84 protein-coding genes and 1 riboswitch (1 of these 85 cut by a window edge) are annotated in these 115,343 nt (G+C 40.6%); of the genes, 25 read left to right on the forward strand and 59 right to left on the reverse strand.

Going from position 1 to position 115,343, the window contains the following annotated elements:
• The first annotated feature begins 152 nt into the window (after positions 1-152).
• Positions 153-1,436 (forward strand): hemolysin family protein, encoded by a 1,284-nt coding sequence (locus tag NBH14_RS05380; RefSeq protein ID WP_186958614.1) that lies wholly within the window; start codon positions 153-155, stop codon positions 1,434-1,436.
• Positions 1,437-1,444: 8 nt separating this feature from the next.
• On the forward strand, positions 1,445-2,077 hold the full coding sequence (locus NBH14_RS05385) for a DedA family protein (RefSeq protein WP_186958615.1): 633 nt from the start codon (positions 1,445-1,447) through the stop codon (positions 2,075-2,077).
• A 112-nt stretch (positions 2,078-2,189) separates the two neighbouring features.
• On the opposite strand, the gene NBH14_RS05390 is transcribed toward NBH14_RS05385, so the two are convergent.
• Entirely contained in the window at positions 2,190-2,813 is a 624-nt protein-coding gene (locus tag NBH14_RS05390; RefSeq protein WP_186958616.1) for an LOG family protein, read from the reverse strand.
• Between the two features lie 88 nt (positions 2,814-2,901).
• Complete coding sequence (locus NBH14_RS05395) at positions 2,902-3,417, reverse strand: 5' nucleotidase, NT5C type (protein ID WP_186958617.1); 516 nt, start codon at positions 3,415-3,417, stop codon at positions 2,902-2,904.
• Between the two features lie 230 nt (positions 3,418-3,647).
• Here NBH14_RS05395 and NBH14_RS05400 point away from each other — a divergent pair, with 230 nt between their 5' ends.
• Positions 3,648-4,397, forward strand: a complete 750-nt coding sequence (locus NBH14_RS05400; protein WP_186958618.1) for a DeoR/GlpR family DNA-binding transcription regulator — start codon at positions 3,648-3,650, stop codon at positions 4,395-4,397.
• A 95-nt stretch (positions 4,398-4,492) separates the two neighbouring features.
• Here the strand turns inward: NBH14_RS05400 and NBH14_RS05405 are convergent, their stop codons facing one another.
• On the reverse strand, positions 4,493-6,013 hold the full coding sequence (locus NBH14_RS05405; protein WP_250817235.1) for a BACON domain-containing protein: 1,521 nt from the start codon (positions 6,011-6,013) through the stop codon (positions 4,493-4,495).
• A 138-nt stretch (positions 6,014-6,151) separates the two neighbouring features.
• On the opposite strand from NBH14_RS05405, the gene NBH14_RS05410 reads away from it, so the two are divergent.
• From NBH14_RS05410 to NBH14_RS05455, 10 genes are all read left to right on the forward strand, one after another.
• Positions 6,152-7,066 (forward strand): FecR family protein, encoded by a 915-nt coding sequence (locus NBH14_RS05410; protein WP_186958620.1) that lies wholly within the window; start codon positions 6,152-6,154, stop codon positions 7,064-7,066.
• A 43-nt stretch (positions 7,067-7,109) separates the two neighbouring features.
• Positions 7,110-10,457, forward strand: a complete 3,348-nt coding sequence (locus NBH14_RS05415; RefSeq protein WP_186958621.1) for a TonB-dependent receptor — start codon at positions 7,110-7,112, stop codon at positions 10,455-10,457.
• A 55-nt stretch (positions 10,458-10,512) separates the two neighbouring features.
• The gene (locus tag NBH14_RS05420) at positions 10,513-12,204 is read left to right on the forward strand and encodes a RagB/SusD family nutrient uptake outer membrane protein (RefSeq protein ID WP_250817237.1); all 1,692 of its coding nucleotides are present in this window, start codon (positions 10,513-10,515) and stop codon (positions 12,202-12,204) included.
• Positions 12,205-12,235: 31 nt separating this feature from the next.
• Entirely contained in the window at positions 12,236-15,019 is a 2,784-nt protein-coding gene (locus NBH14_RS05425) for a SusC/RagA family TonB-linked outer membrane protein (protein ID WP_186958623.1), read from the forward strand.
• 23 nt (positions 15,020-15,042) lie between these two features.
• Positions 15,043-16,752, forward strand: coding sequence for a RagB/SusD family nutrient uptake outer membrane protein (locus NBH14_RS05430; protein WP_186958624.1), 1,710 nt, complete (start codon positions 15,043-15,045; stop codon positions 16,750-16,752).
• A gap of 35 nt (positions 16,753-16,787) precedes the next feature.
• Entirely contained in the window at positions 16,788-17,594 is an 807-nt protein-coding gene (locus tag NBH14_RS05435; protein WP_186958625.1) for a PKD domain-containing protein, read from the forward strand.
• Positions 17,595-17,651: 57 nt separating this feature from the next.
• Positions 17,652-19,451, forward strand: a complete 1,800-nt coding sequence (locus NBH14_RS05440) for a DUF6259 domain-containing protein (RefSeq protein WP_186958626.1) — start codon at positions 17,652-17,654, stop codon at positions 19,449-19,451.
• A gap of 246 nt (positions 19,452-19,697) precedes the next feature.
• Complete coding sequence (locus NBH14_RS05445; protein ID WP_186958627.1) at positions 19,698-21,323, forward strand: hypothetical protein; 1,626 nt, start codon at positions 19,698-19,700, stop codon at positions 21,321-21,323.
• Between the two features lie 19 nt (positions 21,324-21,342).
• Positions 21,343-24,660 carry a DUF5107 domain-containing protein gene (locus NBH14_RS05450; RefSeq protein ID WP_186958628.1) on the forward strand — a complete coding sequence of 1,106 codons (3,318 nt, stop codon included), beginning with the start codon at positions 21,343-21,345 and terminating at the stop codon, positions 24,658-24,660.
• A 206-nt stretch (positions 24,661-24,866) separates the two neighbouring features.
• Positions 24,867-25,409 carry an RNA polymerase sigma-70 factor gene (locus tag NBH14_RS05455; RefSeq protein WP_186958629.1) on the forward strand — a complete coding sequence of 181 codons (543 nt, stop codon included), beginning with the start codon at positions 24,867-24,869 and terminating at the stop codon, positions 25,407-25,409.
• Here the strand turns inward: NBH14_RS05455 and NBH14_RS05460 are convergent.
• From NBH14_RS05460 to NBH14_RS05510, 11 genes are all read right to left on the reverse strand, one after another.
• A complete protein-coding gene (locus NBH14_RS05460; protein WP_186958630.1) occupies positions 25,406-25,930 on the reverse strand; it encodes a GNAT family N-acetyltransferase in 525 nt (174 codons plus the stop codon). The two genes, NBH14_RS05455 and NBH14_RS05460, sit on opposite strands and share 4 nt — an antisense overlap.
• 40 nt (positions 25,931-25,970) lie before the next feature.
• Positions 25,971-26,570: a hypothetical protein gene (locus NBH14_RS05465; RefSeq protein WP_186958631.1), complete on the reverse strand. Its 600-nt coding sequence runs from the start codon at positions 26,568-26,570 to the stop codon at positions 25,971-25,973.
• Positions 26,571-26,583: 13 nt separating this feature from the next.
• Positions 26,584-27,069, reverse strand: a complete 486-nt coding sequence (locus tag NBH14_RS05470) for an RNA polymerase sigma factor (protein WP_186958632.1) — start codon at positions 27,067-27,069, stop codon at positions 26,584-26,586.
• A gap of 99 nt (positions 27,070-27,168) precedes the next feature.
• Entirely contained in the window at positions 27,169-27,975 is an 807-nt protein-coding gene (locus NBH14_RS05475; RefSeq protein WP_186958633.1) for an MBL fold metallo-hydrolase, read from the reverse strand.
• Between the two features lie 79 nt (positions 27,976-28,054).
• Positions 28,055-28,828, reverse strand: a complete 774-nt coding sequence (locus NBH14_RS05480) for a LytR/AlgR family response regulator transcription factor (RefSeq protein ID WP_186958634.1) — start codon at positions 28,826-28,828, stop codon at positions 28,055-28,057.
• On the reverse strand, positions 28,821-29,843 hold the full coding sequence (locus NBH14_RS05485; protein ID WP_186958635.1) for a sensor histidine kinase: 1,023 nt from the start codon (positions 29,841-29,843) through the stop codon (positions 28,821-28,823). The genes NBH14_RS05480 and NBH14_RS05485 overlap by 8 nt, the downstream gene beginning before the upstream one ends.
• A gap of 29 nt (positions 29,844-29,872) precedes the next feature.
• On the reverse strand, positions 29,873-31,159 hold the full coding sequence (locus NBH14_RS05490) for a TolC family protein (protein ID WP_186958636.1): 1,287 nt from the start codon (positions 31,157-31,159) through the stop codon (positions 29,873-29,875).
• Complete coding sequence (locus tag NBH14_RS05495; protein WP_186958637.1) at positions 31,152-34,193, reverse strand: efflux RND transporter permease subunit; 3,042 nt, start codon at positions 34,191-34,193, stop codon at positions 31,152-31,154. Before NBH14_RS05495 ends, NBH14_RS05490 begins: the two co-directional genes overlap by 8 nt.
• Positions 34,190-35,242, reverse strand: a complete 1,053-nt coding sequence (locus tag NBH14_RS05500) for an efflux RND transporter periplasmic adaptor subunit (RefSeq protein ID WP_186958638.1) — start codon at positions 35,240-35,242, stop codon at positions 34,190-34,192. Before NBH14_RS05500 ends, NBH14_RS05495 begins: the two co-directional genes overlap by 4 nt.
• A gap of 117 nt (positions 35,243-35,359) precedes the next feature.
• On the reverse strand, positions 35,360-36,430 hold the full coding sequence (locus NBH14_RS05505) for a winged helix DNA-binding domain-containing protein (protein ID WP_186958639.1): 1,071 nt from the start codon (positions 36,428-36,430) through the stop codon (positions 35,360-35,362).
• Positions 36,423-36,608, reverse strand: coding sequence for a hypothetical protein (locus NBH14_RS05510; protein WP_010800915.1), 186 nt, complete (start codon positions 36,606-36,608; stop codon positions 36,423-36,425). Before NBH14_RS05510 ends, NBH14_RS05505 begins: the two co-directional genes overlap by 8 nt.
• Before the next feature lie 107 nt (positions 36,609-36,715).
• Positions 36,716-36,842: riboswitch (FMN riboswitch) on the forward strand.
• A 127-nt stretch (positions 36,843-36,969) separates the two neighbouring features.
• Here NBH14_RS05510 and ribB point away from each other — a divergent pair.
• A complete protein-coding gene (gene ribB / locus NBH14_RS05515; protein ID WP_128135031.1) occupies positions 36,970-37,605 on the forward strand; it encodes a 3,4-dihydroxy-2-butanone-4-phosphate synthase in 636 nt (211 codons plus the stop codon).
• Positions 37,606-37,619: 14 nt separating this feature from the next.
• On the opposite strand, the gene NBH14_RS05520 is transcribed toward ribB, so the two are convergent.
• The 8 genes from NBH14_RS05520 to NBH14_RS05555 form a co-directional block, all read right to left on the reverse strand.
• Positions 37,620-39,587: a hypothetical protein gene (locus NBH14_RS05520; RefSeq protein ID WP_186958640.1), complete on the reverse strand. Its 1,968-nt coding sequence runs from the start codon at positions 39,585-39,587 to the stop codon at positions 37,620-37,622.
• Between the two features lie 16 nt (positions 39,588-39,603).
• The gene (locus tag NBH14_RS05525; protein WP_186958641.1) at positions 39,604-40,041 is read right to left on the reverse strand and encodes a hypothetical protein; all 438 of its coding nucleotides are present in this window, start codon (positions 40,039-40,041) and stop codon (positions 39,604-39,606) included.
• Complete coding sequence (locus tag NBH14_RS05530; protein WP_186958642.1) at positions 40,034-41,242, reverse strand: DUF4221 family protein; 1,209 nt, start codon at positions 41,240-41,242, stop codon at positions 40,034-40,036. Before NBH14_RS05530 ends, NBH14_RS05525 begins: the two co-directional genes overlap by 8 nt.
• 74 nt (positions 41,243-41,316) lie before the next feature.
• On the reverse strand, positions 41,317-41,592 hold the full coding sequence (locus NBH14_RS05535; protein WP_186958643.1) for a hypothetical protein: 276 nt from the start codon (positions 41,590-41,592) through the stop codon (positions 41,317-41,319).
• A 104-nt stretch (positions 41,593-41,696) separates the two neighbouring features.
• Entirely contained in the window at positions 41,697-43,751 is a 2,055-nt protein-coding gene (locus NBH14_RS05540; RefSeq protein WP_186958644.1) for an alpha-L-fucosidase, read from the reverse strand.
• A gap of 59 nt (positions 43,752-43,810) precedes the next feature.
• On the reverse strand, positions 43,811-45,505 hold the full coding sequence (locus tag NBH14_RS05545) for a RagB/SusD family nutrient uptake outer membrane protein (RefSeq protein WP_186958645.1): 1,695 nt from the start codon (positions 45,503-45,505) through the stop codon (positions 43,811-43,813).
• A gap of 12 nt (positions 45,506-45,517) precedes the next feature.
• Positions 45,518-48,688, reverse strand: coding sequence for a SusC/RagA family TonB-linked outer membrane protein (locus NBH14_RS05550; RefSeq protein WP_186958646.1), 3,171 nt, complete (start codon positions 48,686-48,688; stop codon positions 45,518-45,520).
• 536 nt (positions 48,689-49,224) lie between these two features.
• Entirely contained in the window at positions 49,225-49,557 is a 333-nt protein-coding gene (locus NBH14_RS05555) for a DMT family transporter (protein WP_186958647.1), read from the reverse strand.
• A gap of 849 nt (positions 49,558-50,406) precedes the next feature.
• Between NBH14_RS05555 and NBH14_RS05560 the strand changes: the two genes are divergently transcribed.
• The 3 genes from NBH14_RS05560 (at position 50,407) to NBH14_RS05570 (ending at position 53,305) form a co-directional block, all read left to right on the forward strand.
• Complete coding sequence (locus tag NBH14_RS05560; protein WP_186958648.1) at positions 50,407-51,003, forward strand: Crp/Fnr family transcriptional regulator; 597 nt, start codon at positions 50,407-50,409, stop codon at positions 51,001-51,003.
• Positions 51,004-51,065: 62 nt separating this feature from the next.
• Positions 51,066-52,112 (forward strand): acyltransferase family protein, encoded by a 1,047-nt coding sequence (locus NBH14_RS05565; protein ID WP_186958649.1) that lies wholly within the window; start codon positions 51,066-51,068, stop codon positions 52,110-52,112.
• A 5-nt stretch (positions 52,113-52,117) separates the two neighbouring features.
• Entirely contained in the window at positions 52,118-53,305 is a 1,188-nt protein-coding gene (locus NBH14_RS05570; protein WP_186958650.1) for a DUF418 domain-containing protein, read from the forward strand.
• Positions 53,306-53,478: 173 nt separating this feature from the next.
• On the opposite strand, the gene NBH14_RS05575 is transcribed toward NBH14_RS05570, so the two are convergent.
• Positions 53,479-53,928 carry a helix-turn-helix domain-containing protein gene (locus NBH14_RS05575; RefSeq protein ID WP_128135035.1) on the reverse strand — a complete coding sequence of 150 codons (450 nt, stop codon included), beginning with the start codon at positions 53,926-53,928 and terminating at the stop codon, positions 53,479-53,481.
• Between the two features lie 201 nt (positions 53,929-54,129).
• Between NBH14_RS05575 and NBH14_RS05580 the strand changes: the two genes are divergently transcribed.
• The 6 genes from NBH14_RS05580 (at position 54,130) to NBH14_RS05605 (ending at position 58,612) form a co-directional block, all read left to right on the forward strand.
• A complete protein-coding gene (locus tag NBH14_RS05580) occupies positions 54,130-54,570 on the forward strand; it encodes a hypothetical protein (protein WP_128135036.1) in 441 nt (146 codons plus the stop codon).
• A 121-nt stretch (positions 54,571-54,691) separates the two neighbouring features.
• Positions 54,692-55,735, forward strand: coding sequence for a sugar kinase (locus NBH14_RS05585; protein WP_010800923.1), 1,044 nt, complete (start codon positions 54,692-54,694; stop codon positions 55,733-55,735).
• A gap of 107 nt (positions 55,736-55,842) precedes the next feature.
• Positions 55,843-56,511 (forward strand): bifunctional 4-hydroxy-2-oxoglutarate aldolase/2-dehydro-3-deoxy-phosphogluconate aldolase, encoded by a 669-nt coding sequence (locus NBH14_RS05590; RefSeq protein WP_009860081.1) that lies wholly within the window; start codon positions 55,843-55,845, stop codon positions 56,509-56,511.
• 3 nt (positions 56,512-56,514) lie between these two features.
• Positions 56,515-57,918: a glucuronate isomerase gene (uxaC, locus tag NBH14_RS05595; RefSeq protein ID WP_186958651.1), complete on the forward strand. Its 1,404-nt coding sequence runs from the start codon at positions 56,515-56,517 to the stop codon at positions 57,916-57,918.
• A gap of 134 nt (positions 57,919-58,052) precedes the next feature.
• Positions 58,053-58,313, forward strand: a complete 261-nt coding sequence (locus tag NBH14_RS05600) for a hypothetical protein (RefSeq protein ID WP_010800926.1) — start codon at positions 58,053-58,055, stop codon at positions 58,311-58,313.
• On the forward strand, positions 58,310-58,612 hold the full coding sequence (locus NBH14_RS05605; RefSeq protein ID WP_186958652.1) for a type II toxin-antitoxin system RelE family toxin: 303 nt from the start codon (positions 58,310-58,312) through the stop codon (positions 58,610-58,612). The genes NBH14_RS05600 and NBH14_RS05605 overlap by 4 nt, the downstream gene beginning before the upstream one ends.
• An 86-nt stretch (positions 58,613-58,698) precedes the next feature.
• Here the strand turns inward: NBH14_RS05605 and NBH14_RS05610 are convergent, their stop codons facing one another.
• The 36 genes from NBH14_RS05610 to NBH14_RS05785 all read right to left on the reverse strand — a co-directional run bounded on the left by NBH14_RS05610 (position 58,699) and on the right by NBH14_RS05785 (position 113,790).
• Entirely contained in the window at positions 58,699-59,829 is a 1,131-nt protein-coding gene (locus tag NBH14_RS05610; RefSeq protein WP_186958653.1) for a DUF4998 domain-containing protein, read from the reverse strand.
• A 24-nt stretch (positions 59,830-59,853) separates the two neighbouring features.
• The gene (locus tag NBH14_RS05615) at positions 59,854-61,032 is read right to left on the reverse strand and encodes a DUF5000 domain-containing lipoprotein (protein WP_186958654.1); all 1,179 of its coding nucleotides are present in this window, start codon (positions 61,030-61,032) and stop codon (positions 59,854-59,856) included.
• A gap of 21 nt (positions 61,033-61,053) precedes the next feature.
• Positions 61,054-62,970 carry a RagB/SusD family nutrient uptake outer membrane protein gene (locus tag NBH14_RS05620; RefSeq protein ID WP_186958655.1) on the reverse strand — a complete coding sequence of 639 codons (1,917 nt, stop codon included), beginning with the start codon at positions 62,968-62,970 and terminating at the stop codon, positions 61,054-61,056.
• Positions 62,971-62,995: 25 nt separating this feature from the next.
• Positions 62,996-66,241, reverse strand: coding sequence for a SusC/RagA family TonB-linked outer membrane protein (locus NBH14_RS05625; RefSeq protein ID WP_186958656.1), 3,246 nt, complete (start codon positions 66,239-66,241; stop codon positions 62,996-62,998).
• Between the two features lie 452 nt (positions 66,242-66,693).
• Positions 66,694-68,655, reverse strand: a complete 1,962-nt coding sequence (locus tag NBH14_RS05630; protein ID WP_186958657.1) for an alpha/beta hydrolase family protein — start codon at positions 68,653-68,655, stop codon at positions 66,694-66,696.
• 19 nt (positions 68,656-68,674) lie between these two features.
• Positions 68,675-70,165 carry a RagB/SusD family nutrient uptake outer membrane protein gene (locus NBH14_RS05635; protein WP_186958658.1) on the reverse strand — a complete coding sequence of 497 codons (1,491 nt, stop codon included), beginning with the start codon at positions 70,163-70,165 and terminating at the stop codon, positions 68,675-68,677.
• Positions 70,166-70,195: 30 nt separating this feature from the next.
• Positions 70,196-73,657, reverse strand: a complete 3,462-nt coding sequence (locus NBH14_RS05640) for a TonB-dependent receptor (RefSeq protein WP_250817241.1) — start codon at positions 73,655-73,657, stop codon at positions 70,196-70,198.
• A gap of 248 nt (positions 73,658-73,905) precedes the next feature.
• Positions 73,906-74,874 carry a FecR family protein gene (locus tag NBH14_RS05645; RefSeq protein WP_186958659.1) on the reverse strand — a complete coding sequence of 323 codons (969 nt, stop codon included), beginning with the start codon at positions 74,872-74,874 and terminating at the stop codon, positions 73,906-73,908.
• A gap of 52 nt (positions 74,875-74,926) precedes the next feature.
• A complete protein-coding gene (locus NBH14_RS05650) occupies positions 74,927-75,541 on the reverse strand; it encodes an RNA polymerase sigma factor (protein ID WP_186958660.1) in 615 nt (204 codons plus the stop codon).
• Between the two features lie 82 nt (positions 75,542-75,623).
• Positions 75,624-79,238: a type IX secretion system periplasmic lipoprotein PorW/SprE gene (gene porW, locus NBH14_RS05655; RefSeq protein ID WP_186958661.1), complete on the reverse strand. Its 3,615-nt coding sequence runs from the start codon at positions 79,236-79,238 to the stop codon at positions 75,624-75,626.
• Positions 79,239-79,285: 47 nt separating this feature from the next.
• Entirely contained in the window at positions 79,286-80,092 is an 807-nt protein-coding gene (locus NBH14_RS05660) for a metal ABC transporter permease (protein WP_186958662.1), read from the reverse strand.
• Positions 80,093-80,102: 10 nt separating this feature from the next.
• Complete coding sequence (locus tag NBH14_RS05665) at positions 80,103-80,522, reverse strand: phospholipase (RefSeq protein WP_186958663.1); 420 nt, start codon at positions 80,520-80,522, stop codon at positions 80,103-80,105.
• 88 nt (positions 80,523-80,610) lie between these two features.
• Positions 80,611-81,843 carry a 3-phosphoshikimate 1-carboxyvinyltransferase gene (locus NBH14_RS05670; protein WP_186958664.1) on the reverse strand — a complete coding sequence of 411 codons (1,233 nt, stop codon included), beginning with the start codon at positions 81,841-81,843 and terminating at the stop codon, positions 80,611-80,613.
• A 55-nt stretch (positions 81,844-81,898) separates the two neighbouring features.
• Positions 81,899-82,228, reverse strand: coding sequence for a type II toxin-antitoxin system RelE/ParE family toxin (locus NBH14_RS05675; RefSeq protein WP_186958665.1), 330 nt, complete (start codon positions 82,226-82,228; stop codon positions 81,899-81,901).
• A complete protein-coding gene (locus NBH14_RS05680) occupies positions 82,225-82,506 on the reverse strand; it encodes a hypothetical protein (protein WP_122326950.1) in 282 nt (93 codons plus the stop codon). The genes NBH14_RS05675 and NBH14_RS05680 overlap by 4 nt, the downstream gene beginning before the upstream one ends.
• 202 nt (positions 82,507-82,708) lie before the next feature.
• The gene (locus NBH14_RS05685; protein ID WP_186958666.1) at positions 82,709-83,164 is read right to left on the reverse strand and encodes an HU family DNA-binding protein; all 456 of its coding nucleotides are present in this window, start codon (positions 83,162-83,164) and stop codon (positions 82,709-82,711) included.
• Positions 83,165-83,485: 321 nt separating this feature from the next.
• Entirely contained in the window at positions 83,486-84,649 is a 1,164-nt protein-coding gene (locus NBH14_RS05690) for a DUF4998 domain-containing protein (RefSeq protein ID WP_186958667.1), read from the reverse strand.
• Between the two features lie 20 nt (positions 84,650-84,669).
• Positions 84,670-85,866, reverse strand: a complete 1,197-nt coding sequence (locus NBH14_RS05695; RefSeq protein ID WP_186958668.1) for a DUF5000 domain-containing lipoprotein — start codon at positions 85,864-85,866, stop codon at positions 84,670-84,672.
• A 28-nt stretch (positions 85,867-85,894) separates the two neighbouring features.
• Positions 85,895-87,811 (reverse strand): RagB/SusD family nutrient uptake outer membrane protein, encoded by a 1,917-nt coding sequence (locus NBH14_RS05700; protein WP_186958669.1) that lies wholly within the window; start codon positions 87,809-87,811, stop codon positions 85,895-85,897.
• A gap of 12 nt (positions 87,812-87,823) precedes the next feature.
• On the reverse strand, positions 87,824-91,291 hold the full coding sequence (locus NBH14_RS05705; protein ID WP_186958670.1) for a TonB-dependent receptor: 3,468 nt from the start codon (positions 91,289-91,291) through the stop codon (positions 87,824-87,826).
• 135 nt (positions 91,292-91,426) lie between these two features.
• On the reverse strand, positions 91,427-92,626 hold the full coding sequence (locus NBH14_RS05710) for a FecR family protein (protein WP_186958671.1): 1,200 nt from the start codon (positions 92,624-92,626) through the stop codon (positions 91,427-91,429).
• 59 nt (positions 92,627-92,685) lie between these two features.
• Positions 92,686-93,279 carry an RNA polymerase sigma factor gene (locus NBH14_RS05715; protein WP_186958672.1) on the reverse strand — a complete coding sequence of 198 codons (594 nt, stop codon included), beginning with the start codon at positions 93,277-93,279 and terminating at the stop codon, positions 92,686-92,688.
• 526 nt (positions 93,280-93,805) lie between these two features.
• A complete protein-coding gene (locus NBH14_RS05720; RefSeq protein ID WP_186958673.1) occupies positions 93,806-95,590 on the reverse strand; it encodes an alpha-L-fucosidase in 1,785 nt (594 codons plus the stop codon).
• A gap of 42 nt (positions 95,591-95,632) precedes the next feature.
• Positions 95,633-97,120: an alpha-L-fucosidase gene (locus tag NBH14_RS05725; RefSeq protein WP_128132807.1), complete on the reverse strand. Its 1,488-nt coding sequence runs from the start codon at positions 97,118-97,120 to the stop codon at positions 95,633-95,635.
• Between the two features lie 43 nt (positions 97,121-97,163).
• Positions 97,164-98,411, reverse strand: coding sequence for a uroporphyrinogen decarboxylase family protein (locus NBH14_RS05730; protein WP_186958674.1), 1,248 nt, complete (start codon positions 98,409-98,411; stop codon positions 97,164-97,166).
• A 36-nt stretch (positions 98,412-98,447) separates the two neighbouring features.
• Positions 98,448-99,476, reverse strand: coding sequence for an L-rhamnose/proton symporter RhaT (locus NBH14_RS05735; protein ID WP_186958675.1), 1,029 nt, complete (start codon positions 99,474-99,476; stop codon positions 98,448-98,450).
• Between the two features lie 6 nt (positions 99,477-99,482).
• Positions 99,483-100,184 carry a vitamin B12 dependent-methionine synthase activation domain-containing protein gene (locus tag NBH14_RS05740; RefSeq protein ID WP_233566619.1) on the reverse strand — a complete coding sequence of 234 codons (702 nt, stop codon included), beginning with the start codon at positions 100,182-100,184 and terminating at the stop codon, positions 99,483-99,485.
• On the reverse strand, positions 100,181-101,179 hold the full coding sequence (locus NBH14_RS05745) for a uroporphyrinogen decarboxylase family protein (protein ID WP_186958676.1): 999 nt from the start codon (positions 101,177-101,179) through the stop codon (positions 100,181-100,183). Before NBH14_RS05745 ends, NBH14_RS05740 begins: the two co-directional genes overlap by 4 nt.
• Before the next feature lie 6 nt (positions 101,180-101,185).
• A complete protein-coding gene (locus NBH14_RS05750; protein ID WP_186958677.1) occupies positions 101,186-101,854 on the reverse strand; it encodes a cobalamin B12-binding domain-containing protein in 669 nt (222 codons plus the stop codon).
• Positions 101,855-101,897: 43 nt separating this feature from the next.
• Complete coding sequence (locus tag NBH14_RS05755; protein ID WP_128132812.1) at positions 101,898-102,221, reverse strand: L-rhamnose mutarotase; 324 nt, start codon at positions 102,219-102,221, stop codon at positions 101,898-101,900.
• 207 nt (positions 102,222-102,428) lie between these two features.
• Positions 102,429-104,687 carry a GH92 family glycosyl hydrolase gene (locus tag NBH14_RS05760; RefSeq protein WP_186958678.1) on the reverse strand — a complete coding sequence of 753 codons (2,259 nt, stop codon included), beginning with the start codon at positions 104,685-104,687 and terminating at the stop codon, positions 102,429-102,431.
• An 8-nt stretch (positions 104,688-104,695) separates the two neighbouring features.
• A complete protein-coding gene (locus NBH14_RS05765) occupies positions 104,696-106,687 on the reverse strand; it encodes a beta-galactosidase (protein ID WP_186958679.1) in 1,992 nt (663 codons plus the stop codon).
• Positions 106,688-106,772: 85 nt separating this feature from the next.
• Complete coding sequence (locus NBH14_RS05770) at positions 106,773-108,530, reverse strand: RagB/SusD family nutrient uptake outer membrane protein (protein WP_186958680.1); 1,758 nt, start codon at positions 108,528-108,530, stop codon at positions 106,773-106,775.
• Positions 108,531-108,541: 11 nt separating this feature from the next.
• Positions 108,542-111,868: a TonB-dependent receptor gene (locus NBH14_RS05775; RefSeq protein WP_186958681.1), complete on the reverse strand. Its 3,327-nt coding sequence runs from the start codon at positions 111,866-111,868 to the stop codon at positions 108,542-108,544.
• A gap of 251 nt (positions 111,869-112,119) precedes the next feature.
• The gene (locus tag NBH14_RS05780; RefSeq protein WP_186958682.1) at positions 112,120-113,121 is read right to left on the reverse strand and encodes a FecR family protein; all 1,002 of its coding nucleotides are present in this window, start codon (positions 113,119-113,121) and stop codon (positions 112,120-112,122) included.
• A gap of 72 nt (positions 113,122-113,193) precedes the next feature.
• The gene (locus tag NBH14_RS05785; RefSeq protein ID WP_186958683.1) at positions 113,194-113,790 is read right to left on the reverse strand and encodes an RNA polymerase sigma factor; all 597 of its coding nucleotides are present in this window, start codon (positions 113,788-113,790) and stop codon (positions 113,194-113,196) included.
• Positions 113,791-113,877: 87 nt separating this feature from the next.
• Here NBH14_RS05785 and NBH14_RS05790 point away from each other — a divergent pair, with 87 nt between their 5' ends.
• The gene (locus tag NBH14_RS05790; RefSeq protein ID WP_186958684.1) at positions 113,878-114,855 is read left to right on the forward strand and encodes a FecR family protein; all 978 of its coding nucleotides are present in this window, start codon (positions 113,878-113,880) and stop codon (positions 114,853-114,855) included.
• A 155-nt stretch (positions 114,856-115,010) separates the two neighbouring features.
• A protein-coding gene (locus NBH14_RS05795; protein WP_186958685.1) for a TonB-dependent receptor crosses the window boundary here: on the forward strand, positions 115,011-115,343 show its start. The gene runs 3,141 nt beyond the window's last position; 333 of the gene's 3,474 nt are visible here — the first part of the coding sequence; the start codon lies at positions 115,011-115,013; the stop codon falls past the right edge of the window.

The following is a 115,343-nucleotide window of genomic DNA, read 5'->3' on the forward strand; positions in this document are numbered from 1 at the left end:
TATTATAAAACTGCTGTATCATATATTGTGATACTCCGTTCGCATATATTATAATACTCTTGTATCATATATTATGATACTACCACCGTATGCAAACCCTCCGGCCCCGCCCATAAGACATTTAAATAATAAACTAAAACAGTATCATTTTCATGAACGAAATAATAATAATCATTTCACTTATCCTATTGAACGGCATATTTGCCATGTCTGAAATCGCATTAATCTCCGCCCGCAAATCGAGTCTGAACACTGACGCAAAGAAAGGCAGTAAAGCGGCAAAACTGGCCCTAAAACTGGCAAATGAGCCGGATCGTTTCCTCTCGACCATTCAAATCGGCATCACACTGATCGGTATCCTGACCGGTATCTATTCCGGTGCAGCTTTGACGGACGACTTCTCGGTTATCCTGAAAAATTGGGGAGTATCCCCTCTTTACGCATCCCTCATTGCCCAGGGGTTGATTGTTGTAGCCGTCACTTACCTGACCTTGATATTCGGTGAGCTTGTCCCTAAAAGAATCGGTTTGAGTATTGCAGAAAAAGCCTCGAAAGTTGTTGCCCGCCCGATGTATATCTTATCGCTGGTAGCCGCCCCATTTGTATGGCTGCTGTCGAAAAGTACTTCCTGCATGTTCAACCTGCTGGGCATAAAGGACTCGGATAATAAGGTGACGGAAGAAGAAATCAAATCGATCGTACAGGAAGGAAAAGAAGGCGGAGAAGTACAGGAAGTAGAGCAGGACATCGTCGAACGTGTTTTCATCCTGGGCGACCTGAAGGTCAGTTCCATTATGACACAGCGGAATGAAATCATCTGGCTGGACTTGGATATGGATAAAAAGCAAGTGAAAAAGACCATCGAACAGGAATTATATGAAATGTATCCGGTGACCGGCAAGAAAAAGGGAGACGTGGAAGGAGTCATCTTCCTGAAAGACCTGGTTCTCCATCTGGATACACCTGATTTCAATCTGGAATGCATCGTCCGCCCGGCTTTCTATTTCCATGAGAACATGAGTGTCTATAAAGTGCTTGAAGAAATGAAAGAACAGGGAATAAGCCGTGCCCTGATATGCGACGAATTCGGTATGTGCCAGGGAATTATAACACTCAGGGATATTCTGGAAGCCTTGTTAGGCACCATCAACGATACGCAGAAGGAACCGGAGATTATCCAACGGAGCAACAACGACGGCTGGCTGGTCGACGGACAGTGTTCTTTTTATGATTTCCTGTCTTATTTCGATAAAGAAGATTTATATGAAAGATGTAACTATCATACGGTAGGAGGATTATTGCTGGAACAGCTGGGACATATCCCTCAATCCGGAGAACTAGTCGAATGGAACAACTTCCACTTCGAAATTGTTGATATGGATGGAGCCAGAATAGATAAAATACTGGTTCAGGTACCCAACGATAATAATGCATAAAATACCCTATGGACTTTTCTGATTTAATCCAATGGTGCCTGGAGCACCTCAGCTATTGGGTGATTTTAATCCTCATGATACTTGAAAACTCGCTGGTTCCGCTACCATCCGAGTTGATCGTCACACCTGCCGCCTACAAGGCGGCAAACGGTGAGATGAATATTTTCCTCGTGATACTTTTCACAACCTTGGGAGCGCTCATCGGGGCGTTAATCAATTACCATCTCGCCCTCTTCGTCGGCAGGCCCATCGTCTATAAATTTGCCGACAGCCGTTTCGGCCATCTGCTCGGCATAAACCGGCAAAAGATAGAGTATGTGGAAGCATTTTTCCTGAAACACGGCAAGATATCGACCTTCTTCGGAAGGTTAATACCGGCCGTGCGACAGTTCATTTCCATCCCTGCCGGACTGGCACGAATGCGGCTTCCCGCCTTCATCCTGTTCACAACACTCGGTTCAGCCATCTGGAACAGTATCCTGGTGCTGCTCGGATATTACCTGGCACAGATACTTCCTGAAGACCGGTTACTGGAAGAGCTGGAAAGATACAGCAGGGAAATAAGCTATGTTTTTGTGGCATTGGTAACACTCGCCCTCATTACCTGGTATCTGAAAAGGAAACTAAAAGCACATCGATAAAACCCTCGCTACACGTAAAGAAAAATATACAGCCGAAGCACGAGAAAACTTCTCCGGGAATATTTTCGTCCCGGAGGATATGGAGATAATCAAATTATAGAACCGGCAACGATCATTTATTCAAAAGTCCCGCCCTGTTCAGCCACTTACCGACTGATGGAGCTTCGTATTTTCTCATTTTATCCAGCAGGTCTTCTATATTGTCGCTGACCAGAAGCATCTCCCTGTTTTCTTTTCGAAGGAATCCTCTGTCGACCATTGTATCGACCAATGCCAGAAGGGCATCATAGAATCCGTCTACGTTCAAGAGAGCCACAGGTTTCCGGTGAAGACCTAACTGGGCCCAGGTCAACATCTCAAAGAATTCTTCAAGTGTACCGAAACCTCCCGGAAGAGCTATCACACCATCAGAGAGTTCATTCATTTTCGCTTTCCTCTGATGCATGGTATCGACCATCACAAGTTCCGTCAGATTTAAATTGGCAATCTCCACTTTCTTCAAAAAAACAGGTAAGACCCCGATGGCTTTGCCTCCATTTTCCATGACTCCATTGGCAACAGTACCCATCAGTCCCACATTGGCTCCGCCATAAACCAATTCAATGTTTTGAACGGCCAACGTCTTTCCCAATTCGTAAGCCTGTTCTTCAAATATCCGCTCTGTCCCACGGCTTGAACCGCAAAAAACGGCGATTCTCCTGATTACATTCTTCTCAGCATCACTATTTTGTAACATACATATATTTCGTTTGTATCCGTTTATCCGGTCATCGGACAACTTACAAAGATAAACTTTTTCCGGCAGCCTTTTCTATGAAACCAATTCAATAGATTTCCATTATCTCTTTCCAGCCAGCTACTCTCCGGTAGGCAGGATTCGTTATACGAATATTATGAGGTTGAGTAAACAAAACCTTTTCCCCGCTGAAGAAGGAGAGGTTTTTAGGATGGTCGTCAATCATAATATCTCCTTTTATACTATCCTTACGGCCACAAAATATCATCTGCTGCCAAGTGATAAAAGGAAAATGTTCATTCAGCCATTCCTGTTTCTCAATCAGGCTTCCGGGAAATTCGGTGGCAGAAGAAACAATCAGGACATTGTACTTGTCATTCAGATATTTCAAACCTTCGATGCTGTCAGCCATAAGAGGTGCCGTCCTGAAAAAACCGGAACTTCGCACATGCCTGTCGAAAGAAGGAAAAGCCTCCTCCTCCGTTTTCCCGTACATCTCTTCCCGGTTCAACCGGATGCCGGAATCCCTGTATTCAAAATTTATAAACTGGGAGTACACATCTGCCAGTACTCCATCCATATCAACCAACATCTGAGCCTTCATATTCTTTTTAGTTTTTTTATGATTATACATTCATCTTTCTTACCTGATACAGTTCCTTACCGGAGCAATCCGGAATGCGGTCTTTTCCTGATATCTGCGTCTTTCCAACAGCCTTTGAATAAATATCGCAAAACACCGCATTCAATAAAGAAATGTATCATTATTCTTTGTTTATAGACTGAAATATACATATATTTGCGGTAATAAGCAACACATAAAACTGCATAAACATGCTAAAAGAGGAAAGACACCAGTACATATTAAACCGCATAGATCAGAATTACCGCATCTATATAACATCTCTAAGTGCAGAACTGGGAGTCTCGGACGACACCCTTCGGCGTGACCTGACGGAGCTGGACGAACGGGGATTATTAACTAAAGTGCATGGAGGTGCCATTGCGAAATCAGGCATTCCGATCGAGTTCACAGACCGGCTGAATACGGGAATACCGGCTAAACAACAAATGGCAGCCAAAGTGATCCCAATGTTCCGGACAGGTGATATTTTATTGATAGACGGCGGAACATCCAACCTGGAAGTAGCCCGGAAAATCCCTTCGAATATGGAACTGACAGTTTACACCAACAGTTTCCCGATAGTTAACACCCTTATGCATCATCCCAAACTGGAACTAATCTTTCTGGGAGGAAAAGTATTCCCTTCTTCGCAGGTAACTGTCGGCGTTTCTGTCTTTCAGGCATTGCAAACCGTACGCCCCGACTGGTTGGTTTTAGGGATCAGCAACGTGCATCCTCAACAAGGATTGACAGCTCCCGACAGAGAAGAGGCAATGATGAAACGGCTAATGATAGAACGCGCCCAAAAAAGAATCATCCTGGCAGACAGCTACAAACTGAATACGGCAGAAGCCTATACGGTTGCCTCTTTGGGAGACATTGACTATCTTGTTACCGAAAACAACAAAGTTGATTATATCAAACAGCACTGGCCAAAAAGCTCTTACACGGTCATGTAACAGAGTTGAGGAAATGTTCTCCTCAACCGGTAATTCTCATTAGTACGCATAGTAATCCCCGATACATAGGCAGGAAATCAGAAAATGATAAAGAACTATTCTTCCGCCCTAAAAGTAAACGAGATATTACCTGGCGAATTATCCAGATAGTTTGCCAATGTGAATTCGAGCGGATAAATATGATCGGCTCCTGCATTAATTCCATCTTTGTAGGCATTCACTACATCCAGATTCCCTTTTTGGACCTGCACATTCTTATCTTCATCAAAATAAACATAGCAGAGATCCACTGTCGAAAGCAGACTGGTTTCTTCCGGAGACAACGGTTCATCAGCCAACACCTTATCTATCGCTAATTTAACATCGCGCGAATCTGTGTCCGATTCAACGATCAGCAATCCGACCCTGCCATAACCGACAGAAGAAACATACGAAGCGCCTTTTGCTTTATCTGCATCTTTCAGTTCTTCCTTTATAAGCTTTTTCGGAATATCTATATCTAACGTAAAGAAGGTCCGCTTGAATGAATAAATTACTCCGTACTTCCGAGTCATTTCTTTTTCCTTGAAAGAAACATCCGACATGATTTCGTCCAGCTTCACTCCCAGGTTAACCATCCCGACAGTATGTAACTGCTTATGAGTATAAAATTCAAACCAACCTTTATCTTCAACCAAAGTACCACTTTGGGTGGATATATTCCCAACGATTTGCCGGGCAAATGTTTCTTGCTCTATCGGTGAAGGAATATAGGTTTTCATAACTTCAGCAACAGGAGCAGATGTTGAAACGGTAATCGGATTGAAGGTATAACCAGTAAATTCAGGTATATTGATATTGGATTGGGTAGTATGACAGACAAGGTTTCCTACATAAATCTCATCCCGGATAGCCGGATTTATAAATAAATTGTCTGTCAACGTAGAATACATTCCCTGAGTGGATGACATTTGTTTAAAACGGAAAATAGGCAACCACGGTAACCGGATAACATCACTAAGACCAAACTGATTGATAAGCAAATCAATCTGCATATTTTCCCCTATAATTGACATGTATGAATGCCTCATACCCGGATTACGATTTTCTTTCACCTCGATAGTTATTTCAGCAGAACCTTCACCAGAGGAAGGACTGACAGAAATCCACCTATAGAAATTCTCAGACATTTTCCATGGTCTGTTGGTGGTCAGCTTTATACGTTTTATCCCCGCACCAGTCGACATTTGTACAGGATTTTGACTCAGTTCTATAAAAGGATCTGCTTCTGCCAGGCTCAATTGTTCCACTTCCAACGTCTCCGTTGCTTTCCCATGGGAAAATTGCAGAGAAGCCTTTCTTCGTTCAGCCCCTTTATTTTCTGCCACCTTGATAGTTACCATGCCATAACCATCGCCCGATGTAGGACTGGCCGAGATCCAATCCGGAATATTCTGAATCTCCCACAGACCATTCGCCATAAGATCTATGCACTCTTCCCCGCCTTCCTGATTTATTAAGAGAGAAGTTGTATACAATTCGAGCGTATCCTTTTCTCTTTCCAGCTTACTACAGGAAATGGATATTGTCAATAGAAAAAGATTGATTATTAAGAATAGAAACAGTCTGTTATTCATTGTTCCAAGAATTTATACATCACATAGATAAACCGACGGCAAGTTATAAAAATATTTTGAGAAAAATAAAAATATTTTATATCTCCATGTAGTGTTCCATGTCGATGACGTGTATTTATATATAGAATGCAAAGAATTATGAATAAAAAAGAAGAAAAAACATATTCGAAAAATAAAGTCAACTGGGCACCTTTCATCTACATATTGAGAAAGGAGTGGGAAAAACCCGGAGTAGATTCTGAAGAAGATGAAATAATACGTGAACGGATTTGGGAAAGTATCCATAAAAACATACATAAGAAACATTTTTGGAAATCTCGTTACCTCTTCTTCTTGCAAGCTACTAGCATAGCTGCCGTTATTCTAATATGCTTTTTTACCTTCAAATCATTTTTATTTGAAAAAACAGAAGAAGCGAGACAACCTAACATACTATTAATTACAGCCGTAAACAGCAAAGTATGCATCTTACCGGACGGAACAAAAGTTTGGATGGAGGCAGGCAGCGAACTTCTTTTCTCTGAGAATTTTACAGAAAACAGAGAACTTTGGTTAAGAGGTAACTCAACATTCGAAGTCGTGAAGCAAAATGGAAATGACTTCAAAGTACATCTTACCAATTCGTATGTAGAAGTGAAAGGAACAAGTTTTTTTATAAATCAGGATATCCCCGAAGCTAATATCATTGCTTTATATAGCGGTAAGATAAATCTTGTTCAGGGAAAAAATGAAGATGTCATCAAGCTATATCCTTCCCAGCGAATTATATACAATTCGCTGGAAGTATCAGCACAGGTAATACCCATATACGAAAACATACATTGGGTAAACGGGAACTACAGACTTTCGCAAATAAACCTAACCGACCTCGTCGATTTTTTAGACTGGAAATATAATACTAAAATAGAGTTAGAAAAACTACCTCGAAAAAGCCTTAAAGTTACGGGTAATATACGTTATGATGAATCCCTTGAATCTGTATTAAATAAAATAAGTTACAGTTTGAATTTAAAATACAAGCAAATAGACAATAAGTATATCATACACAGATAAATAGAGAGACGTTAACCTTAGTTACTAATTAAAAAGAAAAGAAATGAAAAAGAAAAAATGGCTAAACAGGACTATGTATAAAGGGCTGGTGCTAGTTCTGTTTTTTTGTTCAAGCCTTGCCTTGTATGCTTCCCCTCAAATATATATAAAGGGGCAATCAATGAGTCTGTTACAGATTATACAAGACATAGAAAAGAAAAGCGACTATTCTTTTTTCTACAATCCTGATGATTTATCGGGATTGATCCTCGACGAAATCGACTGCAATGGTTCTATTGAAGGCGTGTTAGCTATCGTTCTAAAAGGCCATGACATCGATTATCAAATCAAAGGGAAAGAAGTTGTATTAAGAAAAAATGCAAAAGTACCTGTTGTTACCCAACAAAAGAAAGAACGTATTGTTAAGGGTACGATTTTAGATGCAGAAGACGGTTCTCCCATTATCGGAGCCAGCGTTGTCATAAAAGGGACACAGAAAGGGGTGATCACGGATTATGACGGCATCTTCTCTATATCCTTTCCCGGGGAAAGCTGTACATTGGAAATAAGTTACCTCGGCTATCAGAAACAAACAATAAATATCACCAATCAAACCGAAGTAAACATACGTCTTCGACTCGATAATCAGATATTGGAAGAAGTCGTTGTTGTAGGCTACGGGACTCAGAAAAAAGAGACGGTCACCGGTGCTATTGCCGCTATCAATTCTGAAAAACTCGTACAATCACCGCAAGCAAATATCTCAAATTCCCTGGCAGGCAGACTTCCCGGTGTACTGGCCATCCAAAGAAATGGAGAGCCGGGAGGCGACGCAACCGAATTACGAATAAGGGGAACCGGTACATTCTCCGGTTCATCCGGCCCGCTGGTCATGATTGACGGTATCGAAAGTTTAAACTTCAACAATCTGGATCCTAATGAAATAGAAAGTGTCAGCATTTTAAAAGATGCATCTGCCACAGCAGTCTATGGAGTAAGAGGTGCAAACGGAGTTTTACTTATTACCACTAAAAGAGGGACCAAGCAAGCCCCTGTAATAAGTTTTTCAACCAATGTTGCTGTAACCCAATTCACCGACTTAAGAAAGAATCTGGGAAGTTACGAATGGGCAAAAACATTCAATGAGGCTCTAAAGTATAATTCTTATATAACAGGGAACTACATCCCTAAATTTACCGAAGAGGATTTGGAACATTACAAAAAAGGCGATGACCCTATCTTTTATCCGGATACGGACTGGATATCTATGATGTTACGCAATCACTCTTTACAGACTCAATCTAATTTTAATATAAGTGGCGGAACCGAGAATATCAAATATTTTATTACCGCAGGAATCTTTGACCAACAAGGCTTGTTTAATAACACAAGCTTGACGGGAGACAACTATCAAATGAGATTCAGACGTTACAATTTTCGTTCAAATTTTGATATAAATATCACTAAAAGATTAACATCCAGTGTCAATCTATCGGCACAAATCGAGGACAGGAAAGGCCCAATCGCCGGGGTGAATTACATTATGGACAGACTATATAATGCACCTCCTAATATTTCGCCGGGTATTGTGGACGGAAAAATTATAAACGTATATGATGTATTTGGAGGAAACCCTTTGGAACAGCTACTTGGTACAGGGGTACACAACGAATATGTAAGTTACCTCACAAGTCTGGTAAAACTAAAGTATGATTTCGATCATCTCGTTAAAGGATTAAGTGCACATGGTACAATCTCTTACTGGCATTACATGCAAAACGACAAGAAATATCATAAATCTGCTCAAACCTATAATCCGATCAGAAACAGTGACGGAACCATTCTATACGCTCCTCAAAAAGAAGAAAAACCTTTTGGTTTTGAAGAAGTGAATGCAAAAACAAGAAGAATATATCTGGAGTTTGCATTAAATTACAGCAGACAAATAAAAGATCATAGTTTCACGGCAATGCTTCTATATAACCAAAGTAAATTGCATGATCCCACCCTTGCATACGCCATACCTAACGGTGTTCAAGGGCTTGTAGGAAGGGTTACTTATGACTATAAAAAACGTTATCTGGCTGAATTTAATGCCGGTTATAACGGTACTGAAAATTTTGCAAAAGGAAAACGCTTCGGTTTTTTCCCGGCCTATTCTTTAGGATGGGTCGCTTCAGAAGAAGCGTTTTTCCCCAAAAACAAGACTGTTTCATTCCTGAGAATCAGAGGATCTTATGGAGAAGTAGGTAATGATAAAGTAGGCGGAACAAGGTTCCTTTATAATCCATCGTCTTATGTTTATCAGAACAACACATATTATTTCGGAAAGCCAGGCTCCACATTCCAACCCTACCAGGGTTCTTCAGAAGGAGTTATAGGTAATCCGTCATTAACCTGGGAGCGGGCAAGGAAAGCAAATATAGGTGCGGATATTCATTTCTGGGACAACAAGATAAGATTTACAGGAGATTATTTTTATGAAACCAGAAATAACATATTGGCAACTCCGCAAACCACACCCGAAATAACAGGAGTTACATTTCCGGCCCAGAATTTAGGTAAAATGAAAAACTATGGGTTCGAATTAGATCTCGCCTACGAAAATAATATCCGGGAATTTAACTATTGGGCACAAGGCAACTTCACCTATGCCACCAACCGGATACTTTTCCAGGATGAAGTCAACAGAGTATATCCTTATAGCTACCGGACAGGACAAAGATACGGACAATATTTCGGATACATCGCAGAGGGCTTCTACAACACATGGGAAGAAGTGAACGATGCCAACCGACCTGTGTCAATTGAAAACAGTAATAAAATAATGCCAGGTGATATTAAATTCAAAGATATCAACGGCGATGGAATTATTAATGCCGACGATATGGTTCCTATCGGTTATTCAGACTTTCCCGAAATAATATATGGTGTATCGTTTGGTGGAGAATTTAAAGGATTCGATTTTTCCGTATTATTTCAAGGAGCCACCAACGTGAGCCGATATACTTATATCACCAGCGTGCGTCCTTTCGAAAACGATCAAATGGCACAGGCATACATTCCTAAGATGTCGTGGACGTACGAAAAATATCTGAATGGAGATGAAATCAAATTACCTCATCTTTCCGCTCAACAAGTCCAAAAGCACAATTATCAATCGTCTACTTTCATTGTACAGGACGCAAGTTACCTGAGACTGAAAAATGTGGAAATAGGATATACATTCGAACATTCTATTTTGAAAAAAATCAGAGCTTCTTCTCTAAGACTTTACATAAATGGAAATAACTTAATTACATGGCACGGACTGTATCCGGGAGAAGATCCGGAACAAGTATCACGAGGTGGAGACTGGGCTCCTTACCCTAATACGAGAGTTATTAATTTCGGGTTTAACATTAAATTTTAATACCATGAAAAACAGAAAGTTTATCATAATATGCAATAGCATAATCCTTCTTTGGATGTTAATCTCTTCATCATGCGAAGACATGATGGGACATTATTTAGACAAAGCACCAGGTGTCGATGTAACGCTCGATACCATTTTCTCAACACAACGAAATGCAGAAACATTTATAGTAAACATGTATAAAGTCGGTATACATACCGATCTGCCCAAATGGGATGACCTGGATGGCAGAAGGGATGCTATCTATGCCTGCACAACGGATGAAGCAGAAAACGGAGCTTCCTGGTATTGGTGCCAAAATTTTAATAATGCAGCACAAAATCCTAATTGGAGTGGTGATGACGGAAGAAGATGGGTCAGATGGAGGGCCATCAGAAATACCAATATCCTTTTAGAAAAAATAAATGATGTCCCCAGCACCGAACCTAATTTTAAAGAACAAGCTGCCGGACAAGCCCGATTTATCAGAGCATTAAATTATTTCGAAATGCTCAAACGGTATGGCGGCATGCCTATCGTTAGAAAAAGTCTGGACATGACCGACGATCTGAAAATCCCAAGAAGTACTTTTGCTGAAATGGTCGATTTCATAATAGGCGATTGTGATACGGCAGCGATGCTACTTCCCGACAAATGGTCCGAGACATTTACCGGGAAAGCTACAAAAGGAGCTGCTTTAATGTTGAAATCAAGAACACTGCTCTATGCAGCAAGTCCTTTATTCAATTCCAACACTCCTTATATCGATTTACCGGGTAACAACGATATCCCGACTTATGGGAGTTATGATAAGAACAGATGGAAAAAAGCGGCAGATGCAGCTAAAGCGGTCATAGACTGGGCACCATCCGGTTCAATCGCACTCGTTACTAATCAAGGAGTCGATAAAAATTACAGGTATGTCTGGGAAGTACCCGACAACCAGGAAATCATATTATCTACAAAATTTGCAGGACTGGAAGGATACTGGTATATGGCTTTCAAATCAATCAATAATTTCTACATCAGTGAGGCAGGAACCTCCGTCACATTCAATTTTGTAAAAAAATACGAAAAAATTGATGGAACTCCTCAGAACTGGGCACCAAATGGCGGAGATGATCTGAATCAAAAATATGCAGAATTAGATCCCCGCTTCGCCCAGTCGGTAGCATATAACGGTTCCTATTGGAATCCCGACTTTCCATCACTCAAAATGTTTCAGGGAACAGATGAAGTAGCCGCCAATCAACCTCCACGCATAGGATGTAAAGGAGGACACTGGCTACGCAAATGGATTCCGGGAACACTGACATCATCAACCAATGCATACGTAAACTGGTATCTGTTCAGACTCGCAGAAGCATATTTGAATTATGCAGAAGCAATCAATGAATCTGAAGGTCCGGTAGCAGAAGCTTATGATGCAGTCAATATTATAAGGAAACGTTCCGGAATGCCGGATTTCCCTCCGGGACTTTCTCAGGAAGAGTTTCGCAAAAAAATAAGGAATGAACGTAGTATCGAACTCGCATTCGAGGACCATAGACTGTGGGATATCTATCGCTGGATGATCGCAGAAGAAGATGGAGTTATGAGAGGCAACATGTGGGGGCTAAATATATATAGAATCGGTACCAGCAATGAATACAGATATGAACCGTATGTATTCGAAACGCGTACATTCAACAAAAGTATGTACCTACATCCTATGATGCAAAATGAGATAAATAAGGGTTATTTAATTCAAAATCCAGGTTGGTAATAAATTGTTTGACATATAAAAGTTAACCGAGATGAAATATAAAATACTGCACAATAGATACATATTAATTACAATACTAATTAATATATTTTTCATTACATCTGCACAAGATGACTTAACTACCGACTCGTTAGTTAATAAGAATGTTAGGATAGGTTTCGACAGTCAGAGCGACTGGAAAAGAACAAGTGCTATGTCTACCATTTCAGGGGAAAAGCTCTCGCGGGGATTTTCTTCAACTTTAGGCAATTCTCTAAATGGAAAACTGCCGGGTCTCACCACAATCTATGGGGAAGGAGAACCCGGAGTAGCCATACCGTGGCAATTGATACGAGGACATAATACCTATAACAGTGGAAGATCACCATTAATTATCGTAGACGATTTCGAATGTTTTTATGAACAACTTATCCCAGAAGAGATTGAGTCGGTATCAATATTAAAAGATGCAGCTGCAACCGCTATCTACGGGGCAAAAGGGGCAAACGGCGTTATCCTCATAACAACGAAAAGAGGAACGGAAGGCCCTATGAAAGTTAGTTTTGGAGCACAATACGGTCTGTCCAAAGCTAAAAGATTACCAGAGTTCGTCGATTCGTATACGTATGCAAACTTGTATAATGAAGCACTGACGAATTATGGCGAATCTCCATTGTATACCAACGAACAGCTTGCTAAATATCAAAACGGAAGCGATCCTTATTTCTATCCAAATGTGAATTGGTATGATCAGGTATTGAGAACGACTGCTCCTTTATCCGAGTTTAATCTCACAGTCAGCGGAGGCCAGAACAATGTAAATTACTACGTATTACTAAATGCGCTCACTGAAGCCGGTCTATTAAAAAAGACCAAAAATCTGACTGATTTCTCTAATAACTCCGGCTATACCCGTTATAATATCAGAACGAATGTCGATGTCAATGTCACAAAAGACTTCACTGTAGACTTTAAATTAGGTCTTACGATTGCAGACAAAACTAATCCTAAAAGTTTGAATACGGACGGATTATTCGATCTGCTTTCTTCCATTCCTTCAAACTCCTTTCCTGTATATAATCCGAACAATAGTTATGGAGGAAACGCATTATATTCCAATCCGTGGGGCGACATGTTGGAAACAGGCTCATACACATCCAACAAAAGGACATTCCAGTCCGTACTCCGGTTAACCCATAAATTAGACATGATTCTACCCGGACTGAGCGCGACTGCCGGTATTGCGTTTAACAATAGATTTGAAGGGTATTCGCATAAAACAAGAACTTATCAAAGATTTGCAATCGCACAAACGGAGTCAGGAGATGTTTATACATCTTTCGGAGATAATACGTCATTATCGGCAGACGAAAGTACAGGTGACAAATGGAGAAATTTTTCCTTCCAAGGGGGTCTCTACTACAATCAGGCTTTCGGTAAACATACGGTCGACGGTATGCTAAATTATCTGCTCAATACATACACCGAAGGAGGTAATAATATTGCCTACAAACATCTGGGGTGGAACGGACGACTTACTTATACCTATAACAAAAGATATATCGGAGAATTTTCTATTTCATACAACGGATCAAATAATTTTGCCCGTGACCATAGATTCGGATTTTTCTCTGCTTTATCTGCCGGATGGGTTATAAGCGAAGAGAACTTCATGAAAGAACTATCAGCAATCGATTATCTTAAATTAAGAGGCTCTTACGGAAAAACGGGGAATGATAACATCGGAGCTCCCCGCAGATTTATGTATGAGCCTTATTATGAAGGGATATCCAGTTACTTTTTCGGTTCGTCCAACACATGGATGCAGACGTATGCGGAAGGTATTCTGGCAAATCCGGACCTGACATGGGAAAAAGAAAAACAATGGAATATCGGAGTAGATGCAACAGTATTAAAGTTCCTGAATTTTAATCTGGACATCTTCAACAAAAACCGGTACGATATACTTTCTCAACCCAACAGAACTGTACCGCAATTCCTCGGAATAACACTTCCTTATCAAAACGTGGGAAAAGTAGAAAATAAAGGGGTAGAATTTGAAGCTGGATTCGACAACAGCAACACAAAAAAGGATTGGGGTTTATATGCAAACTTCAATTTAGGTTACGCAACAAATAAAATCAAGTACAATGCAGAAACATTGTATTCATACGATTATCAAAACAGAACCGGAAAAATGATAGATCAGCCATTTGTTTTGGAAGCTATAGGCTTCTTCCGCGATGAAGCAGATATCGAGAATTCACCTTTACAAACATTCCAGTCCGTTAAGCCTGGTGATGTAAAATATAAAGATCAGAACAACGACGGTATTATTGATCAAAACGACTTCTACCCCATTGGTTATAATGCTGTTCCGGAAATATCATATGGTTTTACATTCGGTGCTAAATACAAAGGATTCGATCTGGATATATTTTTTCAGGGTTTAGCAAACAGAACAGTTTATTTATCCGGGAAAAATTATGAAGCATTACAGAATAATGGAAATATTCCATCAATAGCAGAAGACAGATGGACTCCACAGCATACAAATGCCACCTATCCGAGCTTGTCGACTAAAAACAACAACAATAATTTTCAGTCTTCAACACTCTGGCAAAGAAACGGCAACTTTTTAAAACTGAGAAGTATAGAGTTAGGATATAGTTTGAACGATAACATTATCAAGAAACTAAAATTAAAACAAATACGCTTCTTTATCAATGGTTCTAATCTGCTAACGTTCGACAAAGTAGATATAGCCGATCCTGAAAAATTATCAGGATATCCGGCAACTATGTCTGTAAGCCTAGGTGCAAACCTTAAATTTTAATTATTTACCCAATAACTAAAAAGATGAATAAGATTAAATATACCATATTGGCAGGTTTTTTACTTAGTATTCTTTACTCCTGCGATTCCTATTTAGATCGTGAATTATCCACCGATCTTACCTATAATGAAGTAACCAGATATTACTCATATAGCAGATCGCGTGTGGCGGCAGTCTATGCTAGAATAGCACCCGGCTTTCTTAACATAAATGATGCTATGATGGCCTCTGCTACGGATGAAGCAGAACATACAATTGAATCTTCAAGTATACAAATGTTTAACCTCGGTTCATGGAATGCCTATTCCAATCCAGATAATGCATGGCCAACATATTATAAAGCGATAAGAGATGCAAATCTGGTTTTAGTTTCATTAGACAGTATCGATTTCGATATTTATAAATATGATCCCCGGCAACAACAAGTATATCAGGCCCGGTTGGAAGAAGTAAACAGATGGAAATATGAAATCAGATTTTTAAGAGCTTATTTCTATTTCGAATTAGTCAAAAGATACGGCGGAGTACCTATTCTTACAGAAGCCATAGCAAACGTTAATGACAATTTCAATAATATAAAGAGGAATACCCTGGAACAGTGTATCAAATTCATTACCGACGAATGTGACAGTACAGCCAAAGTCCTGCCAGTCAGATATGGTTCCGACGATCTGGGGAGAGCTACGAGTATAGCAGCATTGGCCCTGAAAAGCCGAATACTTCTGTATCAAGCCAGTGATTTATGGAACACTCCGGCATGGGCAGAAAGTTATGCAGATAACGCATTGATTTCAATATCAGGAAACAGAGTCGAAATGTGGAAGAAAGCAGCTGATGCAGCAAAGGCTGTCATCGAATTAGCAGAAGGTAATGGTTATTATATACATCCGGATTATAACTCTCTTTTTGGTTCAACTAATTTTACAAACGATGAAATACTTTTTGCCAGAAGGGATGGAGATTCATATTGGTTTGAAAGATTGAATTACTCTATTGGTTTCAATTTAGGTCAGAGCGGAACCACTCCTTCTCAAAACCTGGTCGACGCTTACGAAACGCTTAATGGGAAAAATATAAATAGCGAAGGTTCCGGATATGATAAAAATGACCCGTACTCAAACAGAGATCCACGTTTAAAATATTCAATTCTGACTAATGATATCTGGTTCAAAGGGCGAAATATGGAGATGTGGAATGGAGGAAAAGACGCGCCTCCCATTGCCAATGCAACAAAAACCGGATATTATCTCAGAAAATACGTCAATGAGAATTTGAATCTACTGACTAACCAAACAAGTGTTCATAGTTGGGTTATATTCCGCCTGGCAGAATTTTATCTGAATTATGCGGAAGCTTTGAACGAATACTCTCCCGGACATAAAGAGATCAAGGAATCAGTCGATAAAATCCGACAACGTGAAAATGTAGGACTTCCCCCACTGCCAGACGGACTGTCACAGGATGAAATGAGAAACAGCATACGTAACGAACGTAGGGTGGAGTTTGCTTTTGAAGACCATAGGGCATGGGATTTAAGGAGGTGGATGTCAGCAGTAGATATTTTGAACGCACCGCTGCAAGGGATGAAGGTTACAAAAAAACAGGATAATACATTCATTTACGAGCCGGTCAAAGTGGAAGACCGCGTCTTCTCTCCTAAAATGTATTTTTACCCGATACCCCAAAACGAAGTAATGATCGTTGAAGGTATAGTACAAAATCCTTTGTGGTAATAAAAAACTTATTTTATAATTAAAAATAATTCGATATGAAAACAATAAGAGTATATTTACTGTCATTATTTATGACCATTATCTTTTTACCTTCCTGTGATTACGAGACAGGAATAAGAGATACTGATTATCCCGACCAGTTATTGTATATGCCGGCAGCTTACCAGAACGGTCGCTTTGTTATCGATGATATCACAAAAGTTACCGGGGAATTACCCTTCGAAGGAAGCATATACAGGTACAAAATAGACACAGAGAACAGGCTATTCATCGTACCTCTCTCTGTATACAGAGCAGGAATTGATAACAAAAAAGAAGTAAATGTTGATATTAGCATCGATACCGATACTGTAACCAGTCTGAATAATAGTAGTTCATTAGGCTACAGCTTATTGCTATTACCTGAAGAAAAAATAACAATCACAGATAAAGTCACAATAAAAGACAAAGAAGAGATTGCTATTTTTGATCTGAAGATTGATCTGGACTTCCTGTTGAGCAAATTTGCCGATCAAAATTATGGCATCGGCATAAATATTTCCAGCAAAGACAGAGAAGTGAATCCGAAACTGGCTACCACTGTGGTAATAATAAATACAAGAATTATGAAACCCACATCCGGCTTTACTTACACGATCAATAACAAAGAGGTGAAATTCAACAATACTGCTATCTATGCAGAAGAATATGTTTGGGATTTCGGCGATTCTTCATCTTCCACGGAAAAGTCACCTACACATACATACGTTTCACCCGGAAAATACAAGGTGTCGTTAACTTCGACCGGAATAACAGGTAAAACGGAAAGCTCGATTTACACAGAAGAAATTATTATAGAATAGCAAAGAAAAACGGTCTCAGTGTTTAAGAAAGTTTTTTTAATACATAAATCGTCTATCATGAAAAGAAGAAATTTTATTAAAACCACAAGTTGTGTTACTGTCGGAGCATTGCTACCTAACAGTAACATCATTTATGGTACGGAAAAAAAATATGTTGGCAGCACATTCCATACCACGGAAAATTCTCATATAAAGATTGATGGCAATACCATGTTTATTGAAACAAAAACATTAAATGCCATTTTGGAAAAAGGAATAATCATATCATTAAGATGTAAACAGACCGGCCAGGAATATATAAGAAAATCTGAAAGCAATAAAAACAGGGCTCTTCAATTAATTTATAATAATGATACCGTTAATATAAACGATGAAGTGTCCGGCAATATTACTGCCCGCAAAATTTCAAGAAACAAAGCAGAATATATTTTCCACACATGGAATGGAGACGGAATACTTTTTATTTCAGCGGATGACGAAACCGGTGATATCATTGTTGAACCGTCTGCTTATTCTTCCAGACCCGGCCTGTTAGCTTGTAGATGGAATATTGTCAATATAAAAGACACGCTCGATTTAATCGCTCCGTTTTATCAAGGGGTAAAATTAAAGCTCAACGACCCGTTGCTAAAAAACACAAGATGGAAATGGCCTTTTTCCTGGGAGGCCGGACTAGCTATACTACAAGATGATAATGGTGGTTTTTGGGTACACACCCAAGATGACAAATATAGATTCAAAGCACTGCAAACATCATCCGAAGATCCTTTCACACTGGGGTTCGACAGCGAAGCTTTCGGACCAATAGAAAATAATCTGAGTGCAGGCGGAGTTGCATGGAGAATCAATACCTATTCAGGAAATTGGCATGTCCCGGCAGAAAGATATAGGGAATGGTATTGGAAGACATATAATTTACTATCGGAAGAAAAAAAACGTCCTAAATGGTTGAATAATATCAAATTTGCTTTGTCTTGGTGCCCAGGCGATGCCCGTATTTTAGATGCTATTGCCAAAAGAATACAACCGGATAATGTATTGTTACATTTCCCGAATTGGAGAACTGACCCTTATGATGAAAATTATCCGACTTTTATTCCGAGCAATGAGGCTAAAATATTCATAAAGAAAGCTCAACAAATGGGATTCCATGTCATGCCGCATTTCAACTCCATTGATATGGACCCCTCTCATCCGGTTTTTGAACAAGTGCGCGATTTTTCATACAGAGATATCGAAAGTAAAGTTTTACAGGGATGGAGCTGGTATGATGGTAAAGGTATAGGTGTACCGGAATCTAACCTCAACCGATTAACCAATAGAGACAAAAAAGTGATGGTAAAGATTCATCCTGGTTTGGGAATGTGGAGATCTATCCTTGTAGAGAATATGCAAAAAGCTATAGCCGACCTTTCTTTAGACTCGGTATTTATAGATGTTACTCTCTGTACATGGAATATCCACAACAGTATTGTCGACTCCACTACGACTCCCGAAGGAATGAACAAACTGATAAAATATGTAGCTGGCATTAACGATGGAATAGCCGTGGGCGGTGAAGGCTTGAACGAGATAACAGCCCAAGCACAATCATTTGCACAAGTACATTTGTTCAAACACGGAGCCGATGGTTATGAAAGAGGAAGTGATTGCGACCTGAATCATTTCTTGTTCAGCAAAATATGCAAACCATTCGGATATAGCGGACTAAGCGGCAAAAATGAACAAGAATCCCTCAGGATGAAAGTTCATCTGGATCATGGAGCCATACCGACTATCACGATTAATAGTCCCGACGAGATAATCAATCCCAATCCAGCCGTATCAGAGATGTTTAAAATGGCAATTGGTAAATAACAATTCAAATTAATACAATAAGACATGAAAAACATATATATATTATCTCTCTTTTTACTCTTTTCCGTTGTAAATCTTCATTCTCAACAAATGATCTCGATTACAGACTTTAATTATACACCGGGAAGCCAGGATAATGTTATTCCCGCATTAAAGAAAGCGATTGAAAAATGCAAGATGTACGACTCGGTCATCTTAGTTTTCCCAAAAGGACGGTATGATTTTAGTTCGGTAAGCAACGATCCTATGAAAATAACAATTGGAATTGATCTACAGAATATGAGAAATATCACCCTGGAAGGAAATGGTTCTGAATTTATCTTTCACGGCAGAAAAATGCAAATTGCCAACATAGATTCATGTACGAATGTAATCCTGCGTGACTTCTCTATCGATTGGGATAGACCCTACATTTCTCAAGCAACCATTGTAAACGCCTCCAACTCTTTTCTGGATGTAGAAATTGACAAAGAAGAATATCCTTTTGTCATTGAAAACGGTAAAATACAATTCATCGGAGAAGATTGGAAAATGCCTGTTATGGACACCTATAATAATCTATACGATAAAAATAACAAAGAAATCGTTTACAACACCTGGGATAGTCCTTTAGGAAACATCTTCAGTCAAAAAGCGGAAAAATTACCCAATGGTCATATTCGCTTTCATGGAAAAACACCTTACAAACCCGAACCGGGTACTTATGTCAGTCTTTTTCATCAGCGCTATGCCGTAAACGGATTTCATATTAGGAACAGTAAAAATATAACCTTGAAAAATCTACAAATTTACCATGCTTTAAGCCACGGAGTATTAGGAGAACGTACGGAAAATATCACAATGGATAATGCCTCAATGATGGTAAATGAAAAGAAGGGCAGAGTGTTCAGCATCATTGCCGATGCCTCACATTTCATTAATTGCAAGGGCACGATAACAATCACCAACTGCGCTCATACCGGTCAGGGAGATGATTTTATAAACGTACACGGAATAAATTCTAAAATAACAAAAGTAATCAATAACCATACTATCGAAGTTAACGAAAGAGGACGGTTAAATGAACCTGGCGATGAAGTATGGTTTATCAATAAAGAAACCGTACAACGGGGAGAAGTTGCTGTCATCGAATCCAAAGAATCTATTTTTGAAAATGGGAAATTTTCAGGCTTCCGTTATACTTTCACCAAACCAGTTCTTTCTAAAATCAAAGAAAATGATTTTGTAGAAAATAAAACATGGAATGCGGAGCTAATCCTAAAAAAGTGCAGTATATTGAAAAAAAACAGGGCAAGGGGCATACTTGTAACCACCCCTGAAAAAGTGCTTATCGAAGATAATTATTTCAGAACTGCCGGTACCGCCATTCTTATTGAAGGCGATCTCGATTATTGGTTCGAGTCCGGAGCTAACTCGAATGTAAACATTTGCAATAATACTTTTGAAGATTGCCTTACTTCCGGTAACAGGGATGAAAGCCGCGGACAATGGGGAGATGCAGTTATAACGATTACCCCATCTCACAAACCCCAAAATAACCAAGAAGAGCCTTATCACAAAAACATAAACATTAAAAATAATCTATTCAAAATCTTTGATGCTCCCCTAGTACGGGCAAGATCTGTCAGGAACTTTGTATTTAGCAAAAATCAGATCGAAAAAACAAATACTTATCAACCATATACATGGCAAAAATCCGCATTTATGCTTGACGGTTGCAGAGACGTTGTCATCAAAGGCAACACCATAGACAAGAATTATACAAGCAAAGAGATCTTGATCGAACACATGAAAAAGAATGATATAAAAACAGATGACTTCAAGATTGATTTGCTCGATAATAGAAAAGTGAATACGCATCTCGAATGGTAAAATTTAAAAGAAAGTAATCATGAAGAATAAAGTATTGTTAGCTGTATTTATCTATATGGGCTTCACTTTAAATATGAATGCCCAAAATAAAGTATTACTTGAGGAAAGAGCGGTAATAATGCCTACCTATCCAGTTGCTCCGGCCGAAAAAAATCCTATATTTTTTAAGAACGAAGCATTTCAAGGAGCTTCAAGACATTATTACCCGTTAAAACTAAACGATCAGTTCAATTCTGAAAAAACAGAACAACCATGGAATTTTGTACTCCTCAGCAACGACTATATTGAAATTGGGGTTTTACCTGAGATTGGAGGTAAATTGTATTATGCAACAGATAAGACAAACAATTACAATTTCATCTACAAAAATAATGTTATCAAACCATCCAATATAGGTATGACAGGAGCATGGGTATCGGGAGGTATTGAGTGGTGCGTAGTACATCATCACCGCGCATCGACTTTTCTTCCAATGAACTACACAACTGTTGAAAATGAGGATGGCAGTAAAACCGTATGGGTTGGAGAACATGAACCACGCCATGGAATGAGATGGACAATCGGCATTACTGTTTTTCCGGATAAAGCCTATTTTAAAGTTCAGGGAAGATTATTCAATTCAACTCCATTCACCCATTCTTTTTTGTATTGGGCGAATGTGGCTGCACATACGAATGAGAACTATCAGGCTATATTCCCACCAAGTGCCCAAATCGTAACCTATCACTCTAAAACGGATTTTGCTCATTGGCCGGTTTCCAATGAAAAATACACCAACAAACAATTTAATAACACCGACATAAGTTGGTGGAAAAATGTAAAAGAATCCGAATCTTTTTTCGTTTATGATTTGCAAGAAGACTTTATGGGAGGATACGACCATGGAAAAGATGCCGGTACGGTTCATATAGGTGACCACAACATTGTTAAAGGCGCCAAATTATGGGAATGGGGCTCCGGGACAAAAGGACAAGCCACCGAAGCTATTCTAACTGAAACAGACGGACCGTACGTGGAAATAATGGTTGGAGCATATTCCGACAACCAACCGGATTATAGCTGGATCCGCCCTTATGAAGTGAAAGAGTGGGAACAATACTGGTATCCGATTAAAGGAATGAAAGGCTTCAAGAACGCGAACCTGGAAGGAGCGGTAAATCTGGAAAAAGGTAAAAAAAACGACCTGTTTTTAGCCTATTGCCCAAGCCGGAAAATAAACAATGCAAAAATTATATTGAAGCATAAAGATCATATCGTATACGAAAATGAAACACCCATATCGCCCGACAAGCCTTTTTCAAAAAATATTTCACTTGAAATACCATTTGAAATGGAGGACATTTATACCGAATTGAGAGATATGGAAAACGACAAACTTTTGATCAGTTACCAACCGGTAAAATTAAAAGAGATAAAAGACCTACCTACTCCCTGGAAAGGGTATACTTCTCCTAAAGATACAGAAACTGTTGAGGAGTTATTTTTAACAGGTCAGCGGGTAGAACAATTTTACGTTCCGAATGAAAATCCGGTAAACTGGTATACAGAAGCATTAAAACGTGATCCCGGAAATATCAGAGTGAACACAGCCATGGGAAATATTTGTCTGAAAAATGGAGATTACAACAGTGCGAGAAAATATTTAAGTAAAGCTATCGGCAGGCTAACAAAAGACTATACCCGTCCTGTAACCTGCGAAGCTCTTTATCTGCAAGGAATAACTCTCAGAGCACTGGGATTATATGAAGAAGCAATAGATACTTTATACAGAGCTACATGGGATTATGCATTTCATGCGCCAGCTTATTTCCAACTAGCTCAGTTGTCATCAAATAAAGGAGACTACAACAAGGCATTGGAAGAAGTAAATAAATCACTAAGAACCAACAATATAGACAACAGAGCCATAGCCTTAAAAGCGGCATTGTTACGCCAACTCGGAAAAAATGATGAGGCTCTTTTAACCTTACAATCAATATTGAAAGATGATCCGCTCGACTTCAGAATCAGAAACGAATATTATCTGATACTTCAAAAACAAAATGAACTCTCAAAAGCTCAGGAAGTATTATCTTCCATTGAAAAAGATATGAGAGAGTTTGATGATAACTACCTGGAACTGGCTGTTAGTTATATAAACGATGGGTTATTTAAAGATGCAGAAGAAATTCTCTTACGATATAATGGAAATAATCCGTTTTTCGATTATTATCTCGGATATATAGAAGATAAAAGAGAAAATAGGGAAAAAGCTACCGGATATTTCAAAAAAGCAGCCGGACATACCGTTGATTATATTTTTCCATACAGGCTCGAATCGGTGAATATCCTAAAAAAAGCGCTTGAATACAATCCGGGCGATGGAAAAGCTTACTACTATTTAGGTAACATCATATATGAAAAACAACCTGAAGTTGCTATGAGATATTGGGAAAAAGCAACAGAGGTAACTCCCGCTCTTCCAATCGTGTACCGTAACTTAGGATGGGGATATTCTCATTTTTATAATGATATTGATCAAGCTATTTCATATTACGAAAAAGCCGTTCAGCTAAATAAAAATGAAGCTATTTATTATTCCGAACTGGATGCCTTATACACACAGGCTAACAAGCCAGTAGAAACCAGGTTGAAATTGTTTGAGGGCAGCGAAAACATTGTAAAGAACAGAGACGATGCTTTCATAAGGCTTATTGATGTATTGACACTGGCAGGAGAATCAGAAAAGGCTGCCTTATTACTCAATGATGCACATTTCTCATACAGGGAAGGCAGCTCAAATGTAAGAGATTTGATTATCAACGCACAAATTGTAAGCGGAATAAAATATTACAACAACAAAGACTATCAAAAAGCACTTGAGTACTTTTTAAAGTCACAAATCCAGGAAGAAGAAGCAGGTAGCGCAATCTTTGGAAACAGAGACATGCAAGTGAATTTTTATATTGCAGAAGCTTATAAAGCTCTAGGCAAACAAGCTTTAGCAAAAGAATTTTATAAAAAAGCGACGGCACTACCTTCTGGGAGAATAAATATTATGGACTATTACAAGGGCTTAAGTTACATAGAACTGGGAGATCAAACCAATGCTAAAAAAATCTTTGAAACAATGATCTCAGATGCTGATAAGAAAATACAAGGTTCCGGCAGTTCCTCTATAGGGATCAAATTCGGGAAAAGTGAAGCTGAGAATATACGACATTCCAACACTCTAACGATTAGAGGACTAGGCTATAAAGGTTTACAACAAATTCAAAATGCAAAAAACGATTTAAAACAGGCCATCGAATATTCAAATAGCAACTTATGGGCTAAAATAGAGTTGAAAAATTTATAATCCCCTACTCTGCCTGAAATACATAAAAATAACTGCTCGCCATAGAATGAAAATCTATGGCGGCATTTATTTTTCATAGATATTTACCTATGATTTGCTACTTTTGTTTTGATCTTCATAATTAGTTGCAATGAAGTAAGGGGGGTGATAACTATCGCTGTCTTTTTTGATTGTTATACAAATTATCATTACTAAACAATTAGGGCATGAAAGAGAATATACAAAAAATGAAGGAAGGAAACGAAGATGCATTCAAGACTATTTATAATGCATACTGGAAAAAGGTATTCCATTTTACCCAGCTATATCTGACAGACCCTTATCAACTAGAGGAAGTGGTACAGGAAGTTTTCATCAAATTATGGGAAATCAAAGAACATTTAGATGAAGAGAAAAGCCTCGAGGGACTTTTATTCATCATTACAAAGAATAAAATATTCAACCAAACACGCAAATCATTAAATGAAAAAGCTTTCATCCAAACTATCAAACATGCCGAAGAATTATCTCAAGACATTGAAAAACAAATCATAGCAGAAGATTTAAGTCAATATATTAATAAACTAATCAGTCTGTTGCCTCCTCGTCAACGGGAAACTTTTCTAATGAGTCGCGAACAAGGAATGAGTAATAAACAGATAGCCGAAAAACTCTCAATCTCAGAAAAAGGAGTAGAGAGAAATATCTATTTGGCTTTGAAATTCTTAAAAAAACAACTAACATTTTTCATTATCTTTATGAACATCTAAAACTGGTTTTCTTTTTCCATCAAAATCATAGAAAGACCTCCCATCTTTTCTTTCGAAACGATATGGTAACCTACTTTTTCGTACAGATGTAAGGTATTGGGCGTTTCTTCTCCGGTGAACAACACAAATTTACGGCAAGCCGGAAAATACTTTTCAATTTCATACATCAGGGCCTTACCGATTCCCTGATTCTGATATCCGGGATGCACAATCAATTTGCCGACATGGCAAACATCATTGCTATCTACATACCCCCGGACAGAACCGACCAACGTCCCATCAGTTGAAATATATTTCAATATAACATTGTTTTCATATTCCTTACACAAATCCTCCAATGTCTGTTGTAACGGCGGTAAATCAAAATTATCCATCAGTAAAGCAACTTCTGAAAAGGCCAGTTTTTGCAAATGAAGTATTTCCGGCAAATCCTCAGAAGTCGCTTTTATAACGGCTTCCACAAATTGCAGTTTCTGTTCCACCGAACGTCCTTTAGCTATTTGGATATTAATGATTGACATAATCTACATACAAATATATGGAGAAAAGGGGGCGGATATACTATTCTTTCTCTTCTAATTCTTTTATTTCATTGAAACTCCTCAAAATAGAGGTTATGTTCTTATCGTAAATCCTTTTATACGTCCAATAGGTAGTCAATGAAGCCAGTGCAACCATGCAAATCAGGAAGACCCAAAGATCGAACCTTGCTTTCATCTCAATAAACATACATATTGCCAAAAAGACAAACACAGGACCAAAAACAAAATTTGCAAAAAGTTTTTCACGCCTGACACATATATTATATCTGTTTATATGATAGATATTCTCATTTATTTGTTTCGATAAATCAACTTTCATCATCGTCTGAATTTTAAACGCATACCAAGCAATCCCGGATAAACATATTATGATTCCATAAATTATATAAATATCCCATGTTACAAATTTTCCTCCAAACCAGAAATAACAATAAACCATTAATGGTATAAGCAGAAGTAATGTAACAACTGAAAAAATATCATAATTTATCAACTTGTTTATTACTCTGTCTGCTTTTCTCTGTATTATTTCCCGAATCAGAGATTCTTTTAGGAGTTTATCCTCATCCAATCTGCGATTCAATAAATTCCATGTATTTTTCATTTCTTCCAGTTCCATAAAGCACGATTTTTTAAATATCCGACATCTGTTTCAATTTCTCTTTAGCACGTTTCAGCTTTGTGGCCACATTACTGATCGTCAATCCGGTGATATCCGCTATTTCCTGATAAGATTTTTCTTCCAGATAAAGCAGAACGATTGCCTTTTCCATTGTTTTAAGTTGATTAATCAAGCGGTACATTTCACGGATATTCTCCTCCATGCTTTCCGGTTCAGTCAAAGACTCTGCCAGTTGTATTACCAGAAGATCATTCTTCGGCCGGCGTTTGTCTTTTCTAACTCCGGTAATACAAGTATTGAGCGTCACCCGATATATCCAGGTAGAAACAGCACTTTCATTCCTGAATTTCGGGAATCCTATCCACAGGTTGGTTACTACCTCCTGATACAAATCTGCCAACGGAAACTCCGGTGATATGTATGCAGAGCAGACCTTATAGATAATCTTCTCATACTGTCGGATAATACCGATAAATGTTTTCTCCAAATCAACCATATCCTACTTCTCTTTTATTTGTTAGACAACAGAAATGGTAAAAAATGACATTTTTCCAGATTTTTTATATTAACCGATTTGAATGCGCTGGTACAATATCTAAGGTATCCCGACCACCAACCCTACTCCTACCTCATGGATGGGAATATGTTTATGGATTTCGGCTTTTGCGGCGAAGGAGACACAGTGGCAAGGGTATAACTCTTTGACCTGGTTTGTTTGAAAGTAGGCGATTGTTTGTTGTAACTGGTCGGACACTTCGAAAAGATGGAAACCGCCTATCACTCCGATTATCCGGTCTTCGTTACAAACCTGTTTGGCATATTCTATAATATTACAGATGCCGCTATGGGAACAACCAGTGATAATGAACAGTCCTTCTCCGCTATTATATACCAAAGCTGTATCGTCTGCAACAAAATCTTCCAAATCGTTCGTTCCGTCTTTCAATGTGCCAAAAGACTTCCGTGGTTCAAAAGTATTGGAGGAAGGAATTTCACCCAGAAAAGTAATATGGTCGCTTATCTTCAAAGGCCTCCTTGACAAAGTCAGTTCAAAGTTCTCTCTTAAACTGGATTCGGACAAAGGGGAACTGATGGAAAGTTCCCCGCATCTCCTTTCTTTGAACGCATCGGGATGGGCAACAATACGTACAGCGGTATTTATTTCCCCGGACCAATATTGCAATCCACGGGTATGGTCATTGTGCCCATGGGACAATGCGATTACAGAGACCTGTGCCAGGTCTATCCCCAACGCCTTTGCATTACGGATGTAAACATCCGAATAACCGGTATCGAGCAACAAACAGGTTTCACCATCTTCTATATAATAACAGACTGCCGGTTCCCCCAGATAATACTGGTCTATATATGTATTATTATCAACCAATACCGTTAACTTCATAACAATTCTGATTAAAGATTGATTCTTCTATTTTTCCTGACTGGGGACAAATATAAGAATAAAAGTCTCCCATCCTGTATCAGAAGTTAAGCCATAACTTAAAAGAGGACAATTTCTCTTCACTGATGGTTACCTTATTCTTATAAGGAGGGCGGAGGGCGACAACCAATTTCCCATTGAAATAAGGTTCAGCATGGTCGATGGCATCGATACAGACGATTATTTGCCGGTTTGCACGAAAGAATCGGTCCGGGTCCAGTTGGTCGGACAGTTTGTTTAGCGAAAGGTCGATGATATACTCCTGTGCATTACGGGTGACGGCAAAAGTGACTTTATTCTCCGAATAGAAATAGGCGATATCATCCACCTGTAAAGACCAGAAACGGTCGACACCCGAAATAAGAAAACGGGTACGAAAACGTTTTTCCTTATGCTGAAGCGTATCGAGCAATGTGCTCAGATAATCATCCGGTAATCCGTTTGCAGTACCCTGCATGGTTTCATATTTTATGATTGCATCCAGTAAACGGGTCTCGTCGACCGGTTTCAGGATATAATCAATACTGTTGACGGTAAATGCGCGAATGGCATACTGGTCATAGGCCGTAGTGAATATAATAACAGATTTCGGATGAACGACCGATAAGAAATCAAAGGCATTCCCATCAGCCAGCTGTATATCCAGAAAGATAATATCCGGATGCGGATGCTCTCCGAACCAGGCTACCGCCTCATCGACACTCCCCGGCAGAACAGTAATCTCCCACTCGGGACGTAACCGGGCTACCATCAAATGCAACAGACGGGCTGCCGGTACTTCATCTTCTATAATAACGACCTGTAATTTATTCATACAAAGGCACTTTTACAACAAATAAATATTCTTGCTTTTCAACTTCAATCTCTTCTCCCAACATCAACTTGCAACGTTTTGAAAGATTCTGCAATCCGACTCCGGAAGAAACATGATTCTTTTTGGGATGTATCGGATTCGTTATAACCAGCCGTTCATTCTCTATTCCGATATGAATTTTCATCGGCTTATTCATCGTAATAGAATTGTGCTTAATCACATTTTCAACCAGCAACTGTAAAGTCAGCGGAGGCAACATGGAATCGTTATATTCATCCGGAATGGCATATTCACAACTGATGCAATTACCCAATCGCACTTCATGTAAGAAAAGATAAGAACGCATGAACTCCAGTTCCTCAGCCAATGTCACCAACGTCTTATCCTGAGATTGCAGAACATACCGATAAACACTGGATAAATGTTTGGTGAAATAAATTGCATCCGCCGGACTGTATTCAATTTCGGCTATCAGCGTATTCAGGCTATTAAACAGAAAATGGGGATTCAACTGGTTCTGCAAAGCGGTATAACGTGCCGTATTATTTTCTTTCTGCAATTCTGCCGCTTCCTGCTGCAACCTCATCGTATGTTGCATCGAACGGTTCGCCAGCAACAATCCCAGGATAACCAATTCAACCAGCCATACTACGATCAGAAGACGCCAGCCTCCGTTGGGAAAGATAAGCGGCTCGGAAGTCCCTGCCAACACTTTACCAACCACCAGTAAACCATAATTCAGCAGCAGGAAAAGCAACATTCCTCCCAAATACATCAGCGTTAACTTCCAACGCCGACGAATATTCAGGGCATATTGCGTATTTATCCACAAACTCAACCGGAGCATGGAATAACCCAATACATTAAAAGCGGCAATAAAATAAATAAAAGCCCCCTGTGAATAAAGGATATCCGCAACCCGGTCAGACAAATCCGTATAATTGACTAACAGAAGATAGGAAAACGCTCCCAATCCCGAAAACAATAGACCATATAGCAAGGTATCCCATTTCATAAAAGCAAAACTACAATATTTTTAAATGATCAGTATCTATTCAACGCTTTTATTAATTCCGAATAATGTCCCTGCGCAGAAACTTTAGCTTGTACATAATTCAGTTGAGAATTCTGACGATAGGTTTGGGCTTCGATCACCTCTACAACCGACACCTTTCCTTCTGCGTATCGTTCCAGGGCTTTCTGTTCATTTTCGCGTGCTTTCTCCAACGAACTACCGGTCAGGCTGACCCGCTCCAATGCTTGCGACAAAGAAACGCGGGCTGTTTGTACTTCCAGATTCACATTGTCTGTGACCTGGTTCAGATTATCTTGCGCCATACCGATACGGTGGGAAGAAGCACGTTTCTCATTTTTACGTTTTCCCCATTCAAAAAGTGGAACAGACAGTTTCGCATACACGGCATAGTTAGGATCAAGATCGGAGCGAAGGTCATAACCGGGTGAAGAATAGCTACCGTCTATCCCTATATATAATTGAGGTTTATATTTAGAATCCGCCAACTTCAACGAACTTTCAGCTATACGTATCTGATCGTAGGCAATTTTCAGTTCCGGCCGATCGGATACATCCGATTGTTTGATTTCGTCCGGGATAACTACCGGAGGAATTACAGAGTCAATTTCTGTCGCAGTATGTAGTTCAATCCCAATCAATGAGTTTAGAGCCATTAATCCAGTTTCCAGATTACTTTTAGCTTGTAACAACTGATAATCTGCTTCGTTCAATTTCACTTCCGCCATCAACTGGTCCTGAGGATCGACCAGTCCGACCTCCACTCGTTCCCGGATTGTCCGGGCCAACGAAGCGATAGAATTACGATACTCGGTCGACACCTCCACTATTTCAGCACGTGCTACCGTATTCCAATACTGCATATCAGTCTGATAACAAACTGCCGAACGAAACAGTTCCTCCTGATGCGTAGCCATTGCTTGTTGATGTTTGGCCATACGGATTGTTTCAAGGATACGGCCGCCGGTATAAACCGGTTGCAACAATGTAAGCGAAGCCCCGTACTTCAAATTTTTACCTTCAAAGGTCATCGGGTTTTCCATCGACGGTAAATCCAACGTCAACTGTAACGGATTTCCCGTATACTGAAAATTAGTATTTCCGGATAATTTCGGTTTCAAATCGGCTTTAGCAGATTTCTCCAATTCAATACTGGCAGAGATATTCTTATCCGCAGCTTTCAAATCATGGTTGTAAGATACTGCCATCTGCCTGTACTTCTCCAGCAGACGACTCTGCTGGGAAGATACAGAAAAGGCAGAAAATAAAAAATATATAATTATGAATGATTTATACATGATTCTCTTTTTTTACCTTATAAAACATTACGTAGAGCGTAGGTGTGACAAATAGAGTCAACAATGTGGCAAAAGTCAGCCCGAAGATAATCGTTGCCGCCATCCCTCCGAAAGCCACATCGAATAACAAGGGGACCATTCCCAAAATAGTCGTAGTTGCTGCCATCAGAACCGGACGCGTACGTGAAACCGTAGCCTCTATGACAGCCGTATAAGGTCCCGTGCCATTACGCCGCTGTACATTTATTTCGTCGATCAGAACGATCACATTCTTTATGATCATACCGAGCAATCCCAGCCATCCGGCAATCGGGAAAAAGCCAAAATCAAACCCGGTCAGCAACATACCGATTGCAACTCCGATTAACGACAACGGAAGCACACACAAGATAATCACCGGTTGCCGGAAATTATTAAACAATGCCACCAGTATAACGAACAGCATCAGAAATGCCAACGGGAAATATTTGGCAATCGCCTGCATGGCTTCTCCCTGATCTTTGAACTGTGAATCCCAAAAGAAAGTATAACCTTCCGGCAAACAGATCTTTTCAATTTCACCACGTATCTCACTATGGACTTCCGCCATCGTATGACCGGATTTCACACCACACATAGCGGCCATAGACAACTGGCGGTTATAGGTCCGTATCTGAGGAAATTCCCAGGTCGTCTCGATCCGTTCTGTCACCTGTGACAGTGGCGCAGAGCGTTCCCCGTTCCAAACCGAGAAATCACCCAGTGAACGGCTGTCGGTAATATCTACGCCTTCTGATTTCAACAAGACAGGGACTTTCTTTTCATTATCCCGGTATATTCCGATAGGCATACCATCATTGATAGACTGAACCGACTCCATCATTGCCGCTTTTGTTATACCTAATGCACCTGCTTTCACAGGGTCATATACCGGACGTAGCATCAATGCCATATTCCCCCATTCATTACGAGCATCAACCACTTTCGGATTACGACGCATAATGGTTATAGCTTCCCCAGCAAGCGAATCGAGTACTGCTGGATCCGGCCCCAGGAACCGGGCTTCAATAACCGCTTCCGTCAATGGACTCAGTTCAAACTTATTTACTTTGATCAATGGCTCAGGATAGACTAACCGGATGGAATCCTGCAATAAAGCATGTAACTTCCGCGACTCCTTCGATGTACGGCATTTCACCAGCAGTTGAGCATAGTTCGGCTGTGGCCCGAACGAAACATTCGACAGATAATAGCGCGGGGGAGTACGTCCGATATAGGTCGACACCATCTCCGTTTCCTCATGCTTGTTGATATAATCGGCCATATTACTTGCAATCCGGTCTGTTTCCTCTATATTCGTTCCTTCAGGCAGCCACATGTCCAATGTAAAATACTGTTTATCCAAAGCCGGTACAAAAACTTTCGGGATATATTTAAAACTCCAGGCTGAAAGAAACAACAATCCCACCAACCCGGCAACCGTTACATATCTGTATCGGATTACCCAATGCAAGGAAGAACGGAAAAGATTATAATATTTACCGGAGAATAACTCACCTTTCAATTCATCCGGCCGTGGACGACGTGCAAACTCCTGGATAAAGAACGGTGTCTGCATCAAAGCAAATATCCAGCTGAACATCAGGGAGACTCCGATCACGACCACCAAAGAAGAAAGTAATTCACCCGTTATATGTGGTGAATAATAAATGGGAAGAAATGTCAGAATCGCAATCACTGTAGCCGCCAGTAACGGCATAGCCGTAGATGAACAGGCACGCATGATAGCCACCCGCTTGCGCATTCCCCGTTGCATATTGACCAGCGCCGAATCAGATACGACGATTGCATTATCGACCAGCATCCCCATTGCAATAATAATAGCTGCCAACGACATACGTTGCAGGGCGATACCATTTGCCATCATTACAATCAGCGTTGCAAAAATAGAGAAAATCAACCCGCTCCCCACCAGGATACCATTCTTGAATCCTATAAAAAATAACAGAATGGCAACAACCGTCACCACAGAGATAATCAGATTCAGGATAAATCCGTCATTAGCCACAGCCGATTCATATCCCTGATCATAAATAGAGGTGAGCTCATAACCTGCGGGCATATTTCCGGAAAACCAGTCTACCCGCTCCTTTACAGCTTCGGCCATATCCACCACATTCCCGGTCGGAATAGTGGAAACAGCAATACCCACTGCCGGACTGCCGTTTATCCGCATCATATTGGAAACCGGTGTCTGATAACTTTCTTCTATCCGGGCTATATCACCCAACCGGAAATGTTCACCAGTCCGGGAGACAATAGTCAGATCACGTATATCGTCCAGTGAATAGAAATTACCGGTCGACTCGACCCGGATACGGTTTACCCCGGCATCTATTCCTCCGGCATCCACCATCTTACTTTGTGCCTGGAAAGTCCGGGCTATATCGGCAGAAGTAATTCCGCTGCGTGCCATGACTGAAGGAGTGACCAGCACATCTATCGTCGGCGTGCGGACTCCGTAAATTTCAACTTTTGCAACATCTTTTACTTTCAAGAGGTCATTCTTGATCAGTTTCGCCTGATCTTCCAATTCCCGGTAAGAATGCCCGTTGCCGGTCAAGCCATAGAACACGCCCAAAACATCCCCGAAATCATCATTTACGATAGACGTCCCCGCCCCTGCCGGGAGCTTACCCTGCACATCACCAACCTTACGGCGCAATTTATCCCAAAGTTGCTGCATCTCGTCGGCGCGGGTTTCTTTCTTCACATATACCGTTATTTTAGAAAGGCCGGCCCGGTTTTCCGTTTTCAGGTAATATAATTCACCTAGCGACTGGATTGATTCTTCCAGTATATCGGTAACCTGCGACTGAACTTCCGAAGGAGAAGCTCCCGGATACGGAGTCAGGACTAAGGCCTGTTTAATAGTAAACGGAGCATCCTCCAATTTTCCCATCTTCCAGTACGAGAACAGGCCACCGGCAAGCACCAGCACCAACAGCAAGACTGTAACAGCCTTTTTCTGCAAAAAGAATTTTACCAGCTTCATTGTCTTCCGGATTCAGAGATTACTACTTTCATTCCGTCAGACAGGAAACGAAGTCCGCTAACCGCGACAGTTTCATTCAATTTCAATCCGGCACATATCTTTACCTTTCCGTCAGGCAATAACTTTTCTACCTGTACCGAACGCCGGCTAACCACCTGGCTCTCCGGATCGACAATCCAGACATAATCACCTACGGAAGGACGGTGGCACAAAGCTGACTGCGGAATGGAAATACCAACTGCATTATCTGTCGGAAGGATATCCAGCAATGCTTTACCGGACATACCAGCCAGCAATCCACCGTCCTCATTAGGTAACAGGGCTGTTAATAAATAAGAGAGATTATTACGGGTCGTTCCCTTTGAAATCTCTATAACACGGGCCTTATAGAGTGTATCCGGATCAGTGTCAAAACGTAGTTCGATTGCATCCAGCGAACGGGCCGCCGCTGCAATCGACTGGGTTACATATATTTCAATCTTCAACTGATCTATATCAATAAAAGACAACACCGGTTGTGTGGCTTTCACATCCTGGTATTTTTCAATATAGACCTCTCCCACATAACCGTTGAAAGGAGCAATCAATCGGGTATCTTCCAATTCGTTCACCGCCATATTAAAAGCGGTCTTAGCAGAGGTATAGTCGGCTTTTGCCTTTTCGTAGGCACTGGCGGAAAGATTATCCTTTTCATACAACACCTGTATTCTTTCAAACTCTGCCTTTGCCTGATTATAAACGGCTTCAGCACGTTCACGGCGGATATGAAAATCGCGCGGATCTATTTCGGCAATAATATCTCCCCGTTTATAGGAATTACCGGCATATACATCAAAACGATCGATTGGGCCACCCACCCGGAAAGAGAGTTCCGAAGTACGACGAGGCTGTGCAATAAATGGAAATTCCTGATTGGTTACTTCAGAAACAGCTTTTGCTTCTGCCGTATTAACCACCATACCATGTTCTTCCCGGGTCTCTTTCCCCTTACAGGCAGAGAGCAGGACAAGTAGACTAATAAATAAAACTGAATGAGCGTTCACCTTCATATTGCGTTTTCAAATTTTCGCAAAAGTATGAAGGGTACAGGACTCCCAGCCAAAAGGATTTACTGAAACCGGGAAACAAATGACTGAAGACCGGAAATAAACAGATAAACTATTTTATTACTTAACAGATTTACCCATAAAAGTCTTATACCTATCCCCTGCCTTTTCCAATAACTCTTTATCCAAATCCGGACATTCGACAAAGAAGGACGTATCAAACGTCATACCGCTTTTCCTTTCCACTTTTTTCCAGTTACCGACAATCTGCCCGTTATATAAAATGACCGGATAGAATATTCCGAAATTATTAAAGGCTTTCGGATGGTGTTCTTTATCCATCACAGCGGTACGATCTTTGTAACTGATGAGATATTCATCAAAAGGAGGCATAAAATGTAATACATCGCTAGTCCTGAACTTTTTGTCCCACTGCTGATGGAGAAACAATTCCTGCGAGGCAAATTTCTCTTTATTCAATTCACCGTCGATTGCAGCAATTGCCTGACGTGCCTCTGCCACAGGTAAGCCTGACCACCAGACAAAATCACTCAGGCTGGCCGGCGAATGACTTCTGAAATATTTTCTAGCAAGCAAAGCCAATGCTTCCTCCTTATGTAATTCTTTAACCTTAGGAGCACGTTCTTCCAATAGAGCATAAGTCGCCTTTTCTTTTCTATCTGCTCCGCTGCATATAATACCTTCCTGTTCTGCCCGTGTGAAAAGATAACCTAATTTAGGAGAATCAGGCATAATACCAGCCTTCACAATCTCATCCTCCAGTTCTTGTTTTGTAAGATGGTTATTACCCTCCAATACCTTTTCAAACAAATCATTCGCTTTGGTGTAGGTTCTTTCAGGAATATCCACTCCGTTACCTTTAGCAAAGGAGTTGCACGCAGCTATGATCCGTTGCGATGACAACTTCAGCATCCAACGGATATCTTCCGCCGCTACCAGATGCCAGGTGGGACGCATCACATGAGTCCGCAGAATATCTCCCCGCTGATACGCATCGTTAATTGTCTGTAATGTAGCTGATTTCAGCCGTATTCCCAGCGCCCACTTAACCATTCTATACTCTTGTGCCTGGACAGCTCCCATCCAGGAAACCAAATCCTTGGGATCTTTAAATTCCGGACGAACTAATTGCTGACTTCGCAAACGGATATCGGTGAGCATCTTACTCATATTTCTTGAAGTTATACTTATTACGCAATAGCTGTTGCTCATCCGCGTCCAACGATGTAAAATAGGCTTTCCAACCCGGACAATAATCAATGTGCCAACGCCAGAAACGACCTAATAATGACCGTGGATTTTTTTCAAATTTCGCCCGTATCGGGCATTTGCTACAATTGTGTCCCATGATATTTTATTGATTAATATTTCTACAAATATAATTATTGTTTTCAGAATTGCACTTTTAATCTGTTTATCCTGTTTGTTTTCCTAATTCTTTCTATTTTTGTGACCAGTATTCTTCGGGGCAGGGTGTAACTCCCTACCGGCGGTGACAGTCCGCGACTCCTCTGCAAAACAGAGGACTGACCTGGTGAAAATCCGGGACCGACAGTTAAAGTCTGGATGAGAGAAGAAGACAATAACGATAGTACGACAATTCTACCGGCATAGTCATTATGCAGGAGAAGTGTTGTATATAGTATTCCCTCCTGCCCTGCTGCAATATGCTAACTATTTAACAACTACTTAAATTACAGGGTTTGAAAATGAAAACGATCAAAAATTTCGGTGTTGACTACAAAGAACGCGTAGAAAAGGCGATCAGCTGTTTACAGGCAGGAAAAGGTATTCTGCTGGTCGATGACGAGAACAGGGAAAACGAAGGAGATATTATCTATTCCGCAGAAAAGATGACAGTAAAAGACATGGCTTTGATGATCCGTGAATGCAGCGGCATCGTATGCCTTTGCCTCACTTCCGAAAAATGCAGATCACTCGGTTTGCATCAGATGGTAGACGACAACACCAGTAAGAACCAGACAGCATTCACCATCTCGATAGAAGCCAAAGAGGGTGTAACCACCGGAGTCTCGGCTGCCGACAGGATACAAACGATAAAAACGGCAATTGCCCAAGGTGCCAAACCGGAGGACTTATCCCATCCGGGACATGTTTTCCCCCTGCAAGCCAGAGATAACGGCGTTTTAGAACGAAGGGGCCATACCGAAGGAAGCGTAGACCTGGTGAAACTCGCCGGCCTGGGAGACACAGCCGTTTTATGCGAACTGACAAATGAAGACGGGACAATGGCACGCATGCCGGAAATCATTGATTTTGCAGAAAAACACGGGATGACAGTCGTCTCGGTCGACGACATATGCAGGTTTAGGACAGAGGCTTAATTAAATCACAACCGCTACTGAGAAGCATCCATATTGTATGGATACTTTTCAGTAGCATCTATTTTAATTTCCGGAATATCTGTTACAAAATAGGGATGTCCGTTTCTACAGAAAAAGACTTGTTCTTCTTTTCCTTTTGTCAAATTCCGTAACCAAAATAAAGCATTTTCCGGTACTTCATAATATAATGTTCTATCTTCAGCTATCTGCTTTCCCAAAGATATCCAACCTTTTATTCCATCATTATAAAATAACTCATATTCATCGCCCGGACACACATAATTATCGTCATTACGAGGACAAATCAATATTTTTTTAACAGAAGCAAGCTTACCTAAGTCAAATAAGATATGGCAAGTGGTATCCGCAGATTCAAAATAAGATAATATATCCTTATCATTCAACTTATCCATAGAATTCTCAGGATAAAGAGGTTTCAATTTATTCACCACTTTAACAGGTATTTCTTTCTGTCCTGTCATATCCTCAAAAAAAGCAATCTCTGCCAATTCTATAAACTGATCTGGTGCCGAATTATAACGGATATACCGAATCCCCGAAGTATCCTGTGTCAAAAATTCATTATAATTGGAAGATAAGGTGTCTTTTAATGTTAACAGTTCCTTCGGGTTGTCGAAAGACAAGTTTTTAGATCCTTCAATTTCGACTCCTACGATACTTCTATACAAGAAAGCCTTGATATTTTTTATCAATGACATTTTGCGGGTAAGAGCGACCTTCTCTTTCTTCTGAGTATCCGGTCTAAAATAACTGACCTCCCCTGAAGCATACAAAAAAGGAAGGCCTGCCTCCAAGTGTGTTTTTCCATCCGAATATAAAGGCTGATAAATAAGATTCGGTTCCACGTTTTTAAACACGACTTTACCTCCACTGTTCCTTCCCATATCGATAGGAATCCATCCCTTGGAGCTAAATACACCTAAATAAATATACCGGTTTTCGACATCAACATTTATTGTAAGCTCATTTTTACCAATATAATTATCAGTTACATCTTTAATAAAACGATTTTTAAACAGCACCGGAAGATTTTCATAATTAGTTATGCCGGAAATCGGTTCCTGCTGCATTCCGAAACACTCACGATATACCTTCCCTTTTTTCCGACCATCGTCTTTCATATTCCCGGCGATCTCATACCAGGTTATCCAAAAAGGATAAAAATAGCCGGTCGAATCCCTAACCACAGTCCATTGGTGACTTCCTTGATACTCCGGTGAACAAACAAACATATCAGTCGCAACCGGAATACCACATGCCCTCATTGCATAGATAGCGACATCACACATCTCACGACAATATCCAACCCTATGATTAAATAAAAACTTAGCACTCAGCCGAGGCATATCGAAATCGGTCAAATAAAAAAACTCTTTCTCGCTTAATTCTTTCGCCAACACATTACAAACAACTAGTGGATTCACACAACCCTTCAAAGAGTCAAGGCAAGATATATATTTTTTGAAATAATTCGTTCGCCAACGGCTTAACGGCTCGTCGCCTATCCGATATGGCAATATCAATTCACAGAAATCATCGAACGATAGATTTCTGTTCCAAAGGCTACCTTTCCAAACCTTAAAAGACAAATCTATATTCTCTATCAGGTAATCTGCCGTAATAACATGAGCATCATATACCTTCGGTAATAAATAAGGAGAAACTTTTGTCCATTTACTAATAGCAGAATCAGTAACAAACTGTTCTTGTTCAGCAACAGCTAAGACTTTTTGGATAGAATCCAGCCTCCATCCTTCATATCCATAATAGCGAGGCATATTCCGAATCAGAAACCGAGCGGATTCCAGTTTCTCTGGATCCGAAGCATAGTGCTCCAATACTTTCTCCAACTCATTTCGATTATCCCCAGCAAAATTTAATGCATACTCCAATTGCTTGTCTTCAAAACTCAAACAAGAATAGAACAAATAACAAAAAAAGAAGAACAAACAACATTTCATATTCACAGCCTATAGATTATTCTTTGGGAGGATATTTCTCTCGCAAAAAGGTATGATCTTTTAGTGCAACAACTTTTTTGTTCTTTATTACCGCCACTATGGGATAGATTGACTCCTGATATTCTTCAAAATAAAAATTATCATCCTTATCTATCAATACATTCTCCCGTCGTACATTTTCTTTACCCAAACGGATACGTAAATCTTTATTAGATATTACATGAGTAAATATGAACAATATTTCATTTTTATCATTATACTCTTTAAAAAAATACTCTGCATCTGAAATACAGCCTGTACAACCAGAATTAGGTATCAACATGATATACTGACAGTTCACTGTAGTTGAATCAAGATAATTATCAAAACTCCTTTTTACAGCTTGCTCAAAACTCCGAGGTTGACAAGCTGCAAGTAGTAAAAATCCTAAAATATAAATTATAGCTTTATTCATTGATTTCAATTTTAAATTGATAAAATGTCATTAAATCTTCATTATCATTAACGACTTGTATATTTAAGCCATCCTTTGTCACAAAACTATTTGTGTAACGCATATCAATATCGTCGGGTAACATACCTTCACCTAAATAATTAAAGTCTTTATCTAAAACAATCACAATAACAGGCTGAGTTCCGGATACAAATTTTCGCAGTTTCTCAGTCTTTGGCAAACATGCAAACCTATAATAAAGATTTCTATATTTATCATACAATATACTTCTATAAGTAGGAATAGAAAAAAACCAATCTCGTACTCGATCTTCATTATTATTTGTTCTCAAATCTTTTTTCTCATCATATGCTTTTATTTCTTTTATCAAATTACTACCAGCGTAATATTTACTCTGCATATTATTTTGCAATGAATATACATACAAATAATGATCCTGAGGAAAACTAATAATCATATTATTTTCCTCTTCATTCACATCAAAATAAGGCATTCTATAAAAGCCTCCTCCCCAATTATATTTTTGATACTGCTCCGGATAGTTATTAGCAAATTTCACAGAATCTTCCTGAAAATCATATATTGTAGTAACCGGACGGTTCGTAGAGGTTTCTGCCGTCGTCTCTGCAGTTCCCATACCTCCAAATACTAATTTATGACTTATATATTTCATGGGGCTATTTGTCTGAAGATAAGGAAAAGATGGAATAAAATCCATACTTTGTAATTCATCTATATTCAAACGCCTTTTCCATATAATCTCCAAGTGTGAATTTAACAAACAAACAAATTCTGTATTGACATTATAGACAAACAGACTATCCTCATTTACATAATCATATCCTTGAATCAAACCTACTCCTTTACTTCCTTCCAAACTAAATTGTTTTTTTCGACTCATTATACCTTGATCATAATCAAAGAAATATACAGAATTATCATGAGCATTATATATTGATAATTCATTTGTATGATCAATATATTGTATATACATTGATGTTGGGGAAAAGTTTTCATCTATTATAATATCTTTCTTACCTAAAATTTGTATTGAACAATTATTGTCAAACTTTCCATAATATTTATTTTTCACACTTTTTTCAGCACAAGAAAAAAGAAGTAAACTAATAAAAAAACAAAAGATTTTTCTCATATAATTTTGTAATATAAATATCATTCCAATAAAAATATTTGAGGGCATACAAAATCTTTTTTTTATAACAAGACTCTTAGTTCACAAACAATGACTTCAAATACCCTCATATTAATTAAATATCAATCTGGAAATTCATAAGCAGCTGTACTAAAACAATTTTCACTATCCCAATAACCAGGTTTAACACAAGAAGAACCACCATCTTCAGGAATATTCTTTTTACAAGTCCCAGTATTTCTACTACCTTCACCTAGACAAATAGTTTCCATCTTAGCCATTGATTCCAAGTTAAAAAGATTTCCAAACAAGATCTTTGTCTCATTCAGCCCTACATTCCACACTGCCATTAAAGCTACCGCCAAAACGGCTACGACTTTTAATACTCTCTTTTTCATTTCTCTTTATTATTAAATTATACAAATGTGTTATTACACTCTCTATTAAAGACAGCAAAGACCTTCACAGGCCCTTGCTGTCACCATCAATTATGTTGAATATCTCAATCTTCTGTAAGCACAGAAAATTCAGCAATTCCAACACGTTTAGCATTATCCACTATTCGTGTTGCCTTAAAAACCAGTTTTTGTCCTTTTACTGGTGCAAAATGTATTTCCTGTTCAATAGGATTGTTTTTGATATTCGAGAATTCACCGGAAGCGACCACTTTACCATCTATCAACAATTGATAATCGGAAATATGACCATTCGTATCACGTCCCTGATTCGGAGTATAAACAAAACCCTTGATCGTATGTGGCTCCGCCAGTTCGATCACCAGTTCTTTTTTATTTTCCGGCAGATAATAAGTCGAATAGCCGTTCCCATCGAAAATCTGGGCCGTACGGTCATCCATTGGGCTTAGGACTTTATAAGCTGTAGCAGGCAGATCAAAATACCGCATGCCGACAGGTCCTGTTTTACCCGATTGGGGATCATAAGTGACAGTTTTTATCATAGCTTTTGTATCCAATATGAACGGAGCTTCATATTTTATTGATTGGGCAGTCGGTTCCGTTCCATCCGTCGTATAATAAATATCGGCACCTTCACTTTCTGTTCCGATGCGTACTTCGTTTTTGGCATTACGCATAATATAGGGCTGTTCCAACAACGGAGGGGCCAGGAAAGCCTCCACATTATTGATACACAACGGACCTTTCGATTCTGTAAAACTTATACGGAGGACATCCGCCGGAGTTGTTTTAAAACGAACGATACGTTTATACCCGATCGTCGAAAGCGTATCGGCAGTTTCAACAGGCATCCATTTCCCGTCTTTCTCTACTTCCAACATAAAAGCACAGACACGTTGCCCCAACGGGATATATTCCTGTATCAGCACACGGTTCAGAGAAGTTCCGGCAGGTAACGGGAATGTCAATGTCCCGGTTGTCACGCCATCAGAGGTAGCCCAATAGGAATCCCAGTTACCATCTGTTACATTGCCTGCATTATACGTTCCACCACGGGTTTCACTGGCTTTCGGTTTGATATCTTTCAGTAAATTATCTTTCAAGTCTGCCGTGATGGTGTGATACCAGTCGACAGCACGTGCCGAATCGACCGGATGAATCTGTCCGCTCAAAGCTACCGGGAAATTCAACAGAAAATTGGCATTATGACCGACACTGCGATAATAAAGATCCACCAGGTTAGGAACGGTACGGACCTGATGGTCTTCGCGATGATGATAAAACCATCCCGGACGGATAGAGACATCGCATTCTCCCGGCAGCCATTTATCACCGTCTTTCATTCCCCACTGGGCCTGACTGTAATGTTCTTCTTTATCGTATGAATAAGGAGCCCAGTTCGTTTCGCCCGCCCAGCCCGACTCATTACCGATCCAGCGGATATCCGGAACGGTTCCACCAAAGATCATGGCACCCGGATGCTTGGATTTAATCATTTCGCGGGCCGTCTCATAGCCGTAATATTCTTTCGGGTTAATAGAACGGCTTTCGTCGGTACCGCCGTACCACCCGTTTCCGCCATTCGCCCCGTCGAACCAGAATTCGAACAGCGGACCGTAATTAGAGGTCAGTTCGTTAATCTGTTCATGATAAGTTTTTTGATAACCTTCCCGTCCATACTCGGCATTATGACGATCCCAGGGAGAGAGATAAAGGCCGAATTTCAGTCCGTATTTCTTACAGGCATCCGACAGTTCACGGACCATATCACCCTTTCCGTCTTTATAGGGAGAATTTGAAATATTATAATCGATCGTTTTTGTAGGCCACAGACAGAAGCCGTCATGATGTTTGGCAGTCAGTATCACCCCTTTCAGTCCGGCCGCCTTAATGACACGCACCCACTGTTCGCAATCCAGGTCAGTCGGATTGAATGTTCCGGCAGGCGTATTCCCATATCCCCATTCCAGATCGTTGAACGTATTCAGTCCGAAATGTACAAAAGCATAGTTTTCCATTTTCTGCCAGGCAACTTGTTCCGGAGTCGGAACAGGCAAGACGGGAGCAGGCGGGGCCACTTCCTTGCAAGACAAGAATGTGCAGACACAAAGGCCAACAATTAATATATTACTTGCATTCATAGTATTTTCATGATTTAAAAGAGACAAAAAGGGGCTGCATGACACAGCCCCTTTTACTATTATTTATCCCATCCCGGATTCTGAGGAAGCAAACCAGGATTTCGTTGAAGTTCTGCCGTAGGAATCGGACGCAAATATAAACGATCATCCCATGTACGGCTCTTTCCGGCTTCATAAGAATAATCCTCATTCGTATAATTAGGATATACAATCGCATATTTACCACCTTTTTCCGGTTGGCGCTTACCCACATACGTTTTTACATTATCGCATATCTTTCCGGCTTTCCAACGCATCAGGTCATCCCAGCGGAATCCTTCACCAGCAAGTTCGACACGTCGTTCACGACGGATTTCCTGCAATAACGGTGAAAGGTCATATCCCCACTTTGTCCAGTTCGGATCGGTAAAACCAACGTTAATTGTCAAATGAGGCATACCAACACGGTCACGCAGCACATTGATCGTTTTATCGAGATCCGCCTGTGAGATTGTACCTAATTCAGCTTTTGCCTCAGCATTTATCAACAAAGTTTCGGCATAGCGATAAGCTATTCCATCATACGTATTATTATTCGCTTCAAATGCTTTATCGGTCGGAATAAAATATTTGATCGACTTATAGCCAGTATAGCAATACTGGTCGATAAACTTAGATTCCTCTTCTATAAACGTACTGTCATTTGTCGACAAAGTAACACGAGTCGGAAAATCCCAGGAAAGAATAGTCTGTTTCAATCGGGGATCCCGATCAGTCGTTTCGTTACGCATATTTTCATCTCCTTTATAATAGGTACTTAAAGAGATAGGCTTTCCATCCTTACACAAATAGCCTTCTACGAAATTTTTGGAAAAACCGGTATTAGCTTCCCATAAAGTACGGCTCATACCATGTTTTCTCTTCCCATCCAAAAAAGTTACCGAAAGAATCGCTTCCTTAAGATTAGTCTTATCTTCCATGACGAACATTTCATAATAATCTTTTTCAGGTTTTCCCGTATTATAAATTTCATACCGGCCACTATTTATTATCGCATCGGTTTCGTCGACCGCCATCTTCAAAAGACGTTCAGCCTTGTCCTGCCACCCCAGTTCGGTGTGGTATCTGTAATAAGTAGCTTCATGCAAACAAGTTCTGGCTTTCAAATGACGGGCCACATCTTTTCCGATACGTCCGGCTGCCGGTTTTTCGGGTAACCACTGAATGGCAAAATCAAAGTCTTCTATGATTTTATCCATTATCTCATAACGTTTAAGTTTCGGATCATATAATTCCGGAGAATCAGTACCCAGTTCTTTGTCAATCCAGGGAAGATCACCAAAAGTTCTCATTAATCCGGCATACTGGAAAGCCCTGAAAAAACGATTTTCACCTACATATTTATTTATATCCGCTTCCGAACCGACCACTGTCTGATAATGTGTCATAAAATAATTGGTCAGGCGAATCGGACTCCATGCCCCTTTACTCCAGTTACACCAGGAAGATGCTTCTGGTGTAGGTGTAGTAAACTGTCCCCAAAAATACTGCGCGATACCGTTAGGCACCTGATCGTCACTTTCCCCGTCGGCAATAGAAGTCACGCCACTAGGTAGCCAACCATAAAAATTGTTCACATAAGCTTCCAGATCACTCGGTGTATTCCAGAATGTTTTATCATTGATACTCTGTGGAGAGCGTTCCAAAAATGAGTCGTTACATGCCGTTAATGAGAGTACGGCAGCCACACCTATATATAATATTTTTTGTTTCATAATCCTTTATTTTTAGAAAGTTAGATTTAAACCGAAAGAGCAAGCGCGTTGCATCGGATACTTATAGGGGTCATCCAATTCCGGATCGAATCCTTCAGGAGTATTTGAAATTGTAAAGAGATTTTCTCCTGTAAAATAAACACGTAATTTTTCAATAGAAAACTTAGATGTAAATTCTTTCGGCAACGTATAGCCCACACTCAATGATTTCAAACGGCAATAAGCAGCGTTCAACAAATAACGAGTCTGGTTCTGTCCCATAGCCGAACCGCCGTTAAAGCGAGGAACAGGGAACAAAGCACCTGTATTGTCTTTTGACCAATAATCCGTATTATAACCGGAAGGAACATTCCATTCGCTGGAATAACCATTACGGAAAGGCAGTCCCGGCATCATAATGTCGCGTTTAGCCACCCCCTGGAAGAATACGGAGAAGTCTACGCCTTTCCAGTCTGCTCCCAGATTAATACCATAATGGAAACGTGGAGTCGAGTTACCGATTATCTTTTTATCACCCGGATTATCAACGGTGTTGTCACCCCAATCGATAACTCCATTACCATCCAGATCAGCAAAACGAATATCACCCGGTATCAACTGAATACCACCGGATACTTTATCCTGAGTGGGTGCACCAGCTACTTCCTCCGGACTCTGGAATAATCCCGCTGTTTCATATCCCCAAATTTCACCTTGTTTCTGACCTACATAAGAATTGCTCAGGCTTCGTTCTATATTGTCAAACTTTGTCACTTCACTCTGATAATCAGATAAGTTAAAACCGATGTTATAATGTAAACCATTAGGCAACTGATCATTCCAACTTATTTCGAATTCCCAACCTTTCGTCAGTGACTCTGCCGCATTTTCCAGAGGCTCGTTAGCACCTAAAACTCCCGGTAAGATTTTACCTGCAGAAAGAATATCAGACGTACGTCTCTGGTAATAGTCGAATGCCCCCTTCAAACGGCTGTTCAGCAAGTTGAAGTCAAGACCGATATTCCATTGAGTAACAGTTTCCCAAGTGATGGACTGGCTCACCAGACCACCCGGTGCAACAGCCTGCGGCTGGTTACTTCCCATAATCCAACCGATCTGACCGGTTCCATAATTGGATAAGTAAGCATACCAACCGTTATCCAATGCCTGGTTACCCAGACTACCGTAAGAACCTCTTAACTTCAATTCATCAAAGAAACTATTTGTCATGCTTTTAAACCAGGCTTCTTCTGACAATTTCCATCCCACAGAAAAAGAGGGATTAAAAGCGGAACGGTCATGTTTCGGAAATTTGGAAGAAAGGTCGTAACGCCCGTTAAATTCGATCAAATAACGATCGGCAAATGCATAGTTCACACGGAAGAAACCGCTACGGGTAGCCCAGGAATCCTCACCATTACTAACATATTTTTCTCCGGTAGCAGCATTCATCGAAGGTATATCATTCGCAATCAAACTTTCACGACTGGCACTAAAGCTGCGTGTATGTTTACTCTCCTGATTAAAACCGAGCATCACTTTAAAATAATGCTGATCCAATGTCTTTTCATAATCCCCAAAGAAATTAAATGCATTATATGTATCATTCTTTTGTGATTCGGCAACAGAGTTCGGGTTTGTCCAGGCGAATGTCTGAAGGAATTGTCCGTCCGCACCGTATTCGTTAAATGATTTCATATGAAATTTATTATGCTCAGCATAATAATTGAATGTATAATCCATATTAACAGTCATACCTTCTATCGGCGTTAACTTCAGTGCAACAGTATTCCAGAAGTCATTCTTGTCTGTCTTACGACCACCATTCGAAAGGATAGCCGGGAAATTGGTAAAATCACCCTGGCCAGACCAATTGCCGTCCGGATGCTTAACCGGCATGATCGGACGAGTATCACCTCCCATAAAGTTGTCGCCATGAACGTTATCCTGATTCAAACCGGACAGGTTCGTACGGTTATAAGTTGTCTTCATCGATAAGTGCAACCAGTTATTAACATCATAATTAATATTATTCATGATATTAAACTTCTTGAATTCCTCATTACCAAACTTCAACAAAGAACCCTGGTTCAAATACCCCAAAGAAGTATAATAAGTGGCTTTCTTAGTACCGCCACTGATATTCACGCCATAATTCTGCACCGGATAACTTTTCTTATACAACTCTTCCATCCAGTTAGTGTTACCACTATACGTATATTTGGTACCGTTCTTACTTAAATTAGGATTTGAAGAGATATAAACAGGAGAATTATTAACAGGATCGTTATAGTACGCTTGGACATGCTCCATAAATTCAGCATCAAACTGCGAATAAAGCTCACGCCCGGAGGTGTTATATTCTGCCGTATTCATCCAGTTCACCCATTCCATAGAATTCATATAAGTAGGACGGGTAGTCGGACCGTTAAAAGAAACGGATGCATCAAAAGAAACCTGCGTCGGCTGATCTTTCCGTCCCCCTTTAGTCGTGATAAGTACAACACCGTAAGCAGCACGTGTACCGTAAATAGCAGCAGAAGCGGCATCCTTCAATACAGATACTGATTTTACGTCCTGAGGATTAATCAAGTTTGGATCCATCTCCACACCATCTACCAATACCAACGGACTACTACCGCTTAAGGCCGTCGTACCACGAATGTTGAAAGAAGAACCTGTACCCGGGCGGCCACTGGTCGTCACATTCAAGTTAGGAATGGCCCCCTGCAAACCTTGTCCCAGATTGACGATAGGACGATCTTCGAGGACCTTACTATCTATTGCAGACACGGCACCGGTCAAATTGGCTTTTTTCACAGTAGCATAACCAACCACCACCACTTCATCCAAGGCTTTGGAATCTTCTTTCAGTACAATCTTCAAGGCTGTTTGTCCCGTGTAGGTGATTTCCTGCGTAACAAATCCAATGTAGGAGATCTGAATGACATCACCCTTTTTCACATTTTCCAATGTAAAGTTACCATCCATATCGGTAACATTTCCATTTGTAGTTCCTTTCACTAGTACAGTAGCTCCGGTAATAGGACCTAAGGCATCTTCTACCACACCACTAACTTTCCCGCTTTGCTGGGAAACGCTAACACTTTGCTTTTCAGGTGCAATCTCAGCAAAAGCACCAACAGGAACTGCTAAGGCTCCCGATAGCAAAATTAGACTTACTAACTTAGTTTTTTTCAGCATAAAGTTATAATTTAAAGAATACATCTTTTATAAAAAGGGCGGCAGTCTTACAGGTAAGTAGAAACATTCACTCTCAGACAATAGAACTGGGCGCACTTTTCATAGTCATTTGCTTGTCATTATTTATATAAGTTCTGAAAGAACTCTGTCACCCCATTCTCATATTTCCATTCAAAAACTGGTTTTTATTTCATTGAGTAAAAAATAGTAAGATGTAGTATGAAATTTCTAACTCTTTTATAGTGATTTTTACGCACACATCAGCTTTGTTTGTTAAAATTGAATTAGAATATGATATTTTTACATAATTATATCACGATTAAATAAATATTTCAATATATTTGCGAAGAAAAAACAGAGTTCTTTCAGAACTTAAATCATCTTACAACCATCACACTAATTCATATAAACAGAGATAATCAAGGTTTCTTCGCATAGGTCAATAGGTTACACCAGATAAGATCACTCTTCCTTCTAAAAATTCACAACATATAAATTTCAAACATAATTAACGGTTACATATTTTCTATTTCACTTTAATGCGATACGGTTTTTGAGAAAATATTAATAACAATAACACCTGCAATGATCAATCCTAATCCCAGGATTGCAGGTAAATCCAGCGACTGCTTAAAAAATATCAGACCAATAACGGATATTAAGACGATACCCACTCCCGACCAGATAGCATAAGCAATGCCGACAGGAAGTGTCTTCAATGTCAATCCCAGAAAATAAAAGGCACAGACATATGCCACAACTGTAATTACCGAAGGAAGCAGCTTCGAAAACTGCTCGGATGCTTTCAGACCACTTGTACCTACCACTTCCAGCATAATTGCCAAAAACAGAAAAATAAATTGTTTCATAACTTGATTTTTAAATTCCCGGGACAAAAGTAGCGGTTTGAAATCACATTAAAATTACCCTATGGTAATTTCAAAAAATAATATAGATTGACTAGTAGACGTCAGTCATCATTCGGGATATATTACGACAAGTATATAATAAATGAATCCCCATACCCACTTTTTCAATTTGATGCATTTAACATCAATAATCTATCAAATTGATTCATTTATAAACATTTTCATATCAGCAATATTACGCAAGACAACCAAAACAGAGGAACCTGCTATACAATATTTAACATTTAATTCATCAGAGCCAAATTCAAATCACCGTTTTAAATAAATTGCAAGTTCGTTTAAAACGAGATTTTTTTCATTTTAAATGAATTGGGGATTTATTTAAAAGAAAATTTTTGTTAAATTAGGTCGAAGAGACCTCTTTTCAGAGTCTTTTTACCCTCAAAACACATGTTTTACAACAGGTTATTTTTCCAGACGGAGACAAATATTGCATCAGATTCAAATAGCACATTCACACAGATAGTTCATATTCAATATCAATATCCAGCAATATCAGCACAATGCGAACAAAAAAACAAGCGTAACGAGCAAAATCCGACATAAAGATATACAAATATCGCTCATAAGAGCAATAAAAAAGAACACACCTGAACAAGGACACATACAGCACACTGGCAACAAGGTTAATTTGACATTTTGACAAACAACATTTACCCTATTATATCAATGATTTGTTGTGGCAATATGATAATAGCATCACTACTGTAAACCAGTTCACGTTTCAAAAAAAGTATCAAATGTCAAACCAACAAGATATATTGCTATTTTTACACAAAATTTAGACCAATGGATCAAGGATATAATAATATAATCAACAGCATCAGAAAGTTTTACCCGGTATCGGACGAATCAATAGCTGAACTGACCGGGCATTTTACTCCGTTGTTTTTACCTAAAAAGCATTTATTGATTAAAGGAGGAGTATTGGATCGCCATGTCTATTTCATAGAAAAAGGATTCTGCCGGTCATATTGCATCCTCAACGGAAAAGAAGTCACCATATGGTTTTCCAGGGAAGGGGATATAACCTTTGCCATGAAAGACCTATACCACAACAAACCCGGATATGAATATGTAGAGATATTGGAAGACTCCCTATTCTATTCCATACCTATCAACGAACTCAATGCCTTGTATCAGAAGAATATCGAAATAGCTAACTGGTCACGTGTAATCCACCAAGAATGTTTATTACAAATAGACCAGATTCATATTGACCGCCTCTACCTTACCGCCAAAGAGCGATATGAGAAGTTGATCGATGAACAACCCGACCTGCTTTCGAGAGCAAACCTCGGACATATCGCTTCTTTCTTGGGTATGACACAACAAAATCTGAGCCGGTTGAGAAATGAGAAGTTACATTCTTCCCTCCGATTTTGATCTATGTGAAAAAAGATTTTACTTTAATTCGTTACCTTTGCAGCAAATAACAGACTTTTACCATGATAAGCCCATTGACATCGCTCCGTTTTTTATTTGCATTAATGGTTTTCGGAGCACATCTTTACACTATCGATCCCTATTTCGACCATTTGTTCTATAAAGAAGGATTTGTGGGTGTAAACTTCTTTTTTATTCTTAGCGGATTCATTATCGCTTATACCTATCGCGACAGGCTTCTTGAACAAAAGTCTACCTTGCGGGAATTTTGGGTGGCTCGTATCGCACGCATCTATCCGCTTCATTTATTGACACTTGGCATATCGGTTTGTGTGGGTGGATATATATCGAGTGATCTTATTGACTGGATCAAACATTTTGTTGCCAATCTGTTTCTTCTCCAACCGTTTATACCTGCTGCCGATTATTTCTTTTCATTCAACAGCCCGTCATGGAGTTTGGGATGCGAACAATTATTTTATTTCCTGTTTCCTTTTATTATCGGATGCCTGGGCAAAAAGAACCGGATTCTTTACCTTGCCGGAGTTCTGGTTATAGCGATCCCAATAGCTATGTATTTCACAATGGATCAAGATATAAAAGCGATATGGTATGTAAATCCGCTTACCCGTTTACCGGATTTTCTGATCGGAATGCTATTGTTCCACCTGTATGATAAATTCAAACAGAAAGAATGGACTTATAAACAGGCCTCGGTCTACGAAACAGCGGTTGTCCTGCTTTTCCTTCTTTTTTATCTGCCGGCGGGAGAATATATTCCCAAAGTATTTCGTTATTCCTGTTATTACTGGTTGCCTATCAGTCTGTTGCTGTATGTTTTTGCACATCAGAAAGGATATATATCACGTCTTTTATCCAATAAATATCTTGTCATTGGAGGTGAAATCAGTTTCAGTTTTTACCTGATACATCTCTTCATAATAGAAGGATATAACTGGATAATCCGTAGCTACGATCTCCATATCCCGTATCAACTGGGGATACCCGTCATATTAATTATCGTGACCGGACTAAGCCTGCTGTCATATTATTATTTTGAAAAGCCGGCAAACAAATTGGTAAAGAATTTATTAAACAAAAAAAAATAATCGACATGCAACAAACTCCAACTTCCAAAATCCCCCGTATCGAGGTGGTAGATGCTTTACGAGGCTTTGCCGTTCTGGCAATTATTCTGGTTCATAACCTGGAACATTTTATCTTTCCGGTATATCCGGATGCGGCTAGCCAACCGGAATGGCTGAACATTCTGAATGAAGGCGTCTTCAGCGTCACCTTCTCGCTGTTCGCCGGAAAAGCATACGCTATTTTTGCTTTATTATTCGGCTTTACATTTTATATCCAATATACCAACCAACAGAAAAAAGGGAAAGACTTCGGTTACCGTTTCCTCTGGCGATTGCTTCTGCTGGTAGGTTTTGCCACATTGAATGCCGCCTTCTTCCCGGCAGGTGATGTGTTACTGTTGTTCTGCGTAGTGGGAATATTCCTTTTTCTGGTACGTAAATGGAGTGATAAAGCGGTCCTTATCACGGCAATCATTCTTTTATTGCAGCCTGTCGAATGGTTCCATTATGTTGCCAGCCTGTTCAATCCTGAATATACGTTACCGAATCTGGGCGTCGGAGAGATGTACGGCGAAGTAGCCGCTTACACTAAAGAAGGTGATTTCTGGAAATTCATTCTCGGCAACGTGACACTCGGACAAAAGGCCAGCCTGTTCTGGGCAATCGGTGCCGGTCGCTTCCTGCAAACAGCCGGCCTGTTCATGCTCGGATTGCTTATCGGCAGAAAGCAATTATTTGTTACTTCCGACACGAATACCCGCTTCTGGGTAAAAGCCCTGATCATTTCTGCGATTGTATTCGGTCCGCTCTACCAGTTGAAGGTCATGTTATACGATAACGGCGATGTAGCAATGACTAAAAATACGGTAGGTGTAATTCTGGATATGTGGCAAAAGTTTGCCTTCACAGTTGTACTGGTTGCCTCTTTCGTTTTATTATATCAGAAAGAATCATTCAAGAAGCTGACTACCTCATTACGTTTCTACGGAAAGATGAGCTTGACAAACTATATCTCCCAATCCATAATGGGAGCAATCATCTATTTCCCGTTCGGTTTATACCTGGCTCCTTATTGCGGATATACCGTCAGCCTGCTGATCGGTTTCATCCTGTTCCTGTTGCAGGTAAGTTTCTGTAAATGGTGGTTGAAAGGACATAAACAAGGTCCGTTGGAAAGTATCTGGCATAAACTGACTTGGATCAATTCAAAATAAGGGGGAATTCTCGTTTAAAACGAGCCAAATTTCGTTTTAAACGGGGTTAAGGTTCGTTTTAAACGAGATTTTACCCGTTTTAAATGAACTTGAAGTCCGTTTTAAACGAGATTTTTCGATAGCATCTTTGCTTCCTTACTTTTCTCTTCCTAATCACTGAAAAACATAGGCTATTATTTCTTTTCGTTCAATAGCTTTTCAAGTAAGGCAACCTTTTCTTTTTCATTTGCCATCATACGTTCATATAGGGATGCATTTTCTTTGGTCAGTTCGATAATTTTTTCAACGGGATGAATTATCCTATTATCATTCACCTCATTCTCATTAACATAACCTATTCCACTATTATTGCTTCCATTCTCAAAATTATTATTCTCAATAACTACAGAAATCGGCGTCTCTTCCATATTTTCAATAACTTCGGGTGCCACTTTCAGGATAGACGCAATTTTTTCCATATAATCTTTTCCTATTACTTTTTGTTGTTCCAACTGGGAGACGAACTGCTGGCTAACACCCAATTCATTAGCTAACGTTATCTGTTTCATACCTTCATATCGGCGTATCTTACCGACATTAGCACCCTGATGAACTCTACTATCCTTTACATTTTCAGTTTCCATGTTATATATCTTAATTTAAGAATGAAACAAATATATAAACAAATCTCCATATTCTGATGAAGATACAAGGATATAACAGAACATCCGATATTTTTTCTCCTTGTATGAAATTGTAAAATACAAGCCAACAGCTGAATCTTTACAAGTAAAACAACTACAGCCTTTCAAAATTATATGCAGTCTTTTGCATAAAGAATTGTTATGAATAAAATATACACATTACTTTTAATGGCATTAGCCCTATCTTTGCTGGTGTTTTGGACCAGCAAAGAAAAAAGAGAGAAAGAGCCGTTTTGTATTATTTACCATGTTGCCGTACATACACTATCTGCACGCAAACTTATAATCACATATACAAACACCAATGGTCTTGTACAGGAAACCTTTACCGGTAAAAAATGGGAAAAGAAAGTTTGCTTATCCCCCGATGAGATCGCTTCGTTACGGATAGACGAAATCACCGATCCCGGAAAAGAATATCAGTCTTGTTTACCAGAACAAGAAGAATTACAGGACCCAATGGCCCGCGACTTTGCCATAAAACCCCTTTCTATATGGATCGAACATGAAAAGAAAACAGTACTCAATGCTGGATACAACCATTTGCAAATATCATTGCTGACTTCTGAAATAGATCGGTGATTGACAATAGAAACAAAATATGTTCGTTTTAATTCCATTTTGTACAAATGTTTTCGCACACACATGTTAGGAAATTAAATATAAACTACTACTTTTGCACTGGAATATAAAAGTTTATGCCATGGATAAAAAAGTAATCACCTTTGGAGAGATAATGCTCAGACTGGCCACACCAGATTATCTCCGTTTCAATCAGACAAATCAATTGAATGCTACCTTCGGAGGTGGCGAAGCTAACGTTGCCGTATCGCTAGCAAATTATGGGATCGACACAGAGTTCGTAACCCGTTTGCCGAAAAATGATATTGCTCGTGCCTGTGTTATGGATTTACGTAAATATGGTGTCGGAACCTCCCACATCGTTTACGGAGGCGACCGCCTGGGTATCTACTTCCTGGAAACAGGAGCCGTAGCCCGTGCCAGCAAAGTTGTTTACGACCGTGCCCATTCTTCTATTGCTGAAATAGAAGCTGGAATGATCAACTGGGAAGAAGTGTTGAAAGATGCCTCCTGGTTCCACTGGACCGGTATCACTCCGGCTATCTCACAAGGTGCTGCCGACGCTTGTCTGGAAGCTATCCAGGCTGCCAATAAACTGGGTGTACCTGTATCCTGCGACCTGAATTATCGTAAAAACCTCTGGAAATACGGTAAAAAGGCTTCTGAAGTAATGCCTGAACTGGTTGCCGGTTGCGATGTGATTCTGGGAAATGAAGAAGATGCAGAGAAAGTATTCGGTATCAAACCGGAGGGCTTCGACGTTGCACAGACTGAAGGCCAGGTAAATGCGGCTGAATTCGAATCGGTTTGCACACAGTTGATGGAAAAATTCCCGCGTGCAAAGAAAGTAATCATCACTTTGCGTGGTTCTATCAACGCCAATCATAATACATGGGGCGGCGTTCTGTATGCCGACGGTAAATTATATCAGTCACGCCGTTACGATATTACCCATATCGTTGACCGCGTTGGTGGCGGCGACTCTTTCATGGGGGGCCTGATCTACGGTTTGCTGACTTATACTACTGATGACCAGAAAGCACTCGACTTCGCTGTCGCTGCTTCCTGCCTGAAGCACACCATCTACGGTGACTTCAACCAGGTAACTGTCGACGAAGTGGAAAAACTGATGGAAGGCGACGGATCGGGAAGAGTGTCGAGATGAGAAAATAATAAGCCAATGAAAAAATGTGCCAATATGCCAATGGAAAAATCCATTAGTAACTTTAATTGGCACATTGGCACATTGATCACATTAAATAATTATTTACAATGGCTAGATTTAGTAAAATGCAGGTATTGGATGCGATGATCAGCACCGGAATGGTACCTGTTTATTATAATAAAGATATAGAAACTGCTAAACAAGTATTAAAGGCTTGTTATGATGGTGGGGTACGTGCATTTGAATTTACCAATCGCGGAGACTTCGCTCATGAAGTATTTGCCGAACTGGTAAAATATGCTGCGGTAGAATGTCCTGAAATGGTTTTAGGCATCGGTTCTATCGTCGACCCGGCTACGGCTGCCCTGTTCCTGCAACTGGGTGCCAACTTCGTAGTCGGCCCGTTGTTCAATCCGGAAATTGCGAAGGTATGCAACCGCCGCCTGGTTCCTTACACACCGGGATGCGGATCTGTTTCGGAAATAGGCTTTGCGCAAGAAGTGGGATGTGATTTGTGTAAAGTATTCCCGGCCGGGAATGTGGGTGGTCCTTCTTTTGTCAAGAATATCAAAGCACCGATGCCATGGTCTATGATTATGGCTACAGGAGCGGTCGAACCGACAGAAGAGAACTTGTCAGCCTGGTTCAAGGCTGGCGTTACTTGTGTAGGAATGGGTTCCAACCTGTTCCCTAAAGAAGCCATTGCAGCCAAAGACTGGAATGCCATCACTGCTCTTTGCAGCAACGCATTAAGCATCATCAAAAAATACCGTTGATATATGAAGCCTTTTCTTAATTCAGATTTCCTGCTACAGACGGAGACAGCTCAAAAACTGTATCACGAACATGCAGCGAAGATGCCGATCATTGACTATCATTGTCACCTGATCCCGCAGCAGATAGCCGACAACTACCAGTTTGCCGACCTGACAGAGATTTGGTTGGGCGGAGACCATTACAAATGGCGTGCCATGCGTGCAAACGGTGTTCCCGAAGAATATATTACCGGCGACAAACCGGCATTCGAGAAATTCCAGAAATGGGCGGATACCTTACAACATGCTATGCGCAACCCGCTTTACCACTGGACTCACCTGGAACTGAGCCGCATATTCGGTGTCGACAAGGTGTTGAATCCTTCAACTGCACGTGAAATATACGACGAATGTACCGCCAAACTGCAAACCCCGGAATTTCGTGCGCAGGCCATCATGGAACGCATGAATGTGGAAGTTGTTTGTACGACTGACGATCCGGTCGATTCACTGGAATACCATAAAGCGATCCGTAACACTTCGTTGAAGACGAAAGTTCTTCCTACCTGGCGTCCGGACAAGGCGATGGCTATCGAAAATGTAGCTGCTTACAATGAATACCTGACCAAGCTGGAAGCTGCTTCCGGCATGTCGATCCTTTCTTTCAAAGACTTGTTAGCGGCTTTACAGAAACGTCATGACTTCTTTGAATCTGTCGGTTGCCGCGTATCGGATCATGGTTTGAGTACATTCTACGCAACACCTTATACCAATGCCGAGATAGAAGCTATCTTCATGAAAGCCCGAATGAATAAGGCATTGACCGGCGAAGAGATCGACAAATTCCGTTCTGCCATGTTGTATGAACTGGCTGTTATGGATGCCCGTAGCAACTGGGCACAACAATTCCATATCGGTCCGACACGTAACAACAATGCCCGCATGTTCAAAAAGCTGGGACCGGATACCGGATACGACGCTATCGGTGACCTGGAAGTGGCAGAACCGATGGTCCGTTTCCTCAGCCGCCTGGAAGAAGAAAGAGCATTAGCTAAAACGATATTCTACAACCTGAACCCGAAAGACAGTGCCGTGATGATGACTACGGCTTACAGCTTCAACGACGGTTCGCTGCCGGGCAAGATGCAGTATGGCGCCGGCTGGTGGTTCCTGGATCAGATCCATGGCATGGAAGACCAGATGAACACGCTGTCCGATCTGGGCCTGCTGAGCCGTTTTGTCGGAATGCTGACCGATTCACGCAGTTTCCTGTCTTATCCGCGTCACGAATATTTCCGCCGTATCCTTTGCAATATGCTTGGTAAGGAAGTGGAAAACGGTGAGCTGCCGGTTTCTGAAATACCTTTCATCGGCAAAATGGTAGAGGATATCAGTTATAAGAATGCGAAAGAATATTTCGGATTTTAAGATCAATAATTTAAGAAATGATGGAAGCGAAGGTTCGTAGAAATGAATCTTCGCTTTTTATGACATATATGATATATACCGTATATATTGTATATGTCATATATATTCCATATCTTTACCAAAAATTCAATGTGATGGATGCAGTAATACCAACAAATAAAAGAAAAGTAATCGATCTGAAAGACGATACCTTTAGATCATTATCCGTAATGGCAGCACAACAGGGTACTAATCTTAAAAGACTTATTGAAAGCCTTCTAGATCGTACCGCAGAAGAATATAATGATACGGCTATGTACCGAATGCTATCGGAACAAAGACCAGAGGGGAAAATCAAACTTAACCCACAGGAAAAGAAAGATTTTGAAAACTGGTTAGGATTGGATATCAAATGAATGTAGACTTCTCGAAAGACTTTGAAAAAAGTGTCCGGAAATTATCCGGAAAAATACTTTTGTCTGTAAAAGAAGTGATCCAGGAAGTCATCGATGCTAAAGATCTGGATGATATAACGGACTGCATAAGACTTACCGGCTATGATTATGTATATCGGATCAGGATCGGAGATTACCGAGCTTTCTTTGTGTTTCACGTTCAAATTATTGGCGATACGGTAACGTTTGAATATCTGGTATCCAGGGGAGAAGCATACAATAAGAAAATACAACAAAAGCTAAGAAGGAAAGATAAATAAAACAACGACTTATACGGGAAAGGATGTACCAACCGTCACTGATTGATACATCCTTAAATAAAATAATTTAGTACTATGAAAAACGATCACTTGCCATAAATATACACTTCTGCAATGTTAGTAAAAGGTTCACGGTTACTATCCGGCAAGAGGATCTTCATGTAACGGCCCTGGTTTGTATCTATTGATGCGGGAACAGGCAATTCCAAACTATCTCCGTTACCAAATGTTCCTGTTGCTACCTGAACCCAATCTGTTGCATCGGCATCCGGACTATTTCCAACATATATCTCCACACTCTTCGTATCGGTAGTGCCGGAACGGCGATATATCTCTATCTTCGACATCTTTTGGGGAGATCCCATATCTATAACAGCCCAATGTGGCAATGGTGTATCTTCATCCGTATAATTGGAATGCCACCAGGTATCCAGTTTGTCATCCATGATCGCATCTTTTCCACCTCCGTCACTGGCGGTTTCGTCGGAAACAGCCAATACGGTCCAATTACTCCGGTCGAATTTATATTCCAAAGGAAAAGCTTCTTCATACGTTTTCCAGGCAGTGGCAAATGTATCGATCGCCTCCTCTTCCGGAATATACAATGAACGATATTCGAATGTACTTCCGGATTGAACATCCGGACACGTAACGCTATACTCTCCGGCAGGCAAACAGGCCAGTGCTTCCGTCCCATCTTTCCGGGTATAACGTACCTCATTGCGGACCAGCCCCTCCATAGATGAATACCAGTCTATAACGCCCCCTGTATCAAGCAGGGAAATAGCCTTTATCCTCCGATCGTTCAGGGTCGACTGATAAGAAGAACCGTATGAACTCCCGAAATTTGTAACTGACAATGATACATGACCGAAGTGATCCGTGGTATGTACATTGAATGTATATGATTTTTCCGGCATATTATCCAGAACAACATTCAGGCTATCGTAACCGGCCCCCAAAGAAACAGGAATAATCAACGAATCCAATCCGTCATTCCAATAAATATCGACCGACTTTACATTCGGTGCATTATAAGTCCGGCAATGGAAAAGTATCCGTTCCTTTCCGGCAACGAAAGAGATCGTATCCGGTTTGGGAGCATAAATAATCTCGCCATCTTCAATATATTCTTTGTGTACATCCATAAAATCGTCACACGATGATAAGACTGACACACAAAGAATAAATGCTAATAAACTATATATCCTTTTCATAATCCATCTGTTTTAAATCAATTATTATTCTGCACTTTCACCATAAAAATCAACATCCGCCGGATGAGTAAAAGTGGTTCCGCCAAAAGTACTGTTTATCACAATACGGATATAGCGTAGTGGGCTTTGGGTCAGTTCAAAGGCAAATTCGTTACCTACTTCCGCTGCGGTTATATCCTCATCCGTCACTGTTCCGGAAGGAGAGCCGGAAGGTTTGAGGATCTCACAATCCATGATCTTCGTCCATTCGCTCCAATCACCACTTTGGGACGGTTTCTTGTCGCAACCATACACGGTAAAAGTCAGAGGATTTCCCCAATTGTAATAAGAGTCACTGTATTTGCGCTGGAACATCACAATACGGCTTAATTTAGCGACCTGTCCCAAATCAACGGTAAAAGGTGCCGGTAAAGAAGAGTTGGCAGAATGTCCGAAAGTACCATGGTCATCGTCTATCAGGTAACTATCCATTCCTTCCCAGTTGGTAAAACTGGCATCATTGGTAAGTTTCATTACAGTCATATTCCGCTTGTTCAGCTTTTCTTCGAACAAAGGAGTGATCATTCTCTCAGATGGGAAAACCGTATCTGATGCATTTCCGAAGTTATCCCGTACTATGGCAGCAAACATACGGGGTTCCGGTGCGTAACCACGCAAACTCTGCCGACTGGAATCGCTTTGTGTTGTAATAATTTTCATTACCTGCATCAACCCTACAGAGTCTTGTGCCAGAAACTCCATAGTCACAGGAGCCTTATCTTCATTTTTCCAGTTAAACTGGGCACCTCCGAAATCGCTGACAATCGTGATCGTTTTCGTTATTTTACTAAGAGAAGATTCCAACGGACGGAATGAGACTCTCACCGGATCGGACTCTTCTTGGGCACGGTTCACCGCATATAGTTGCACTTCATGCTCTTCCATATCATTATATCCCTCAATAACCAACTTATTTTCGTAAAAAGAGGCGGTCGTAGTATGTTCTTTCCCATCGGCCAACGTATAAACACCTTTTACGGCTAAGATATCTTCCGAATTGGGAATCCGGTAAGAAATAATCACACCTCCGGAAATCGCTTCAGTTGTAACCTCCGTTACTATACCCGGTTTACCCAGGCTACCGCTTATCGGTTCCAGTTGTTTTTCGGAACAAGAACATAAAATAAACGATAAAACTATCCATTTCAAATATTTTGTATTCATGGTCATACTTACATTTAATAGTTACCAGCCGGGATTTTGAACCAGCTGCGGATTATTTGTCATATCTTTCTCCGGTATCGGAGCAAAATAGTTTTTATAAGAAAATGTCTGTGTATACAAAGTAGTCGGCATATAATAATCGACTGCTTCTTTCGCATTCACATTCCATCCCTGGATCTGTCGGTTCTGCTCTTTAACGGCTGTTTTCCAACGATGGCTGTCCCAATAATAAACGCCTTCGCAAGCAAACTCAATCTTCCGTTCGCGCTGGATTATCTCACGCATTCCGGCTTTCGTCATGGGTTTGTCCGGTTGGTTCGAATAGGTTCTCCAACTTTCCAATACACCTTTCAACCCCGCCCGTTCGCGGATCATATCCACATACCTGTATACTTCGGCATCCGGAGTGCTTTTCGATTCATTCAGTGCTTCGGCACACAAAAGCAGCAGGTCGGCAAAACGCATATCGGGATAAGGATAATCTTCATAACTTACGCTATTGGCATCCCGGAATGTCGAATTGATACAAACCATTTTCTTCGGCCAATAACCTGTCGCATTGTAATCACCCGGGTTAAATACTGAAGAATATTCTCCAAAACGGTTCTTCGGATATAAACATTCGGCATCATCATCGGGAGAATTTTTATAGGAGTTACCATACCATTTACCCCTGTCAAAACCCAGCGTGGAATAGAAACGTGGTTCACGATCAAAATTCATTGCAGCAGTTTGCTCTCCTTTCTGAATATAATATTTATGTTCCTCATCTCCGGTACGGATATCAAAACGATGGGCATAATCATAGCCTTTATCTTCCTCGATAGGCACACCGTTCTCAGAATAAAACAGATCAACGGTAGAGAACGGAACACTCATTGTTCCCGTAGTCGAAGAACTGGTTCCCTGTTCCAGACGTGGGAAACAAGGCGACTGCAAACCGCTATTGACCGGATAAGAAGAATTACCCCATACCAGTTCACAATTCCATCGTTCACTGACTGAACTCCGCAAGGTATTCACCAACATCGTCTGGTCGGAAAGGACTTTGGGAGAGATATAATCCGATTGCTGATACAGGCGGATACCGGCAGCTTCACAGGCATCGACCGCTTTCTTACATGCTTCCGCAGCAGCTGTCCAACGTGTTTCATCATAAGACTGATTAAAGAAGGGTTCACCGGCATTATTCAGGAAACTGTTATAATCCGTATTTCCGTTGAACAAAGGACTCGCCCAATAAACCAATACTTTTGCTTTCAACATATAGGCAGCAGGTCGGGTAAAACGTCCAAGCTCCGTCGTCCGGTTTTCTATAACAGCCGGTAAAGCGTTACCTTCGATCACTTCATCCAGCAATTCCAGGATATATGCGAAACAATCATCCACTTTTTCCCGGTAAACCCGGACTCCCTGAGTGGATTCATTCACCTCCGTATTTTCGCGTAAAGGACAAATCGGTCCATAATAAGAAAGCAGATAAAAATGCATATACGCCTTGATCATTTTTGCTTCGGCTATCATACGATCCTTCTCGTATTTATTCAGGTCCTGTACACCGGTAACTCCTTCCATAAAGGTGTTGCATTCACGAATACCGGCATAAAGGGAACGGACCATATTTCCGGTATCTCCCCAGTAATTGATCAGAGCACTCGTTGCATTATCTTGTCCCAGTCCCATTTTCATTCCTTTTTCCGTCATCTTCTCCCGGTTAAAAACCATTTCCAATGCACCGAAAATAGCCGGATTTTCATTCCAACCAGCCGATTTAGGCATCCCCCAATAACAAGTAGCCAGATACTTTTCCGTGGAATAGCGGTCAGCGAACGCATTTTCTATTGTCGCCACATTGTCAGGAACCACATCCAGGTAATTGCATGATCCGACAGAAAAGACAGCGCATGCACATATAATATATTTATAGATTGATTTCATAATTATTCTCCTGTTTTTAATGTCATTAAAATCCAAGGTTAAGACCTACATTTATCACCCGTTGTACCGGATATCCCAGTCCGTTGCCCGCCATCTCCGGATCCCATAGTTTAAACCGGCTCCAACAAAGCAGGTTGGTGCCGCTCATGTATAACCGTAGATTATTGACCTTAAACTTTTTCGTGAGAGTCTGGGGAAACGTATAACCTATTTCAACAGATTTCAGACGGATAAATGTGGCATCCTGCATAAACCAGGTGCTTTGCTGATCGTTATTTTCCACCACCTGGTTCGACAAACGCGGCCACAAGGCATACGGATTACGGTTGTTCTCAGACCAGTAACTATCTGCAAATGCATGCAATACAGAATTTTGCCCGGTCAGTTTATCATCATCGTTGTCTCCCGTGTCACAATCCCTGAACGGAGCCACCTTCTTTTGATCCAGCCAGAAAGACTGACGTCCCGATCCTTGGAAAAAGAAAGAAACATCGACTCCTTTATATCCGGCAGACAGACCGAATCCATAGTTAATTTCCGGTGTTTCCGGATGCCCGATGGGTACTTTATCCAGTTCAGATATTTTACCGTCCCCGTTTACATCCCTGTATTTGATATCCCCAGCCATATAATCACCAAACTGAGTCGGTGAATTCTTTACCTCCTCGTCATCAATAAACAATCGCTCTGCAATATACCCCCACTTCTGTCCGAGCGAAAGCCCTACTTTCGATAACCAGGGTGTTGCGCTATAATCCGGTTCTTCCCATTCCACAACTTTGCTGGTAGCATATGTGAAGGTTCCACGACCGGTAAGCCATAAATCCTTATTAAAACTCTTTTCGTAGTTCAATTCCATATCGAAACCTTCTCCGCTGGCCTTACCCATATTCGCTTTCACTTTAGGGATAATTCCCATCGTATTGGGTATTATACGCTCCAGCAAGATATTCTCCCGGCGTTCATGGAAATACTCTATGTTTGCCGACAGACCATACACCGTATTGATCTCAACTCCGGTATTCAGTTTATAGGAGGTTTCCCAGCCAATCTGATCGTTGGCATAACGGCTGACATTCACCGCACCCGGATTATAATTCAATTGAGTACCCCAGTTTACTTTCCTGTCGGAATCATTCATATTCACTTGCGACAGATAGTAAAAGCGGTCCTTATTATCACCAATCGCATCGTTACCCGACATACCATATGTTGCTTTCAATTTAAACTGACTGAAAATATCTTTTGCCGGAGCAAAAAACTTCTCATTCGAAAGCATCCATCCGACGGCTACAGAGGGGAAGAATCCCCAACGATTGTTTTTGGCAAAACGCTCAGAACCGTTATAACCAAAGTCGAACTCTGCAAAATAGCGGCTATCGTAATTATAAGCCAGACGTCCGGCCAAACCGATATTACGGTTGGGCAGAGAAAGTTGCAGATCGTCTGCAATACCTGACTTTTTGTTACGCATGGTATAAACCAGCAAAGCATTAACCGTATGCTTATCTTCAAAAGTCCGGTTATATTCGGCGGCAGCCTCCAGGTAGAAGGAGGTATCAATATATCTGTTGCCGGGATTATAATCAATGTATTCCGTTCCTTCCGACGGATTCAGACGGATTAGTGTATAACTGTTTGTCAACAGATCAGATGTACCTATATTATAAAAGAAAGGTTTGTAGTTACGGTCTACCGAATATTCAGAATAACGATCCATATTTATTTTTACACGTGCAAACAACCCCTCCGTTACCATATCCAGTTTTTGCTTAAACTCGAACTGGGTCAACATCGTATTTTTACTATAATCATTATATCCCTTTAAGGCCAGAGCGTAGGGATTGACATAATTGGCACTTCCATAGTTACCAAATAAAATATGATTAGCATAAGCATACTGTTCATCCGGCTCATAATAAGGTTTAAACAACACCGGATTAGCCTGCATGACTTCTTTGTACATGGTACTACCTCCTCCGATCGGACCGGTATATTCATCGAATGTGGCACTCATACGCAATATCAACTCCGTCGTCTTCGTCAGGTTCACATTTACGTTGGAACGGACGGCATACTTCATCAGGTTGATATTCGAATTAAAGTTATTCCGTTTATCTACTTTCATATTACCGTTATCCTTCGATATATTCGCTGCTACATAATAACGGGCAACTGTTCCACCTCCACTGATACTCAAATTGGCTCTCTGATTGATCGTCGTATTCTTAAACATAGTATCATACCAGTCTGTAGCCGGGTAAATATCCGGATAAAGCCCGCGTTCGGTCATGGTGATTTTCTCTTCCGAATAAAGTGCTAATCCCATCGGGTCTCTTGTTTTGATCGCTTCGTTCTGCATGCGCATAAATGTGACCGGATCTGCGATTTTCACCCGTTTAGTCGGACTGGAAAAAGAGTTTTCAACACGGGCATTTACAGAAACTTTTCCCTCCTTACCTTCTTTTGTCGTTACTGAAATAACACCGTTCGCACCTCTGGCACCATAGAGGGCCGTTGCTGTTGCATCCTTCATAATGGTAAAACTGGCAATATCATCCGTATTCAAACGTGCCAGATCTTCCGTACTCAATTCGATCCCATCAATCAGGATTAACGGATCTTTTTTTGCTTCAGCTCCAAATGTAGTAATACCGCGAATAAAAAAGCTTGCATTATCCTTACCTGGCTCGCCACTCGTCTGATAAGAGATCAAACCGGCGACACGACCGGCAAAAGCAGTGGTCAGGTTGCTACTCGGAACTTTTAGTTCGGCCGGTTTCACTGTCGTAATGGACGATAACACACTTTCTTTTTTCTGTTTGGCGAAAGCGACTACGGTTACTTCTTCCAACTCATCCGTTTTTGCCTCCATTACAATATTCAGGAATTTCTGTCCGGTATACTTTATTTCCTTAGTTTCCATACCGATATACGAAACAACCAGGGTACTGTTAAGAGGACAATCATCAAACTCAAAGTTACCATCCATATCGGCAATAACCCCTTTCGTACTACCTTTTATCTGCACCGTAGCACCAGGTAAAGGATCTCCTCCCGTATCCGAGATTTTGCCTTTGAATTTCGACGATTGTTGAACTTTGGCTACCACGGGAAATACTTCAGCCCGAAGGTTTCTGCAAGGTAGTCCCACAACTGTTAATAAAAATGCCGGCAATATCCATCCATACGAATATTTTCCAGGCTTCGTGCTTTGAATCTTCTGAGGCTGACAGCATTGACCGCTACACCTCTTTCGCAATCTAATCATTACACTTGCTAATTTAAGGTTAATAAACAAAAACAGGTCTAAGAATTATTTAATATGAATAGTCGTTTATCATCATAGTTCTTGGAGAACTATGGCTACAATATAACCTGCTAAATATTAACCACATAAGTATATTGGTTGAAATATAAGACCGATGGAGAGATGATAGATGATATCTGAGAAGTCTCTAATTGGTTAAATATAGTTATATTATCGCGTATGGTTTTGTTTTAATTTCTATTTTTATATAATTTTGTTTTCACAATGTGATATAGTCTTTAAATGAAATAGTTCTCCAAGAACTCCAACCGGAAATATCCCCATTCTAAAAATCAGCATTTACAGAAGAGTTATTGACAAATAAAAAGAGACTGTCTCTTTTTTAAATTGAAACAGTCTCCTCATTATCGGATATAAAAAGTATATGTATATCCTGAAATTATAGGCTTTTATTACTTATCTTCTATTTCATCCAGAAAACGGAAACATTCATAATAGAATTTACAGTTATTGTCCACGCCCTTTATTCCATGTCCCAATCCTTCGAATTCCACATAGCGATGAGGGAGATTCAGGTGGGTCAATTTACGGTCCAGCAAACGTGAACCTTCGATGTCCACACGGTTATCATGATTCCCATGCAATAACAATAAAGGACCGGTCAGTTTTTCCGCATGATACAAAGGAGAACGGTCAATCAAACGAGCTGCATCCTTTACCGGATCGCCAGCTTCAAGAGCCGTCCAGTCAGGGATATTGGAATGCATATGTTGGTAAATAATATCGCAGAAACCGGCTGTCTCAATTCCAAAACCAAATTTAAAAGAGGCCTTGTTGCCATTTACTTCTCCGGGGAATGTTACCAAACGCATAGTGGCATACCCTCCATGACTCATACCAAAGACTCCGATACGTTCAGCCGGAATATCCAGTTTCTTTGAGATATAATCTGCACAATATATAATATCGATGATCTCGTTTCCACCCAGATCCTTGTCATTCATAGCCGCAAAATCCCGACCGAAACCGGCACTACCACGTGGAGAAGGGCTAAGAACCGTAATACCCGCAGCATTGAATATCTCATATTCCGTATTATATCTGTTCTCACCTCCGTAGAAAGATTCGATCATGACCAGTTCCTTGCCTTTAGGAAGCGGATTCTTCGGTTTATAAAGATAAGCATGTAACATTCTTGTTTTTCCGGTTGCCGGGTCTACATCGAAAGTCGGAATAGAAAGACGTTCCACATCCGAATGAACCAATTTATCTTTCAAAGTCTCAGGCAAATCGAACACAACGGAGAGCTTCATACTTTTTTTACCGACTTCCGCTTTTACGATCCGGAATACGACAGAAGTAGAATTTGCCAGCAAGCTCACCTGATCTCCCTGGACTGCACCAATAGACAACGACAGATCGGAAGATTGTTTATACAGCATCTTTCCAGTCTTGATATCCATTAGCATCAATGACGTTTCGATCGGGTTGCTCTGCAATACGAACAAATATTTCTCATTCTTAATCGTAACGAAACGGGCATCTTCTATATCTGATGTAAAATGAGTCACCTGATTCGCCTTCATCGTCCGACGGTCAAAACGATACAGGTTCTTGTATCCATCCTGATCTGAGAAGAAGAAACATTCATCACCGGATATCCATTTATCCATTACAGAGGTACCAGCATAACTACCTGGTTTAGAAGGGTCGGTCAAGACAGTTGTCTGTTTGGTTTCCGTATCGATATAAATAATATTTGCATACGTACGATCGGCATCTTTCAAAGCCAGCAGCATCAGTCCTTTTCCGTCCGGTTGCCAGCTAACATCGCCCCATGTATAACGGAAATCAGGTTTATCCTGACAAACCAATTCATCAGTACCGGTCTTCAGGTCGAGAATACGTAATTCGTCCAGCCTCTTTTCATTCTGGGCAAGCCTGGCGACATAAGCGATCTTTGTTTTATCCGGATTAAAATCCCAGGCATAAATATAAGGAACACTCGTCAGTTTTTCCGGTTTAGGGGAAAGGAGATTACTCCTGTAGATATTGATGATCTCTTCATTGTTCTCATCCCCGATCCAGTAGACATTCCCGTCTTTCTCATTATAGACAGGTTGCCAGCAATTACGTTTGGAAAAGTCGAGATCGACCACGTCCGTTGCTTTCGACAAATCGTTTTCCTTTGTTATATCCAGCCATTGTAACTTATTCTGGTTGGAGGTTTTAAAGAAAAACAACTTATGTCCGTCATCACTCAATGAAAACTGGGAATAAGGGAAGTCTTCAAAAAAAGGAGCAATGTCCACATTCCTCCCCTGGAATTTCAGCACCAGGTCGGAGGCCTTCTGTTGAGCTGACGAGGCCATACAGGCCATCGTCAGCATCAAAGCTACTATTAGTTTATTCATAATAAAAAAAGTGTGTTTACTAGTTTCTCCAATATTCATTCTGATCTTCAGCTGCCAACTGTTTGTTATAAAACATTTCCGTATTCGGTATCGGCAACATAAAACGCGGACTGTTTGCCGGCAGTTCCTTCACGCCGGCCCATTGGTCCGGTCCGGTACGCTTCAGCGGTTTGTGTAAACGTTTCATATCATTCAGAGCGAATCCTTCGCCATATAATTCCTTTCTTCTTTCTTTCCAGATATCGTCCAAAGTCGCATCGGTCGGAGTGGCTCCGCGCATTTCCTGCAAAGTATTAAGAACTTTTTTAGCTTCTGCCGTATTACCGGTCTGCAACTCGGCTTCCGCTTTAATCAGATATGCTTCTCCGATACGGCAGAAAGGATATTCAGCATCACCGATATTCGTCCGATGTCCGAACTTGCTGATAAAATAACCATCCTCTTCATAAACGTAACCCGGGAATAACTTACGGCAGTCAGTATTTTCAAACATATCGCGAAAAGAGGCACTGGCACGCACCGTACTATATCCTTTCAACATATTTGTCGCTTTACTTTCCACATCTTTCGAATCTATTTTCGCTCCATATTCATATCCCTGGAAATCGGTACAATACCAATAGAAAGAAGGAATGGAAGCATACAGGTTACAGGTATTAGGCGTAAAATTGAAAAACCATAACCATTCTTTATTATGATCTTTAAAACCTGCACGGTATTCAGTTTGTGACATCAGGTTTTCACCGGTGTAAGAGCCGGCGGCAATGGTTGCATATTTTTCTGCATTCGTATAGTCACCCATATTCAAGTATGTACGTGCCAATAACAAAGCGACACCTTTCTGATTCACATATTGCGCGTCCGTTCCTGTACAATGTTCGTATGCATATGTCAAATCCGACAGGATTTGCTGATAGGCTTCCTTGACTGTTGTACGCGGTACGTTTTGTGTCTCATCACTGGAACCCGGTTCGAGACGTAACAGGATTCCCTTTGAATCCGGTTGATCCGTATAGGCACGGGCAAACAACTGAGTCAATACCAAAAAGTTATAAGCACGTAATCCGTAAGCCTGAGCGATCATATCCTCTTTCTCCGTACCTTCCGGTTTTAATGTTTCCGCACTGGCGATAATCGTATTCGCCTGATCGATGGATTTATAAGCATACCGCCAGATATAAGCGCAGTAACCGGTCCACCAGGGATCATCTACCGGTGTCTGAGCATATTGATAAGAGAAAACAAGCCAGTTATAGGTAGAAAAACCATAAGCGCCGCTGGTCATTGTCAAGTCCTCTCCCATAAGGTCGGAGGTTACGGTAGCCAACGTATGATACCGGTAATCACCCAATTGGGCATAAGCCCCCATCAATGCAGTCTTTGCTGCCGCTACATCAGTCATGATCGCGTCATCCGATACGGAAGTGGAAGGCTCCTGGTCCAACATATCATTTGAACAGGAATAGAATAACGGGAAAGCTATACCGAGCAATAAATATTTTATTTTCATATTCGATTCTTTTTAATTATTCATTTATAATTAGAAATTCAGATTAAAGCCCATCGTAAATGTTCTGGGAACAGGGATGGCTGTTAATGCATTATATCCGCCGACTCCGAAAATATCTATATCGGAATATCCTTTCCAGTCGTCCTTAAACCAGGTGAAGAGATTATCCGCACTAACGAAAACTCTTGCACCTCTCAATACATTCGATACGGTTCCCAGGTTGGAAGGCAATGTATACGACAAAGTGATATTCTTCAGTTTAATATTTGTCGCATCATACAGATAGCGGGTAGAAACACCGTCAGAAGAGTTTGTATTGTTATTAACATATTTCGGCACGTTCGTAATGGTATTGGTCGGTGTCCAGGCCGACAACTCATCTTTATGCATCTGTGCACCTGCCTGATTTCCATCATGCATAATCTGTGAATACAGAGCATCGTAAACCATACCGCCCCAGCTATAAGCGAACAATAAAGACAGGTCAAAACCTTTATAAGAAAGGTTAGTGCTCAAACCTCCGTAAAAATCAGGAGTGGCACGTCCTTGCTTTTCATAAGTAGCCTGGCTGTATACATTAGTGGTACCGCGATTGCCGTTTGCATCGACTTTCACCCACAACGGATCACCATTCGCCGGATCGACACCGACCCAGGTCGGCATATAAAACTCATACTGGCTATATCCTTTCGACCAGATCTTCTTTGTATCTGAAATAATTTGATCGTCTCCTACCAAGTCCTTAATTTCATCACGTATAGACGACAGATTCAAATCAACGCTCCATTTAACCGGTGTATCTCTCAAAATATAAGCACCCAAGGTAAGTTCCACTCCATAATTGGCAACTTTAGCCATATTCATCATAATCGATTCGAAACCGTTGGAAGCAGCAAGCGGATATTTATAAAGCAGATCCTTTGAACTCTTGTGGAAATACTCGAACGAGCCGTAAAAACGGTTCATGAAACGAAAGTCGGCACCCACATTAAACATCGCCTGCTTTTCCCATCTCAGATGCGGGTTAGCTAACTGGGTATGTCCTGTTCCGGAAGAAGTTCCGTAAATATAATCGGCACCTGTATCCCATAAACCTAAAGACTGGTAACGTTCCAATCCCTGATTATTACCGGAAGTACCATAGCTTAAACGCAGCTTCAACTGATCCAGCCAACTGATATCTTTCAGGAAGTTTTCCTGCTCCATTCTCCAGGAAGCACCGGCACTCCAGAATGTACCCCATTTATTGTCCTGTCCGAAAACGGAAGAACCGTCACTACGCAAACTGACTGAGAAATTATAACGGTCATTATAAGTATATTCGATACGTCCCAAATAAGAGATCAATGTCTCTTTAGTGGTTTTGGATTGAGGGCTCAGAGCTGAAGCACCGGAACTTAATTCATGCATACCATTCAAAGGGAAAGAGGTAACGCCTGCCTCTACTCTCTCATAATCACTTTGCCAATATTCAAAACCGACCATGGCATTCAAATCATGAACGTCTGCAAACCGGGTAGAATAATTCAATGTGTTAGTCGACGTATACATCACATCTGTCGTATTATAACGGTCCGCACGTCCATTATAGGCAGGTCCGTTGCCATGTTCCTTATTCCAGTATTTAGCTTCTGAATAATGGATATAATCAGGAGAAAATACAGTTTTGAAATTTAATCCTTTATATAATTGGAAATCCAGAAATGCCGAAGCCAGGAAACGATAGTTCTTGCTCCTGTTCATATCCATCTGCGGAATAGCTATCGGGTTAAAGTCCAATGAAGTCGGATTGGTAAAATTATACTGTTTATTACCGGAAGCATCCAGGATAGGATTTCCATCGCGGTCAGTCAGATAAACCGGAACTCCGTTGGGGAAAAGCAATGCATTATAAAGAGGACTTGCTCCTGCACCGCCACCTACTTCCATATTCTGTACAGAATGAGAGAAAGTTACGTTCATTCCGGTTTTTAACCAGGGTGTTACCTGTGAAGATATATTTCCTTTACCGGAGTATCTCTTATATGAAGCAGAAGGAGTTACACCATCCTGGTCATAGTAACCGGCAGAAAAGAAATAGTTACTTTTATCATTACCACCTGTTACATTCACATTATAATCCTGGGTCAGCGCAGTCTTGAATATCTCATCCTGCCAGTCCGTATCCACAATGATACGGGCACCACTAACCAGATTCCCGTTTGCATCGATCGGCTGGTCCACATTGTACGGATTGAACGTGATCGCTCCCTGTGCAAATGTATTGGCTGAAGAAGCGGCATCTGCGGCAGTCATTCCGGTGGCCAGTTTCTGATCGTAATGAGACTGCCATTTGGTACGATAAAATTCAGCCGAGCTCATCATATCGTAGGCTTTCGGTACAGAAGAAAGGCCGAATTGGGCATTGAAAGAAACAGACGCTTTACCTGATTTTCCGTTCTTCGTCGTGATCAGGACAACACCGTTAGCTGCACGTGAACCATACAAAGAAGCGGCAGCAGCATCTTTCAATACAGTGATCGATTCAATATCCTGCGAGTTTAACGTGGCAAGTATACTGGATGAGTTGTCATTGTCATCCGCCAGCTTACTATATTTTGTATTGGCAGAAATAGGTACACCATCCACAACATACAGAGGTTCGTTCGACGCATTCAAAGAGCCGGAACCACGGATACGGAAAGAAGATGTCGAACCCGGCTGACCGGATGAAGACATTACCTGTAAACCTGCAACCTGTCCCTGCAAGGATTTATCAAAAGAAGCACTGGGAGTTTGTAGTTTCGTATTATCGATACTGGCAGCCGAACCGGTAAAAGCCGATTTCTTACTGGTACCATAAGCAACAACTACTATTTCATCCAGATTCTGCGTATCCTCATTCAGGATAACGTTCAATGATGTCTTATTTCCAACCGCTACTTCCTGGGGAATATAACCGATATAACTCACCTGTAATACGGCATTTCTGGGGACTTCCAGTTCAAAATCGCCGTCAACTCCCGTGATCATACCGATAGTCGTACCTTTCACGACAACATTCGCACCAATTACCGGTTCTCCTGAAGCATCTTTCACAACACCGTTGATCTTTCTTGCCTGTTGTTTGACATCGGTAACCTGCACCATTTTCTTCCCGGAAGAAGAATACAGAACCACTATATGATCGTCTATCCGGTATGCAATACCTGTCCCTTTGAAAACCATATCCAATATCGTCCCGATTTCTTCTTGTTCAGCTTTTACTGAAACATTATTCACTTTCGTACCCTCCAGAGCGAGATCATAAGCAAAAGCAATATCAGTTTGCTTTTTCAACGATTCAACAACATTCTTAAGTGTCGCATTCGTCAATGAAAGCTCTACACTGAATTTCTGATTCAGATTTGCAGCAGCAAAAGTTGTCTGCGCAGGAGCGATCATCAAACAACACAAAGATACACCAACACACCAATGCATTACAGAAGATCGACTAATAGCTCTCTTTTTCATACTTTACCATTTTAAAAATTAACATAACACACATAATTTTTCCGCAACGATCCTATTCACAGAATGAAACTTTTAGACACCGGAAAATAATTTAGCTAAATACAATCAGACTAATAAATATCAATTCGTTCCTTTTCGTTATATATAAATTACAACTAACGAAATAAAACTACCTAGCCAAAAATGTATTTTTTTGATTTAATTTTTAAATAATGCAGTACAAGGAGGCAAAAGGAGGTTATAAAGAACTAGCGAATAGTATCTACAGGGATTCCTGTCATATAAGAAAGGCGACGAAGTGCATCGGATGCACCCTTATGTTTTCTGAAAGAGAAATTATATCGATTATTTTTTATTGTTGCGATGTCCATTTTAATATGGACACCGTACAGGCTTTCGATACTTTCGATTATAGAGGATATTTTAACACCGGACATTGTTATTAAATCGAAACGCCAGGAGATATATTCATCGACATTGACATGGCGAACTTCTACTTTACCTGTTTCCTTTGAGCAGACTGCTTGCTGGCCAGGTTTCAATGTTACCAGTTTTTTCCCGTCGGCACGCAATAACTGCACTGAACCGGATTGCAGTGTTGTTTTACTTATTTTTCCGTCAGGTGAAGTTGTTATGCAAAAAGAAGTTCCTACAACCTTCACCATCATCGCCTTGGTTTTCACGACAAAGGGATGCAAAGTGTCTTTGACCACTTCAAAAAAGGCCTCTCCCTGTAATTCTACCAAACGTTGACTGCCTGTAAATTCCGAAGGACAGGTTAAACAGGAACTAGCATTTAACCAAACCAATGTACCATCCGGAAGAAAAACCTTTTTCACAGAATCCGGAGACTGATTGACATAAACAATATCTGCAACCGAAGTAACTTCCGGCCCCTTATATAATATCGAAACTGAGATGAAACCTAACAAAACAATAGCAGCAGCAACCATCCAGCGCTTCCACGAATGGTTCACCGTTTTTTTATTTATTGGGACGAAGCGGTCTATACGTTCATTAATAGCGGATAATGATTCTTTCAGTTGGTCTGAAGCTATATTATTCCGGGAAATACTATGTTTTGCATGCCAAATAGCTTTTAGATCGAAAAAAACAGCCTTATTCTCAGGAGAAGCCTTCAACCAATTCAATAATTGCAGCTTTTCTTCTTCTGTGGCAGTTCCCGAAAGATATCTGTATACTATAGTTTCATCCATTATGTTATACCGTTTATATATATTATACAACGATGAAGCTCAAAATACCTATTCAAAATAGATTTTTTCCACCATTCGACAAAAATAAAAACAGAAGACTCAATCCAGCTTTATATCCTCCCAATTTATCCCTCAATTGTTTCAAAGCCGAATAGATATGGTTATCAACAGTACTCAAAGAAATTCCTAACTTACGGCTTATTTCTTTACTGGGCATATCCTGTAGATAACTCAGCACAAAGACCTCCCTGCAACGGACAGGCAGACTTTCGATCGCCGCTTGCAGGTCTGCCCGCAGATCCGCATTATAAAGCCGGCGAATAATATCGCAAGAATCGGGATCATAATAGCCATATCCCATTTCCTCTATCTCTTTTTCGCAGGAAGAATAATAATCATTTGCATGTTTCTTCTTCTTCAACATATTCAAGGCGGAATTATATACGGAACGTAGCAAATAGCCTCGGATGGAAAGTGTGTCGTCCAGCCCCTCCCTATGCAACCAAAGATTCAGAAATACATCCTGCACGACATCTTCCGCATCATCGGCATCAAGCATCAGGTCTGCATAAAAACGCACAGAAAGATAATGCAATTCATATATTTCATTAAATGCAGCACGATCTCCCCTTTTTAACATTTCTACCAGTGATACGACATTCCCCATTGAGTCACCTATGTTTTGACTACAAATATATTCTTTTCTAAAAGATACGCAAAATCAAAAACATAGTGAAGACTTTTTATCATCACCTCTTACGTGCTGCCGCCTCTTTCGCTTTTTGTGCTTCGCGGCGGGCTTTCTCTTTTGCTTTCAGTTTTTCCTGATACTCTTTTTCCTTCTGCTTACGCTCTTTTTCCTTTTGTTTGAGCCTTTCCTTGTATTCGCGCTCTTTTTGTTTGCGAAGTTCTTCACGGGCTTTCAGCTTCGCTTTACGGTCGGCTTCAGCCTGTTTCAACTTATTCTTACGATCCTGCTCAAGCTGCTTTTCACGGTCGGCTTTCGCTTTCAGAAGGGCTTTTTCTTCTTCTTCCTGCTTTTTCAGCAAGTCAGCACGTTCCTTGGCTTTCTGCTCCTGCAATTCTTTCTCGGCTTTCTGTTGTGCTTCGAATGCTTTGCGGTCAGCTTCCTTACGGGCTTCTTCGGCTGCGGCTTCACGTTTGCGGATTGCTTCTATCTCTTTTAATGTAAGCTCTTTCCGTTCCTCCTGTGACTGAACGGCAGGGACAGTATCCTGAGGAGAAACAACCGCAACAGTATCGGAAACAGCCGGCTGTACGGAAACCGTATCGACAGGAGCTTCAATTGCCGGAACATTGACAACAGTATCAGGAACGGATATCTCCGGAATGACAGTATCTTTCGGAGCAACCTGTTCTACCGGTTTTTCAGCTTCTTCTTTCTTTTCTGCCTCAGCTTCTTTTCTGCGTACCGACTTGATTTCTTTTGCCGGGGCTTCATCTTCCGGTTGAACTGCTTCGCCCGGTTGATCTTCGCCCGGAAGTTCTGCTTCTGCTTCGGCTTCTTTCACTTTTTCTTCTTCCACCAGCATACGATTATTCCAACGTGTTGCCAGTTCCGGGGCTTTATCGCCAAAGTTTTCTTCAAAGAAGTTGATATATTCTTCCAGTGTCTTACCTCGCATCAATGTTTCGTAATTGTCCTCAGAGATCGGAAGGATAGCTACATTTTTATCCAGAGCCTGGGCATAACCGTCTTTACCATAAATCATTTTATAGTATTGCAGGATTTCTTCTATACCTGTAAAACCGCTGATGTTCAGCATTGACATCGGGCCGGCTTCTTCAAAGGCCAAATCAAACTCCTTCACCATAAAGTTGGCAAAGTTGTAAGCTGCCACAGCAAACAGCAACTGGTTCTTATCCACACTTCCGGTCGGATACATCAAGATCATACGGTAAGGAGTATTCGGCTCGGCAGTAAATGTACGTGCTGAGTCGGCTGCGGACAAAGAACCGTCTTCACCCAGACCAAAACGCAGGTTCCAAGTCATACCGGTCACGCTGCCCTGCATCAGGGTACGGCCGCGGAGGATACCTTTCAGCATCTCACCTGCCAGCTCCGTCACATCGGCTGTCGGATATTTCTCTACCAACGCTTTCAAGGCCGTTTTGAAACCTTCGGCATCACCGGCTTGTACATAAGTCAACGCATCCAGGAACATAAATTTCGGCATCAGGGTTGCCAACGGATATTTGACACTGACATCGCGGAAATTCCGACGCACGGTAACGGTATCGCTTGCCAGATAACTATTATAGGTCTGTTGATAGATCGAATCCTGTACGGAATCCATCATACGTATATTATATTCATAATTCGGGTCAGAGATCGCGATCGTATAATCCTCATTCGGGAAGGCATTGATCATCTTCGTCTTATACTCGGCAGCCAAAGAGGTATTACCCGTACGGAGGGCCATCAGATAGACCTGGTAATAACTCTCCAGGCGATGCGAATTATCCGGAAAACGACGTTCCAGCTCTTCAAAAGCCTCGATCGACAAAGGCAGATCCTCCAGTTTATCTTTATAGATCATCGCCATATTATACAATCCGTCCTCAATAATTATATTCGAGGCATCCACATCTTCCTGCGTAAAAGGTAACTGCTGCAAATAATATTCACGTGATTTCGGGTCATCGGCAGCAACCTCCGGCAAACCGGCCTCCAGCGAGTCGGTCGGCAAAGGCTGACCGTCCGGTCCGATGGCTCCGGCTGCTGTCTCCGCCATTTCACCCTCTTCCTGAGCATCTTCGTTGAAGGTCGACATTTCTTTTTTACGCCGACGCCAGTTATCCTCAAGTGTACGACGTCCCCACTTACGCTGGAACTGTGCCTTACCCTGCGATACGGTCGAAGGATTATAGAAGTAAAAAGAAGTCCCGCCCGATGCAGTCGGGAGAACGATACCGCCGGTTTCTGTCCCAGGACGGTTAATACCCGTTCCTTTAGCAGCCTGGTCAGCCAGATAAGCCTCTTTCTCAGCCAAAGCCTTGGCCTCTTCTTCTTCTTTCTTTACCTGTTCTATGATTTTGTCGATGACAGCCAAACGTTCCGTCTCCGGCATTTTTGCCAGGGTCTGCAAGCTATCCTGCAAATGGACGGCTTCCACATGTACGACCAGTTCGTCCAGGACTGCCGAAAGTTTCGACACACGCTTAAAGTCTTTGTATTCTTTTTGGATACCGGACAATGCGCCACTGAAACAGGGCTGAGCCTTTACATAATCACGCATGGTAAAATAGATATCGCCCAGTTTGATCTGGCAGATAGCTTTCTCCAGTCCGTTCTGTGTGCTCTTTTCGATACCCAATTCATAATTCTTTATGGCATTTGCCGTATCCTCCCGGTTCAGGTAAACATTTCCGAGGGCATAATAAACCTGATCCAGGTAATCCTTATTCTTATCGCTCTTCGCCATACGCTGAAGCATCTTGACTACCTTTTGATAGTTAGCGCCTGAGAACACTTCCGTCTGACGGATACGGGCCGCAAATTCAAGTTCATAGGGAGGACTGGCTTTGGCTACTTCGTTGAACATTTTATAGGCGAGCCCGTCCTGATCCTGCGCGGCATAGATCTGTCCCAACAGGTATTTCATACGGGTACGCTGAAGTTTGCTTTTCTCCGATTTGATTGCCGTCTTAAAATAAGGGATAGCTTCTTCATACTGTTTGCTCTTGACCAGATAATCGGCATAAACGGCGGCATACTGGTTCAGGTTCTTGCGGGGTATTCCATTGGTATTCAGTTTACCCAAAATATCTTCGGACTCATAGAACCAATCCATTTCCGAATAACAACGGGCCTGCCACAAACGGGCTTCGGCCACTACTTCCTCGTCATGGGAATAATGGCGGGCAATATAAGAAAAAGTGGCAGAAGCCTGCAGGAAATCAGCATTATAAAACTGTCCCTGTCCGATCAGCAGCCAGCATTTCTTCAGGAAAGGGTTATATTCTTCCTGTTCCTGCAAAGCACGTTGTTTGGGATCGTTACGCCAACCCGGTTTCTTTGCCGGCTTGGCTTTGATGGAATGAAGTTTTATGGCTTTATTGCCTTTCTCGATGGCGCGATCGAAGGGACCGCCGGTTTCCTTTTTATCTTTCGGCTGTGCACTGATCGGATACATGTGGATCATTTCGGAATAACTCTCCTTATAGCCGGTCTCCATAGATTTCAGGGCTTCGTCAAAAGATGTTTTTCCGTTATAATAGATATTGTATCTCGATGTAAAGGAATGGTAGAACCGGCTTGCTTTGGTGTTTTTCTTCGTACTGCACGACCAAAGCAAGAGAACCACGAATATCGAAATTATATAGTAAAAACCTTTCTTCACGTATTATGTGCACTCTTTATCATATAATAAACTGAGAAGAACCTGTTTTATTGCCTTTTCATAAAGAATAATACTCCTTTCAGGATCAAAAAGACCAGCACCAGCACCAGGATGATAAAAGCTCCCGACGGTACATTCAGGAAATAAGACAGAACCAGTCCCACCACACAACTCAGGAAACCAAGGGCGATACTCCCCCAGATGATCTTCTTAAAGTCGGAAGTGAACAGATTCACCGTAATTTGCGGCAAAGTCAGCAAGCTCATCAGCAACATAATACCGACCAGCCGGATGGAAAGGACGATAGTCAGGGCAATAAAGAACATCATCATATATTCGATCCACTTTACATGGATATGCTGCGTCTTGGCAAAGTCGCTATCGAAAGCGACATAGACTATCTCCCGCAGATAGAGGGAAAAGACTGCGATCAGTACCACCGCTAAAGCAGCTATCCAGATAATATCGGACAGGGAGATCGTCAGGATATTACCGAATAAATAGGCAGACAGATTGGGAGAATAACCGGGAGTAAGAAATATGAAAATCACTCCGAGCGCCATTCCAAGCGCCCAGACACCGGCAATTGCCGAATCTTCACGCACATCCTGTGTCTTGCTCGCCCATTCCACCCCGAAAGCGGAAAGTACGGAAAAGACCATTGCCATCAAGATCGGGTTTGTACCCAGATAGAAACCAAGCCCCAGTCCCCCGAAAGAGGCATGGGTAATTCCCCCGCTGATAAACACCAGACGGCGGGCAACGACATAGGTTCCGACGATACCGCAGGTGATCGCGGTAAGGAGGCTACCGATCAATGCGTGTTGAAAAAAAGTATATTGTAATAAATCCATGTTCTGTTTATCAATGTATTCTCCGTTCTCCGACAATCAGGAAGGCTTCGTCTTTCAAGGCATCGGGCAAATTTAATCCTCGAAGCTGGAGACTGCGGAGCCATCCGGCGACCTCTTCCGACTGCAAGGTGTAAAGCACTTCACGAAATTCGTTTACGGCTTCTTCCTCATATTCATCTCCTTCCAGTCCGCGGAAACGATCCAGTTCCTCATCATCGTAATATTCGATTTTCTTGCTGACGGCAGCCAGCAGACTATCACGTTCGCAGGTTTCATGCTGCCCGCAACACTCTTCCGGGATCTCACGGGCTTCGGGGATTTCGGCGATCTCCCCGCGCTCCAGCATCTTCTGCAATTTCTTATTCCTGAAATAACCGGCTACGGCGGCAATAACGCCCAGCACGATTACGGCTATGATAATATACCACATATCAGTTGACAATTGACAGCTGACAGTTGACAAACGGGGGCGTGGTTCAAACGCCTGGGATTGTCAATTGCCGGAACTGTTCGTTTTATTATTGAATTTCAGTTATACCAAATCCAGCTTTGCGCAAGTCTTCCCAATAGGCTGGATAACTCTTTGTCACCACTTCCGGATCAGCCACTTTAAGACCTTTCGGCAATACCAGCGAAGCCGGGGCAAATGCCATTGCCATCCGATGGTCTTCGTATGTGGCGATAATCGGATCAGCCTCCGGTTCACAACGTTCCCCATTCCATTCCAAAATACTTTCGTTGCTGTCGGTCAGTAGATAGCCGAGTTTACGAAGTTCCGTTTTCAAGGCTTCGATACGGTCGGTTTCTTTTATCTTCAGCGATTGCAATCCGGTGAAGCGGAAGGGGATATTTAGTAACACACAGGTGACAACAAATGTTTGCGCCAAATCGGGTTCGTTGACAAAATTGTAGATCAACTTTTTTGTCACGTTACCGTTATATTTCAGCATGACGCCCCGGTCTGTAAAGGCCGTACCAACACCCAGTTGAGCAAATAGTTTTGCTCCGGCGGCATCTCCTTGCAGGCTGTTCTTAAAAAGCCCCAGCAATTCTATTTCGGCATTTTTCGACAAAGCCATGATTGCATACCAGTAAGAAGCGGCACTCCAATCCGACTCCACGGTAAAACGAATCGGTTTATATTCCTGGGGAAGAATCTTGATGGTTTGGCCGTTCCAGGTAGCTTTCACCCCAAACTGTTCCATCAATTGTAACGTCAGATTGATATAGGGACGCGAAATGATATTTCCTTCCAGATGTAATGTCAAGCCATTTTCCATCAAAGGCGCCACCATCAACAGAGCCGAAATATATTGCGAACTGACACCTCCGGCCAGAGAAATCTCGCCTCCTTGCAACGCACTTCCAAAGATACGCAAAGGGGGATAGCCTTCCTTCTCGATATATTCGATGCGGGCGCCCAACGAGTTCAGTGCATCGACCAGCAGTTTGATCGGGCGATTTTTCATCCGCTCCGTTCCCGTAATCGTCCATTCACCGATAATCTTGGAAAGGAATGCCGTCAGGAAGCGCATCGCCGTCCCTGCAGCTTTTATATCGAAATCACAGCTGTTAGAATTTAATGCCTTAACCATCACTTCCGTATCATCGCAATCGGAAAGGTTCTGTATATCATACGGACTATAACTTAGTGCATTCAACATCAAAGCACGGTTACTAATGCTCTTGGAAGCAGGAAGTTGTACGGAAGCCCGAAGTCTTTCTTCCGGGGCCTTTATCAGATATTTCATTGCTTTTGTCTGTTCGTTTTAAACTGATGACAAAAGTACGGAAATTTCCGGATAGTTAGGTCTTCTTTCTACGAATACGGCTTATCAATGTAGAGGGATCGCAGCGAACATCCCAAAGAGAAACGATATAAAATACAGATTTCTTCTCATCCACATAATACACCAGTTTAAATAGTTTATGAACTAACAAAGTTCGATATTGGCGACGCGATGTATCCAATTCAGGAACATGAATCCCCATCAATGGATTTCCAGCCAAAAGTAAAATCTGATGGTCTACTGAATCAAGAAATTTCTCTGCAACTCTTTTCCCAAATGTTTTCGCACAATATTTTGTAGCTTTAGTTAGTTCTGCCATGGCAGTTTTCTTCCATTCGCATGTCATAACGAAGCGAGCATTTGTCGTACATCCTTCATCACATCTTGATGCGAAACCGTTTCTAATATATCAGCATCAAGATCTGCCTCAAATGCCGTAATATTCTGCTTTACCTCTTCCAATGAAGAAGGGACACCAGGAATAGATTCCGTGTTCTTAGCTTGAGCCGCTTTAACCGCCCGATTGAAAGATTGTTTCATCTTATCAAGAACTTCAACACTATCCGTTTCCATAATCTTTCGGATAAGTTCCATCCGACGAGCATCCAGTTCCATTGCTGTCATAATACATTCCTTTCATTAAATTATATCCGATGACAAAAGTACGGAAATTTCCGGATAGTTAGGTGGTATTTCTGCGAATAGGATTACTCACTTATTATACATTTAACTCCGATCAAAAAAAGAAAGTGTTGCAAGCACTTCTTCCGTTCCGACAGGCAAGACAGTTACTTTGCAACACTTTCTTCATACATTCAGAGAAAGATCACTCGATCTCCGGACGATCTTCACCACCTCCTTCTTCAGGAGTTGTCTCGGGTGCAGTGTTCAATTCCATCCAAAAGATGTTGTCGCTGATAAGCGAGCGGTTCATCGTCTTACTACCTGTCTTTCTTGTAGCTTCAGGGATGAAACGAACACGAACGCCGGTGATTTGAGATGCGCTCACTTTGTCGGCAGATTCAACTCCGTTGCCACCTGCGGTAAGTGTGTAATAGAAAGTCCCCAAACCATCTATTTTCACACTACGTCCCTGTGCCATGTAATCGGCCAGCACACCAGCCAAATCCATCAGGACAGCGTAGACGTCGGCACGGCTCACGGTTGAAATCTGCGATAAGCGGTCAGCCACTTCTTTTGTCGCCACGGGTTTACCCACAGTTACAGACTGAGGATACCACTTGTTGTTTAGTTTTTTCAGAATTTTCTTAAAAAATGCCATATCGTATCTTTTAAATATATTCCGGACTTTTTGCAAAAGAGAATATCAACCTTTGGACTCGACGTCGTCTCCCTTTGGACTTGACACCGTCTTCCTTTGGACCTGATGCAACCGACCATGGAGCACGTCGTGTACTTCCTCAATCGTAAATTTTCCCTAATATGGAAAGTCCCAAAACAATTCTCATTTCCGGAGTTCACACGCCATCTCCGGCTTAGCGTGTCGTGTTAGAATCTTGTTTAGATAAGGATGACCTTTCCCTTTATAACAAAAGCCAGGAGATGCCCGTTAGGACATCCCCTGACCTTTTATATTTATAGGTTACTCTGTTCCTAACGCATATATTTCCGATATGGAAGCAGACGGAGAACGATGACTTTCTGTTATGACTAATTTCATGTACCGAGCCTTCTTTGTTTCTCCCAATACAATCGTTTTAGCATTCGGATCTGCCGTTTTCTCAAATTCAACTTTCCCGACAATTTCCCAGCTACGGTTATCTGTGCTGACTTCAACATGAGCGGTCTTCAAATCCGTATTAGCCTGTCTCTTAGCAATGGTTACACATTTTATGTTCTTTACAGCATTCATATCAATCGTAATATGGTGCGGTAATTGGGCCGTACTTGCCGACCATTCACTATGCCAGAATGTTGCAGGATCATTATCAATAACCAATGCTGCGTGACCGTTGTCACCTTCACCAGTCGGTTCTTCCGAAGAGAAATCAGCTATTTTCCATGTTGTCCTGTCAAACTTCGGATATCCAGGAAACTTGTCATCCAAAGAACCATCTCCTACATAATAAGTTGGAAACTTATCGACAGGAGAATCCAGCTCAAACTGATCCAACGCATCCTTCTCGGGTAAAAAGATTGTCTTATAAGAATATTCCCCCCCCAGCACGTAATCATCAATTACAGTTACAGTCTCTGATACCGGAATATCGATCGTCTTCTTTTCCCCTGCTCTATTTGTATAAGTGAATAAAACATTCGAAGAATTTCCGCCTTCTTCCCAATATAGATTAACTTTATCAGCCAGTGATTCCACCAACCTGATCTTCCTCGGATTCAAGTTCGATTTATAAATATCACCATAAACTGCACCCTCAACTTCACTACTTATAGACAAGCTATTATCCACCCCGACATGGTATAAATTGAAAATAAATGTACCTTCCGGCATATCTTCCAAAATATGAGAGAGATATCCATCTTTATCAATCTGTCCTCTATCAATCGGGAAACTAACGGAGTCTTGTTTGTCATTCCAAAAGATTTTGCAGGAAGCAATGCGCGGATCTGCATTTATTTTCCATAGAAGCTTGATCCGGTTGATTCCTCCTGCTGTTTTAGCAGAGTCCACTCTTCCGATATAAGCGACTTCTCCTCGATCCAAATATTCTTTTATATTATCATTCATTCCATCGCATGATACAAATAACAATGCGAACAAACTACATATTATTATTACAGCTTTCATAAATATAAGATTTATATAAATTATTCTTCTACAACTTTCCCCCAGAAAGATAATTCTGAGATATGTATATTAGCTGCTCCACCCCATGTTTCATGTACATAGAAACGAAGATAGCGAACAGGAGGTGCATCTAACGGGAACTCAAACTCAAAGCCATTCGCAGCATACTCCTTATCTTCGTTCGTAATAGGAGTATTCTCGCCGGATGGTTTAAAAGAATAGCAACTCAATAACAGATGCCAGTCCTCTTTGAATCCACCTTCAACCCAATACGCTTCATCATGATTTTCATATTTAGGAGAAGTTGTTCCATAGACGTTCCATCTTTTGGGATTAAAATGTTTATAAGCCCAATCACCAAGCCTATGCCATAATTTGTATCTACTTAACTTAGCTGTCACTCCTAAGTCAATTGTAAAATACATGGGAGATTTAGCAGAGCCTGTATGCCAGCCTTGGTCACCGGTTATTCCATCTTTCATTTTATTCCAGGCCCAACCAGAGCCATTATCTGTCATATTATCTCCCAAGAGCTCTTCACGCTTCCATTTCGCTTTATCCATTTCCATTTCAAAAAGAGGGGTGAATGTATTTGAAAGTGTATCTGTAAAATTATCCCAGCGATCACGAATATAGACACCGAAAACGCGTTCTTCATCATTAAAACCACGCAATGAATATTTTCCCTCCGCAGTACTCGTATAGACAACATCGGCCACATTAAAATCTCCTATGGAATCGGCTGCAATCAGATAGATAGCTATATCCGCTTCTGTCTCATTCTTCCACTCCACTTGTACACCTCCAAAAGCTTCTTTTACCTTCAATGATTCATAGACCAATTGTACCGGAGGGGTAGTCGGATGAATTGCGACCTCTACCGGTTCAGAAATATTGTTACTCCGATCTACACAGTACAGTTTAATTTTTTGTTCATCCGTGTTTCCGAAACCTTCTACCTTCAACTCTTTATTATACATCGAAGAAGAGGTATTCATCTCCTTTCCGTTAATTTGATACACGGCATTCACATACAATAAATCATTATCATCAGGAAGATCGTAAGTAATCTTTGCTCCCCCCGGGAAATTTTCCACCTTCGGATTTTCTATTTTACCCGGCGGCACCGAGTCTGTTCCTGGTTGTCCGACATATTCTTGTTTGCAAGCACTCAGCAAAACTGCACATGCAATTAAAATATAAAATAATTGTTTCATATCGTTTCCTTATTATATGGTCACTAATTTAATTTGTACTACCCCAACCATAATTCTGTACCAAATTAGGATTCACATCAATCGATGCCTGTTTAATCGGGAAGAAATAATTCTTTACTCCAAATGAAGGATTAACCAACGTCTGTATCTTATAATAATTTTCTGTATCGCTTGCTGAGATATTCCAACCTTGTATCGGCTGTTTAAACTCTTCCGCAGCTTCTTTCCAACGTAGCAGATCCCAAAAGCTTTCTCCCTCAAAGGCTAACTCTATCAAACGTTCGCGATGAATAATTTCACGCATTCCTTCCCGGGTAGTGACTTTATTCGGCATTGTAGAATATTTTGTCCAGCTCTCCACCACACCTTTGAGAGAGGCTCTTAGCCTGACTTTATCAACCCATTGGTATACTTCCGCATCCGGATTAGACTTTATTTCATTCAATGCTTCCGCATACAGTAAATAAAGATCCGCCAATCTGATTACAGGAAATGAATAACGATAAGAAGTAAAAGATCCCTGATTTCCTACAGTTTCGACAGCTACCAGTTTCTTTGGCAAATATCCGGTGATAGAATAGCACTGCGATGCAATCATTCCACCCGGCTGGCCTTTTTTCATCTGTGCATACGTCAATTTAGAATAATCATTATCCCCCAACACGCCATTTCCATACACAATGGCACCATCAAAAGAAAGTGAGGCATAAAAACGCGGCTCACGAGCGACATTCAGTTTTGCCGTTTTATAACCGGTTTTCATATAATAACGATCCTGTTCTGCTACTTCAACGATATTGTATCGATGTTCATAATCCCATTCTTTATCTTCATTGATGGGAACTCCATTATTGGTATAAAAACGTTCTACGGTTCGAATAGTTGGCGATATAAGAGAAAGCATTACCTCTGTTTTCTGATCCAATTTTGTTCTTACAAAAGATACTTTTTGCAGGAAATTATCATCTTTGGTCGATCCCCAGATTATCTCTTTATTCCATCGCTCAGTTATTGCTTTACGAATATTCAGTTTTTGACGTGTCGAATCGGTTACCGGATCAAAACCTTTATAATAATACAATTCAGCACCCTGACTTTCGGCAAAATCAATAGCTTCTTTCAAAGCTTTAGCAGCAATTTCCCATTTGCCAGCATCATATTCGGTTGAAAACAAATTTCGACCTTGATTATCTTTCACATTAGCATAATAAGGATTTCCATTAAAAAGAGGACTGGCTGCCAAAACTAGAGTCTTCGCTTTCAAAGCCAATGCTATTGATTTCGTAACACGTCCCATCTCTTCTATCTCAGTTTGAATATTATCCGGTAAATCGACAACCGCCTCATCCAGCAGCTGTACAATATAATTAACCACATCTTCCACCGGGTCACGATAAACCCGTACTTCTTCCGGAGAGGCCGATACCGGAAGATTTTCCTTTATAATAGGGACCGGACCATACAACCGTAATAAATAATAATGATAATAAGCTTTCAAGAATTTAGCTTCAGCCACCCATCTTATTTTTTCATACTCTTCCAAATCAACCGGTTTATCTATATTTTCCAAAAATATATTACAATCACGGATTGCAACAAAAAGGTTATGACCATCATTTCCCCCGTCCCAATAGTTTAACAATGGATTATTAGAATTCTGCCCAATCTTCGCGGCATTAAAAGAATTCAAACTACCCCAATAATATGTACCTTCTTCTGTTATCCAAGATTCATATCCACACAAGAATCCAGGGCTTTTATTCGGGCTGGTAGGATCAGGCAGATAAGAATAACAAGTAAATAAATATTTCTCAGCATTAATCCTGTTATTAAACGCATGGTTAATAGTTGGTATATTATCAGGAACGACATTCAGATAATCATTACACGAACCTAACCCCAATATACAGGCCAACAAAACAATTGTATTAATAATCTTTTTCATATAGTATTCGTTTTATAAACTAACATTAATTCCAACATTAAACACTCGCTGTACAGGGTATCCCAAACCATTTCCAGCCATTTCCGGATCCCACATTTTAAACGGACTGATTACAAATAAGTTTGTCCCACTCACATAAAACCGCACCATTCCCAAATGAATCTTTTTTGTCAATTCTTTCGGAACTGTATATCCCAACTCTGCCGATTTCATACGTAGAAAAGCTCCATTTCGCATAAACCACGTACTGGTTTGCGTATTATTATTAATGCTTTTGTCAGCCAAACGTGGCCAAAAAGCATGCGGATCCCGGTGCGCTTCCGACCAATGGCTATCTGCAATCTCTTGTAAAAGAGCATTTCTAGCAATCTTATCTTTATCAGCATCATTATCATTGTCTGTATCGATAAAAGGAGTGATCTTCCTTGAATCAATCCAGAAAGAAGAGCGGGCAGATCCTTGAAAGAATGTAGACAAATCAAAATTCTTATACCCCACAGAGAACCCAAAACCATAAATAATCTCAGGAGTTTTAGGATAGCCAATAGGAACTTTATCCTGATCGTCAATTATCCCATCCATATTAATATCCTTATATTTGATATCACCTGCCATATATTCACCGAACTGTTGTACCGGCGAATTTTTAACGTCTTCTTCATCAATAAAAAGCCGTTCCGCAATCAATCCCCATTCCTGAGAAAGTTTTTGCCCTTTATGCCTGCGCCAAGGTGTGTCTGTATATTCCGGCTCTTCATAAACTTTATATTCTGCTGTTGCATACGTAAAATTACCTCTTGCAGTCAACCAAATATCTTTATTGAATGACTGGGAATAGTCCAATGACATATCAACTCCTGAACCAAAACTTTCCCCGATATTCGATTGGGGAGAAGCTTGTAAACCCATAGTTGATGGAATCGCGGAACGTGACTGCAAGATATTCTTTCTATTTTCTCTGAAATAATCCACTTGCAACTCCGCTTTTCCCCATAACCCTAATTCAATACCATAATTTTGTTTATAGGCTCTTTCCCAAGTAATATACGGATCTTCATAACGGCTGATAGAAACTCCATTTTTTGAATAACCAAAATCTGTTCCAAAAGTGTATTTACGATCCCCATTATCCAAATTTACGTTTGACAAATAGAAGAAACGGTCTTTCGCATTACCGATATTATCATTACCAACAAGACCATACGTTCCTTTCAATTTCAATTTTGTGATGATATGACTAAGAGGTTTAAAAAACTCTTCATTCGAAATCAGATAACCGACACCAGCCGAAGGGAAAAAGCCATAACGTTCTCTAGATGAAAAACGCTCGGAGCCATTATAACCAAAGTTTCCTTCAATAAAATAACGATTGTCGAATGCATACGTCAAACGCCCGGCTAATCCTATATTTCGAAAAGGCAAAGATTGCTGCAAGTCACCAGCATTCCCAATTAGTTCTTCACGGGTTGTAAATACCATCAATGCACTTACATTGTGCTTTTCTGCAAATGTATTATTATATTGTGCAGCAGCTTCAAAATAAGTAGTACTACTTACTTTTTTCTCTCCCTCCTTATAATCAAGATATTCTTTTCCTTGTTGTTCATTCAATCCCATCAAGGTATAAGAGTCCTTGTATTTGTCATACGAACCAATCTTATAATAAAAAGGAGTATAAAATCTGGAAACATCAAAATAAGAAGTACGTGAAGTGTTAAACATACCCCTGACAGATAATCCTTTAACTAAAAAATCAAGATCTTGCTTTAACTCTAATTGTGCCAATATGACTGTTTTACTGTAATCTTTATATCCTTTAACCATATCGGCATAAGGATTTATATAATTCGCTCCGTCATCATTGCCAAACAAAATATGTTGCGCATACTGATTTGCCCTATCAGGTTCATAATAGGCCGGATAAAGTACCGGGCTTGTTCTCATCACCTTGTTATATAATGCGCTACCTCCATCTACCGGACCGCTATAATCATCGAATGTTCCATGTAAACGAACAATCAGTTCTGTTGTTTTGGTTACATTAATATTGACATTACTGCGAAGCAAGTATTTTTTCAAATTGATATTACTATTGAAATTATTCCGCTTATCGATTTTCAAAATACCATTGTCCTGATTGAACGAAGCTGCCACATAATAGCGAGCTACTTTCCCACCACCACTGATATTCATGTTCAGACGTTGGTTCATCGTATAATCTTTGAATAACATATTTTTCCAATCGGTTGCTGGATACACATTAGGATTGCCGATTCCGGTATTGGCTATTTTCTCATTTGAATAAGGTAAAACTCCTAACGGATCACGTGTTCGTACCGCCTCATTATGCAAATTCATATAGGTAATCGGATCTGCCAATTCAACCTCACTAGCCGGAGCTGCTAATGAATTTTCAAAACGGATCGAAAATTTGGCCTTACCTTCTTGCCCTTCTTTTGTTGTTACGAGAATCACACCATTTGCACCACGAGCCCCATAAAGAGCCGTAGCATTAGCATCCTTCATAATAGAGAAACTATTGATGTCATCCGTATTCAGTCTTGCCAAATCTTCAGAGGTAAACTCCACTCCGTCAATCAAGATCAATGGGTCTTTCTTTCCTGTACCGAATGTGGTGACCCCACGTACAAAGAAATCGGCATTATCCTGTCCCGGTTCACCGCTTCGTTGATAAGATATAATACCGGACATACGTCCTGCTAAAGCAGTTGTCAGGTTACTGCTCGGGACCTTTAATTCCGATGGTTTTACTGTCGTAATAGAAGCTAGTACACTCTCTTTTTTCTGCTTAGCAAATGCTACAATGGTAACCTCTTCTAATTCATCCGTTTTTTCCTTCAACGTAACGAACAATTGCTTTTTATTTGTAACCGATACTTCCTGGTCCTGCATACCCAGATAAGAAAACATTAATATATCAGTATCTCTGACATCGATTCCGAAGGAACCATCGATGTCAGTTGTTACCCCCCGGGGGGTGCCCTTCACCTGTATGGCAACTCCGGGTAAAGGTTCTCCCATTTCATCAATAACTTTTCCGGTAATCTTTCTTTGCTGTTGAACGACCGGAAGAGTTACAACAGCCTTTTCATTTCCAATTTGTTTAGTGATGTAAATTTGCTTATCCACAATATTATAAGCATTATCAGTCCCTTCAAAAAGCGTATCCAGTATTTTATCAACCGTCTGATCCTTTACTCTAATTTTAACACGCTTGTTAGCATCTACCACTCCTTCATAATAGAAAATGACGAATTCACTGTTTCGTTCAATCTCTTTGAAGACTTCTTTCAGGGTTTTATTGGTCAGATTTAAGGTAATCTGAGTCTTTTGTGAATAGGCTAGTTTTGCTGAAAAATCAACAGCCCAACAAGATGCCGCCACCAGACATGCGACTATAACACATTTTAATCTTCTGAATTCACGTATTCTAACGTTATTTATTCGTTTGTTTTTCATACATTTGTATTGATTTTTGATTTAACTGGAAAGAATTTTTGCAGAATTCTTTCTTTTAAATTTACTGCCGGATAATACCCACTATTATCCGGTTTTGTTTTTTCAAACTCTTTTTATGTCATATTCATCTTCTTTTTAAGGTTTAACAATTACTGATATATATTCTCTCTCTATTGTAAAATTGACCGGCATGGTCGACTCTAAGCCGTTCAATACTTTTACCATATCATCACTTAGATTCAATGAACCGGAGCAACGTAATGCTCCTACTTCGGCATTATATGCCATTTTTTTACCATAGTAATCGGATAACTTATCCAGAACGATTGAGAAACATTCATTATCAAACGTATAAAATCCATCCTTCCAGGAAATATAATTCTCAACGTTTACTTTTTTTATATCAGTAGAGCCTTTTCCATAAGAAAGTCGTTCAGACGGTTCCAATACGGATTCCGACCGATTATCTGTCTGAACATTTACTTTACCAGATACAAGAACAACCGATGACTCCTTATTCGCAGCATAAGCAGAAACATTAAATTTCGTACCTAATACACGGATATCCATTTTTTCAGATTTAACTATAAACGGACGTTCTTTATCCGGAAAAACTTCAATGTAAATCTCCCCGTCTACATATATTTCACGCTTTTTGTTTTCAAAAGTGACCGGATAAACAACCCGTGTATTTGCATTAACCCAGATTTTTGAACCGTCCGCCAATTCTAGAAAAGAACGTTTAGCAGCAGGAACGATTAGTTGGTTGTAAACAGGATTCTTCTGGCCTTGTTTATTTGTATCCGTAGATTTTTGAGGAATATCTACCTTTTGAGTATTAATATGTAATTCACCCTTTTTACTATACTGCAAGCGGGAATCCTCTTCCTCTATGTTTACTTTCTTTTCATCTGCCAAAATTAACTGGATCGTTTCTACCGAATGTTCAGGCCTTTGAACCCTCTCAATCGCAGTCAGATTATCTTTTGCATAATAATCTGTATAATAAAAACCTCCCACCACCAATATTAATAATACAGCCGCTGCTGCAACCGAAGAATACCAATATCTAAATAAATGCTTTCTATGATTTGTCTCAGAAATACGCATCCAAAGCAACTCTTTATCATCTGAAGAAAAGATACGTTTACGGTAAGGAATAGAGCGAAGAATAATTTTTGCATACGCAACCTCTTTGGTCAAAACTTCATTTCCGCGAGTCTGATCTACCCAAAAACTCAGAGAATCAGGCGTTGGTTTAGAAAATGATTCCAAAAAGAAATCATCTTCCAATAATTGTTCTGCCGAATAATTGGTATAGTCTTTTTTTTCCATTTGTAATTGTACTTAATGGGTTTCCCCAAAAAGAATACAATCGAATGAAAAATTTATACTCAACAGAAATACATTTTTTTGTACAAAATGAAGAAAATAGCCAATATAGGGAAAGACTCCCGTATTTTTTTGATCGACCGTTGTATCGAATTCTGTACTGACTGATAATTCATATCCATCAATACAGCTATTTCTTCTATCGAAAGTTCTTCTATATAGCGATAATAAATTATTTCCCGTTGCCGATCTGTTAACATACCCAGGACTTTTCGAACTGTTTCCTGTAATTCGCTTTGATTTAGAGTTAACGTAACTTGCTCTTCCGCTCCTGGGTCTAAATATTCATATTCTTCTATATCCACTTTATCAAAAAACAGTTCTCGTTTCAGAAGATTATACAGGTGGTTTTTCAAGCAGGTAAACAAATAGAATTTTATATTGACTTCCGTTTTTAGATGCTGCCTGTCATTATAAAGTTTTACATAAACATCATGAATAGCATCTTTTACCAAAGACTCATTGGAAGTAAACTGGATGCCATACCGGAACAGAGCATCTGCATACTTTCTGTATATGAGTTCAAAACTTCTATCATCTCCGTTCTTAAAACTCATCCAAAGAATATTTTCCGATACATTATAGTTTATTTCCATATGAGGCTCCAAATTTAGGAAAACATTTGTATCCATCAATCCCCAAGACTGGATAATAAATAAAAAGAGGCGTGAGGACTGTTGATATACCTAACATTGAGGCCTTCGACTGCCCTAACCATTGATATAAACAACAGCTCACACCCTTTTATTTTGAATATTCCTATATGTAAAAACACAGGGATACAACAAAAACAAGCATGTGAGCGTTCGCTGTCTACTATCCAAGGTTATGAAAGTGTCGAAGTTCCAATGTTAGGATAATATCATAAAACGCTTCTCGTAATTAATCCAATCATTTTACGGCAACATTTTACCAACGATTGGATTACAAAAGTAGAAAGAAGCCTTTGGTTTCACAAATTATAATATACTTTTTTCCAATCCACCCATCTTCCGCAACTCCAGACAACTTTGGGATTTAGATCGTCATTATAATCAAGGAGTAACATATAACAAAATATTGCGCAACGTATTAAGGAACTAATCAATAGACATCTTTGACACGTTCTGTATATTTTAGACCTTATTCAAAATTGATTGGAGTCATTGAAATAGATGCCAAATCAGCCTGTCCGCCTTCAGGCATGCAAACAGTCACCGTATGTATACCAGGCTTATCGAAACGAATCCAACCAATCGGTCTTTTCTGAAAAGCAGACGATACACTTTGTTGGTTTTGTGCAATATGCCCTTCATCTGTTTCTACCTTCCATACCGGACGTTCTTTACCTCTTACTTTCAGATCTACTTGATATACGCCAGGAGTTTTAACTTCAATATTCCAGGCAACATTACCTTTACGGTTGAGGTCGCTTATGCAATATACATGTTTCCATTCGCCAAATTTTTCCATCCAACTAGATTTATAAACATGACAATTAGCAGCTTTTGCAAACTTAACCGATAAGTCGTTTATTCCTGTTTCAGGATCCAAAGCCAAAGTATTATTTACTATAATCTCACTATCCTTCATTTCCAATTCGATGACAGTTATCATCCGGTCCGGCTTTTGGAAAGGTACTTGAAATACTGTCCAGTTATCTTCCTTTTCAAATTTAATCCGTTGTTTTTTCTTTTCACCAAGAATTCCGGCTGAGACTATTTCCGTTTGTAATCCGGGTAAATAAAGTTTACCAGACGTTGGCCATTCATATACGTTCAAATATAGTTTGTTACCTTGTTTCACGACGTCTCCCCACGGAAGTGCATGTTTCCACGGAGAAGGTTCCGCTCCATAAATAACTTGAGGGTAACGGGCAATCCATTTCCCGGAAGCACGCAAAGTCTGTGAAACGAATTCCGGAACATTTCCCATTCCATCAGGACCTATATTCAACATATAAGTACCTCCACGGGCAATAGTAGAGATCAGATATTGCAAAATTTGTTTCGGAGATTTCCAGTTTTGATCATACCAAGCATACCCCCATGCGTCATTTGTCACGTCAACACTCTCCCATAAGCCATCGATATTTTCTAATGGGACTTCCATATCTCCTAATGTTTGGTAGTCTCCTAAATTATAACCAATACGCCCGGAGACAAGCGCCCGAGGCTGATTCCGATGTACAACTTCAACTAATTTCTCTGCATATTTTTGGGGTATATCTCCCGGTGTATCGAACCAAATTAGCTCCATATCACCATAATTTTTAGTGATTTCTTCCACTTGCGGTAAACATTTCTCATGGAAATAATCATCAAACGTCCGGGGATTCCCATCTTTATCCACTCGGGGAGCACCGGAAGCTCCGGGATGAGTCCAATCTTGATTATGCGAATAATAGAATCCAAAGCCCAGTCCCAACTTTTTACAAGCATCAGCCAGTTCTTTCATCGGATCGCGGGCAAAGGGGGTTGCATCCACTATATTAAATTTGTCACATAAGGAATGATACATGGCAAAACCATCATGATGCTTACTTGTAATAATGATGTATTTCATTCCTGCATCTTTAGCCAACTGTACAATTTTCATCGCATCGAAATCTTTGGGATTGAACGAACGACTGACAGCTTTATATTCATCCCGATTTGCATTGGCCATGTTAACATCAATCATCCATTCTCCAATGCCGTAATATGTTTTACCATTCCATACATTTCCCAAATGGGAGAATAAGCCCCAATGAATGAACATGGCGTAGTTTCCCCATTCAAACAAATGACCGCGTTTCTCTTTCAGTTCCTTGTTCTTTGCTTGCTGATCCCCCCACATTTGATCCATTCGCTGTTGAGCCAAAATGGTCGTGACTGTTACTATCAGCATGAAACCTCCCAATATAATTTCCCTTAAAATTTTATTCATCTAACGTCATTTACAAATTTATTATTCCTTCTTAAACCTACCTCAATATTGAATCACATTAAACTCTTTAATAGACGGAGGAGCCAGAGCCTTTGTTATTTCCAACCGGATTTTAGAAGCACGATACGACTGTGGGAAACGAATTACTTTACAATCTCCCATAGACTCGTTATCCAAATATATGGTTCTCCATTCATTTTGGTGGAAAATAGCGATATTATATTCTTGTATACGATTGGAACGGTAACAAGAAAAACCATCCTGTGAATAATCCTCATCTTGGTATTCAAAGATAGAGATTTTATTAAACGGCTTACTTTCATCCAATTCAATTGTCAAAGTCGCCAATGTGTCTGCTGAGGCCCAACGTGTTTGCATTCCCCCGTCGACCGCCATCCGGGCACCATATTTCTCCACATCTTTTCCGTAAACGGATGTGGCCCGGGCTGGTGCATGCATGGAAATGAATGTCCCGTTGGTCGGAAGAGGTTTGTTGGGTTTCAATCCGAGCCTGCGTCCCAAATCAATGATCGTATTGGCTTCATGTTCCCTGATCCGACCGGTTTGATCGGGAGGAATATTCATTACCAATGTATTTTGGTTGTCTGTACACCAATAGAACAACTCTTCCAATTCATCTAAGCTACGTGTCGGAATGGGGTCTTTTTTCCCGAACCATGACCAGTTTTTACTAATGCAAATCGTATGTTCAAAAGGAACATAATAAGATTTACCGTCATGCAGGTATTGCTTCTTATCCCCTTTATGTGCAATCTTCGGATCCCACAAACGGAAATCACTCGGGAAATATTGGAAAAAGTATTTATTATCCGTGATCATAGAGTCAGGTAAAGCCGATTTACGCTCGTTCTCTTTATAGACAATCGTATGATTCACACCAATGGCACAATGGGGTTGCAACTTTTTTACCAAGTCATAAACACGTGGCATGTTCCAATCTTCCGGTTTCCTGTCCCATCCCCCATCAAACCAAAGTTCACAGATCGGGCCATAATTAGTGAACAACTCTGTCAACTGGTTACACATGTAATCCACATATTTTTCAGGATCTTCATCTTTATAAGAAGGAGCATTCCTGTCCCATAAGGAATAATAGACCGCAAACTTCAAACCATATTTTTTACATGCTTTAGATACCTCAGCAACCACATCTGTCTTTACAGGTGAAGAAGCGACATCATACTCCGTATATTTACTGTCCCAAAGACAAAAGCCTTCATGATGCTTAGTCGTGAGCAGTACATAACGGAATCCGGCGTCATGAGCAACCCGTACCCATTGGTCACAGTCCAATTTTGTCGGATTGTATTTTTCAACAGGAATAGAGCCATCGGACCATTCCGTCTCACCAAAAGTGTTTATTCCGAAATGGATAAACATTCCATAGCCTCGCTCTACCATCTTCTGTTGAGTAGGATTAGGACGCTCAGACGGAACGATTTTCTGTCCGAAAGTTCCTGATGATCCAATCAATATCAATAAAAATATCAAATAATATAATCGTTTCATATCTCAGTTTTTAGTTCCTGTCTAAAAACAGAAGGTTTAAAGCCTATCGGTCATTAAATTCTTTAACTGCATCAAACATCGCAATAATATTAGCCGGCGGAACATCCGGCAGGATATTATGTACAGTGTTAAAAACAAAACCGCCACCGTCCGACATGATCTCCAAACGTTGCAAAACCTGTTCGCGAACCTGCTCCGGTGTACCGTTATTCAGAGTGCCGACAGTTTCCACACCACCTCCCCAGAAAGTACAATCCTGTCCGAATTCTCTTTTTAGAAACTCAGGCTCCATATCCACAGCATTGGTCTGTACCGGGTTGAAGATCTCAATACCAGCCTCTATCAAGTCAGGCATTAAGGGAGAGATGGAACCGCAAGAATGGATAAAAGTATGCATCTGGCTATGCGACTTTACATAATCACACAACTGTTTATGACGGGGTTTAAAGAGCATTTTGTATGTATCAGGGTCCATAAACGGACCGGTCGTCATCCCCAGGTCATCGCCAAAACGGATAATATCCACGATATCGCCAACAGAAGCACAGACTTTTTCCAGGGTAGCCAAATGGCGTTTCAACAATTCGTCCAGTACACGTTCTACCTGATCGGGGTCGCAAAGCAAGTCCATCAGGAAATTATCCATCCGCCGCAGGAAAGTTCCCCACTCGAAAAGATTACAACCGCAAACGATCATCAGTGCCTTATCTGTTGTTTCACGCAGGTGAAGGGCATTCTTACGCAGTTGTTCCCAAAAACCGGGGTCGGCAGCATGATCCCAGGGACTATGCACATAACGAGACCAGAGGACACGTCCCATTTCCGCATCCAACCCTTCGTAGCTATCCGGATAACCATCTACATAAGGGAAATAAGACTGGTCAAAAAAGGTGGCACCTTTCGGCATCATAGCCAGTAGGCGCTTGCCGTCGGTATCGTAACAGTGATACGACCCGTTAGGCTGGACTACAGGATTGAACCAAGCAGGATACAACGCTTTGTCACCATTTGCCAGAATCGTGTCATGCCAATCAGACGGCTGTACATTAAAAGTACGACCAATGTCAAGGACATCAATACCGAACTGATCGATAATCGACATATCCGGCTGTGCCAGTTGCTGCACGACATCGTAAATTTGAACCGGGAGATCTGTACGTCCCAGGTGTTTTAATAAATTGGAATAGGCGATCGCAGAGATGCCTGAACTGGGAGTTGCCCCCATATCGACCGGCACACGGTCGGGCTCTTTATGAGCTATTGCAGCTAAAACGCGTTCTCTTGAAGTCATAATTTTCAATTCTTAATTCTTAATTTTCAATTTCCATTACTCTCCCCCGCTCATTCCTATAATAAACGAAGCAGCGATCAGAACTATCAGGCCGGCATACATCCAATCTTTTGTTTTTGTATCAGTAGCTTTCCATTCTCCTCGATACAATCCCCAAAGGGTTGCAAAGACAATGGTCAGCGACATCAGTATTCCCCAGGCGGTAAACGAAAATTCTCCCATCCGGCTCTTTCCCATGCCATAAAATATAAAGTTGACGAACCACAGGAAACCGGCCAGGCCACAATACAGATAGTTACGGGAGACAGCGATATCCTTCGTTTCAACAAAAGCCTTCAGGTTGTTATTCTTTTTCGACAGGAAGAGACACCAGATCGCGGTGATCAGAAAAGAGCCGCCAAAGAGCACAAAAAAGACAGGCAACGTCTGAAACAACGGATCGATACCAGATGTGACCAAAGCAGACGAGATACCATTCCCCTGCTCTATCCCCAATGCCTGTGAAGCCCCTGTTATGCCGACAAAGAAGACAAGTACCAATCCTTTCCCGAAGTTCAACTCCGGATTAGCTTCCGATCCCGCCCCCTTATCTTTCCGGTAACCGGCATATCCGCTCAGAGCTATACCGACGGCAGCAATCAAAAGGCCGGCAATCAGCATTGTTCCGCCGGATTGCTGCAACAGTATAGTTAACCGCCCATCGATAGCCGGCGGAATGATCGTGCCCAATATCATCATCAATCCGAGGGAAAGAGAGAAACCGAGCGAAAGTCCCAGATAACGGAGTGACAAACCAAATGTGAGATTACAGATTCCATAAATAATTCCCAAAAGGAATATCCATCCCAATGTTCGTGACGGGACACCGGACAATACATCCATAAATCCTGGACAAAAAATAAGACAGGCTACTACTGGTACTATTACATAGGCGAACAAACTATATATCAGCCAATAGTTCTCCCACGACCAGTTACGGGTCTTACCAAAAGGGATGGAGAAACTCCCGGACGAAAAAGCGCCGATAGCGATCAGTCCGATTCCAAATAATAATTCAAATGTCATATATTCTTATTGGTTTTTTCTTCTAATATTTCTATACACACAAGAGGAACTGTTGCAAATATCACAGCCATAAGACCGTTTCTTCACCTCATCCCCTATTCCTATAATTCCGCTGACCGATTTAATCGGTTGCATCAAACAAGAGTCATTGATCGTTATTCCAGTCGGATGATCGCCAATATAAGAGAACAGATCACGCTGACCAGACAAAGCCCATTCACAATAACCGGGACTATACCGATTCGTGATCTTCTTGCCTCGAGCCGTTATTTCTTCTTCCAAACAACACTGAACTTTATCCATGGCATTCTCTACGGTTGCTGAACCAATCGACTCGACAACAAAGGCTTCCAGAAAATCGCCGTTCTGCTGATAGGCATGGGACAGATCTGTAAATGTTTTTCCCGCTGTACAAAGAAATAATGCAATCTCTGTGGCACCGGTCATATAACCGCTGATCTTACGTCCGGTATGCAACGGACCTGGTGAACAAAAAACTGTACCTTCCCTTATATCCAGTCCTTTACAATCCAGTATCCTGTATCCTCCGATGATCTCCTTTGAATTCGCCAGTCCGGAAAAAGTCTTCTCTACAATCTCCGAGACAAGCGAATAACTTTCTGCATCTGGGATTTGCAGATACTCCATCAGAACAGACTTTTCCGGCCTGACCTCTTCAAATGAAAATGTATATGAGCGAAACATCATTTCACTCCATTAAAATCAGCAACAGCCTTATAGAACGCTTTGATATTAGCCTCCGGAACCAAAGGCGGCATATCACAGCCGGAGGAGATAACAAAGTTTTTATACCCTGCCGTCTTTGCCAACAAGTCAGAAGTGATCCGATATACATCCTCAGAAGATGCTTGTTTCAGGATACCTACCGGATCAATATTTCCCATTACAATAAGATCTGACGGACATTGCTCCAATGTTGCCACCATATCAACTGCATTCCCGAAATGTAGTGCTGCAGCTCCGGAATCAATCATTGCTTGGGTACACTGTCCCTTGTTACCGCAATTATGCAGAATAACAGTGAAATTTTCATCTTGTACCGCCTCTACAATCTGTTTGACATAAACGGTTGAATATTCCTGACAATCATCATTAGATAATAACCCGGCAGCAGGTTCAGCCATAATTACACCTGTGGCTCCGAGAGATTTCAATTCTTTGCAATAAGCGGTGATATAGGCTGTACATTTATCCAGCAAAGTCTTAATTACCTCCGGTTCGATATAAATTCCGACCATAATCTCAGACATATCATACAGCCTTCCAGCCAACGAAAACGGGCCGATACAACCGGATAACACAGGCTTATCCTTTATATTCTCTATCGCCAGCCGGTTAGCCTTCAGATATTCCGGCATCCGCCCTACTGACAGGGAAGGGACTTGCAGACGGTTCACTGACTCTTCATCATAAACCAGACGTCCCGTAACACTGGGTACTTCATGTTCCGGCATACTAATCGTACACCCGAAAGCTTCCGCCTCAACTGTCAGATCCATAATGACAGTACAGGCAGCCGTGTTATAGGTTTCCGTTACGTTACGGATTGCCTGATAATGGACTTCGCCATTTGTCACAGCATCAAATACCTTTTTCCCTATCGCTTCAATGCCGGGATGAGTCATGATGGGGATAGCGATCCGTTTGTCGCTATCCAGTAATTGTTTGATAAACTTATTCATACACTATCAGGCTACGATTGAATCCAACCAGTTGATATTATCCTGCGGATCACGGGCATAGGCATCCGCTCCGATCTCTTGCGCAAAAGTAGCATTCAGAGGTGCACCGCCAACAACCACTTTGGTATCGGGGTGTTTTTCACGGATCATTGCGATCATGGGTTGCATATTGCTCATTGTCGTAGTCAGCAAAGCAGACATGCCGCAAATTGCCCCCGGATGTTCATCCAGTGCCTGGATATATTTTTCAGCCGGCACGTCTGTCCCCAAATCAATGACCTCCCAACCGGAACCTTCAACCATCATTCCTGTCAGATTTTTCCCGATGTCATGCAAATCTCCCATTACCGTACCAATAACGAATACGCCTTTACGTTTGATCTCCCCACTCTGGAAGAAGGGCTTCAGATGCGCCATGGCACTATTCATCGCTTTTGCGGACAGTAACATCTGAGGGACAAATATCTTTCCCTCTGTGAATTTGTTGCCTACACGGTTCATTGCCGGAATCAGTGCATCATTCAGAATAGACTGAGGAGACAGGCCATTCTCCAAAGCCTCACGAGTCAGTTCGTCAGCCCCCGGTTGTCCTTTCATTGCCGGTGGATAAGGCGATGCCTGATTGATCTTGCCGAATTCCACGCATTCGCCAAGTTTAATAATAATGTCATTCATGTTCAATAATATTTAAAGCTAATTTATTTCGTTTTACAGGACATCAGTCCATATGGAACACCTCTTCCATAGCAGCCCACCATTCCCCGGGAGCACGGTTTTCTACTGGCTGCTGGCAGGGGTCGGTCAGCTTCCACCACTCCTGGGTGGTTGGATCAGCTGCCATCTTCTGCATATCTTTTTCGTAATTATCACCAATATATTCATAGTAGCTATACAGCATTCCGTCTTTATAATAAATCGAGTAGTTACGAATATTACATTCCTTTATCTTTGCCAATACCTCCGGCCAGACAGCAACATGTAATTTCTTATATTCTTCCAGTTTTTCAGGCTTCACGCCAATTATACTTCCATAACGTTTCATATTTCCCTGTTTATTAGATTAGGTATGAGCAAAAATAGCAGATATACCAGAGGTGAAGTTTTCAATATACGTGGTTCTTTTGACTGTTTCCGAGATTCAGATAATTTATCTTTCACTAGTACATAAAAAGAGTAGGTGCAAACCAATTCGGATATACCTCCAAATTCGTTTACACCTACTTCTATAAAAAGAATAAGAAACTTTCTGCTATTCCAACTTATCAGTCATTTTAAAACAAAGTGTTCCTCCATTCAATAGTTCTTCAAAAGTTATATAAGCCCGATCCAACAAATGGTCATTCAACCAAACCTCTTTTACATATATATTCTTATCAGACAAATTATCTGCCGTTACAATAAACTGTTTCCCGGACGGCAAATTGATCGAAGCCCGGTCAAACAATGGAGCTCCCAGTTGATATTTACCTGAAACCGGGTCCATCGGATAAAATCCCAAAGAACTGAAGACATACCAGGCACTCATTTGTCCTGTATCTTCATTTCCACATATACCCTCCGGAGTATTATCATATAAAGTTGTCAACACTTCATTTACATATTTCTGTGTTTTATAAGGCTGTCCGATCTCATTATACATATAAATCGTATGATGTCCGGGTTCGTTTCCATGTGCATATTGTCCGATCAGTCCACTTATATCTCCGGAAACCGTTTCTCCTTCCAATGTTGAACTCATCGTAAACAAAGAATCTAACCGGGAGGCCAGAACATCTTTTCCTCCCATCAACTCGGCAAGACCATTCACATCATGCGGAACAAAGAAAGTCCATTGCCAGGCATTTCCTTCACAATAATCGTCAGCCCGATGTTCCGAACGTAAAGGATAAAATGGTTCCCGCCAATGCCCGGCTTTTGTCTTTCCCCTGGCCAACAATGTGCTCGTATCTATTACATTCTTATAATTCAGCGAACGGGTATAAAACTTATCGTAAATCTGAGAATGATTTGTTAAAGAAGCAAATTGCGAGATCGCCCAGTCATCAAAAGCATATTCTAAAGTACGGGCAACAGATTCCATCTCCAGGTCACAAGGTACATAGCCATATTTCTTGTAATTCTCCAATCCAACAAAGTACCCCATAGAATATCCACAGGTATCTTTCATGGCCGATTCAACCATTGCCTCCATTGCGAGTTCAGTATCAAAACCTGTAATACCATTCATATAAGCATTGGTTATTAGTGGCATAGAATGAATACCAACCATCTGATAGGTCTCTACGCCGGCCAAAGTCCAGATAGGAAGCTGCCCAGCATACCTGAAATGCTCCAATGCAGTATTGATGTAGTCTTTCATAATATCCGGATGTAAAACAGCAAGTAACGGACAGGCTGCACGAAATGTATCCCACAAACCGATAACAGCACCATAATAAGCAAAACCGTTTGTCTGATGTACCTGACTGTCTGGCCCACGAAAACGGTTATCAACATCCGAATAGAGCATCGGATACATCATTACATTATGCAGGGAGGTATAAAACAGTTCCCTCTTTTCAGGATCTTTTGTTTCTATTTCAATCTGCCCTAAAATAGAAGTCCATTCGGAAGCGGCTTCCTTCCGTAGCTGGTCAAAATCTTTATCACTCATTTCCGCCAGTAGGTTATTACGGGCACCATCCATACCTACAGCAGAAATACCCGTCTTAATATCCAACTCTTTTCCCCCGTTCTCAAATGAAAGAACTGCTTTCACATTACGGCCTTCTAACGCAGAAACACCTTCAACGCGCTCATTATCCAGAAACAACAGACAATCTTTGACAGGGGAAGAAAAAGTGGTATAAAAATACACATGTTGTTCCGGAGCCCATCCGTTTGTTAATCGATATCCACGAATGGTATAATCATCTACCTTTTCAATTGCCGCATCAAAGACTGTATCCACATTATGTTCACTTTGAATCGTGCAAGCTCCCTGCGAACCATATTCCAGATCTATAACAACAGGAACAGTTCCCGGAGAATTATACTTATACCGTTGGATGCCACATCGTGCAGAAGCTGTTAACTCAACTTTCAGATCACCATTATATAAATCTACCGAATAATATCCTGGGGCTGCATATTCCTTTTCGTGAGTAAAAGCCGCCTGATAATATTGGGAATAGAGGTTTGTAATACTATCTGTATTATAATTTAAAGGTAAAGGCATAAATAACAGATCCAGAAAGTCGCCACAACCTCCTCCGCTTTTATGTACATGACTAAAACCGACCAAATTCGTATGATCATAATGGTATCCCGAACTATTTGCATGTGTGTCAGGTCCAATCTGTACCATTCCGAACGGGACGGAAGCTACAGGGGCAACACAGCCATTCGAGCCGGTACCAATAAACTTATTTACATACTGATTGTTTGATTGTCTCTGTTCATTCTTACACGAAACCGACAACATCACCAATAAAAATAACAGATATGTAATTTTTCCTGTCTTATTCATACTCTACTTTATTTCACTATTTCTACTATATCATGAATTTTCAATTCTGGAATGACAATTGAAACCTTGTTCCCGGTAAAATCAAATTTCAGTAATTTACCTTCCGGTTGCAACAATACTTTCCGAGGTTTCTCACTTATATTCACTGATACTTTCAAATTTGTCAATACAGGTATTTCATCTATACCTTTGACATGACGGTTAGCATGATCGCCGGATGTATTGATCAACTGGATAAGCATCCGTCCTTCCTTTTCTGCCGGAACAACATGAACCCGATGAGATCCCTGTACAGAGACTAATGGATCCGGAAATAACTCATTTACTATTCCCGACAGGAAATCCCTGAATACAGGAGATGTAGAGGAAAGATAAGATTCTCCCATATTCATATATACTCCTGCGACCTTTCCTTTCCCGTAATCACTAATAGTAGCAGCAACTCCTGAAGGGAAGCGGAAATCATTCGTTTGGTATAACCGACCTAATTCCTTTACCTCCGGATTCAAGCGGATTTCCCGAAATGGTCCTTGTATATCGACAAAACGACTATCAAAACCTAGACAGGAAGCAGTACTTTCCTTTACTCCTTCTACTCCCAGTATATCATCAAAAAGAACTGTCGCATCCGAACCTATAACCAGCAAATGACCTCCCTTTTGAACATATTCTTTCAACCGGACAATCATTTCCGGTTCTATTTCTTTCCATTCAGGTACAACTATCAACGGGTATTTTTCCATACTATTTACCATATGGTGAGTCATTAAAACCTCTACAGCCTGTTGCCCGTCTAAAAGAGCATTCATAACGCCTCTGATGCCATTCACACCAAATGGTCTGTAAATATCATTTACTTCCCGTTTCCAACCTGCAGTAGAATAGAATAAAGCAATTTGTGGAATAGGCCGTATACCCTTACAATACTCTTTTCTTGGTAATACAAAGTCTGCAACCTCCCGCATTATACCAAATGACGCAGGTTGAAAAGATAAATCCTGATTTTGCCTGAAATACATTTGGCACCCACCACCCAGACTGATAACAGCCGCTGCTTCCTGACAAAGTTGCAAGGCTGTCTTAGGGACAGAATGGCGAACAAAACTCCATGCCATCAGATCATAAGGCAATCCTTGTCCTGCCAGGCAACGAGCATTCCAGTTTGCTGTATTCAAAGCATCATCCGGATCATAATCACCGGATAAAAAGTCTAATTTCATATCTGCTGGAACCGGTTCCGGCATCAAAGCACTAAATGCCCAGTTTGAACATAGCTGAAACTGCGGGGCTACTTTCTTTAACTCTGTTGTATAGTGATTTATATACGAGATAAATTTCTTCCTGTTAAACTCAAGCAAGACTTTATAATTGGGGTCTTCCGGGACAACAGGTACATAAGTCAACCCACTCTCCTGCTTGAATTCTTTTACAGCAGCCGGATGATAATCCGGATAAACCGCCCAACTTTCTCCATCAATCCAGACACCATCAACTTTATATTTTAATGCCAGCTCTTTCAGTTGTGGGATCAATAGTTGGTCTGCGTAATTTCCCCAAAGGCTGGCATTCTGCCCATCCGGCTTACCATCAGCACCTCGTCGTCCTTCCTCCGGGTGTAAACGAACATAATTGATGTCCATTACTCCCGAATGATGAACATACAATGCTACGTTTCTCTTTCGTGTTACCTCCCTGATCAAAGCTAACGGATCTTTATCATATCCGGCAGCCTGCTGCCCGACCTCCGTTGGATAAGATGAGACACCCGGATGTCCTTTACTATCCACTTGAATATAATCGGGGCGCACAGCCGTCAGCATGGAATCGACCATACCTTCAGTCAATGTTTTTCCTAAGTGATCGTCAGTCAATTGAGTATGACGATCAAAATGAACACCCCAGAATGATTCAGCCCGTGTTTTTATCCTATTCTGAGCATTGAGTGGCACAGCTAACAGTCCTATAAGCAATACATATATTATTCTTCGTTGATTTTCCATGTTATTTCATTTGAAAGGTTATAAGTCATAAAAATGTAACCGGAAGCAAATTGCTTCCGGTACACCCTCATACATTCAGTTAATTTTAATATCCCGGATTTTCCGGTGCCAAATTCGGATTATTAGAAATTCTATCCGGAGTAATCGGAAAATAGTAGTGTTCTTCCTTGAATACAGAAGGTACCCCTCCCATTGCATTATCATTCATTTCAATTTTAAACTTTCCTGATTTCACATCATAGAAAGTATAAATGCCTGTAAAGTTTCGTGTTATAGCATCTACTGCAATGCGCCAACGTTTCAAATCCCACCAACGTTGGTCCTCAAAAGCAAGTTCTACTTTTCTTTCATGCCTGATCGCATCACGAGTTATATTTGTCAATAATGCAATCCCAGCTCTCTCCCTTATCTGGTTTACAGCATTCAGAGCCTCGGTATTCATTCCCAACTCAAAGGCTGCTTCTGCATAATTCAACAAGATTTCACCATAACGGAAAACAATAAAATCAACTTTAGTTTTTCCTGCATCTACCGGTACTAAATCATCATCCAGATATTTCTTGACATTGAATCCGGTAATTGCACCTCCGGCATATCCAGCCGCAGAATACGAACGTCCCTGAGCCGGTTTTCCCTGATAAAAACCAGAAGTGACTTTAGATCCGTTTTCAGTAATAATACCACCCCAATTTTCTACAGCTTCTCCTTTCCAGATAGTTCCTTCGTAATAGATAGAGGCAAAAAAACGAGGATCTTTATTCTTAAAAAACTCTGTCAGATCCCATGGCTGACTCAGAGCCAAAGTTTTATCAAAAGTACCCGGAGTCCCATCTACATTCTCAAAAGACTCTACCATCTCCAGGTAAACAGCAGTATTACTTCCACCCCATCCCGGACAAAACTGGAACGGAGACATGAACAAATCATAATTACTACCGACCTGCTCACCCGTCAATTGTTTAGAGAATATCACCTCTACATTGTTCTCATCCAGGAACAATTTCCTGAAATTCTCAGCTTTATCATTTGGATTCTGATTATATAATGCAAAAGATTTAGAATCGATAATTTCTTTAGAAGCATCATAAGATGCTTTCCAGAAACGTTCTGCTTCATTTGCCGGAATTCCGACCAAACCGTTAATTTGAACTTTTCCCCAGGTAGCTATACTGGCCGCATACATTGCCGCTCGACTTTTCAAAGCTAATGCAGCATATTTTGTAGGATACCCCACTTCATCACTACCATAACTTTCTGGTAAATCTTTTGCGATCTCATCCATCTCATCAATAATGAAATCGTAAACATCAATCTCCTTATCCCTTGAAACCAACAGTTCTTCCATTGGAGCATCTATCGACTGAGCCTTAGTTATTATAGGTATTCCACCATATCTCTTCACCATAAAGAAGTATGTGATTGCCCTGGCATAACGAATTTTCCCAGCCAAGACCTTCTTTTCTGACTCAGATACAGCTGCTGACGTTTCTATTTTCTCAAGAAACTCATTTGTTTTACGAATGGTGGAGTAACGCCATTGTTCAAGCAAACCGCCATCCTTATTCAGAAAACCCCCTTTCCAGGTAGAATACAAAGGATGCCAGTCACGTCCTTGCCGTCCTTCGTCTGATAATCCGGAAGTTGGGTCTACTTCTTCATAACCATAACCATCACGGATCAAGAAATCCAATTCGCTGTAGACTCCGTTGATATATGAATTTATTAATGCTTTATCGTTCCATACAGCTTCCTCCGATATAATATCCAAAGGTGCCTTATCCATTATATCACAAGAGAAACTACCACAAAAAAGTAATAAGTATATAAAATATTTTGTTTTCATAACCGTACTATTTAAAAACTAACATTCAATCCTAAAGATACAGACTTGGTAACCGGATACGACCAACCTCTGGTTGCATCAGGGGTTTCCGGATCTAATCCATATTTACGTAATGGATTTATTGCAAACAAGTTCGTACCAACCACAAATAAACGCAGATTCTCCATTCTCAGCTTCTGAACCAGGCTTTTATTAAAAGTATATCCCAGAGTTACATTTTTCAAACGTAAATAGGATGCATTTTTATACCAATAGTCAGAATTCCAATTATTAGTTGTTTGACCGATTTTTTGTCTTGGAATAATAGCATCACGATCATTGTTCTCCGGAGTCCAACGTTCATTCCAAATAACCTTAAAAGGAGTTCTTACACCATCAATATTAATGTTCCCGGATTGTAGCTGCACATAATAATCCGCTGCTCCTTGTGCAAACACGCTCAGATCAAATCCTTTATATTTCATATTGAGGTTTATACCATAAATAATATGAGGAGTTCCACCACTTCCGATATTACGTGCATCCCGCCAGTCAACTTCTCCATCATTATTTATATCGACAATCTTTATATCACCAGGACGAAGAGATGTATTTCCCATACCATCCATATCATACCCCAGATTATCAATTTCCTCCTGGCTGGTGAATAATCCGTCTGATTTATATGCATTATAAACATCAATCCATTGACCGGATTTTTTCTTTAAACGTATATCATCAGGGTCTGTATAATCGGGTTCATCATAATGAATCCATTTTGATCGCGACCAGGAAACATTACCACTGATATCATAAGAGAAATCGCCGAAATTACCTCTATGCCCAATAAGCACTTCAAATCCTCTTGTGCTTTGGCTGTTTATATTTTCACTAGGAAGAGTTGCTCCGAATGTATTAGGTAACGATACGACGCGGGTACCCAGCATATCATCCCGCTTTCTGTAAAAGACATCAATCTCCGAATACAGTTTACTGTTCAACACAGATAAATCTAATCCTACATTATATAATGTCATCGTTTCCCAGGAAATATTTGTATTGGCAATACCTGTAGTAGTTAATCCGGGAACTTCTTTTCCTCCAAGTACGTTATAACCCTCAAACTTATATCCGGTAAGATATTGAAATGCACCGACAGAGTCAAATCCAGTCTGGCTCACACCTGCACGCAGTTTCAGATTGTCGATCCAGGTTAAATTATTTTTTATAAATGTTTCCTCAGACATTCGCCAGCCAGCAGATATGCTTGGGAAAAATCCCCATCTTTTATTCTTTGGGAAATTCGGTGAACCATCATAACGGGCTGTGGCTTCCAATAAATATTTTCCTCGATAAGCATAATTTGCACGAGCAACAAAACTAGCTCTTCCGGAGACAGAAGCACTCCCATTGGCTTGCTGGTTTATAGTTCCACCAGCAAAAAGCTGATCAATGGCACTTGTTACATAATTCTCCCTATAAGCGGAGAAGTTTCCGTTATTATAATCTATTATTTCCACCAAAGCCAATCCGTTTATTGAATGATCTTTATTGAATACTCTATCATAATTCAAAGAAAATTGCCCTGTTATAGTTTGATTTTTATGAAACTCCTGTTTCAATGATGTAGGCATCGACTTACCATACAATGTATAGGTATCCGTCGCATAATCGTAATCCCAGATATCATTTTGTTTTGTCCAGTTCTTCCGATCATAAGACACCTGTTGATAGTTCAGTTTCAATTTTGCACTTAATCCGGGAACAGGACGAACTTTATAATTAACAGAAAATGCACCATTCAATGTATTTTTGTATGTTTTATCATACCCTCCCAAATCCTCATGTGTATTTATGATTGCATTAAACGGACCCGGACCTATATGAGGAACCTTTGTCGGATCTGGAAACGAAGCATGTGATGTTGGCGTACTATCAAAGAAATCCATCCAGAACCATTCCTCAGATGCTGGCCGGTTAGATTGACGTACATCATCCTTTATCGCAGACAGGTCGAGAGAAAATGTTAAATCCGAAGTCAGATTTACATCCAGATTTGAACGGACATTAAATCTCCTATAACCTGTATTATCCCCCTTAAACATTCCATCCTGACTGAGATACCCCAGGAATGTATAATACTTAACAACATCCGTACCTCCTCTGATCGTCAGGTTATACTGTTGCTGTAGTGCAGATTTTTTCATTATCTCATCATACCAGTTCGTACTTGGATATTGAGGATCATTCCCTGCAAAATATTTCGCTATATCTTCTTCTGAGAATTTTGTTTGATTTTCAGGAACGCCCGAATTAATCTGAGCTTCTCTGAAAAGAGTTGCATATTGTCCGGCATCAACAGGCTCAGGGAAATTTGTATAACTCTGGCTGGTCAATGTTCCGTTAAATGAAATATTCGGTTTACCGGACTGTCCACGTTTTGTTGTAACCAATATAACCCCGTTTCCGGCTCTGGCACCATAAATAGCAGCAGATGCATCTTTCAATATAGAAACTGACTCAATTTCGTTCGCATCTATATTATTAAAAGATTGTTCCACGCCATCGACAATAACAAGAGCACTTCCAAAAGAACGGATATTAATATCTGCTGCATCAAAACCGGGTTGCCCGCTTTTTTGTTTGGCTATCAGTCCTGGTAACCGCCCAACTAAAGCATTTGTAGTACTAGCTACCGGAGTTTTTACCAACTCTTCATTTTTCAAAGTAGCTACAGCTCCTGTCAGATTTAATTTTTTCTGGGTTCCATAACCGACAACAACAACTTCATCCAATGATTGTGAATCTTCAGTCATCCTGATCGTAAATAATTTCTGCCCATTCACTTGAATTTCCTGTGTATTAAAACCTATATAAGAGACCTGTAGTATAGACTTTCCGGAAACTTCCAAATAGAACTTTCCATCCAGATCGGTGATAGTTCCATTTGTCGTTCCCTTTTCCATCACATTTGCACCAATAACTCCTTCCCCCTGTTCGTCAATAACTTTTCCTGCTATTTTTACGACATCCTTCTGTTGGTCTATTGAAGCTAATGATAACACAACCTGACGATTTGCCTTCAAAACATATGAAACCGCAGCCTGTTGGGTAATCTGTTTCATTATATCTTTTATATCGCCATTCTTTATCTCAATAGAGATAACTTTATTCAAATCCGATAAATCATCATTGTAGAAAAAGCGATAATCGCTCACCTTTTCTATCTCTTTAATCACCTCACGTACCGGTTTATTCTTCATGATGAGAGTGATCTGGCTCATTGCTGTGAAGCTTGAAAAAACAAGCATCATACTACACAAAAAAGCCTGTATTAAAAACTGCTTGATGTTACTCATTTTTAAGTGTTTTTTTAATAGTAAATGGATTATAAATAGTAACTTTACAAGCTAAAATCGGGTATAAAACATTTCTACGCGGTCAACCCGCCAGTCGACTGTGTTATAAATATGATTTGTAAACTCCGATTTAAGCTAAAAAACTGTGTACAAGGGGCGACTTCCACCAGAAGTTGTCCCTTTCTTTTTTTTCTACTTCTCTATCTCATATGCAAATTCATTTAAAGTTAACAATACTCTATTAATTCACTCTATTGCCTTTCACTCAGAACGATTGTGTCTCCAAGTGATTCATACATTATCGGCGACGTCAGACTGATAATTTCAAATACATTATCCAGACTATTATTCTTGATTACGCCTGAAAAACGAAACTGTTTGATTTTCTCTGACTTAAACTCTATATGTACATTATAAAGTCTGTTTAACCGTATAGCAATATCATTCAATGTTTCACCTTTAAATGCCAACTCATTATCCCTCCACATGGAAGCATAAGCCACATTCTCCGGATTATCGACCTTTAAATCATCCTCTATCCGGTTGAAACAAACCTGCTGATCAGGAGATAATATCACAGAATGACTACCGGCAGTGGCCCGGATACTACCAGTAAATAATGTAGCAATCACATCCCTATCTTCCTTATATGCTTTTACATTAAAACTCGTACCTAATGCTTCAACTTCCATATCACCAGTTTTTACTATAAAACGATGATCTTTATCTTTTGCAACCTCAAAATAAGCCTCACCAGCCAAAGCTACAACGCGATCTTTCATTCCATAATTACTATTGTATGAAATCTGAGTGTGAGAATTCAACCAAACCTTCGTTCCATCCGGCAACATCACACTGGCACGCTGACCTTTCTCTGCCTCCACCTGGTATTCTTTCGCAACTGGTACAGATTGACGGGTATACAAATGAGAAGTAATACCGACTACCACACATAAAATAATGGCTGCCGCATACTGCCCCCAACGAATGAACCATCGTTTTTCGAATTTCCGCGTCTTCTTGATTGCAATAGATTCTGATCTTATCTTTGTTTTTAATTGATGAAACATACGAAGCTGCACGTCCTCCGATAATTCTTTATCAGAAGCTTCATGCCAATGCTGACGATAAAAAGTCAAAATATCCTCCTGCGCATCGACATCCCGAAACCACAACAACAATTGTTGTTCTTCTTCAGGTGAAGTTTCTCCCCGCATAAAACGGTCTAATAATAATATATTTGTGTTATCCATTGTCTCTCTTTTATTATTGTATATCCTAAAATTTGTCAGATCCCTTACAGGCAAAATAAAAAAAGGATGGTTTTAACATCCTTTAATCATCACTAGTATTAGTACCGCAAGATTACTTTCTTCTGAAAGTTTTTGTTTTATAAAGCGTAAAGCACGATAAATCTGGGTCTCAACCGTTTTTTCCGAAACTGATAAACGGTCTGCTATTTCCTTATTAGATAGATGTTGGCGCCGGCTCAGCAGAAAGATCTGTTTTCTGGACAGAGGTAACTGCTCAATCAAAGCATCAATATATTCCCGAAGAGATTCCGCGTCAATATTCTCTTCTGTCAATGAATCTGTTTCTCTTGCCCGTCCCTCAAATGTGAAAGTTAATTGTTCAGACTCCAAACGTTTTTCAGTTTCTTTGTATACCAAATTCCTGGCTATTGCAAAAAGATAAGCATCAAATCCCAGTTCTGGATCTATAGTTGCACGTTTTTCCCATATCTTCAAAAAAACGTTCTGAGTTAAGTCCTCAGCCAGAGATTTATCATATAGCAGGGAGTATATAAAATTAAATACCCAAGAGTTATATTTCCAATAAACAGCATCAAAGGCACTTTCATCCCCCTGCTTCAACCGAAATAAAACCTCTATATCTATAGCCGTTATTGCGTGTTTTTTCATTTCCCCTCCTATTGACTCTGACAAAGGTAATATTTTATCCGTAGTTCATAAAGGACTAAGTCACCTTTTGTCTAATTGAAAAATTATATGAAAGACGAACAATCAGAATTGATCATAAAATATCTGCAAGGACAGCTGGATACACAGGGCATGAATGATTTTTATGCCTGGGTGAGTGAGAGTGCCGTAAACAAAAAGGTATTCTTTGAAATCAAGGCTGTCTATGATGCCTGTTACTCTAATGGGATGCAGAATGATCCGAAAGAAAGCTGGGATCGTCTTCAGAAAAAAAGAAAGGAACTTTGTCCACGTAAGAAAAGCAGATGGCTGCAATTAGGTAACTATGCAGCAGTTTCTTTTATTACGGTATGCCTTACCTCTTTATTTCTGACTCTTAATAAGGATGAAGACCAAATAGCGACACGATATATCGGTGGAGACGGGTTGGATGCAGATGTTGTTGAATTACCGGACGGGACACATGTTTGTTTGGGATCGAAAACAGTATTTCATTATGAAAATGATTACGGCAGAAAACAGAGAACCGTTTATCTGGAAGGGGAAGCTTATTTTGAAGTCGCAAAAGATAAAGACAAGCCTTTTATTGTAAAGACTAAAGAACAGGATATAGAAGCCCTTGGAACGAAATTTAATGTTACGGCCTACGCTTCCGATTCACTACTCATCACAACTTTACTGGATGGAGCAGTTCGTTTGAAGACAGAGAACATTCTGCATCAAACCATACTGAAACCTAATCAGCAGTTTATTTACAACCGGAATACGCATGCTATCGATGTAAGAAATGTGGATGCCAAACAATTCACTTCCTGGACAACCGGCTATTATTATTTTCCGGAACAAAGCCTGGAAGCCATACTTTACCGGCTAAGTCATGTTTACGGAGTTCGATTTACCGTCAAGTCCGAAGCACTGAACAAACGAACTTTTACCGGAACTTTTTACCGGGGACAAAGTATAAAAGATATCATGGAAATTGTCAATCTTTCTATTCCAATCAAATACAAGATTGACGACCGTCATATAACCGTTTCTGAAATATAAATAATAGCTAATCTTAAAAATGTATTAATATGAGCGAGTAAAGAGGTAAAAAGAAAAGAAGAGAAAATCTTGCCGGATTCTCTCTTCTAAAACGTGTGATTCAATTAAACTCCCATTGCCGTGGGATTATGTTTAATCTTAAAACATTCAAAAGTATGAATAATCAACGTATAGTTGTTTCTGTAAATCTGAAAAGAACTATAAAAATTATGAAATTAACCGTCTTAATGCTAACCGTTTGCTTGTCGCAAATGGTCGCCGCAACTTATGCGCAAACAACAAAACTAAATGTTTCCGCCAAAGAGGAGACATTAGAAAATGTGTTGAAACAAATAGAAAAACAATCAGAGTTCTTGTTTTTCTATAATCTGGAAGAGGTCAATAAAAACGAAAAGATCTCGATCAGAAAAAAGAATGCCAATATCCAGGACGTTTTGGATGCCATTGCCACCAAAACAGGCTTGAGATATACGATCAAAGACCGTCAC

This window comes from Parabacteroides caecihominis (genome assembly GCF_023656785.1).
Lineage (GTDB): Bacteria > Bacteroidota > Bacteroidia > Bacteroidales > Tannerellaceae > Parabacteroides > Parabacteroides segnis.

Excerpts from the sequence above, each read along its gene's own strand:
- NBH14_RS05380 (WP_186958614.1), top strand. The coding sequence starts at position 153 with ATGAACGAAATAATAATAATCATTTCACTTATCCTATTGAACGGCATA.
- NBH14_RS05385 (WP_186958615.1), top strand. The coding sequence starts at position 1,445 with ATGGACTTTTCTGATTTAATCCAATGGTGCCTGGAGCACCTCAGCTAT.
- NBH14_RS05390 (WP_186958616.1), bottom strand. The coding sequence starts at position 2,813 with ATGTTACAAAATAGTGATGCTGAGAAGAATGTAATCAGGAGAATCGCC.
- NBH14_RS05395 (WP_186958617.1), bottom strand. The coding sequence starts at position 3,417 with ATGAAGGCTCAGATGTTGGTTGATATGGATGGAGTACTGGCAGATGTG.
- NBH14_RS05400 (WP_186958618.1), top strand. The coding sequence starts at position 3,648 with ATGCTAAAAGAGGAAAGACACCAGTACATATTAAACCGCATAGATCAG.
- NBH14_RS05405 (WP_250817235.1), bottom strand. The coding sequence starts at position 6,013 with ATGAATAACAGACTGTTTCTATTCTTAATAATCAATCTTTTTCTATTG.
- NBH14_RS05410 (WP_186958620.1), top strand. The coding sequence starts at position 6,152 with ATGAATAAAAAAGAAGAAAAAACATATTCGAAAAATAAAGTCAACTGG.
- NBH14_RS05415 (WP_186958621.1), top strand. The coding sequence starts at position 7,110 with ATGAAAAAGAAAAAATGGCTAAACAGGACTATGTATAAAGGGCTGGTG.
- NBH14_RS05420 (WP_250817237.1), top strand. The coding sequence starts at position 10,513 with ATGTTAATCTCTTCATCATGCGAAGACATGATGGGACATTATTTAGAC.
- NBH14_RS05425 (WP_186958623.1), top strand. The coding sequence starts at position 12,236 with ATGAAATATAAAATACTGCACAATAGATACATATTAATTACAATACTA.
- NBH14_RS05430 (WP_186958624.1), top strand. The coding sequence starts at position 15,043 with ATGAATAAGATTAAATATACCATATTGGCAGGTTTTTTACTTAGTATT.
- NBH14_RS05435 (WP_186958625.1), top strand. The coding sequence starts at position 16,788 with ATGAAAACAATAAGAGTATATTTACTGTCATTATTTATGACCATTATC.
- NBH14_RS05440 (WP_186958626.1), top strand. The coding sequence starts at position 17,652 with ATGAAAAGAAGAAATTTTATTAAAACCACAAGTTGTGTTACTGTCGGA.
- NBH14_RS05445 (WP_186958627.1), top strand. The coding sequence starts at position 19,698 with ATGAAAATAACAATTGGAATTGATCTACAGAATATGAGAAATATCACC.
- NBH14_RS05450 (WP_186958628.1), top strand. The coding sequence starts at position 21,343 with ATGAAGAATAAAGTATTGTTAGCTGTATTTATCTATATGGGCTTCACT.
- NBH14_RS05455 (WP_186958629.1), top strand. The coding sequence starts at position 24,867 with ATGAAAGAGAATATACAAAAAATGAAGGAAGGAAACGAAGATGCATTC.
- NBH14_RS05460 (WP_186958630.1), bottom strand. The coding sequence starts at position 25,930 with ATGTCAATCATTAATATCCAAATAGCTAAAGGACGTTCGGTGGAACAG.
- NBH14_RS05465 (WP_186958631.1), bottom strand. The coding sequence starts at position 26,570 with ATGGAACTGGAAGAAATGAAAAATACATGGAATTTATTGAATCGCAGA.
- NBH14_RS05470 (WP_186958632.1), bottom strand. The coding sequence starts at position 27,069 with ATGGTTGATTTGGAGAAAACATTTATCGGTATTATCCGACAGTATGAG.
- NBH14_RS05475 (WP_186958633.1), bottom strand. The coding sequence starts at position 27,975 with ATGAAGTTAACGGTATTGGTTGATAATAATACATATATAGACCAGTAT.
- NBH14_RS05480 (WP_186958634.1), bottom strand. The coding sequence starts at position 28,828 with ATGAATAAATTACAGGTCGTTATTATAGAAGATGAAGTACCGGCAGCC.
- NBH14_RS05485 (WP_186958635.1), bottom strand. The coding sequence starts at position 29,843 with ATGAAATGGGATACCTTGCTATATGGTCTATTGTTTTCGGGATTGGGA.
- NBH14_RS05490 (WP_186958636.1), bottom strand. The coding sequence starts at position 31,159 with ATGTATAAATCATTCATAATTATATATTTTTTATTTTCTGCCTTTTCT.
- NBH14_RS05495 (WP_186958637.1), bottom strand. The coding sequence starts at position 34,193 with ATGAAGCTGGTAAAATTCTTTTTGCAGAAAAAGGCTGTTACAGTCTTG.
- NBH14_RS05500 (WP_186958638.1), bottom strand. The coding sequence starts at position 35,242 with ATGAAGGTGAACGCTCATTCAGTTTTATTTATTAGTCTACTTGTCCTG.
- NBH14_RS05505 (WP_186958639.1), bottom strand. The coding sequence starts at position 36,430 with ATGAGTAAGATGCTCACCGATATCCGTTTGCGAAGTCAGCAATTAGTT.
- NBH14_RS05510 (WP_010800915.1), bottom strand. The coding sequence starts at position 36,608 with ATGGGACACAATTGTAGCAAATGCCCGATACGGGCGAAATTTGAAAAA.
- ribB (WP_128135031.1), top strand. The coding sequence starts at position 36,970 with ATGAAAACGATCAAAAATTTCGGTGTTGACTACAAAGAACGCGTAGAA.
- NBH14_RS05520 (WP_186958640.1), bottom strand. The coding sequence starts at position 39,587 with ATGAAATGTTGTTTGTTCTTCTTTTTTTGTTATTTGTTCTATTCTTGT.
- NBH14_RS05525 (WP_186958641.1), bottom strand. The coding sequence starts at position 40,041 with ATGAATAAAGCTATAATTTATATTTTAGGATTTTTACTACTTGCAGCT.
- NBH14_RS05530 (WP_186958642.1), bottom strand. The coding sequence starts at position 41,242 with ATGCCCTCAAATATTTTTATTGGAATGATATTTATATTACAAAATTAT.
- NBH14_RS05535 (WP_186958643.1), bottom strand. The coding sequence starts at position 41,592 with ATGAAAAAGAGAGTATTAAAAGTCGTAGCCGTTTTGGCGGTAGCTTTA.
- NBH14_RS05540 (WP_186958644.1), bottom strand. The coding sequence starts at position 43,751 with ATGAATGCAAGTAATATATTAATTGTTGGCCTTTGTGTCTGCACATTC.
- NBH14_RS05545 (WP_186958645.1), bottom strand. The coding sequence starts at position 45,505 with ATGAAACAAAAAATATTATATATAGGTGTGGCTGCCGTACTCTCATTA.
- NBH14_RS05550 (WP_186958646.1), bottom strand. The coding sequence starts at position 48,688 with ATGCTGAAAAAAACTAAGTTAGTAAGTCTAATTTTGCTATCGGGAGCC.
- NBH14_RS05555 (WP_186958647.1), bottom strand. The coding sequence starts at position 49,557 with ATGAAACAATTTATTTTTCTGTTTTTGGCAATTATGCTGGAAGTGGTA.
- NBH14_RS05560 (WP_186958648.1), top strand. The coding sequence starts at position 50,407 with ATGGATCAAGGATATAATAATATAATCAACAGCATCAGAAAGTTTTAC.
- NBH14_RS05565 (WP_186958649.1), top strand. The coding sequence starts at position 51,066 with ATGATAAGCCCATTGACATCGCTCCGTTTTTTATTTGCATTAATGGTT.
- NBH14_RS05570 (WP_186958650.1), top strand. The coding sequence starts at position 52,118 with ATGCAACAAACTCCAACTTCCAAAATCCCCCGTATCGAGGTGGTAGAT.
- NBH14_RS05575 (WP_128135035.1), bottom strand. The coding sequence starts at position 53,928 with ATGGAAACTGAAAATGTAAAGGATAGTAGAGTTCATCAGGGTGCTAAT.
- NBH14_RS05580 (WP_128135036.1), top strand. The coding sequence starts at position 54,130 with ATGAATAAAATATACACATTACTTTTAATGGCATTAGCCCTATCTTTG.
- NBH14_RS05585 (WP_010800923.1), top strand. The coding sequence starts at position 54,692 with ATGGATAAAAAAGTAATCACCTTTGGAGAGATAATGCTCAGACTGGCC.
- NBH14_RS05590 (WP_009860081.1), top strand. The coding sequence starts at position 55,843 with ATGGCTAGATTTAGTAAAATGCAGGTATTGGATGCGATGATCAGCACC.
- uxaC (WP_186958651.1), top strand. The coding sequence starts at position 56,515 with ATGAAGCCTTTTCTTAATTCAGATTTCCTGCTACAGACGGAGACAGCT.
- NBH14_RS05600 (WP_010800926.1), top strand. The coding sequence starts at position 58,053 with ATGGATGCAGTAATACCAACAAATAAAAGAAAAGTAATCGATCTGAAA.
- NBH14_RS05605 (WP_186958652.1), top strand. The coding sequence starts at position 58,310 with ATGAATGTAGACTTCTCGAAAGACTTTGAAAAAAGTGTCCGGAAATTA.
- NBH14_RS05610 (WP_186958653.1), bottom strand. The coding sequence starts at position 59,829 with ATGAAAAGGATATATAGTTTATTAGCATTTATTCTTTGTGTGTCAGTC.
- NBH14_RS05615 (WP_186958654.1), bottom strand. The coding sequence starts at position 61,032 with ATGAATACAAAATATTTGAAATGGATAGTTTTATCGTTTATTTTATGT.
- NBH14_RS05620 (WP_186958655.1), bottom strand. The coding sequence starts at position 62,970 with ATGAAATCAATCTATAAATATATTATATGTGCATGCGCTGTCTTTTCT.
- NBH14_RS05625 (WP_186958656.1), bottom strand. The coding sequence starts at position 66,241 with ATGATTAGATTGCGAAAGAGGTGTAGCGGTCAATGCTGTCAGCCTCAG.
- NBH14_RS05630 (WP_186958657.1), bottom strand. The coding sequence starts at position 68,655 with ATGAATAAACTAATAGTAGCTTTGATGCTGACGATGGCCTGTATGGCC.
- NBH14_RS05635 (WP_186958658.1), bottom strand. The coding sequence starts at position 70,165 with ATGAAAATAAAATATTTATTGCTCGGTATAGCTTTCCCGTTATTCTAT.
- NBH14_RS05640 (WP_250817241.1), bottom strand. The coding sequence starts at position 73,657 with ATGAAAAAGAGAGCTATTAGTCGATCTTCTGTAATGCATTGGTGTGTT.
- NBH14_RS05645 (WP_186958659.1), bottom strand. The coding sequence starts at position 74,874 with ATGGATGAAACTATAGTATACAGATATCTTTCGGGAACTGCCACAGAA.
- NBH14_RS05650 (WP_186958660.1), bottom strand. The coding sequence starts at position 75,541 with ATGGGGAATGTCGTATCACTGGTAGAAATGTTAAAAAGGGGAGATCGT.
- NBH14_RS05660 (WP_186958662.1), bottom strand. The coding sequence starts at position 80,092 with ATGGATTTATTACAATATACTTTTTTTCAACACGCATTGATCGGTAGC.
- NBH14_RS05665 (WP_186958663.1), bottom strand. The coding sequence starts at position 80,522 with ATGTGGTATATTATCATAGCCGTAATCGTGCTGGGCGTTATTGCCGCC.
- NBH14_RS05670 (WP_186958664.1), bottom strand. The coding sequence starts at position 81,843 with ATGAAATATCTGATAAAGGCCCCGGAAGAAAGACTTCGGGCTTCCGTA.
- NBH14_RS05675 (WP_186958665.1), bottom strand. The coding sequence starts at position 82,228 with ATGACATGCGAATGGAAGAAAACTGCCATGGCAGAACTAACTAAAGCT.
- NBH14_RS05680 (WP_122326950.1), bottom strand. The coding sequence starts at position 82,506 with ATGACAGCAATGGAACTGGATGCTCGTCGGATGGAACTTATCCGAAAG.
- NBH14_RS05685 (WP_186958666.1), bottom strand. The coding sequence starts at position 83,164 with ATGGCATTTTTTAAGAAAATTCTGAAAAAACTAAACAACAAGTGGTAT.
- NBH14_RS05690 (WP_186958667.1), bottom strand. The coding sequence starts at position 84,649 with ATGAAAGCTGTAATAATAATATGTAGTTTGTTCGCATTGTTATTTGTA.
- NBH14_RS05695 (WP_186958668.1), bottom strand. The coding sequence starts at position 85,866 with ATGAAACAATTATTTTATATTTTAATTGCATGTGCAGTTTTGCTGAGT.
- NBH14_RS05700 (WP_186958669.1), bottom strand. The coding sequence starts at position 87,811 with ATGAAAAAGATTATTAATACAATTGTTTTGTTGGCCTGTATATTGGGG.
- NBH14_RS05705 (WP_186958670.1), bottom strand. The coding sequence starts at position 91,291 with ATGAAAAACAAACGAATAAATAACGTTAGAATACGTGAATTCAGAAGA.
- NBH14_RS05710 (WP_186958671.1), bottom strand. The coding sequence starts at position 92,626 with ATGGAAAAAAAAGACTATACCAATTATTCGGCAGAACAATTATTGGAA.
- NBH14_RS05715 (WP_186958672.1), bottom strand. The coding sequence starts at position 93,279 with ATGGAAATAAACTATAATGTATCGGAAAATATTCTTTGGATGAGTTTT.
- NBH14_RS05720 (WP_186958673.1), bottom strand. The coding sequence starts at position 95,590 with ATGAATAAAATTTTAAGGGAAATTATATTGGGAGGTTTCATGCTGATA.
- NBH14_RS05725 (WP_128132807.1), bottom strand. The coding sequence starts at position 97,120 with ATGAAACGATTATATTATTTGATATTTTTATTGATATTGATTGGATCA.
- NBH14_RS05730 (WP_186958674.1), bottom strand. The coding sequence starts at position 98,411 with ATGACTTCAAGAGAACGCGTTTTAGCTGCAATAGCTCATAAAGAGCCC.
- NBH14_RS05735 (WP_186958675.1), bottom strand. The coding sequence starts at position 99,476 with ATGACATTTGAATTATTATTTGGAATCGGACTGATCGCTATCGGCGCT.
- NBH14_RS05740 (WP_233566619.1), bottom strand. The coding sequence starts at position 100,184 with ATGATGTTTCGCTCATATACATTTTCATTTGAAGAGGTCAGGCCGGAA.
- NBH14_RS05745 (WP_186958676.1), bottom strand. The coding sequence starts at position 101,179 with ATGAATAAGTTTATCAAACAATTACTGGATAGCGACAAACGGATCGCT.
- NBH14_RS05750 (WP_186958677.1), bottom strand. The coding sequence starts at position 101,854 with ATGAATGACATTATTATTAAACTTGGCGAATGCGTGGAATTCGGCAAG.
- NBH14_RS05755 (WP_128132812.1), bottom strand. The coding sequence starts at position 102,221 with ATGAAACGTTATGGAAGTATAATTGGCGTGAAGCCTGAAAAACTGGAA.
- NBH14_RS05760 (WP_186958678.1), bottom strand. The coding sequence starts at position 104,687 with ATGAATAAGACAGGAAAAATTACATATCTGTTATTTTTATTGGTGATG.
- NBH14_RS05765 (WP_186958679.1), bottom strand. The coding sequence starts at position 106,687 with ATGGAAAATCAACGAAGAATAATATATGTATTGCTTATAGGACTGTTA.
- NBH14_RS05770 (WP_186958680.1), bottom strand. The coding sequence starts at position 108,530 with ATGAAAACAAAATATTTTATATACTTATTACTTTTTTGTGGTAGTTTC.
- NBH14_RS05775 (WP_186958681.1), bottom strand. The coding sequence starts at position 111,868 with ATGAGTAACATCAAGCAGTTTTTAATACAGGCTTTTTTGTGTAGTATG.
- NBH14_RS05780 (WP_186958682.1), bottom strand. The coding sequence starts at position 113,121 with ATGGATAACACAAATATATTATTATTAGACCGTTTTATGCGGGGAGAA.
- NBH14_RS05785 (WP_186958683.1), bottom strand. The coding sequence starts at position 113,790 with ATGAAAAAACACGCAATAACGGCTATAGATATAGAGGTTTTATTTCGG.
- NBH14_RS05790 (WP_186958684.1), top strand. The coding sequence starts at position 113,878 with ATGAAAGACGAACAATCAGAATTGATCATAAAATATCTGCAAGGACAG.